The organism is Brevibacterium aurantiacum, assembly GCF_003932995.1.
GTDB classification, from domain to species: Bacteria; Actinomycetota; Actinomycetes; order Actinomycetales; family Brevibacteriaceae; genus Brevibacterium; species Brevibacterium aurantiacum.
The window spans coordinates 2,133,241-2,247,577 of record NZ_CP025333.1 but is presented as its reverse complement, the minus strand read 5'-3'; the positions used below and the strand labels follow the sequence as shown (position 1 = coordinate 2,247,577).

General features: G+C 63.7%; 107 protein-coding genes and 2 tRNA genes (2 of these 109 running past the window's edge). 80 read left to right on the top strand and 29 right to left on the bottom strand.

Annotated elements, in window-relative coordinates; genetic code table 11:
• The 20 genes from rpe to CXR25_RS10380 form a co-directional block, all read left to right on the top strand.
• Positions 1–71, top strand: partial view of a ribulose-phosphate 3-epimerase gene (gene rpe / locus CXR25_RS10475; protein WP_009881412.1) — the final stretch only. It extends 592 nt beyond the left edge of the window; the window shows 71 of its 663 coding nt (coding positions 593–663); its start codon lies off the left edge, out of view; it ends in the stop codon at positions 69–71.
• Positions 72–82: 11 nt separating this feature from the next.
• Positions 83–748 carry a nicotinamide mononucleotide transporter family protein gene (locus CXR25_RS10470; protein ID WP_009881411.1) on the top strand — a complete coding sequence of 222 codons (666 nt, stop codon included), beginning with the start codon at positions 83–85 and terminating at the stop codon, positions 746–748.
• Positions 749–828: 80 nt separating this feature from the next.
• On the top strand, positions 829–1,092 hold the full coding sequence (locus CXR25_RS10465) for a phosphoribosyl-ATP diphosphatase (protein ID WP_009881410.1): 264 nt from the start codon (positions 829–831) through the stop codon (positions 1,090–1,092).
• Positions 1,093–1,173: 81 nt separating this feature from the next.
• A complete protein-coding gene (gene hisG, locus CXR25_RS10460) occupies positions 1,174–2,013 on the top strand; it encodes an ATP phosphoribosyltransferase (RefSeq protein ID WP_009881409.1) in 840 nt (279 codons plus the stop codon).
• Positions 1,994–2,455 (top strand): PH domain-containing protein, encoded by a 462-nt coding sequence (locus CXR25_RS10455; RefSeq protein ID WP_009881408.1) that lies wholly within the window; start codon positions 1,994–1,996, stop codon positions 2,453–2,455. Before hisG ends, CXR25_RS10455 begins: the two co-directional genes overlap by 20 nt.
• Positions 2,456–2,457: 2 nt before the next feature.
• The gene (locus CXR25_RS10450) at positions 2,458–3,663 is read left to right on the top strand and encodes a CaiB/BaiF CoA transferase family protein (protein ID WP_009881407.1); all 1,206 of its coding nucleotides are present in this window, start codon (positions 2,458–2,460) and stop codon (positions 3,661–3,663) included.
• Between the two features lie 85 nt (positions 3,664–3,748).
• The gene (locus CXR25_RS10445; RefSeq protein WP_096158776.1) at positions 3,749–5,251 is read left to right on the top strand and encodes a carboxyl transferase domain-containing protein; all 1,503 of its coding nucleotides are present in this window, start codon (positions 3,749–3,751) and stop codon (positions 5,249–5,251) included.
• 28 nt (positions 5,252–5,279) lie between these two features.
• A complete protein-coding gene (gene hisF / locus CXR25_RS10440) occupies positions 5,280–6,044 on the top strand; it encodes an imidazole glycerol phosphate synthase subunit HisF (protein ID WP_096158775.1) in 765 nt (254 codons plus the stop codon).
• Positions 6,041–6,412, top strand: coding sequence for a phosphoribosyl-AMP cyclohydrolase (hisI, locus tag CXR25_RS10435; RefSeq protein WP_009881404.1), 372 nt, complete (start codon positions 6,041–6,043; stop codon positions 6,410–6,412). The genes hisF and hisI overlap by 4 nt, the downstream gene beginning before the upstream one ends.
• Positions 6,402–7,979 carry an anthranilate synthase component I gene (trpE, locus tag CXR25_RS10430; RefSeq protein WP_009881403.1) on the top strand — a complete coding sequence of 526 codons (1,578 nt, stop codon included), beginning with the start codon at positions 6,402–6,404 and terminating at the stop codon, positions 7,977–7,979. The genes hisI and trpE overlap by 11 nt, the downstream gene beginning before the upstream one ends.
• 1 nt (position 7,980) lies before the next feature.
• Complete coding sequence (locus CXR25_RS10425) at positions 7,981–8,508, top strand: Trp biosynthesis-associated membrane protein (protein WP_069600244.1); 528 nt, start codon at positions 7,981–7,983, stop codon at positions 8,506–8,508.
• 98 nt (positions 8,509–8,606) lie between these two features.
• Positions 8,607–8,876, top strand: coding sequence for an HGxxPAAW family protein (locus tag CXR25_RS10420; protein WP_009881401.1), 270 nt, complete (start codon positions 8,607–8,609; stop codon positions 8,874–8,876).
• A complete protein-coding gene (gene trpC / locus CXR25_RS10415; RefSeq protein ID WP_096158774.1) occupies positions 8,873–9,670 on the top strand; it encodes an indole-3-glycerol phosphate synthase TrpC in 798 nt (265 codons plus the stop codon). Before CXR25_RS10420 ends, trpC begins: the two co-directional genes overlap by 4 nt.
• Before the next feature lie 41 nt (positions 9,671–9,711).
• Positions 9,712–10,926, top strand: coding sequence for a tryptophan synthase subunit beta (gene trpB, locus CXR25_RS10410; RefSeq protein ID WP_009881399.1), 1,215 nt, complete (start codon positions 9,712–9,714; stop codon positions 10,924–10,926).
• The gene (trpA, locus tag CXR25_RS10405; protein WP_009881398.1) at positions 10,923–11,714 is read left to right on the top strand and encodes a tryptophan synthase subunit alpha; all 792 of its coding nucleotides are present in this window, start codon (positions 10,923–10,925) and stop codon (positions 11,712–11,714) included. Before trpB ends, trpA begins: the two co-directional genes overlap by 4 nt.
• Positions 11,711–12,010 carry a hypothetical protein gene (locus CXR25_RS10400; protein WP_096161941.1) on the top strand — a complete coding sequence of 100 codons (300 nt, stop codon included), beginning with the start codon at positions 11,711–11,713 and terminating at the stop codon, positions 12,008–12,010. The genes trpA and CXR25_RS10400 overlap by 4 nt, the downstream gene beginning before the upstream one ends.
• Positions 12,011–12,199: 189 nt before the next feature.
• On the top strand, positions 12,200–16,888 hold the full coding sequence (gene gltB / locus CXR25_RS10395; protein WP_009881396.1) for a glutamate synthase large subunit: 4,689 nt from the start codon (positions 12,200–12,202) through the stop codon (positions 16,886–16,888).
• Positions 16,881–18,344 (top strand): glutamate synthase subunit beta, encoded by a 1,464-nt coding sequence (locus CXR25_RS10390; protein WP_009881395.1) that lies wholly within the window; start codon positions 16,881–16,883, stop codon positions 18,342–18,344. Before gltB ends, CXR25_RS10390 begins: the two co-directional genes overlap by 8 nt.
• A gap of 116 nt (positions 18,345–18,460) precedes the next feature.
• Positions 18,461–20,008, top strand: coding sequence for a pyruvate kinase (pyk, locus tag CXR25_RS10385; RefSeq protein ID WP_009881394.1), 1,548 nt, complete (start codon positions 18,461–18,463; stop codon positions 20,006–20,008).
• Between the two features lie 192 nt (positions 20,009–20,200).
• Positions 20,201–21,613, top strand: coding sequence for a dicarboxylate/amino acid:cation symporter (locus CXR25_RS10380; RefSeq protein ID WP_035277952.1), 1,413 nt, complete (start codon positions 20,201–20,203; stop codon positions 21,611–21,613).
• 141 nt (positions 21,614–21,754) lie between these two features.
• Here the strand turns inward: CXR25_RS10380 and CXR25_RS10375 are convergent.
• A tRNA-Leu gene (locus CXR25_RS10375) sits at positions 21,755–21,836 on the bottom strand.
• A gap of 197 nt (positions 21,837–22,033) precedes the next feature.
• On the opposite strand from CXR25_RS10375, the gene CXR25_RS10370 reads away from it, so the two are divergent.
• Positions 22,034–22,654 (top strand): ANTAR domain-containing response regulator, encoded by a 621-nt coding sequence (locus CXR25_RS10370; protein ID WP_050773324.1) that lies wholly within the window; start codon positions 22,034–22,036, stop codon positions 22,652–22,654.
• Between the two features lie 105 nt (positions 22,655–22,759).
• Here CXR25_RS10370 and CXR25_RS10365 read toward each other — a convergent pair whose 3' ends face one another.
• A complete protein-coding gene (locus CXR25_RS10365; protein ID WP_009881391.1) occupies positions 22,760–23,218 on the bottom strand; it encodes a PaaI family thioesterase in 459 nt (152 codons plus the stop codon).
• Positions 23,219–23,259: 41 nt separating this feature from the next.
• Here CXR25_RS10365 and polA point away from each other — a divergent pair, with 41 nt between their 5' ends.
• Positions 23,260–25,926, top strand: coding sequence for a DNA polymerase I (gene polA, locus CXR25_RS10360; protein WP_125240542.1), 2,667 nt, complete (start codon positions 23,260–23,262; stop codon positions 25,924–25,926).
• Between the two features lie 8 nt (positions 25,927–25,934).
• On the opposite strand, the gene CXR25_RS10355 is transcribed toward polA, so the two are convergent.
• Positions 25,935–26,774, bottom strand: coding sequence for a class I SAM-dependent methyltransferase (locus tag CXR25_RS10355; protein ID WP_009881388.1), 840 nt, complete (start codon positions 26,772–26,774; stop codon positions 25,935–25,937).
• A 204-nt stretch (positions 26,775–26,978) separates the two neighbouring features.
• Here CXR25_RS10355 and rpsA point away from each other — a divergent pair, with 204 nt between their 5' ends.
• The 5 genes from rpsA (at position 26,979) to CXR25_RS10330 (ending at position 34,984) form a co-directional block, all read left to right on the top strand.
• The gene (gene rpsA, locus CXR25_RS10350) at positions 26,979–28,466 is read left to right on the top strand and encodes a 30S ribosomal protein S1 (RefSeq protein WP_069600240.1); all 1,488 of its coding nucleotides are present in this window, start codon (positions 26,979–26,981) and stop codon (positions 28,464–28,466) included.
• 46 nt (positions 28,467–28,512) lie between these two features.
• Positions 28,513–30,333, top strand: coding sequence for a hypothetical protein (locus CXR25_RS10345; RefSeq protein WP_096160751.1), 1,821 nt, complete (start codon positions 28,513–28,515; stop codon positions 30,331–30,333).
• Positions 30,334–30,361: 28 nt separating this feature from the next.
• Positions 30,362–31,522: a dephospho-CoA kinase gene (coaE, locus tag CXR25_RS10340; protein ID WP_096167334.1), complete on the top strand. Its 1,161-nt coding sequence runs from the start codon at positions 30,362–30,364 to the stop codon at positions 31,520–31,522.
• A 65-nt stretch (positions 31,523–31,587) separates the two neighbouring features.
• On the top strand, positions 31,588–33,720 hold the full coding sequence (uvrB, locus tag CXR25_RS10335) for an excinuclease ABC subunit UvrB (RefSeq protein ID WP_125240541.1): 2,133 nt from the start codon (positions 31,588–31,590) through the stop codon (positions 33,718–33,720).
• A 202-nt stretch (positions 33,721–33,922) separates the two neighbouring features.
• Positions 33,923–34,984, top strand: a complete 1,062-nt coding sequence (locus tag CXR25_RS10330) for a TerC family protein (protein WP_096160749.1) — start codon at positions 33,923–33,925, stop codon at positions 34,982–34,984.
• Between the two features lie 110 nt (positions 34,985–35,094).
• Here CXR25_RS10330 and CXR25_RS10325 read toward each other — a convergent pair whose 3' ends face one another.
• Positions 35,095–35,385, bottom strand: coding sequence for a YciI family protein (locus CXR25_RS10325; protein ID WP_096145592.1), 291 nt, complete (start codon positions 35,383–35,385; stop codon positions 35,095–35,097).
• A gap of 66 nt (positions 35,386–35,451) precedes the next feature.
• Between CXR25_RS10325 and CXR25_RS10320 the strand changes: the two genes are divergently transcribed.
• The 10 genes from CXR25_RS10320 to secG all read left to right on the top strand — a co-directional run bounded on the left by CXR25_RS10320 (position 35,452) and on the right by secG (position 49,023).
• Positions 35,452–37,977 carry a DEAD/DEAH box helicase gene (locus CXR25_RS10320; protein WP_083248743.1) on the top strand — a complete coding sequence of 842 codons (2,526 nt, stop codon included), beginning with the start codon at positions 35,452–35,454 and terminating at the stop codon, positions 37,975–37,977.
• Between the two features lie 15 nt (positions 37,978–37,992).
• Positions 37,993–40,863: an excinuclease ABC subunit UvrA gene (gene uvrA / locus CXR25_RS10315; RefSeq protein WP_009881379.1), complete on the top strand. Its 2,871-nt coding sequence runs from the start codon at positions 37,993–37,995 to the stop codon at positions 40,861–40,863.
• Entirely contained in the window at positions 40,856–42,715 is a 1,860-nt protein-coding gene (uvrC, locus tag CXR25_RS10310; protein WP_009881378.1) for an excinuclease ABC subunit UvrC, read from the top strand. The genes uvrA and uvrC overlap by 8 nt, the downstream gene beginning before the upstream one ends.
• A gap of 90 nt (positions 42,716–42,805) precedes the next feature.
• Positions 42,806–43,702: an RNase adapter RapZ gene (gene rapZ, locus CXR25_RS10305; protein WP_009881377.1), complete on the top strand. Its 897-nt coding sequence runs from the start codon at positions 42,806–42,808 to the stop codon at positions 43,700–43,702.
• A gap of 1 nt (position 43,703) precedes the next feature.
• The gene (locus CXR25_RS10300; RefSeq protein ID WP_009881376.1) at positions 43,704–44,699 is read left to right on the top strand and encodes a gluconeogenesis factor YvcK family protein; all 996 of its coding nucleotides are present in this window, start codon (positions 43,704–43,706) and stop codon (positions 44,697–44,699) included.
• 26 nt (positions 44,700–44,725) lie between these two features.
• Positions 44,726–45,709: a DNA-binding protein WhiA gene (gene whiA, locus CXR25_RS10295; RefSeq protein ID WP_009881375.1), complete on the top strand. Its 984-nt coding sequence runs from the start codon at positions 44,726–44,728 to the stop codon at positions 45,707–45,709.
• A 9-nt stretch (positions 45,710–45,718) separates the two neighbouring features.
• Positions 45,719–46,720 carry a type I glyceraldehyde-3-phosphate dehydrogenase gene (gap, locus tag CXR25_RS10290; RefSeq protein ID WP_009881374.1) on the top strand — a complete coding sequence of 334 codons (1,002 nt, stop codon included), beginning with the start codon at positions 45,719–45,721 and terminating at the stop codon, positions 46,718–46,720.
• Positions 46,717–47,934 (top strand): phosphoglycerate kinase, encoded by a 1,218-nt coding sequence (locus tag CXR25_RS10285; RefSeq protein WP_101598270.1) that lies wholly within the window; start codon positions 46,717–46,719, stop codon positions 47,932–47,934. Before gap ends, CXR25_RS10285 begins: the two co-directional genes overlap by 4 nt.
• Before the next feature lie 14 nt (positions 47,935–47,948).
• Positions 47,949–48,734, top strand: a complete 786-nt coding sequence (tpiA, locus tag CXR25_RS10280) for a triose-phosphate isomerase (protein WP_009881372.1) — start codon at positions 47,949–47,951, stop codon at positions 48,732–48,734.
• A 43-nt stretch (positions 48,735–48,777) separates the two neighbouring features.
• Positions 48,778–49,023, top strand: coding sequence for a preprotein translocase subunit SecG (gene secG / locus CXR25_RS10275; protein ID WP_009881371.1), 246 nt, complete (start codon positions 48,778–48,780; stop codon positions 49,021–49,023).
• A gap of 121 nt (positions 49,024–49,144) precedes the next feature.
• Here the strand turns inward: secG and CXR25_RS10270 are convergent, their stop codons facing one another.
• Genes CXR25_RS10270 through tkt form a run of 3 tightly spaced genes read right to left on the bottom strand, consistent with a single transcriptional unit; the run spans position 49,145 to position 53,945 of the window.
• On the bottom strand, positions 49,145–50,767 hold the full coding sequence (locus CXR25_RS10270; protein ID WP_125240540.1) for a glucose-6-phosphate isomerase: 1,623 nt from the start codon (positions 50,765–50,767) through the stop codon (positions 49,145–49,147).
• On the bottom strand, positions 50,764–51,867 hold the full coding sequence (gene tal, locus CXR25_RS10265; protein WP_009881369.1) for a transaldolase: 1,104 nt from the start codon (positions 51,865–51,867) through the stop codon (positions 50,764–50,766). Before tal ends, CXR25_RS10270 begins: the two co-directional genes overlap by 4 nt.
• Positions 51,864–53,945, bottom strand: coding sequence for a transketolase (gene tkt / locus CXR25_RS10260; RefSeq protein ID WP_096145586.1), 2,082 nt, complete (start codon positions 53,943–53,945; stop codon positions 51,864–51,866). The genes tal and tkt overlap by 4 nt, the downstream gene beginning before the upstream one ends.
• Before the next feature lie 273 nt (positions 53,946–54,218).
• On the opposite strand from tkt, the gene CXR25_RS10255 reads away from it, so the two are divergent.
• Positions 54,219–55,196, top strand: a complete 978-nt coding sequence (locus CXR25_RS10255; RefSeq protein WP_009881367.1) for a heme o synthase — start codon at positions 54,219–54,221, stop codon at positions 55,194–55,196.
• Between the two features lie 137 nt (positions 55,197–55,333).
• Here CXR25_RS10255 and CXR25_RS10250 read toward each other — a convergent pair whose 3' ends face one another.
• From CXR25_RS10250 to CXR25_RS10235, 4 genes are read right to left on the bottom strand one after another with little or no spacing between them, the layout of a single operon-like run.
• On the bottom strand, positions 55,334–55,798 hold the full coding sequence (locus CXR25_RS10250; RefSeq protein ID WP_096145585.1) for a VOC family protein: 465 nt from the start codon (positions 55,796–55,798) through the stop codon (positions 55,334–55,336).
• A complete protein-coding gene (locus tag CXR25_RS10245; RefSeq protein WP_009881365.1) occupies positions 55,761–56,660 on the bottom strand; it encodes a COX15/CtaA family protein in 900 nt (299 codons plus the stop codon). Before CXR25_RS10245 ends, CXR25_RS10250 begins: the two co-directional genes overlap by 38 nt.
• A gap of 8 nt (positions 56,661–56,668) precedes the next feature.
• Positions 56,669–57,400 carry an ABC transporter permease gene (locus tag CXR25_RS10240; RefSeq protein ID WP_226823534.1) on the bottom strand — a complete coding sequence of 244 codons (732 nt, stop codon included), beginning with the start codon at positions 57,398–57,400 and terminating at the stop codon, positions 56,669–56,671.
• Between the two features lie 32 nt (positions 57,401–57,432).
• Positions 57,433–58,359 (bottom strand): ABC transporter ATP-binding protein, encoded by a 927-nt coding sequence (locus tag CXR25_RS10235; RefSeq protein ID WP_009881363.1) that lies wholly within the window; start codon positions 58,357–58,359, stop codon positions 57,433–57,435.
• Positions 58,360–58,462: 103 nt separating this feature from the next.
• On the opposite strand from CXR25_RS10235, the gene CXR25_RS10230 reads away from it, so the two are divergent.
• From CXR25_RS10230 to CXR25_RS10185, 10 genes are all read left to right on the top strand, one after another.
• Positions 58,463–59,182, top strand: coding sequence for a helix-turn-helix transcriptional regulator (locus tag CXR25_RS10230; RefSeq protein ID WP_009881362.1), 720 nt, complete (start codon positions 58,463–58,465; stop codon positions 59,180–59,182).
• A complete protein-coding gene (gene sufB, locus CXR25_RS10225) occupies positions 59,179–60,609 on the top strand; it encodes a Fe-S cluster assembly protein SufB (protein ID WP_009881361.1) in 1,431 nt (476 codons plus the stop codon). The genes CXR25_RS10230 and sufB overlap by 4 nt, the downstream gene beginning before the upstream one ends.
• 34 nt (positions 60,610–60,643) lie before the next feature.
• Positions 60,644–61,819: a Fe-S cluster assembly protein SufD gene (gene sufD / locus CXR25_RS10220; protein WP_009881360.1), complete on the top strand. Its 1,176-nt coding sequence runs from the start codon at positions 60,644–60,646 to the stop codon at positions 61,817–61,819.
• Positions 61,816–62,139, top strand: coding sequence for a non-heme iron oxygenase ferredoxin subunit (locus CXR25_RS10215; RefSeq protein ID WP_009881359.1), 324 nt, complete (start codon positions 61,816–61,818; stop codon positions 62,137–62,139). Before sufD ends, CXR25_RS10215 begins: the two co-directional genes overlap by 4 nt.
• A gap of 50 nt (positions 62,140–62,189) precedes the next feature.
• Positions 62,190–62,948: a Fe-S cluster assembly ATPase SufC gene (gene sufC / locus CXR25_RS10210; protein ID WP_009881358.1), complete on the top strand. Its 759-nt coding sequence runs from the start codon at positions 62,190–62,192 to the stop codon at positions 62,946–62,948.
• Entirely contained in the window at positions 62,948–64,198 is a 1,251-nt protein-coding gene (locus tag CXR25_RS10205) for a SufS family cysteine desulfurase (RefSeq protein WP_125240539.1), read from the top strand. Before sufC ends, CXR25_RS10205 begins: the two co-directional genes overlap by 1 nt.
• Before the next feature lie 10 nt (positions 64,199–64,208).
• Positions 64,209–64,676, top strand: coding sequence for a Fe-S cluster assembly sulfur transfer protein SufU (sufU, locus tag CXR25_RS10200; protein WP_009881356.1), 468 nt, complete (start codon positions 64,209–64,211; stop codon positions 64,674–64,676).
• 2 nt (positions 64,677–64,678) lie between these two features.
• On the top strand, positions 64,679–65,014 hold the full coding sequence (locus CXR25_RS10195) for a metal-sulfur cluster assembly factor (RefSeq protein ID WP_009881355.1): 336 nt from the start codon (positions 64,679–64,681) through the stop codon (positions 65,012–65,014).
• A gap of 209 nt (positions 65,015–65,223) precedes the next feature.
• On the top strand, positions 65,224–65,913 hold the full coding sequence (locus CXR25_RS10190) for a ribonuclease H family protein (protein ID WP_096145584.1): 690 nt from the start codon (positions 65,224–65,226) through the stop codon (positions 65,911–65,913).
• Positions 65,910–67,508: an ABC-F family ATP-binding cassette domain-containing protein gene (locus CXR25_RS10185; protein WP_009881351.1), complete on the top strand. Its 1,599-nt coding sequence runs from the start codon at positions 65,910–65,912 to the stop codon at positions 67,506–67,508. The genes CXR25_RS10190 and CXR25_RS10185 overlap by 4 nt, the downstream gene beginning before the upstream one ends.
• 36 nt (positions 67,509–67,544) lie before the next feature.
• Here CXR25_RS10185 and CXR25_RS10180 read toward each other — a convergent pair whose 3' ends face one another.
• Genes CXR25_RS10180 through CXR25_RS10170 form a run of 3 tightly spaced genes read right to left on the bottom strand, consistent with a single transcriptional unit; the run spans position 67,545 to position 69,105 of the window.
• Complete coding sequence (locus CXR25_RS10180; RefSeq protein ID WP_096145583.1) at positions 67,545–68,447, bottom strand: SURF1 family cytochrome oxidase biogenesis protein; 903 nt, start codon at positions 68,445–68,447, stop codon at positions 67,545–67,547.
• A complete protein-coding gene (locus tag CXR25_RS10175; RefSeq protein ID WP_009881349.1) occupies positions 68,447–68,659 on the bottom strand; it encodes a hypothetical protein in 213 nt (70 codons plus the stop codon). Before CXR25_RS10175 ends, CXR25_RS10180 begins: the two co-directional genes overlap by 1 nt.
• Complete coding sequence (locus CXR25_RS10170; protein ID WP_009881348.1) at positions 68,656–69,105, bottom strand: DUF3099 domain-containing protein; 450 nt, start codon at positions 69,103–69,105, stop codon at positions 68,656–68,658. The genes CXR25_RS10175 and CXR25_RS10170 overlap by 4 nt, the downstream gene beginning before the upstream one ends.
• Positions 69,106–69,252: 147 nt before the next feature.
• Between CXR25_RS10170 and CXR25_RS10165 the strand changes: the two genes are divergently transcribed.
• The 3 genes from CXR25_RS10165 to CXR25_RS10155 all read left to right on the top strand — a co-directional run bounded on the left by CXR25_RS10165 (position 69,253) and on the right by CXR25_RS10155 (position 71,365).
• The gene (locus tag CXR25_RS10165) at positions 69,253–69,963 is read left to right on the top strand and encodes a beta-ketoacyl-ACP reductase (protein ID WP_009881347.1); all 711 of its coding nucleotides are present in this window, start codon (positions 69,253–69,255) and stop codon (positions 69,961–69,963) included.
• Positions 69,964–70,060: 97 nt separating this feature from the next.
• The gene (fabI, locus tag CXR25_RS10160) at positions 70,061–70,819 is read left to right on the top strand and encodes an enoyl-ACP reductase FabI (RefSeq protein WP_009881346.1); all 759 of its coding nucleotides are present in this window, start codon (positions 70,061–70,063) and stop codon (positions 70,817–70,819) included.
• A 42-nt stretch (positions 70,820–70,861) separates the two neighbouring features.
• Entirely contained in the window at positions 70,862–71,365 is a 504-nt protein-coding gene (locus tag CXR25_RS10155; protein ID WP_009881345.1) for a SixA phosphatase family protein, read from the top strand.
• Between the two features lie 75 nt (positions 71,366–71,440).
• Here CXR25_RS10155 and serB read toward each other — a convergent pair whose 3' ends face one another.
• Together serB and CXR25_RS10145 are read right to left on the bottom strand one after the other, a co-directional pair.
• Entirely contained in the window at positions 71,441–72,121 is a 681-nt protein-coding gene (gene serB, locus CXR25_RS10150; RefSeq protein ID WP_009881344.1) for a phosphoserine phosphatase SerB, read from the bottom strand.
• Complete coding sequence (locus CXR25_RS10145) at positions 72,118–72,852, bottom strand: hypothetical protein (protein ID WP_114384910.1); 735 nt, start codon at positions 72,850–72,852, stop codon at positions 72,118–72,120. Before CXR25_RS10145 ends, serB begins: the two co-directional genes overlap by 4 nt.
• A gap of 44 nt (positions 72,853–72,896) precedes the next feature.
• On the opposite strand from CXR25_RS10145, the gene CXR25_RS10140 reads away from it, so the two are divergent.
• From CXR25_RS10140 to CXR25_RS10110, 6 genes are all read left to right on the top strand, one after another.
• Positions 72,897–73,682, top strand: a complete 786-nt coding sequence (locus tag CXR25_RS10140; RefSeq protein ID WP_069600222.1) for an ABC transporter ATP-binding protein — start codon at positions 72,897–72,899, stop codon at positions 73,680–73,682.
• A 20-nt stretch (positions 73,683–73,702) separates the two neighbouring features.
• Positions 73,703–74,515: a sulfite exporter TauE/SafE family protein gene (locus tag CXR25_RS10135; RefSeq protein ID WP_009881341.1), complete on the top strand. Its 813-nt coding sequence runs from the start codon at positions 73,703–73,705 to the stop codon at positions 74,513–74,515.
• A 4-nt stretch (positions 74,516–74,519) separates the two neighbouring features.
• On the top strand, positions 74,520–75,452 hold the full coding sequence (locus CXR25_RS10130; RefSeq protein WP_101556318.1) for a TrmH family RNA methyltransferase: 933 nt from the start codon (positions 74,520–74,522) through the stop codon (positions 75,450–75,452).
• Between the two features lie 456 nt (positions 75,453–75,908).
• Positions 75,909–76,895, top strand: a complete 987-nt coding sequence (locus tag CXR25_RS10120) for an RNA polymerase subunit sigma-70 (RefSeq protein WP_101556319.1) — start codon at positions 75,909–75,911, stop codon at positions 76,893–76,895.
• Between the two features lie 67 nt (positions 76,896–76,962).
• A complete protein-coding gene (locus CXR25_RS10115) occupies positions 76,963–77,592 on the top strand; it encodes a maleylpyruvate isomerase family mycothiol-dependent enzyme (RefSeq protein ID WP_009881331.1) in 630 nt (209 codons plus the stop codon).
• Between the two features lie 107 nt (positions 77,593–77,699).
• Positions 77,700–78,470: a phosphatase gene (locus tag CXR25_RS10110; protein ID WP_114384909.1), complete on the top strand. Its 771-nt coding sequence runs from the start codon at positions 77,700–77,702 to the stop codon at positions 78,468–78,470.
• A gap of 43 nt (positions 78,471–78,513) precedes the next feature.
• Here CXR25_RS10110 and CXR25_RS10105 read toward each other — a convergent pair whose 3' ends face one another.
• Positions 78,514–79,065: a YbaK/EbsC family protein gene (locus CXR25_RS10105; RefSeq protein WP_096145578.1), complete on the bottom strand. Its 552-nt coding sequence runs from the start codon at positions 79,063–79,065 to the stop codon at positions 78,514–78,516.
• 176 nt (positions 79,066–79,241) lie between these two features.
• Here CXR25_RS10105 and CXR25_RS10100 point away from each other — a divergent pair, with 176 nt between their 5' ends.
• The gene (locus CXR25_RS10100; protein WP_009881328.1) at positions 79,242–79,496 is read left to right on the top strand and encodes a type B 50S ribosomal protein L31; all 255 of its coding nucleotides are present in this window, start codon (positions 79,242–79,244) and stop codon (positions 79,494–79,496) included.
• A 138-nt stretch (positions 79,497–79,634) separates the two neighbouring features.
• On the opposite strand, the gene CXR25_RS10095 is transcribed toward CXR25_RS10100, so the two are convergent.
• The 3 genes from CXR25_RS10095 to CXR25_RS10085 are packed head-to-tail and all read right to left on the bottom strand — an operon-like array spanning position 79,635 to position 81,754.
• Positions 79,635–80,459: a PfkB family carbohydrate kinase gene (locus CXR25_RS10095; protein ID WP_069600218.1), complete on the bottom strand. Its 825-nt coding sequence runs from the start codon at positions 80,457–80,459 to the stop codon at positions 79,635–79,637.
• Positions 80,460–80,504: 45 nt separating this feature from the next.
• On the bottom strand, positions 80,505–80,969 hold the full coding sequence (locus CXR25_RS10090; RefSeq protein ID WP_009881326.1) for a tRNA (cytidine(34)-2'-O)-methyltransferase: 465 nt from the start codon (positions 80,967–80,969) through the stop codon (positions 80,505–80,507).
• A 50-nt stretch (positions 80,970–81,019) separates the two neighbouring features.
• The gene (locus CXR25_RS10085; protein WP_009881325.1) at positions 81,020–81,754 is read right to left on the bottom strand and encodes a class I SAM-dependent methyltransferase; all 735 of its coding nucleotides are present in this window, start codon (positions 81,752–81,754) and stop codon (positions 81,020–81,022) included.
• A gap of 377 nt (positions 81,755–82,131) precedes the next feature.
• Here CXR25_RS10085 and CXR25_RS10080 point away from each other — a divergent pair, with 377 nt between their 5' ends.
• The 5 genes from CXR25_RS10080 to metX all read left to right on the top strand — a co-directional run bounded on the left by CXR25_RS10080 (position 82,132) and on the right by metX (position 90,509).
• Positions 82,132–82,812, top strand: coding sequence for a P-loop NTPase family protein (locus CXR25_RS10080; RefSeq protein WP_180959470.1), 681 nt, complete (start codon positions 82,132–82,134; stop codon positions 82,810–82,812).
• Complete coding sequence (locus tag CXR25_RS10075) at positions 82,802–84,550, top strand: Y-family DNA polymerase (RefSeq protein WP_240519902.1); 1,749 nt, start codon at positions 82,802–82,804, stop codon at positions 84,548–84,550. Before CXR25_RS10080 ends, CXR25_RS10075 begins: the two co-directional genes overlap by 11 nt.
• Before the next feature lie 37 nt (positions 84,551–84,587).
• Positions 84,588–87,971 (top strand): error-prone DNA polymerase, encoded by a 3,384-nt coding sequence (locus tag CXR25_RS10070; protein ID WP_009881321.1) that lies wholly within the window; start codon positions 84,588–84,590, stop codon positions 87,969–87,971.
• Between the two features lie 179 nt (positions 87,972–88,150).
• Positions 88,151–89,473 (top strand): O-acetylhomoserine aminocarboxypropyltransferase/cysteine synthase family protein, encoded by a 1,323-nt coding sequence (locus CXR25_RS10065; RefSeq protein ID WP_069600215.1) that lies wholly within the window; start codon positions 88,151–88,153, stop codon positions 89,471–89,473.
• Between the two features lies 1 nt (position 89,474).
• Positions 89,475–90,509 (top strand): homoserine O-acetyltransferase MetX, encoded by a 1,035-nt coding sequence (gene metX, locus CXR25_RS10060; RefSeq protein ID WP_096161961.1) that lies wholly within the window; start codon positions 89,475–89,477, stop codon positions 90,507–90,509.
• A 143-nt stretch (positions 90,510–90,652) separates the two neighbouring features.
• Here the strand turns inward: metX and CXR25_RS10055 are convergent, their stop codons facing one another.
• A complete protein-coding gene (locus tag CXR25_RS10055; protein WP_096145576.1) occupies positions 90,653–92,719 on the bottom strand; it encodes an acyl-CoA dehydrogenase family protein in 2,067 nt (688 codons plus the stop codon).
• Positions 92,716–93,303 (bottom strand): TetR/AcrR family transcriptional regulator, encoded by a 588-nt coding sequence (locus CXR25_RS10050; RefSeq protein WP_009881317.1) that lies wholly within the window; start codon positions 93,301–93,303, stop codon positions 92,716–92,718. Before CXR25_RS10050 ends, CXR25_RS10055 begins: the two co-directional genes overlap by 4 nt.
• A gap of 58 nt (positions 93,304–93,361) precedes the next feature.
• Between CXR25_RS10050 and CXR25_RS10045 the strand changes: the two genes are divergently transcribed.
• The 5 genes from CXR25_RS10045 (at position 93,362) to CXR25_RS10025 (ending at position 98,535) form a co-directional block, all read left to right on the top strand.
• Positions 93,362–94,651 carry an acetyl-CoA C-acetyltransferase gene (locus CXR25_RS10045; RefSeq protein WP_125240538.1) on the top strand — a complete coding sequence of 430 codons (1,290 nt, stop codon included), beginning with the start codon at positions 93,362–93,364 and terminating at the stop codon, positions 94,649–94,651.
• Complete coding sequence (locus tag CXR25_RS10040) at positions 94,648–96,000, top strand: 3-oxoacyl-ACP reductase (RefSeq protein WP_096167346.1); 1,353 nt, start codon at positions 94,648–94,650, stop codon at positions 95,998–96,000. Before CXR25_RS10045 ends, CXR25_RS10040 begins: the two co-directional genes overlap by 4 nt.
• Positions 96,000–96,854 (top strand): MaoC family dehydratase, encoded by an 855-nt coding sequence (locus tag CXR25_RS10035; protein WP_096167348.1) that lies wholly within the window; start codon positions 96,000–96,002, stop codon positions 96,852–96,854. The genes CXR25_RS10040 and CXR25_RS10035 overlap by 1 nt, the downstream gene beginning before the upstream one ends.
• Positions 96,855–96,969: 115 nt before the next feature.
• Positions 96,970–97,057: transfer RNA gene (locus tag CXR25_RS10030), tRNA-Leu, on the top strand.
• A gap of 170 nt (positions 97,058–97,227) precedes the next feature.
• Positions 97,228–98,535 carry a M20/M25/M40 family metallo-hydrolase gene (locus CXR25_RS10025; protein WP_164513813.1) on the top strand — a complete coding sequence of 436 codons (1,308 nt, stop codon included), beginning with the start codon at positions 97,228–97,230 and terminating at the stop codon, positions 98,533–98,535.
• Here the strand turns inward: CXR25_RS10025 and CXR25_RS10020 are convergent.
• Both CXR25_RS10020 and CXR25_RS10015 read right to left on the bottom strand, forming a co-directional pair.
• Positions 98,489–99,466, bottom strand: coding sequence for a DMT family transporter (locus CXR25_RS10020; RefSeq protein WP_114384908.1), 978 nt, complete (start codon positions 99,464–99,466; stop codon positions 98,489–98,491). The genes CXR25_RS10025 and CXR25_RS10020 overlap by 47 nt on opposite strands.
• A gap of 10 nt (positions 99,467–99,476) precedes the next feature.
• On the bottom strand, positions 99,477–99,680 hold the full coding sequence (locus tag CXR25_RS10015; RefSeq protein WP_029416462.1) for a DUF5703 family protein: 204 nt from the start codon (positions 99,678–99,680) through the stop codon (positions 99,477–99,479).
• A 37-nt stretch (positions 99,681–99,717) separates the two neighbouring features.
• Here CXR25_RS10015 and CXR25_RS10010 point away from each other — a divergent pair, with 37 nt between their 5' ends.
• Positions 99,718–100,422, top strand: coding sequence for a histidine phosphatase family protein (locus CXR25_RS10010; protein ID WP_096160731.1), 705 nt, complete (start codon positions 99,718–99,720; stop codon positions 100,420–100,422).
• A gap of 128 nt (positions 100,423–100,550) precedes the next feature.
• On the opposite strand, the gene CXR25_RS10005 is transcribed toward CXR25_RS10010, so the two are convergent.
• Positions 100,551–101,384, bottom strand: coding sequence for an undecaprenyl-diphosphate phosphatase (locus CXR25_RS10005; protein ID WP_114384907.1), 834 nt, complete (start codon positions 101,382–101,384; stop codon positions 100,551–100,553).
• Positions 101,385–101,453: 69 nt separating this feature from the next.
• On the opposite strand from CXR25_RS10005, the gene CXR25_RS10000 reads away from it, so the two are divergent.
• Positions 101,454–102,356, top strand: a complete 903-nt coding sequence (locus CXR25_RS10000) for an aldo/keto reductase (RefSeq protein WP_069600211.1) — start codon at positions 101,454–101,456, stop codon at positions 102,354–102,356.
• A gap of 63 nt (positions 102,357–102,419) precedes the next feature.
• Here CXR25_RS10000 and CXR25_RS09995 read toward each other — a convergent pair whose 3' ends face one another.
• On the bottom strand, positions 102,420–102,701 hold the full coding sequence (locus tag CXR25_RS09995) for a hypothetical protein (RefSeq protein ID WP_096158745.1): 282 nt from the start codon (positions 102,699–102,701) through the stop codon (positions 102,420–102,422).
• 57 nt (positions 102,702–102,758) lie between these two features.
• Here CXR25_RS09995 and CXR25_RS09990 point away from each other — a divergent pair, with 57 nt between their 5' ends.
• The 3 genes from CXR25_RS09990 (at position 102,759) to mshC (ending at position 105,473) form a co-directional block, all read left to right on the top strand.
• A complete protein-coding gene (locus tag CXR25_RS09990; protein ID WP_096145573.1) occupies positions 102,759–103,322 on the top strand; it encodes a DUF3090 domain-containing protein in 564 nt (187 codons plus the stop codon).
• A gap of 5 nt (positions 103,323–103,327) precedes the next feature.
• Entirely contained in the window at positions 103,328–104,140 is an 813-nt protein-coding gene (locus tag CXR25_RS09985; protein WP_114384906.1) for an SCO1664 family protein, read from the top strand.
• Positions 104,141–104,213: 73 nt separating this feature from the next.
• A complete protein-coding gene (gene mshC, locus CXR25_RS09980) occupies positions 104,214–105,473 on the top strand; it encodes a cysteine--1-D-myo-inosityl 2-amino-2-deoxy-alpha-D-glucopyranoside ligase (RefSeq protein WP_009881304.1) in 1,260 nt (419 codons plus the stop codon).
• Positions 105,474–105,543: 70 nt separating this feature from the next.
• On the opposite strand, the gene CXR25_RS09975 is transcribed toward mshC, so the two are convergent.
• A complete protein-coding gene (locus CXR25_RS09975; protein WP_009881303.1) occupies positions 105,544–106,374 on the bottom strand; it encodes a proteasome assembly chaperone family protein in 831 nt (276 codons plus the stop codon).
• A gap of 22 nt (positions 106,375–106,396) precedes the next feature.
• Between CXR25_RS09975 and CXR25_RS09970 the strand changes: the two genes are divergently transcribed.
• On the top strand, positions 106,397–107,056 hold the full coding sequence (locus tag CXR25_RS09970) for an HAD family hydrolase (RefSeq protein ID WP_029416458.1): 660 nt from the start codon (positions 106,397–106,399) through the stop codon (positions 107,054–107,056).
• Here CXR25_RS09970 and CXR25_RS09965 read toward each other — a convergent pair.
• Positions 107,034–107,843: a RecB family exonuclease gene (locus CXR25_RS09965; protein WP_029416455.1), complete on the bottom strand. Its 810-nt coding sequence runs from the start codon at positions 107,841–107,843 to the stop codon at positions 107,034–107,036. The genes CXR25_RS09970 and CXR25_RS09965 overlap by 23 nt on opposite strands.
• 106 nt (positions 107,844–107,949) lie before the next feature.
• Between CXR25_RS09965 and CXR25_RS09960 the strand changes: the two genes are divergently transcribed.
• From CXR25_RS09960 to arc, 3 genes are read left to right on the top strand one after another with little or no spacing between them, the layout of a single operon-like run.
• Complete coding sequence (locus CXR25_RS09960; protein WP_009881300.1) at positions 107,950–109,110, top strand: site-2 protease family protein; 1,161 nt, start codon at positions 107,950–107,952, stop codon at positions 109,108–109,110.
• A gap of 46 nt (positions 109,111–109,156) precedes the next feature.
• Positions 109,157–110,194, top strand: coding sequence for a tRNA (adenine-N1)-methyltransferase (locus CXR25_RS09955; protein ID WP_009881299.1), 1,038 nt, complete (start codon positions 109,157–109,159; stop codon positions 110,192–110,194).
• Positions 110,191–111,843 carry a proteasome ATPase gene (arc, locus tag CXR25_RS09950; RefSeq protein WP_009881298.1) on the top strand — a complete coding sequence of 551 codons (1,653 nt, stop codon included), beginning with the start codon at positions 110,191–110,193 and terminating at the stop codon, positions 111,841–111,843. The genes CXR25_RS09955 and arc overlap by 4 nt, the downstream gene beginning before the upstream one ends.
• 14 nt (positions 111,844–111,857) lie before the next feature.
• On the opposite strand, the gene CXR25_RS09945 is transcribed toward arc, so the two are convergent.
• A complete protein-coding gene (locus tag CXR25_RS09945) occupies positions 111,858–112,265 on the bottom strand; it encodes a DUF3054 domain-containing protein (protein ID WP_069600207.1) in 408 nt (135 codons plus the stop codon).
• Between the two features lie 32 nt (positions 112,266–112,297).
• Between CXR25_RS09945 and dop the strand changes: the two genes are divergently transcribed.
• The 3 genes in view from dop to prcB are tightly spaced (at most 1 nt apart) and all read left to right on the top strand, a layout consistent with a single transcriptional unit that may run on beyond the window.
• The gene (gene dop / locus CXR25_RS09940; protein WP_069600206.1) at positions 112,298–113,839 is read left to right on the top strand and encodes a depupylase/deamidase Dop; all 1,542 of its coding nucleotides are present in this window, start codon (positions 112,298–112,300) and stop codon (positions 113,837–113,839) included.
• Complete coding sequence (locus tag CXR25_RS09935; protein WP_009881295.1) at positions 113,836–114,027, top strand: ubiquitin-like protein Pup; 192 nt, start codon at positions 113,836–113,838, stop codon at positions 114,025–114,027. The genes dop and CXR25_RS09935 overlap by 4 nt, the downstream gene beginning before the upstream one ends.
• A gap of 1 nt (position 114,028) precedes the next feature.
• Positions 114,029–114,337: the start of a proteasome subunit beta gene (gene prcB / locus CXR25_RS09930; RefSeq protein WP_180957319.1), read on the top strand. Its footprint extends 492 nt past the window's final position; 309 of the gene's 801 nt are visible here — the first part of the coding sequence; its start codon is at positions 114,029–114,031; its stop codon lies off the right edge, out of view.

Genomic DNA, 114,337 nt, shown 5'->3' with positions numbered 1-114,337 from the left:
TCTACGGACCCGAAGACGCCGCCGCCGCGATCTCAGGGCTGCGTGAACTCGCAGCATCACACGTGCACTGAAGAAGGCCGATATGGAACTGCTCGACTGGCTGAACACGCCGGCATTCGAACTGCTGGGCAAACCAGTGCCGTACTCCGACCTGTTCGGCAACATCTGCGCCCTGGCCACTGTGGTCCTGGCGCTGCGCCGCAACATCCTGTCCTGGCCGGTCCAGATCCTCGGTTCCATCCTGCTCTTCGCCGCGAGCATCTCCGCGGGCCTGGGCGGCAACGCCTCCCGGCAGGTCGTCATCATCGTCGCCGCGGTGTGGGGCTGGACGCAGTGGAACAAATCGCGCGAAGCCGCAGGAGAGGTCCTCGTCCGCTGGGCCACCTGGAAGGAACGATTCCTCCTGATCGGTGCCCTGCTGCTGGGCACCGCGGTGTTCGGCTATGTCCTGGCACTGGGCGGATGGTCATGGAACCCCTACCCAGACGCTTACATCTTCATCGGATCACTCGTGGCGATGTACGCCCAGGGACGGGCGATCGTCGAATTCTGGTTCGTGTGGCTGGCCGTCGACCTCGTCGGCATTCCCCTGGCAGTAGCCGGAGGCCTCGTGTTCTCCGGGGCTGTGTACCTCATCTTCCTCGTCATGGTCGTCATCGGCTTCATCGACTGGTCGAAGAGATCACGGCAGACGATCTCTGCGCCCCACCTCGGCGCAACGGACATCAACCGCAGCCCGGAGGAATGAGACCGTTCCGCTCACTGGGGCTGTCCCGCTGGTCGAGACCCTGTGCGGACGCGAAGTAGGCGATGTATTAGGCTGGATTCGTGAAGACCTTTGACTCGCTCTACGCCGAACTCCTGCAGAAATCCCTCGATCGCCCCGAAGGCTCGAAGACCGTGGCCGAACTCGACGCCGGAGTCCATGCGATCGGAAAGAAGGTCGTCGAAGAAGCCGCAGAGGTCTGGATGGCGGCCGAGTACGAGACCAAGGACGAGCTTGCCGGGGAGATCTCCCAGCTGCTCTACCACCTCCAGGTGCTCATGGTCGCCAAGGATCTCAGCCTCGACGACGTCAACTCGCATCTGTAGAGACCGCCTGAACCAGAGACCGCCTGAACCGCAGTCCGAGCACCACCCACAACCGTTGACGATGAAACACAAAAGGACACCATGCTGCGTGTAGCCGTGCCGAACAAGGGCGCACTGTCCGAAGCCGCCTCCGAAATGCTCAGCGAGGCCGGATACTCCACCCGCCGGGGAAGCAAGACCCTGGTCCATCAGGATGAAGTCAACGGCGTCGAATTCTTCTACCTGCGCCCCCGCGACATCGCCGTCTACGTCGGGTCGGGAATCCTCGACGCCGGCATCACCGGTCGCGATCTGCTTCTGGAGTCGAAGGCCGAGGCGCAGGAAGTCATCGGACTCGGATTCGGTGCCTCCCGCTTCTTCTACGCCGGTGTCAGCGGTTCCTACACCTCCCCGGCACAGCTCGAGGGTGCCCGCATCGCCACCAGCTTCCCCAACCTCGTCGACGCCGACCTGCAGGCCAGAGGCATCGATGCGAAGACCGTGCAGCTCGACGGAGCGATCGAAGTCTCCATCCAGCTCGGCGTCGCCGATGCCATCGCCGATGTGGTCGAAACCGGCAGCACCCTGCGCGCGGCAGGACTTGAGACCTTCGGCGAACCCCTGCTGGAGTCCGAGGCCGTCCTCGTCCAACGCGATGGGGCAGCCGAGACCATCGAGGTGCTCAAGCGCCGGCTCGAATCGGTGATGGTGGCCCGTCAGTACGTTCTCGTCGACTACAACATCGAAGAGCGCCTCCTGCCACAAGCTCTCGGGCTGACCCCCGGCCTCGAATCACCCACGATCTCCCCACTGCAGGAGACTGGCTGGGTCGCCGCCCGCGTCATGGTCGAATCCAAAGAGGTCAACAACGTCATGGACCGCCTCTACGCGGTCGGTGCACGTGCGATTCTGGTGACGAACATTGGCGCCTGCCGAATCTGATTTCCGCGTCTTCCGACCCCGCCAGGTGCGCGTCATCAGCACCGTCGGCGCAGTGGTGGTGTTCATCGGCTTTGCCGTGCTCTCCGTGGCACTGCTCGTCGTGGACTGGGACCCTTGGACCCCGCTCGATGTGGTCTGGATGAACCTGCTGGGAATCATCTTCGCAGCCGCCCTGCTGCGCGTCGCCGACATCCAGGCCCGACCCAGCGAATCCGGCCTGGTCGTGAAGAACATGGTCAGGACGCGGACCTTCGCCTGGGGTCAGATTCTCGGCGTCGCTTTCTCCCCGGAGGGAGACGACCCCTGGCCGACCCTCGATCTGACCGACGGAACCACCTACAGCGTGATGGCGATCCAGCATGCGGATGGCCCCCGAGCCCACGAGGAATGTCAGCGATTGCGTATGCTCATCGCTAGATGGACCCACTTCAAGGAGGAATAGGAATGTCGAACGACACAATCACAGGGGTCGAAGGCCCACTGACCGGATACACGGTCATCGACCTCTCTCGCGCATTGGCCGGCCCACATGCGGGAATGATGTTCGGCGACCTCGGCGCCCGAGTGATCAAGGTCGAGAACCCGGGCAAGGGCGATGACTCGCGGTCCTGGGGACCTCCCTTCGTAGGACCCGAAGACGACCCGCAGGCAACGTACTTCTTCTCCTGCAACCGCAATAAGGAATCCATCGCCCTCGACCTCAAGTCGGACACCGGCAAGCAGACGCTGCGCGAACTCATCTCCCGGGCCGACGTGCTCATCGAGAACTTCCGCTCCGGCGTCCTCGACCGCCTCGGCTTCTCCACCACGGTGTGCATGGAGATCAACCCGCGCCTGGTGCTCCTGTCGATCACCGGCTTCGGCCACGACGGACCCGAATCCTCCCGCGCCGGCTACGACCAGATCGCTCAGGGCGAAGCGGGCCTGATGTCACTGACAGGGTCGGGGCCAGACGACATGCAGCGCGTCGGAGTCCCCATCGCAGACCTCCTGGCCGGGATCTACGGCTCCTACGGTGTCCTCGCCGCCCTGCTCGAACGTGAACGCACCGGCAAGGGCAAGGTCGTCCGCACCTCCCTCATCGCCGGAATGGTCGGAGTCCACGCCTTCCAGGGCACCCGCGCCACAGTGGCCGGGCAGAACCCGCAGCCCGGCGGCAACCACCATCCTTCTCTGTCTCCCTACGGACTCTTCAAATGCCATGAAGGCGCCGTGCAGATCTCCGTGGGCAACGAGAACCTGTGGCAGAAGTTCTGCGCCGCATTCGACATCGACCCGGCCACCGAAGGCATGTCCGACAACGCCTCCCGCGTTGCGAACCGCCCGGCCGTGATCGAGCTCATCGAGAGCAAGTTCGCCGCCTTCGGGCCAGAGGACCTGCTCGCCAAGCTCGGCGACGCAGGGATCCCGTCCGGCACGGTGCGCACTCTCGAAGAGGTCTACTCCTGGGACCAGGCGCTGAGCCAGGGACTCAAGGTCTCCGTCGATCACCCGGTCCTCGGCGACATCGACCTGCCGGGACCGCCACTGCGCTTCTTCGACGCCGATGGTGAGGCCGAGGTCGAGACCACGCGGACCGCACACGATGCCCCACCGCTGCTGAACGAGGACGCCGAGGCGATCGTGTCCTGGCTCGACTCGGACGGCTGAGACTCCCGCGCACAGCAGGCCCAACACAGCAGGTCCAACACCGCTTTACCGTTCGTCAGACACATCTGAAACAGGAGATACGCACGTGGCACGGTTGAATGCTCATGAACTCGTCGACATCGTCGTGGACGACGGATCCTTCGTGTCCTGGGACACGACTCCGATCACACCCGCCGGAGGAATCTCCGACGAGTACGCGGCCGAACTCGCCGCCGCTAAGGAGAAGTCCGGAGTCGACGAAGCCATCATCACCGGAGAGGGGCGGATCGAGGGTCGTCGCGTTGCCATCGTCGCCGGCGAATTCCGTTTCCTCGCCGGTTCGATCGGCGTGGCCGCGGCCCAGCGGCTCGTCGACGCGATCGAACGTGCGACGCTCGAAGGGCTGCCGCTGCTGGCGGGTCCCGCCTCGGGCGGTACCAGAATGCAGGAAGGCACGATCGCGTTCCTGTCGATGGTCAAAATCACCAACGCCGTCATGGCCCACCGCCGGGCAGCTCTGCCCTACCTCGTGTACCTGCGGCATCCGACCACCGGCGGGGTGTTCGCGTCCTGGGGTTCGATGGGCCACGTCACCGTCGCCGAGGCGGGATCGCTCATCGGCTTCCTCGGACCGCGGGTCTACGAAGCCATCTACGGAGAGAAGTTCCCCGAGAACGTGCAGACGGGTGAGAACCTGCACAAGCACGGGATCATCGACGCGGTGATCAGTCCCGAACGGATTCAGACCACCCTCGCCCGCGTCCTCGACGTGCTCATGGGCGCCAAGGAGATTCCGCCCCGCGTCGCCGACCCGGACACACGTCCCGAGATCGTCGACCCGGACTCCGACGCCTGGGACGCGATCACCCGGTCCCGCAACGCCGATCGTCCCGGAGTTCGCGACCTGCTGCGCACCGCGGCCAACACCGTGCTGCCCCTCAACGGCACAGGACAAGGTGAGAAGGACCCGGGACTCCTGCTGGCGCTGGCGAAGTTCGGCTCCGCCCCGTGCATTGTTCTCGGTCAGGATCGTTTCCGCCAGGATTCCCGGGCACCTCTCGGGCCTGCGGCACTGCGAGAGGCCAGGCGCGGAATGCGGTTGGCCGCCGAACTCGATCTGCCGCTGGTGACCGTCATCGACACCCCTGGTGCTGCACTGTCGAAATCTGCTGAAGAGGGCGGAATCGCCGGCGAGATCGCCCGCAGCCTCGCCGACCTCGCGAACCTCGATGCGCCTTCGGTGTCCCTCATCCTCGGTGAGGGGTCCGGCGGGGGAGCGCTGGCACTGATCCCCGCGGATCGAGTGCTCAGTGCCGAAAACGGGTGGCTTTCGCCCCTGCCTCCGGAAGGTGCCTCGGCGATCGTGCACCGGACGACCGACCGTGCGCCGGAGATGGCCCAGAGCCAAGGTGTGCATGCACCCATGCTCATGTCGACGGGAGTCGTCGACCGCATCATCGCCGAACATCCGGATGCGAGTGAGGAGCCATTGGACTTCGTGGCTCGGGTGGGTGCGACACTGGAGTACGAACTCATCGAGCTCATGCGTGAACCATCCGACCGGCGCCTGGCGCGCCGGATGGAACGGTATCGCACACTCGGAATCTGAACGTCGACAAGGAATCTAGGAGAGTCACATGGTTGCCATCAGAGTCATTCCGTGCCTCGACGTCGACGAAGGACGTGTCGTCAAGGGCGTGAAGTTCGCGGACCTCAAGGACGCCGGCGATCCGGTCGAATTGGCCCGACGCTACGGGGAATCCGGTGCGGACGAGCTGACATTCCTCGATGTCACCGCCAGCAGCGGTGATCGCGAGACCGTTCACGATATCGTCCGGGCCTGTGCCGAAGAGGTCTTCATTCCGCTGACCGTCGGCGGCGGCATCCGCAGCGTCACCGACGTCGACCGCCTCCTGCGCGATGGAGCGGACAAGGTCTCCGTCAATACCTCGGCGGTCGCGAACCCGCAGCTCATCAGCGACATCGCCCACCATTTCGGCAACCAGGTCCTCGTCCTGTCCCTCGACGCCAGACGGAGCCAGGGGACGCAGACACGTTCCGGCTTCGAAGTCACCACCCGCGGCGGCAGAGAGGGCACAGGTCGCTGCGCCATCGACTGGATCACCGAGGCCGCCGAGCGCGGCGTGGGTGAGATCCTGCTCAACTCCATCGACGCAGACGGCACTCGCGATGGCTTCGATCTCGAACTCATCGCCGCCGCACGGGCAGCCGTCGACGTTCCGCTCATCGCCTCCGGGGGAGCCGGACGGGTCGAGCACTTCGCTCCCGCCGTGGCGGCCGGAGCCGATGCGCTGCTGGCCGCGAGCGTCTTCCACTTCGGAACTCTGAGCATCGCCGAGGTCAAGGACGCACTCCGGAACGAAGGGATCGAAGTCCGATGAGCACACACGAGACCACCACGCAGATCGACGCGACCCCGGAGAACTGGCGTGAACTGATCACTCTCAACTCCGACGGGCTCATCCCCGTCATCGTCCAGGAGGTCAACACCCGGGAGGTGCTGATGATGGCCTGGATGGACGTGGAAGCCATCGAGCGCACCCTGAGCACCGGCGCCGCAGTCTACTGGTCCCGGTCCAGGCAGGAATACTGGGTCAAGGGCGAAACCTCGGGGAACACACAGAAGGTGGCCTCCCTGAGCCTCGACTGCGACGCAGACGCTCTGCTCATGGAGGTCGAACAGACCGGACCGGCCTGCCATACTCTGACCCCGACGTGCTTCACCGGAAGGACCATCAGTGCCAACTGAGACTTCGACGACGTCCACTTCGACGACCGAGACCGGGCTGACGATCCGTCCCAGTCTCGAAGAATTTCGAGCCTCGGGCGCCGACCACCGCCTGGTGCCTGTCCATGCGGAGGTGCTTGCCGACACGGAGACTCCCTTGAGTCTGTACCGCAAGCTCACCGACGGCGGGCCCGGCAGCTTTCTCTTCGAGTCGGCCGTGTCCGGAGCCTGGGCACGGTACTCATTCATCGGCTCGGCTCCCGTGGCCACTCTGATCTCCGAGGGCGAGAGTTTCCGCTGGGAAGGCACACCGCCGGTGGGAATCCCCGCCGAGGGCAGCGTTCTCGACGCCGTGACCGCGACCCTGGAACTGCTCGCCGTCGATGAGACTGAGTCGGTGCTGGCACCGATGGTCTCAAGCTTCGTCGGCTACTTCGGTTGGGACATCGTCCGCCAGTTCGAAAAGCTCGGCCCGGCACCGGCCAATGAGCACCATCTGCCGACCGTGCAGCTGATGATCCCCGGCGACATCGCGGTCTACGATCACTACTCAGGAACCCTGACGCTCGTCGCCAACGTCTTCAACGTCAACGGTGCCGACACCGGCATCGACGAGGCTTACCACGCGGGTGTCGACCGGATCGAAGCGATGCTGGCCAGAATCACCGAACCCGTCGACGCCGAGATCTCAAGCACTCACTTCGTCCCGCCGCAGGTCTCGACACGCACCGACCCACAGGTCTACCTCGACAACGTCGAACGAGCCAAGCAAGAGATCGTCAACGGCGAGATCTTCCAGGTCGTCCTCGGACAGCGCTTCGACACCGAGTGCACCGCCGACCCGCTGACGGTCTACCGGATGCTGCGCCATTCGAACCCCAGCCCCTTCATGTACCTGCTCAACCTCCACGATGATCAGGGCCAGCCCGCCAGCATCATCGGTTCTTCTCCGGAGGCCCTCGTGACGGTTCGCTCCGGTGACGTTGTCACCCATCCGATCGCCGGATCCAGGCCCCGAGGCGCCACCACTGAAGAGGACTCGGCCCTGGCCAGAGACCTCATCAACGACGAGAAGGAACTGGCCGAGCACCTGATGCTCGTCGACCTTGCCCGCAACGACCTGGCGAAGGTCTGCCAGGCGGGGACCGTGGATGTCAGCGAGTTCATGGACATTGTGCGCTACAGCCACATCATGCACATCTCATCGACCGTGCGCGGAGAACTCGCGCCGGGCAAGGGGGCCGTGGACGTGCTTCGTGCCACGTTCCCGGCGGGCACCCTCTCCGGGGCTCCCAAACCCCGTGCTCTGCAGATCATCGACGAGCTCGAGACCATCGGCCGCGGAATCTACGGGGGTGTCGTCGGCTACATGTCATTCACCGGAGACCTCGACCTGGCGATCGCCATCCGCACCGGCGTCCTCCGCGACTCGGTCATGAGCGTCTACGCCGGCGGTGGTCTCGTCGCGGATTCGGTTCCCGAAACCGAATATCAGGAATCACAGAACAAGGCGGCCGCCGTCTTGGGTGCAGCATCGGCAGCCAGCGCGGTGACGAAGCTCGGAGAGCCGAGAGAGGAATGGACCTGAGATGACCAAATCACGCGGTGTCCTCCTCGTCCTCATTCTTGCGGGAGCCCTGTGGGCGATCAGCCTCGCCTCCTGGCAGGCAGGGGTCGCCGGCGACACGCTCGGACCAGCAGGTGTGGCCGACGTCACGGAAGACGCGAGCTCTCAGGCCTCGCCGGTCGCCACCGCCTGCGTCGCAATCATCGCCGTCACCGGACTGCTCTCGGCCATGCTGGGAAAGATCGGACGCTTCGTCGTCCTCGGCTTCGCCGGCCTGGCCGCCGTGGGCTACGGCATGACCGCGCTGCAGTCCGTGTCAGCCCCCGGAGCTACCGCGTGGCCGATCGTGGGCCTGTGCGCGGCAGCCATCGCGCTCATCGTCATCGTCTACGTCGCCTTCTCCTCGGCGAGCTGGACGAACTCGAACCGGTACGCCCGGACGGCAGAGGCCGGAGGTGAAGAGTTCGACTCGGCCGCGACCTGGGACGCACTTTCCCGCGGAGACGATCCCGACTCCGCCGCTGGTGGGGCCGACGATGAATCGAAATGACCTCGTGACCGGGTCGGTGTCTCGACCCAACTCGAAGCGTGTCACAATGGATGCAACAAGTTTTCACGCGTGCCACGCCTGCATCTCTAAGGAGCACCATGTCGCAAACCGTCGCTCGTAACGGCGCAACCGATCTCGACAAATCGACGATCGACTATGCCGCCATCGCCGACCCAGGACACGGAAACTCCGTGGCCGGCTGGACCGGAGTCATCATCATCCTGATCGGTGTCGCCATCGGCTGCGTCGGCTTCACGATTCACACCGCGATGATCACCTACGTCGGCGTCGGAGTCGTCGTACTCGGCCTCATCGTGGGCATCATCCTGCGTGCCGTCGGCCTGGGAAACAAGCCGAAGAAGAAATGACAGTTCTCGACGACATCGTCACCGGCGTCCGCGAGGACCTCGAAGAGCGCCGCAAGCAGGTCGGACTGAGCGAGATCGTCGAACGTGCGCGGGCGGCCGAGCCTGCCCGTGCCTTCGACCTCGACGCGGACTTCGGCGTCATCGCCGAGGTGAAGCGACGCTCTCCCTCGCGCGGCGACCTTGCGCACATCCCCGATCCCGGCACCCTCGCCCGGCTCTATGCCGCCGGCGGTGCACGGGCGATCAGCGTCCTCACGGAGGCGCGTCGTTTCTCGGGCAGCCTCGACGACCTCGATTCGGTCAGAGCCGCCGTGGACATCCCCGTGCTCCGCAAGGACTTCATGGTCGATGAGTACCAGTTCCACGAGGCCAGGGCCCACGGCGCCGACCTCGTGCTCCTCATCGTCGCTGCCCTCGACCCGACGCAGCTGAGCGAATTCCACGCCCTGGCGAACGATCTGGGGATGACGGCGCTCGTCGAGACGCACAACGAGGCAGAACTCGAGATCGCCATGGACCTCGGTGCCCCGCTCATCGGCGTCAACACCCGCAATCTCAAAGACCTCAGCGTCGACACGGGCCGCTTCGCTCCTCTGGCAGCACGTGCGCCGAAGGGCTGCACCCTCGTCGCCGAATCCGGAGTCGCAGGACCCGCGGACGTCGCCGGCTACGCGGATGCCGGTGCTGATCTCGTCCTCGTCGGCGAAGCGCTCGTCACCGGCGGAGATCCAGAGGCAGCCGTCGCGACCTTCACCGCGACAGGGCAGGAGCACCGGGCGCGCGTCGTCTCCTGAACCGACTACCCGAACCAACTCGCACCACGAAGAGGACTGCAATGACCGATGTGAGCCAGGAGAACGGACCCTACTTCGGTTCGTACGGAGGCAGGTACTTCCCGGAAGCGCTGATTCCCGCACTCGATGAGATCGAGGAGACCTGGCGCAAGTCCCAGGTCGATCCGGAATTCACCGAGCAGCTGCTCGACCTGCAACTGAACTACATCGGCCGCCCCAGCCTGCTCACCGAGGCGACCCGCTTCTCCGCCCACTGCGGAGGAGCGAGGATCTTCCTCAAGCGTGAGGATCTCAACCACACCGGCAGCCACAAGATCAACAACGCCCTCGGACAGGCGCTGCTGGCCAAGCGCATGGGCAAGACCCGAGTCATCGCCGAGACCGGCGCAGGCCAGCACGGAGTCGCCACCGCCACAGCCGCTGCACTCCTCGACATGGAGTGCGAGGTCTACATGGGCGAAGAGGACACCCAGCGACAGGCTCTCAACGTCGCCCGGATGCGGCTGCTCGGAGCGAAGGTCAACGCGGTGAGCAACGGCACGCGCACGCTCAAAGACGCGATGAACGAGGCCATGCGCGACTGGGTCGCCAATGTCGCCGATACCCACTACATCATCGGCACGGTCGCCGGTCCGCACCCGTTCCCGGCCATGGTCCGCTCCTTCCAGAACGTCATCGGCGTCGAAGCTCGTGAGCAGATCCGCAACGCCGCCGGGCGTCTCCCCGACGCGGTCTGCGCGTGTGTGGGCGGCGGGTCGAACGCGATGGGAATCTTCGCCGCGTTCCTCGCCGACGCCGAGGTGAAGGTCTACGGCTTCGAAGCCGGGGGAGAGGGCATCGAATCCGGCCGCCACGCCGCACGCTTCTCCGGTGGTCGCCCCGGTGTCCTCCACGGTTCCGCCACGTACATCCTGCAGGACGAGGATGGACAGACCCGAGGCTCGCATTCGATCTCGGCCGGATTGGACTATCCCTCGGTCGGACCTGAGCATTCGCACCTCCACGACACCGGGCGCGTGATCTACGAACCCGTCGTCGACGAGGAGGCTATGGAAGCCATGCGTCTGCTCTCACGCACCGAAGGCATCATCCCCGCCATCGAATCCGCACACGCTCTGGCCGGGGCCATGCGTGTGGGCCAGAGCCTCGGCAGCGACGCCGTCATCCTCGTCAATCTCTCCGGCCGCGGGGACAAGGACATGACGACCGCTGCCAAATGGTTCGACTACATCGACGAAGGAGCTGTGCAGGAATGACGACTTCAGGACGCAGAACCGGCACCACACTCGACGCCGTCGACGAAGCCGGCCGCAGCGCCGCGCTCATCGGCTACCTCCCTGTCGGCTTCCCGTCCGTGGACGGGTCGATCGAGGCCATGGTCGAGCTGGTGAAGTCCGGCGTCGACATCGTCGAGGTCGGCATGCCCTATTCCGACCCGGGCATGGACGGTCCTGTCATCCAGCACGCCGCCGAGCGCGGCCTGGAGGCAGGAGTCAGGACGAAGGACGTGCTCACAGCGGTCTCAGCCATCGCAGAGGCGGGCGGAACCGCCGTGGTCATGAGCTATTGGAACCTCGTCCTGCAGTACGGCGTCTCCGCGTTCGCCCGCGATCTCGACTCGGCAGGCGGTTCGGGCATCATCACTCCAGACCTCATTCCGGATGAGGCCGCCGAGTGGACGCAGGCCTCAGACGACTACGATCTCGACCGCATCTTCCTCGCCGCTCCTTCGTCGACGCCCGAGCGGCTGTCGACGATCGTCGGCGCCAGCCGGGGATTCGTCTACGCGGCTTCGACGATGGGCGTGACCGGAGTCCGCTCTGAGGTCGACAACCATGCACGGGACCTGGTCTCCCGGCTCAAGGACGCCGGTGCGCAGCGTGCCTGCGTCGGACTCGGGGTCTCGACCCGTGAACAGGCGGCAGAGGTCGCCGAATACGCCGACGGAGTCATCGTCGGTTCCGCCCTCGTCCGTGCTCTCGACTCAGATGGTGTGCCCGGCATCTCAGCGCTGGCGTCCGAGCTTGCAGAGGGCTGTGCATGAGGCGGGCCCAACAGCTCGTTTCCGACACCATCGACCTCGGGGCTCTGACGATCCCGGTCTGGGTCCTGTGGGTGGCCGCGGTCGTCGTCTGCATCATCGTGACGACCATCATCGTGCGCATCAATCGCCGTGCCCGGAAGATCGCGCGCGCCTCGAGCGAGGCTGGGCAGACGGGCGCAGAGAACGGACGAGCACCCGGTTTCGGATTCTACGGAGCCGTCACCTCGGCGATCTCCATCACTCCTGATGTGAAGTCGAAATCACGGCGCGGCGAGGACCCGAAGTCCGGCGAGTGAGACGTTTTGGTTCACTGTTCGATCCTTTCTCAACTTCGTCTCTTGCGTCACAAGGTGTAAATTAGATACCCGGCCGTGAGAACCACGTCACACATCTATGTCCAAGGACGATCTTCGAAGGGCATGTTTTCAGTCAGCTAGGGACAGCGCCGTCTTTAACGATCATTACTAGACCCCGTAAAGGCAGCGATGCACAGTGAACACCAGACGAACCCGAAATCTTCGCACCACCCAGTCCGCGACGGGCTCTACGATCCGGCACTCGAACATGATGCCTGCGGCCTCGCGCTCATCGTCCGCTACCGCGGCAACCCCGACCATGAGGTCGTCGATCAGGCCCTGACGGCCCTGCGCAAGCTCGAACACCGCGGCGGAATCGGCTCCGATGAGGGCACCGGCGACGGAGCGGGCATCACCCTCCAGGTTCCGCACGACTACTTCGCCGAGGTGCTCGCCGGAGACGGCGTCGAACTTCCCGCACCGGGATCCTACGCAGTGGGCATCGGATTCTTCGCTCAGAACTACAACGACGACCTGGTTCCGGCCGGAGACATCCTCGGCCGCGACAACGACGCAGTTGAGGCTCCCGCGGATGCCGATCAGGACGAACTGGTGGCGCGTCTGGCGGGTGAAGAGGGTCTGAGCGTCCTCGCCTTCCGCGATGTGCCCCATGATGAGAGCGTGCTCGGCGATATCGCGCTGACGACGATGCCGCGGATGCGTCAGGTCTTCTTCACGCTCGCACCGGACTACCCGGCCAGGGACGATCAGGACCTCACCCGCCGCGCCTACATCCTGCGCAAGCGACTCGATCACGAGGGGCTCTACTTCCCTTCGCTCTCACCTGCGACGATCACCTACAAGGGCATGCTCTCGACGGGCCAGCTCTCATCGTTCTACACGGAACTCAACGATGAGCGCGTGACCTCGCGGATCGCTCTCGTCCACTCTCGTTTCTCGACGAACACCTTCCCTTCCTGGCAGCTGGCCCAGCCGTTCGGCACGATCGCCCACAACGGCGAGATCAACACGGTGCGCGGCAACCGCAACTGGATGCAGGCGCGAGAATCGATGCTGGCCTCCGACCTCCTCGAGTCTCCTGTGCCTGAGACCTCACGCAGCCTCGATCGACTGTGTCCGATCGTGCCCTCGGGTGCGTCCGACTCGGCATCGTTCAACGCGGTGCTCGAACTCATGGTCGCCTCGGGCAGGTCGCTGCCGCAGGCGATGCTGATGATGATCCCCGAAGCCTGGGAGAACAACCCCGGCATGGGCGAATCACGCAAGGCCTTCTACGAGTACCACTCGCTGCTCATGGAGCCGTGGGATGGTCCGGCCTGCGTCGCCTTCACCGACGGAAAGCTCGCTGGCGCTGTCCTCGACCGCAACGGCCTACGCCCTGCCCGCTACGTCATGACCTCGGATACCGTCGTGCTCGCCAGCGAGATCGGCGTCGTCGACCTTCCCGAGGCGGAGATCGTCTCCCGCGGCCGACTCACTCCGGGACGTATGTTCCTCGTCGACATCGAGTCAGAGCGGATCATCTCCGACACCGAGATCAAGAACCAGCTCGCCACCCAGCATCCGTATGAGGAATGGGTCGCCGACTGCTCCAAGCGTCTCGACGAGCTGCCGACACGGGTCCACGTCACCCACCCTCAGGCCTCCGTGCGACGCCGCCAGCGCACCTTCGGCTACACCGAGGAGGAGCTGCGGGTCCTCATCGCCCCGATGGCCGAAACCGGAGCGGAACCGCTCGGAGCCATGGGCACCGATACGGCCGTCGCGGCTCTCAGCCAGCGTCCCCGGCTGCTCTTCGACTACTTCCATCAGAACTTCGCGCAGGTGACGAACCCGCCGCTGGACTCGATCCGCGAGGACATCGTGACCAGCATGTCCTCGGGCATCGGTCGCGAGGGAAACCTGCTGGAGTTCTCACAGCCGGACTCAGCGCACATTCTGCTCGACCAGCCTGTCATCGACAACGACGAGCTCACGGCGATCGCCCACATTCAGGGCCGCCACCTCGGCGTCGATGATCCTCGCCCCAGCGTCATCCTGTCCGGCCTCTACTCGGTCAACGCCGGACCAGAGGCCATGAAGCACCGTCTCGCGGCTCTCTGCGAGGAGGCGGATGCGGCAGTCGAAGCAGGCGCCGTCTTCATCATCCTCAGCGACCGTGACTCGACCGCTGATCTGGCGCCGATTCCCTCGCTTCTGCTCACCTCAGCGCTCCACCACCATCTGGTGCGGCAGCGGTCGCGGACTCGGGTATCGATCATCGTCGAAGCCGGTGACGTCCGCGAGGTCCACCATGTGGCTACGCTCGTGTCCTTCGGCGCTTCGGCTGTCAACCCCTACCTCGTCATGGAGACGGCGGAAGCCCTGGTGCGCTCCGACAGGATCCGCGGAATCAGCGAGTCCGCCGCCGTCGCCAATGTGCTTACGGCGCTGAATAAGGGCCTGTTGAAGATCATGTCGAAGATGGGCATCTCGACCGTGCAGTCCTATCACGGTGCGCAGACGTTTGAAGCCCTCGGGCTGGCTGATGCCTTCGTCGACGAGTACTTCACTTCGACTCCGCATCAGCTCGGCGGCAAGGGGATCGTCGAGATCACCGCAGAGTCGAGCGCACGGCACGCCGATGCCTACCGCGACGACCATCCGCGCCCTTCCCACCGCAACCTGCTGGTCGGTGGCGAATACCAGTGGCGCAGAGAAGGTCCCGAACACCTCTTCAACCCGGAGACCATCTTCAAGCTCCAGCACTCGACGGCTACTGGTCGCTTCGACATCTTCGGCGAGTACACGAAGGCCATCGATGAGCAGTCGCGGGAGCTGATGACGCTGCGTGGACTCTTCGATCTCGTTCCCACCGAATCGGGCCCGATCGACATCTCAGAGGTCGAGCCGGCCTCCGAGATCATGAAGCGCTTCTCCACCGGTGCGATGAGCTACGGCTCGCTGTCCCAGGAAGCGCACGAGACCCTGGCCATCGCCATGAACCGGATCGGCGGCAAGTCGAACACCGGTGAGGGCGGGGAGGATACTGAGCGTCTCGTCGATCCCGAGCGTCGCTCGGCGATCAAGCAGATCGCCAGCGGTCGCTTCGGCGTCACGAGCCACTACCTCACCGAGGCCGATGATCTCCAGATCAAGATGGCCCAGGGAGCCAAGCCCGGAGAGGGCGGCCAGCTTCCGGGCACCAAGGTCTACCCGTGGATCGCGCAGACCCGCCACGCCACCCCAGGCGTCGGCCTCATCTCGCCTCCGCCGCACCACGACATCTACTCGATCGAGGACCTCGCACAGCTCATCCACGACCTCGGTCGTGCCAACGCCAAGGCGCGAGTCCACGTCAAGCTGGTCTCGGCCATCGGTGTGGGAACGGTCGCCGCGGGCGTCGCGAAGGCAGGAGCCGATGTCGTCCTCATCTCCGGCCATGACGGAGGAACGGGCGCCAGTCCGCTCAATTCGCTCAAGCACGCAGGCACACCCTGGGAGCTCGGCCTCGCCGAGGCTCAGCAGACCCTCGTCCTCAACGGCCTTCGCGAGAAGGTCAGCGTGCAGGTCGACGGTCAGCTGAAGACCGGCCGCGATGTCATCATCGCTGCCCTGCTCGGCGGTGAGGAGTTCGGCTTCGCCACGACGGCTCTTGTGGTCTCCGGCTGCATCATGATGCGTGTCTGCCACAAGGACACCTGCCCCGTGGGCGTGGCCACTCAGAACCCGAAGCTGCGCGAGCGCTTCCACGGTCAGGCCGATCACGTCGTCAACTTCTTCACCTTCATCGCCGAGGAGGTCCGCGGGTATCTCGCGGCACTGGGCCTGCGTTCCCTCGACGAGGCGATCGGCGCTGTCGAACGCCTGCGCGTCGATGAGGAGCGGGCAGCCGCCTCGGGCCTCGACCTCGATCTGGAGTCGATCCTCAAGGTTCCCGCCGATGTCCACGGCCGCACCGATGTGGAGCGCAAATGCTCCACCGGCGTCGACCGCGACTTCGCCGAGGAGCTCGACCTGCGCCTGCTCGCTCAGGCACGGGAGGCCATCACGTCGGGGAACGAGCTCACCATCACCTCGGCGATCGAGAACACCGACCGCAGCGTTGGCACCCTGCTCGGCCACCACGTCACGCTCGAGCATGCAGATGCAGGACTGCCTGAGCACACGATCCGGCTCGATCTCCACGGCACCGCCGGCCAGTCGCTCGGTGCCTACCTGCCGCGCGGCGTGAGCATCGACCTGCACGGCGATGCCAACGACTACGTCGGCAAGGGTCTCTCAGGCGGCACCATCAGCGTGGCGCCGCACCCGGAGAACCCGACCCGGCCTGAGTACAACGTCATCGCCGGCAACGTCCTCGGCTACGGGGCGACGGCAGGCAAGCTGTTCGTCTCCGGCCAGGTGGGGGAGCGCTTCATGGTGCGCAACTCCGGCGCCGAGGCGGTCGTCGAGGGCATCGGCGACCACGGGCTTGAGTACATGACCGGCGGCATCGCCGTCATCCTCGGGTCCACCGGCCGCAACTTCGCCGCGGGAATGTCGGGAGGCACCGCCTACGTCCTCGACTTCAACCCGGCCAGGCTCAATCCGAAGGAACGTGCAGCGGGTATCTTCCGCTTCACGGGAGTCGGCGTCGACGATATGGCTGTGCTCCAGCGACTGCTGGACGAACACGTTCAGTGGACAGGGTCGCCGTTGGCCTCCCAGCTCCTCGACGGGCTCCGCCGCGGAGAGGACGTCCTCTCGCGCTTCACGAAGATCATTCCCGTCACCTATGCACGGGTCAAGGACATCCAGGACGAGTTCGCCGCCGCAGGTCAGCCTGCCGATTCGGACGCCGCCTGGCACAAGATTCTGGAGGCCACCAATGGCTGATCCGCACGGATTCCTCACCATCGAAAATCGGGAGACGCCTCGCCGTCGGCCCGTGCCCATCCGCCTCATGGACTACCGTGAAGTCTACGAAGCGGGCGACCCCGAACAGCTGCGCAGGCAGGCCTCGCGATGCATGGACTGCGGCGTGCCCTTCTGCCATCAGGGATGCCCGTTGGGCAACCTGATTCCCGAGTTCAACGATGCGATGTACCGGGGCGAGCTGCCGCGGGCCGTCGAACTCCTGCATGCCACGAACAACTTCCCGGAGTTCACCGGCAGGGCCTGCCCGGCGCCGTGTGAGAACGCGTGCGTCCTCGGCATCAACCAGCCAGCGGTGACGATCAAGCAGGTCGAGGTCACCATCGTCGACCAGGGATTCGCAGCCGGACTCATCCAGCCGGCGATTCCCGACCGGATCACCGGACACACGGTGGCCGTCATCGGCTCGGGTCCGACCGGGCTCGCCGCAGCCCAGCAGCTGACCCGCGCCGGTCACACCGTCGTCGTCCACGAACGTGACGACCGCCTCGGCGGCCTGCTGCGCTACGGAATCCCGGACTTCAAGCTCGAGAAGCACCACATCGATCGCCGCATCGATCAGATGCGGGCCGAAGGCACGCGGTTCAAGACCTCGGTCGAGATCGGCGTCGACATCACCCTCGACGATCTGCGGTCGAGCTTCGACGCGGTCATCGTCTGCACCGGTGCCACCGTGCCCCGCGACATGGCGATCGGCGGGCGCGAGCTCGACGGCGTCGAGTTCGCGATGGACTACCTCGTGCCCTCGAACCGGTCCCAGGCCGGTGAGCGTCCGGGCGGCGACGCGATCGTCGACGCACAGTTCGATGCGCGGGACAAGAACGTGATCATCATCGGCGGCGGAGACACCGGAGCCGACTGCCTCGGCACCGCTCTGCGGCAGAAGGCCGCCTCGGTGACGACCCTGGCGATCGGCGCTCAGCCGCCAGAAGAGCGCAGCGAGATGGACCCGTGGCCGACGGTGCCCCGCGTCTTCGAAGTCCAGTCCTCACACGAGGAGGGTGGTACGCGCCAGTATTTGGCATCGACGACGGGATTCGTCGGCGATGAGACCGGTCGGGTGACGGGCATCGAGGTCGCCAAGACGCAGTTCGTCGACGGTCGTCGCGTCCCGACCCCGGGAACAGAGCATCGGCTCGACGCCGATCTCATCCTGCTGGCGCTCGGCTTCTCAGGGCCGGAGTCGGAGTCCCTGGCTCTCGAGGTGGCCGCGAACGGTGCATTCGACCGTGACGCGTCCTATCAGGGGTCTCAGCCAGGCGTCTTCATCGCCGGAGATGCCGGGCGCGGACAGTCGCTCATCGTCTGGGCGATCGCGGAGGGCCGCTCCGTGGCCGCTGAGGTCGATCGCTTCCTCACCGGGTCGACGAGGCTGCCAGCACCGGTCGGACCACAGGACACGAGTTTTAAATGCTAAGATGATTCGTGTCATTAAATGAGAAGACCGCACATTGTGGTGCGTGATCTTTCAACGACGAGCAGACGTGACGGGCGGGTCGAACCGCCCGTCACGATGCAGGTAGGGTGGTGTACATGAGGCGTGCAAAGATAGTCGCAACATTAGGTCCGAATCAGAATTCCTATGAAGAGATCCGCGCACTCGTAGACGAGGGCGTCGATGTAGCCAGGTTCAATCTCAGCCATGGCAACCGCGAAGAGCACGAAGAGAAGTTCGCCTGGGTCCGCCAGGCCGCACTCGATACCGGACGCGCAGTAGCCGTGCTGCTCGACCTCCAGGGCCCCAAGATCAGGGTGGGCAATTTCGCCAACGGCAAGGAAGAGCTCGTCGAGGGCGCAACGTTCACCATCACCAACCGCGATGTCGACGGCACCGCCGAGGTGGTGAGCACGACTCTGTCGACGCTGCCCGGGGATGTCTCCGTCGGAGATCCGCTGCTCATCGACGACGGTCGTCTGCGCCTGCGGGCCACCGAGGTGACTGAGACCGACGTCGTCACAGAGGTCGAGATCGGCGGTACGATCTCCAACCACAAGGGAATCAATCTGCCGGGCGTCCCGGTCTCCGTGCCGGCGCTGTCCGAGAAGGACGTCGATGACCTCAAGTGGGGCCTCCAGCTCGGCTTCGACTGGGTCGCACTGTCCTTCGTCCGCAGTCCCGCCGACATGGACGACGTCCGTGCCGTCATGGACGAGGTCGGCATCACGGCCCCAGTCATCGCCAAGCTCGAGAAGCCGCAGGCTGTCGAGCAGCTCGATGAGGTCATCGATGCCTTCGACGGCATCATGGTCGCTCGCGGCGACCTCGGCGTCGAACTTCCGCTCGAGCAGGTCCCGATCGTGCAGAAGCGTGCGGTCGAGATCGCCCGTCAGCAGGCCAAGCCTGTCATCGTCGCGACGCAGATGCTCGAGACGATGATCGATGCGGCACGTCCCACCCGCGCTGAGGCCAGTGACTGCGCGAACGCCGTCCTCGACGGTGCAGATGCGCTCATGCTCTCCGGCGAGACCTCGGTGGGAAGCCATTGGATCGACGCGATCCGGACCATGAGCCGGATCATCGAGTCCACCGAAGAGCACGGTATGGAGCGGATCCCGTCGCTCGGCACCGTTCCTCACACCAAGGGCGGCGCAGTGACGGCCGCAGCGGTGCAGATCGCCGAACAGCTGGGCATCGATCTGCTCTGCACCTTCTCACAGACAGGCGACTCCGTCCGGAGGATGTCGCGGCTGCGTCCCGGATGGCCGATCCTCGGCTTCACTCCGGATCCGCAGGTGCGCCACCAGTTGGCTCTGACATGGGGTGTGCGGCCCTACCTGGTGAAGACCGTGCGCCATACAGATCAGATGGCACGACAGGTCGATGCTGTACTGTTGGCCGACGGAACGGCCCGCGAGGGAGATCAGAGCATCCTCGTTGCCGGGTCCCCTCCCGGAATTCCCGGCTCGACCAACGCTCTGCGCATCCACACGATGGGTGATGCGGCCAAGGGCGTTGCCGCGGCGTACGAAGACTCCTCGGACAACGAGGAGGATCCGTTGGCCGGATACGGCATCGTGTCCGAGTCGCCGATCACTCGTGAGGTGCCGATCGTCAAAGAGAGCGGCACACCCAGGCACTGAGGCGTCGACAACGGCGGCCACCCCGAGTCGGGGTGGCCGCCGTTGTCATGTGCCCAGGCAGGCGAAGAGCCAGTGAGATGCACTTCACTCGAACTTGCGGAATTTCCGAGATTGCTCAACAGTTGTGCTGTGGGTGAACGGCTCGTGAGATGAGCCTTGCCCGGAAACCAACAGACGAAGAAGAGGAATGGCATGAGATTGTCCAAATGGAGCCGATCATTCGGGGTGCAGGTCACCATAGCCCTGATTGCGGGCGTGATCCTCGGACTGATTGCCCGCTCCTGGGGGCCGGTCAGCGAAGACCAGGATAACTGGCTCGGAACGACCCTGGACACCATCGGATCCTCCTATGTGACCCTCCTCAAGGCAGCTGTCGTGCCGCTCGTGATCACCGCGATCATTGCCAGCATCGGCAATCTGCGCAAGGTCACCAACGCGGCCAGACTCGCCGTCTCCACGCTCCTGTGGTTCGCATTCACGGCGCTCATCGCCGTTCTCATCGGACTCATCCTCGGCGTCGTGATTCAGCCGGGCATGCACGCTGACGCCACATCGTTGAGCGGTTCGGCCCCCGATTCGGAAGGCAGCTGGATCGGATTCCTCACCGGACTCGTACCCGTCAACTTCCTCGGGCTCGAGGTCGGCACCTCCGCCGATGAGGCCGGCGGATTGGTCTCCGAGGTCGACTTCAACATCCTTCAGCTCATCATCGTCTCCGGCGCGATCGGCATCGCCGCGGTCAAGGTCGGCAAGGCCGCTGAACCCTTCCTCCAGTTCACCGAGGCGGCACTGGCCGTCGTGCAGAAGGTTGTGTGGTGGATCGTGCGCATCGCACCGATCGGCACCCTTGGCCTCATCGGCAATGCCGTGAACTCCTACGGCTGGTCGACCATGGGTTCCCTGCTGTGGTTCGTCGTCGCGGTCTACGTGGGGCTGGCGATCGTATTCTTCGTCGTCTACCCGACTCTGGCCAAGCTCAACGGTCTCTCCGTTCGCCAGTACTTCTCTGGTGTGTGGCCGGCCGCGCAGATGGGCTTCGTCTCCCGGTCATCGATCGGCACTATGCCGGTGACCCAGAAGGTCGCCACCGACAACTTCGGTGTTCCCCAGAGCTACGCGGCCTTCGCGGTGCCCTTCGGTGCGACCACGAAGATGGACGGCTGTGCTGCGATCTACCCCGCGATCGCCGCCGTGTTCGTGGCTCAGTTCTTCGGAATCGATCTCACGATCGTCCAGTACTTCCTCATCGTCTTCGTCTCGGTCATCGGTTCGGCGGCAACGGCAGGAACGACCGGTGCCACGGTCATGCTGACTCTGACGCTGTCCACGCTCGGTCTGCCGCTCGAAGGTGTGGGACTGCTGCTGGCGATCGAACCGATCGTCGACATGGGGCGCACGGCTCTCAACGTCTCCGGACAGGCACTCATCCCGGCGATCGTCGCGAAGCGCCACGGCATCCTCGATGAGGTGCGCTATGATTCCGATCGCATCGACGGCTATGTGCCAGTCGATGAGGATGCGGACGAGAGCGTTCTTGCCGGCAGCAGCGCCGAAGGTTCCGACGAGGCTGAACTCGAACAGCCGTCGGGCGGGACTCGAGCCTGAGCGGCTTCGACGCCTGCTGGCCCTGAGCGCCGAGCACTGATGCACAAGACCCCCGAACCTGAGTTCGGGGGTCTTGTGCATCTGAGCGCTGATTCATCTGCGCACTGAATCTCAGAACAAACTGAGACTTGGAGCTATTTGTACCGGATGTGGGACTCGAACCCACACGTCTCTCGACAATGCATTTTGAGTGCACCGCGTCTACCGATTCCGCCAATCCGGCTGGGCCGCGGATGGAATCCGCGACAGGGACGAGTTTACGACAGCTTTTATGTGATTGCACAATCGGTGCCGAGGCTCGGTGCTGCCGCCGTTTCCAGTTCCTGTTCGGTGGCGACGATCACACGGGTGGCTACCATCACAGAAGAAACTTGGGTACCGATGTCGGTGCACGGATGAGGCCTGGTTTAGACTGGTGCCGTGCTTTCAAACAGCGAACAACCAACTTCAGATGAGTCCGTGCCGGTTCGCCGCGTCGTAGTGGCGGAAGACGAGGCCGTGATTCGTCTCGATATCGTCGAGATGCTGCGCGAGGTCGGATACGACGTCGTCGGCGAAGCCGCAGACGGCGAATCCGCTATCCGCCTGGCCGAAGAGCTGCGCCCAGATCTCGTCGTGATGGACATCAAGATGCCCATCCTCGACGGAATCTCCGCAGCGGAGAGGATCGCCAAGGCGCGCATCGCCCCGGTGGTCCTGCTCACCGCCTTCTCGCAGAAGGAGCTCGTCGAGCGAGCTCGCGATGCCGGAGCAATGGCCTACGTGGTCAAGCCCTTCACGGCCGCGGACCTCATCCCAGCCCTCGAGATCGCCCTGTCGCGTCACGCGGAGATCAGCTCCCTGGAGAGTGAGATCTCCGACCTGACCGAACGCTTCGAGACCCGCAAGGTCGTCGAACGCGCCAAGAGCCTGCTCCAGACCTCGATGGGTCTCAACGAGCCCGAGGCCTTCCGGTGGATCCAGAAGACCTCGATGGACCGCCGCCTGACCATGCGTGAGGTTGCCGATACCGTTCTCAAGCAGATCGGCTCCAGCAAGTAGCTCACACCCCACCCGAACACATACTGAGGCCGGCGAATCCGATGAGGATTCGCCGGCCTCCTTCATTCAGCGGTGACAGCCTGTCGGCCGGTCACCGGCCGCTGCTCACTTGGGTTCGGTCTTGAGGATCATGTTCGTGATCCGCACGATCGAGAGAAGCCGGCCGGCGGCATCGGTCATCTTCACCTCATGGGACACGATCGTACGTCCCTGGTGGAGCACCTCGGCGCGGCCGGTCACCGTACCGTCTCGAGCCGCGCGCAGATGCGTGGCGTTGAGGTCGACTCCGACCACGTTCTTGCCACCGGAGATGAGGAACGAGTGCATCGAGGCCAGGGACTCGGCCAGCACGACATGACCGCCGCCGTGGAAGAGGCCCATCGGCTGAGTGTTGTCCGTCACCGGCACCGCTCCCGTGACATGGTCATGGCTGAGTTCTGTGAACTCGATGCCCATCTTCGCGGCGAGGGCACCGACCGCTTCTGGACTGTTGAGCTGGCCGAGCATCTCCCGACACTGATCTTCAGTGGTGTGAGCGCTCAGCGATGCGGTCGGAATGAACATCGTTCTCCTTCATGTCAGTTTTGAACGATAGGCTATGTCATGTGACTCAAGTAAACGAATCCCTCCTGCTCATCGATGGACACTCTCTGGCCTACCGGGCATTCCACGCCCTTCCGGTGGAGAACTTCTCCACCAGCACCGGCCAGTCGACGAACGCCATCTACGGCTTCATCTCGATGCTCATCAATGTCCTCAGGGACGAGTCACCCAGCCACGTGGCCGTGGCCTTCGACCTGGGGCGACAGACCTTCCGCCTCGAGGAGTACCCCGAATACAAGGCAGGACGAGCCAAAACGCCGCCGGAGTTCCACCCGCAGATCGATCTGATCAAGGACATCGTGGTGGCCATGGGCATCACAGTGGTGACCAAAGAGGGCTTCGAAGCAGACGATGCGCTGGCGACCATGGCGCGTATGGGCACCGAAGCCGGTGCGCAGGTCGAGGTGATGAGCGGGGACAAGGACTCCTTCCAGCTCTCCAACGACTCCGTGACGATCCTCTACCCCAAACGCGGAGTCAGCGACCTCAATCGCATGACCCCGGCAGCGATCGAAGAGAAATACGCGGTCACGCCCGTGAACTACCGTGGGCTCGCGGCCCTGGTGGGGGAGAAGGCCGACAATCTTCCCGGCGTCCCCGGGGTCGGTGACAAGACCGCAGCGAAGTGGTTGGCCGCCTACGGTGATCTGCCGGGTGTGCTGGAGAACGCGGACGCGATCAAAGGCAAGGTCGGGGAGAAGCTGCGCGACCACATTTCTGAGGTCGAACGCAATTTCCGACTCAACCGCCTCCTCGACGATGTCGACCTGGGCCTGACCTATGCCGATCTCAAATGGGGAGAGGGCGACCCGAGCGAGCTCTCGAGCCTGTTCGACCAACTCGAATTCCAGGCCCTCGGCAAACGACTGAGTGCGATCTTCGGCGAAGAGGCCGTCCCAGAGGAGGCTTCGGGTCCCGCCCGCGAGGTCTCCGTTGAGACCCTCGACGTGCCCGCACTTCTGGAGAAGATGGCGGACTCCGATGTGCTCGCCCTCGATTCCGATGCGCGGTACGAACTCGGACACGGTGACGTGCGGATACTTGCCGTGTCCGGTGCGCCCGACGAGGCCTGGGTCGTCGACCTCGCCGAGGCGGGGGAAGCCGATGTCTCGAAACTGAGCTCGGCGCTGCGGTCGAAGACCCTCATCCTGCACAGTTCGAAGACACAGATCAAGGCCTGGCGTTCACTGGGCCTGGACGTCGACGACGTTGCCGGTGACACGGCCCTGGCTGCCTACCTGCTGGTGCCCGATCAGCGCAGCTACGAACTGCAGCAGATCGCACTCGAACGCGCCGGGATAGAACTCAGCGATGCCGAGTCCGACAGCGGGCAGCTGGCACTTGACCTCGAATCCGATCAAACCGCTCAGACCCACGGGCACAGGGCGGCCGCGCTGCTCGAGGTCCATGACATTCTGGCGGCGAAGATCGACGAAGCCAATATGAGCCAGGTCTATCGCGATATCGAACTGCCGTTGGTGCCTGTGCTGGCCAGAATGGAACTGGCCGGCATCGCCGTCGACGAGGCAGGACTGTCCGGACTCATCGACGAATTCACGAAGCAGGCCAACGCGAGCGCAGAACTCGCCTATGAGGCGATCGGCCATGAGGTCAACCTCGGGTCGCCGAAGCAGCTGCAGACCGTGCTCTTCGACGAGCTCGACATGCCCAAGACCAAGCGCACGAAGACCGGGTACACCACCGACGCCGAGGCGTTGGCGGAGCTGTTCATCAAGACCGAGCACCCGTTCCTGCAGCACCTGCTGGCCTACCGTGACTCCACGAAGCTCAAGCAGACCGTCGTCGGACTTCTCAAAACCGTGGCCGAGGACGGACGCATCCGCACCACCTACCAGCAGACCGTCGCTGCGACAGGGCGGCTGTCCTCACTCGACCCGAACCTGCAGAACATTCCGGTGCGCACCGAATCGGGGCGACGGATCCGCGAGATCTTCATCGCCGACCCACACGTCGACGACGCTCGACTGCTCACGGCTGACTACTCGCAGATCGAAATGCGCATCATGGCCCACCTCTCTGGCGACGCCGCACTGATCCAGGCATTCAAGGACGGCGAGGACCTGCACTCCTACGTCGGGTCTAAGGTCTTCGGCGTCGGCATCGACGAGGTCGACTCGGCGATGCGTTCGAAGGTCAAGGCCATGTCCTACGGTCTGGTCTACGGACTCTCCGCCTATGGTCTCTCCCGCCAGCTGGCCATCGGCGTCGACGAGGCGAAGAATCTCATGGAGCAGTACTTCGAACGCTTCGGAGCAGTCAAGGACTACCTCGACGAGATCGTCGAACAGGCACGCGCCAACGGCTACACCGAGACCATCATGGGTCGCAGGCGCTACCTGCCGGCACTGCACAGCGACCGGCGACAGCTGCGGGACATGGCCGAACGCGCTGCGCTCAACGCCCCGATCCAGGGATCTGCCGCGGACATCATGAAGATCGCCATGCTCAAGGTCAGCGACCGCCTCGGTGATCACAAGTCAACGGTCCTGTTGCAGGTCCATGACGAGATCATCGTCGACGTCCACCCCGAGGAGATCGACTCTGTCACGCAGATCGTCACCGAGGAGATGGGCTCAGCCTTCGAACTCGACGTGCCGCTCGACGTCAACGTCGGCACCGGAACCTCCTGGCACGACGCAGCGCACTGAGCCCGGAGTCAGTCCTTGTTGAGCGTGGTGGAGAAGATGACGGTGCCGGGCATGAGGGAGCCGCGCAGCGGAGACCAGCCGCCCCAGGCCGTCTGATTGGACTCCGGCCATTCCGGCTCGGTCACCGAATCGATCGTGAAGCCGGCCGTGACCAGCAGATTCACCCAATCTCCCATCGTGCGATGGTGCTCGGCGTAGACGGGCTGTCCATCGGAGGAGATCTCGACGTAGGGGGTGCGGTCGAAGTAGGAGTATTCGACCGTCAGGCCCGCTTCACCGGGCACATCGGGGAACATCCACCGCATCGGATGGGTCGTTGAGAACGCCCACCGTCCACCGGGGCGGACCACACGTGCGACCTCGGACAGAACCACCTCGGCGTCCTTGACGAAGGGAAGGGCACCGTAGGAGGAGAACGCGACATCGAAGCTGTTCGAAGCGAACGGCAGTTCTCGGGCATCAGCGTGGAGGAACGTCGGGGGAGTGGCGTCCTCGCTGAGGGGATGCTCTCGCTGCAGGCGAGAAGCCTGCTCGAGCATGCCGGCGGAGACGTCTACGCCCGTGGCGATGGCACCTTCTTCGGCCAACCAGCGCGAGCACTGACCGGCACCGCAGCCGACCTCGAGGATCTGGCGTCGGCGCACATCGCCGAGCAGATTCACATCGGATTCGTGAATTCCCTCGGGACACCACATGAACTCCGAGGCGCCCAGGAAACTGCCGTGTTCGGCGAGGTACTCCTCGGCGGAATTGTCCCAATACCCTCTGTTGGCGCGTACTGAGGCCTCTTCATCGATGGGCAGATAGCCACCGCTGATGACCTCGGCTTGATAACTTCCGTCGCTCATCATTCCTCCGTGGCGATCGCCATGTTTCTTTTCCGACTTCGGCGTGCATTCACGCCATGGATGATGCTAGTATTGACAACCGTATGCGCGTATGCATACATGTCCAAAATCGTAATCGAGACCGGATCCAGTTCTCGGGCTGTTTCACAGCATCGCCTCAGAGTATCGGATCTGGACCATAATTCCATCGGAGTCCCAACCTATATGACCACCACCACGCCGGAATCGGTGCAGCCGAAGCAGGTCGCTGTCAACGACATCGGAACCGCTGAGGACTTTCTCGCCGCAGTCGACGAAACGATCAAGTACTTCAACGATGGCGACATCGTTGAGGGCACCGTCGTCAAGGTCGATCGCGACGAAGTGCTCGTCGACATCGGATACAAGACGGAAGGCGTCGTCCTTTCGCGAGAACTCTCCATCAAGCATGATGTCGATCCCGGCGAAGTCGTCGAGGTCGGGGACGAAATCGAAGCCCTCGTTCTTCAGAAGGAAGACAAAGAAGGCCGACTCATGTTGTCCAAGAAGCGCGCTCAGTACGAGCGTGCCTGGGGCGACATCGAAAAGATCAAGGAAGACGACGGTGTTGTCACCGGTACGGTCATCGAGGTTGTCAAGGGCGGCCTGATCGTCGACATCGGACTGCGCGGCTTCCTGCCCGCTTCCCTCGTCGAGATGCGTCGCGTCCGCGACCTTGCTCCTTACATCGGCCAGCAGGTCGAAGCCAAGATCATCGAACTGGACAAGAACCGCAACAACGTCGTTCTGTCCCGTCGCGCATGGCTCGAGCAGACCCAGTCCGCTGTCCGCCACGACTTCCTGCAGACCCTGCAGAAGGGCCAGGTCCGTCCCGGCGTCGTTTCCTCGATCGTCAACTTCGGTGCATTCGTCGACCTCGGTGGTGTCGATGGACTCGTACACGTGTCTGAACTGTCTTGGAAGCACATCGATCACCCAGGCGAGGTCGTCACCGTTGGTGACGAGGTCACCGTTGAGGTGCTCGACGTCGACATGGATCGCGAACGCGTCTCCCTGTCGCTCAAGGCGACTCAGGAAGACCCATGGCAGCACTTCGCTCGCACCCACGTCATCGGCCAGATCGTTCCCGGCAAGGTCACTAAGCTGGTTCCGTTCGGTGCGTTCGTGCGCGTCGAAGACGGCATCGAAGGCCTCGTCCACATCTCCGAACTCGCAGTTCGCCACGTGGACCTGCCAGAACAGGTCGTCTCCGTTGACGAGACCATCTACGTCAAGGTCATCGACATCGACCTCGAACGTCGCCGCATCTCGCTGTCGCTGAAGCAGGCGAACGAAGGCGTCGACCCAGAGGCCGACGAATTCCTCGACCCTGCCCTCTACGGCATGCCGCAGGAATACGACGAAGACGGCAACTACAAGTACCCAGAAGGCTTCGATCCCGAGACCAACGAGTGGATGGAAGGCTTCGATTCACAGCGCGAGGTCTGGGAGCAGCAGTACGCTGCCGCTCAGGAACGCTGGGAAGAGCACAAGAAGCAGGTCGCCAAGGCGATCGCTGCGGATGCCGAAGCCGGCTCCGAAGAAGCAGGCAGCGCTCCTGCCGAAGCTGCTCCAGCCACCGGATCGTTCTCCTCGGAAGAGGCAGGCGACGAAGGAACACTGGCCAGCGACGAAGCTCTCGCAGCTCTGCGTGAGAAGCTTGCAGGCAGCTGATAACAGCACTCACAAGGGCTCCCGGTCGATTGATCGGGAGCCCTTTGTGTTTGCTCCCACTCTGCGACAGCGGGCTCGTCCCTGGCTGTGGTACGCGCTTCTGCTGACCGTTGTCAGCATCTGTGTGTTCGGGCAGGTCGCTGCCGATCCCGGTGGACAGGTCGTCGCAAGCAATGACGACTCATCGCTGTTCATCTGGTGGCTCGGACATGCGGCCGAGCTGCTCGGCTCACAGCTCGGCTTGGGAAACGACGCAGCTCAGGGCGGAACCGCGGACGGCTACCTCTACACGGAGGCGATGAACACTCTCCACGGGGGAGTCAACGGCGCTTGGAACACCTCCCTGGCCGGACTGGGGCTGATCTTAGCGCCCATCACCTGGGCAGCGGGACCCGTCGTCAGCTACAACCTGCTCATCATCTCCATCCCTGTCCTCGTGAGTCTGGCGACCGCGGCGCTGTTCTCACGGTTCCTCACCCACGTCCCCGCCTTCGTCGCGGCCGGCGGTGTCGGCTTCTCCAGCTACGTCATCGCACAGGCCTCCGGCCATCCCAACCTCGCCTTCGCCGTCGCCCCGCCACTGGTGGCGCTGATCATCATCAAACTGGTCCTGCGGGCTCCGCAGACGGGCTTCGCCAGCCGTGAGTTCTGGGCGCTGAGCCTCGGACTCGGCGCCGTCCTCGGCTTCCAGTTCTACGTCTCCACCGAGGTGCTCGCCGGAACCTTCATCGCGGCACTGTGTCTGCTCATCTCCATCGCCGTCTTCGGCCGAAGAGCGTGGACCCTGGCCGGTTGGCTGCGGTTAGGGCTTGGTGGTGTGATCGGCTCTGCCCTTGCACTGCTGCTCGCGATTCCCCTGCTGCTGACCATGCGCGGCCCGAACGCCCCCACAGGCGCAATCAGACCCCATGGGGTGTGGAACACCGACCTGCTCGACCCCATCATCCCCGCAGGCCCGACGCTGCTCGGGTCCGGATCATCGCCGATCCCGCGCGTCATGGACATCGATTCCGCCGAGCTCGGAGCCTATGTCGGCATTCCCGCGCTCATCGCCGCCGTCATCATCGTCATCTGCCTGATCCAGCGTCGAAGGTACACGACGATCCTGGCCATCGCCTCGGCGACGGGGTTCCTGGTCTTCGTCCTTTCACTGGGCTCACCCGTCCTCCTCAACGGGACGGTCGTATCCGGGGTCGGTCCCTTCGCGCTGATCGAAGCGATCCCTGTGCTCAACAACATTCTGCCCATGCGCCTGGTCCTGCATTCGACGATCGCCCTGTTCGCGATCCTCGGCTGCGGGCTGCAATGGGCCCTGGAGAATATCCGAAGGCGCCGAGCCCAGGCGCTGCTGGGACTGCTCGTCATCTCCGCGGTGGTCGTGGCCCCCGGGGTGCAGACCTCGCGAGAGGTCTACGTGCCGGACTTCTACACCGAGTCCATCACCGAGGTGGTCCCCGCCGGGGCCGTGGTCAAGACCGTGCCGCGCCCCCTGGCCTGGGCCGAACCGCATGCCGATGAGGCCATGGTGTGGCAGGCCGTGAGCGGCTTTCACTACCGGGAGACCGGCGGGTACTTCATCGGCTCGAGCCCGGAGTCGGACGTCACCTATGCGGCCCCCGAAGACGCTCTCGACGAGGTCCTCTACGACACGGTCTTCGCCGGCGCACCCTTCCCCGACCCCGACAGCGCCGAAGTCCGTGCCGCCGTCGACGAGCTGCGCGCCTCGGGAGTCGACTATGTGATACTCGCCCCTGATGCCCCACTGCTGCCCGGCGAACCCGGTGACTACGAAGACTTCCTCAACTCGAGCCTCGGCGAGCCGATGTTCGATGACGAGGGTGTTCTCGTCTACCCGCTGAATCGCTAGCGCCGGGTCATATCGCTAGGCTGAAGGCATGTTGAAAATAGGTCTCACCGGCGGCATCGGTGCCGGGAAGTCAACCGTCTCCGAGATCCTCGCCGACCATGGCGCGGCCATCATCGACGCCGACAAGATCGCGCGTGAAGTCGTCGCACCGGGAGAGCCGCTGCTGGCTCAGCTCGCCCAGCGGTTCGGTGAGGACGTCATCGCCGACGATGGGGGACTCGACCGAGCTCAGCTGGCGGCCGCGGCCTTCGGGGACGAAGAGTCGACCGCGGCACTCAACGCCCTCATGCATCCGGCCATCCGCGATCGCACGATCGCACACTTCGCCGAACATGCCGACGCCGATGTGGTCGTCCACGATGTCCCCCTTCTCGTCGAGAACGGGATGACCCCGTCCTACCACCTCAACCTCCTCGTCGATGTGCCAGCCGAACTTCGACTGCAGCGGCTGATGAGCGCCCGAGGCATGGACCGCGCCGATGCAGAGTCACGCATTGCCCGCCAGGCTACCGATGAACAGCGCTACGCGGTCTGCGACGTCATCATCGACAACGCGGGAGAGGTCAGCGACACCCGGGACACCGTCGCCCGGCTGGTCGAAGACCGGATCTTCCCGTTTGCGGCCAATCTGGCCAAACGGAAACGTGCCCAGCGCGGACCGGCCGAACTCGTCGAGCCCGGTGGCCACGACTGGTCTCTGCAGGCACAGCGGATCATCGCCAAACTCCACCACGGTCTCGGCGATCATTTCCGCATCGACCACATCGGATCAACAGCGGTGCCCGATCTCGCGGCGAAGGACATCATCGATCTGCAGCTCCTCGTCCCCGATCTCGGCGTTGCACGTGATCTGTCCGACCGCTTGGCGGAGCTGGGATTTCCCGGCCAGGATTCGGTCGACAACCTCGGCGAGGGGCAGCAGGAGGCCAAACGATTTCACGCGAACACGGACCCGGGCCAGGCAGTCAACCTCCACGTCCGAACGACGGATTCCGTCGGCGCCGCCTTCGCACGGAAGTTCGTTGAGCTGCTGAGCAGCGACGAGAGCGAACGACGCAGGTATGAGCAGCTGAAACGAGCTCTGGCCCACGAACATGCCGATCATGGAGACTCCCACGGCTATGCGGAGGCGAAGGAACCCTACTTCCTGGCGATGCGCCGACAGCTCGTCCCAGCCAGCTTCGACTGAACCGTCCACACCGGAGTCTCGTCCCAACAATTCACTGTGTCATGGGCGGGGGCTAGTGTTGGACCATGAGCTCAGAACGTCCCCTTCCAGCCATCGGCCACCGGCCTGATGTCACGCGCACAGTCGCCCCGTTCGAAGTCGTGTCCGAATACTCCCCATCCGGTGATCAGCCCACGGCGATCACCGAGATCTCCGAACGCCTCGATCAGGGGGAGCGGGACATTGTTCTCCTGGGTGCCACCGGTACAGGCAAGTCCGCGACCACAGCCTGGCTGATCGAACAGGTGCAGCGCCCGACGCTGATCATGGCGCCGAACAAGACCCTGGCCGCGCAGCTGGCCAACGAGTTCCGACAGCTGCTGCCCAACAACGCCGTTGAGTACTTCGTCTCCTACTACGACTACTACCAGCCTGAAGCCTACGTTCCTCAGACCGACACCTTCATCGAGAAGGACTCCTCGGTCAACGACGAGGTCGAGCGGCTGCGCCACTCCGCAACGAACTCCCTGCTGACTCGGCGTGACGTCGTCGTGGTCTCGACCGTGTCCTGCATCTATGGTCTGGGCACACCGGAGGAATATGTCGACCGGATGGTGACGCTGCAGAGAGGCGAGCAGTGTGACCGTGACGAACTGCTCAAACGCTTCGTGTCGATGCAGTACGCCCGCAACGATATGGCGTTCACTCGCGGAACCTTCCGGGTCAGGGGCGATACGGTCGAGATCATCCCGCAGTATGAGGAGCTGGCCCTGCGCATCGAGTTCTTCGGCGATGAGATCGAATCCCTGCAGACGCTGCACCCGCTGACCGGTGAGATCGTCCGTGAGGAGGAGACCATCCACGTCTTCCCCGCCTCGCACTATGTCGCCGGTGAGAATCGGATGGGTCGGGCCGTCAGTGAGATCGAGGACGAGCTGCAGAAGCGGCTGAGCGAATTCGAATCACAGAACAAGCTCCTCGAGGCACAGCGCCTGAAGATGCGCACCACCTACGACCTCGAGATGATGGAGTCCATGGGCTTCACCTCCGGCATTGAGAACTACTCCCGCCACATCGACGGACGCCCCGCCGGATCGGCACCGAACTGTCTGCTCGACTACTTCCCCGAAGACTTCCTCCTCGTCGTCGACGAGTCCCATGTGACGGTGCCCCAGATCGGCGGCATGTACGAGGGCGACATGTCGCGCAAACGCACCCTGGTCGAACACGGTTTCCGCCTGCCCAGTGCGATGGACAACCGTCCCCTGAAATTCGACGAGTTCCGTGAACGCATCGGGCAGGCCGTGTATCTGTCCGCGACCCCGGGCAATTTCGAACTGGGCAACGCGAACGGCTATGTCCAGCAGATCATCCGACCCACAGGCCTGGTCGATCCGGAGATCGTCGTCAAACCAACGAAGGGACAGATCGACGATCTGCTCGACGAGATCAGAACCCGCGTCGATGCCCAGGAGAGAGTCCTAGTCACCACGTTGACGAAGAAGATGGCCGAGGACCTCACGGACTATCTCCTCGAACACGATGTGCGCGTTCAGTACCTTCACTCCGACGTCGACACTCTGCGCCGAGTCGAACTCCTGACCGAGCTGCGGGCCGGAGAGTTCGACGTGCTCGTGGGCATCAACCTTCTGCGTGAGGGTCTCGACCTGCCCGAAGTCTCCCTGGTGGCCATCCTCGACGCCGACAAGGAAGGCTTCCTGCGTTCGGCGACTTCGCTGATTCAGACGATTGGTCGCGCGGCTCGAAATATCAACGGCCAGGTGCATATGTACGCCGACACGATCACCCGGTCGATGCGAGAGGCCATCGACGAGACTGATCGCCGACGTGAAATACAGGTTGCTCACAATAAGGAACACGGCATCGACCCCATGCCGCTGGTCAAGAAGATCGCGGACATCACCGATCGCCTGCAGCGCGAGGACGCAGACACGCGTGAGCTCCTCACCGAATTCGACTACGGCAAGGGCAAACGCGGATACAACTCGACGCTGACCGATGAACAGCGCCAGGCCGCAGGAAAGTCGGGATCGCTGCGCCCACCTGCTGCTGACCTGACCGAACTCATCGAGTCCCTGACCTCGCAGATGCACACAGCCGCAGCGGAGCTCCAGTTCGAGCTCGCCGCACGGCTGAGAGACGAACTCTCGGATCTCAAGCAGGAGCTGCGGCAGATGAAGCAGGCCGGGCACGCCTGATTCGACCCGCGTGCAAGTGCACGAGCAGCCACGCGACTATACTGGTAAGGCTGGCGAAAGGGAGTATCCCGTCCATCCGTGCTCGTCATCACGATCCCACAGAGGGTCCGGGCGCGGAGCGCACGCCGCCACTGCTGCAGTGGACTTAGCGTGGGAGAGACTTTCGGCACGGATACGCTCCCGACACCTTTGAAAGGCATTCATGGATATCCTGTCCTCCACACTCGCAGCAGGCGGTCAAGCCGCAGCTGGGGGTGAATCCGCCATTCCCCCGTGGTTCATGATCACATCGGGCATCGTCGTCGTCGCCATCCTCGTCTTCGATCTCCTTCTCGTCATCAAGCGCCCCCACACTCCTTCGATGAAGGAAGCCGGCATCTGGGTCGCCTTCTACGTCGGCCTCGCCATCATCTTCGCCGGTGCGCTCTTCGCCATCGGAGACGCCACACACGGCAGCGAATTCCTCACCGGCTGGCTGCTCGAATACTCGTTGAGCATCGACAACCTGTTCGTGTTCATCATCATCATGGGCAGCTTCTCGGTTCCGCGGAAGTATCAGCAGGAAGTCCTCATGGTGGGCATCATCATCGCCATCGTCTTCCGCGGCATCTTCATCCTGGCCGGTTCTGCGATCATCACCGCATTCGTCGAGGTCTTCTTCATCTTCGGCATCTTCCTCCTCATCGTCGCCTACAGGCAGGCATTCAGTGATGAGGACGAAGGCGATGGAGAGAACGGGCTCATCCGCCTTCTGCGCAAACGGATCAACGTCGTCGACGAATACCACGGCAACAGCCTGCGCGTGACGATCGAAGGCAAGAAGTACTGGACGCCCATGTTCATCGTCTTCATCGCGATCGGATCCACAGACGTCATGTTCGCGCTGGACTCGATTCCAGCGATCTTCGGAGTCACACAGAATACGTTCCTGGTCTTCACCGCCAACGTCTTCGCACTGATGGGGCTGCGTCAGCTCTACTTCCTGCTCGGAGGCCTCGTCGACAAGCTCGTCTACCTCCACTACGGAATTGCGGCGATCCTTGCCTTCATCGGCGTCAAACTCTTCATCCATGCTCTGCACGAGTCGGACTGGGAGTTCCTGTCCTGGGGCAGCAACATCCCTGAGGTGCCGACGTGGCTGTCGTTGAGCTTCATCGTGGTCGCCATGGCTGTGGCGACGCTCGCCTCCCTGGCGAAGATGAAGAAGGAAGGCATCCCCATCCGCAGCACGAATGCCGAGGACTCAGACGACTCGCAGGACTGAGCGGCTGTTCCTTCTCGCAGCAGATGCGACTGTGCGCGGGTGACCTCCCTCGGGAGAGCACCCGCGCACATGGGCAAGAGGGCCTGGCGGCCAGCTTGCCGAGAACAGCCTCAGGCTTGGGAGAATGGGCCGAAGACCGGTGTCCACTCCCGAACGATCGTCTCGTCGATCACACCGACGGAGGCATAGGGGTCTTTGGCCAGATGAGCTTCGATGTCCTCACGGCTCGCAGCCTGCATCAGCAGAAGACCGCCGGGGGCCGGATCATTGTCCAGAGGTCCTGAAGCCAGAACGGTTCCGGCTTCGTACAGTTCGGACTGCCACGCACGATGGGCGGGCCGTGATTCCATCCGGGTGTCAGTATCTGGACCATAGACATAGTTGACAGCGAAAACCGGCATCTGAAACTCCTGAGGTTCGATCAATAGGATGGACATCAGTCTAAACGGAAAGGTCTGTGCATAGTTGTGGTGCGATTGCAGGAGATCCCAGCGGAATTCGCTGATGAAGACGCAGTGTACGAGGCCTTCGGCAGTTACTGCCAGGAGCTGGGAATCGAACCGTACCCTGCTCAGGACGAAGCCATCCTCAATATCCTGGCCGGGGACAACACGATCGTGGCCACCCCCACAGGTTCGGGCAAGTCCCTCGTGGCTCTGTTCGCTCTCTACCAATCATTCACCCGTGGGATCCGTGCCTACTACACGGCCCCGCTCAAGGCTCTGGTGAGTGAGAAGTTCTTCTCCCTCATCGACGCCTTCGGCGCTGAGAACGTCGGTATGATCACCGGCGACTCCACGGTCAACGGGGATGCCCCCGTCATCTGCGCGACGGCAGAGATCCTGGCCAACCAGGCTCTGCGCGAAGGCGGACTGGTCGACGCGGGCATGGTCGTCATGGACGAATTCCACTATGTCGCCGACCCCTCACGCGGGTGGGCGTGGCAGGTTCCTCTCCTCGAGATGCCCCAGGCACAGTTCGTGCTCATGTCGGCCACATTGGGCGATACGAGTGAAATCTGTCGCACCATGGAAGACACCACCGGTCGCGACAGCTCCGTCGTCACCTCGGCGACTCGACCGGTTCCTCTCGATTACGAATACTCCACCGAGACCCTCTCCGACACCCTGCGCTCACTCGTGCGCAACGACAAGGCCCCCGTCTACGTCGTGTCCTACTCACAGGCCGGGGCCATCGACCTCGCCACCGGCCTGCTGTCCGTCGATCTCGCATCGAAGGAGCAGAAAGCTGCGATCGCGGCAGCCATCAAGGGCTTCACCTTCGCGAAGGGATTCGGGCAGAGCCTGCGCAAGCTCCTCCTGCACGGCGTCGGCGTCCACCACGCAGGCATGCTGCCCAAATACCGCAGGCTGGTCGAACAGCTCGCACTCAAGGGGCTGCTGCTCGTCATCTCCGGCACCGATACGCTCGGCGTCGGCATCAACGTTCCCATCCGCTCCGTACTGCTGACAGGGCTGACGAAGTTCGACGGCCGGAAGATGCGCAAACTCAGCGTCCGCGAATTCCAACAGCTGGCAGGCCGTGCCGGACGTGCCGGCTTCGACACCCGCGGCTACGTCATCGCACAGGCGCCCGAGCATGTCATCGAGAACATGCGGGCAGAAGCCAAAGCGGCCAACACAGACAAGAAAAAGAAGAAGGTCAAGAAGAAGTCCGCACCGGCCGGGTTCGTCGGGTGGTCCGAGGAGACCTTCACCAAGCTCATCGAGTCCCAGGCGGAATCCCTGCGCTCACGCATGAAGATCGACCATTCGACGATCCTCAACCTCGTCGCCCGCCCGGGCTCGGACGTGTCCACGATCAGCCGCTTCATCGACAAGACCCACGAAAGCCGGGAACGTCACCTCGACCTCAAACTCACAGCCCTGAGAATCGGGCGCTCACTCATCGACGCCGGACTCATCGAAGTCAGGGACGGCGAACTGGTCCCGACCACGGATCTGGGACCGCAGTTCGCGCTCAACCAGCCGCTGGCACCCTTCGTGCTCGCAGCACTCGAAATGCTCGAGCCGGAAGCGGAGACCTACGCCCTCGACGTGGTCTCCCTCGTCGAATCCACCACACCGGTGCCATTCCCCGTCCTCAAGGGCCAACTCGACAGGATCAAGAAGGACACCTTGGCCGAGCTCAAGGCCGACGGTCTCGAATACCCGGAACGCATGGCGATACTCGACGAGATCGAAGGACCGAAGCCGCTGGCAGAGATCCTCGACCCCGCGTTCGAACACTTCATCGAGGCCCACCCGTGGCTGCGTGCCGGGAACTTCGAACCGAAGTCGATCGTGCGCGACATGATCGAACAGGCGATGGGCTTCACCCAGTTCGTCAGCTATTACAGTCTCACCCGGGTCGAAGGCAGCCTCCTGCGCTACCTCACCGATGTCTTCCGCGCACTGACGCACAATGTTCCCGCCGACGACAGGAATGAGGAGCTCTCAACCATCATCGAATGGCTGGGGGAGACGATCGCGAGAACCGACTCATCCCTGCTCGACGAATGGCGGACCCTGCAGGGTCTGTCCCCGACTGATTTCGCCGACGAGGAGCTGCCCGACCTCGACCGCAAGTTCTCCGACAATGTGAAGGTCTTCACCGCCGAGGTCCGCAACGCCCTGTTCCACCGGGTGCTGCTGGCCGAACGCGCCGACTACGCAGAGCTGGGCCGCCTCGATGCCGAGGACGGCTTCGACGCCACAGCCTGGGAGGACGCGATCGAAGACTTCTACGAGGAATACGGCGACCTCCTCACCGACGGGAAGGCCAGAGGCAAGGAATATATCTCGATCGAACCTGGTTCACAGACGTGGACCGTCCGACAGACCTTGGCCGATCCCGATGACAACAGGGACTGGGCCATCGACGCCGAGGTGGATGTGCCCGCGAGTGATGAAGCCGGAGACATCGTGCTCCGAATCCTCGCGGTCGGAGAGATCAGTGCCCGTCCCCATTCAAGCAATGTCAGTGCCGAGTAATACAGTGGACAGGTGATGAAAACTAACAGCGGTGAGCAGTCTGCAGGCGTGTCACATCTCGACACTCTGTGGGTCAAGGGCGCACGCGCCCACAACCTCAAGAACGTGGAGATCGCCCTGCCCCGCGACTCCATGGTCGTCTTCACAGGTCTCTCGGGGTCGGGGAAGTCCTCCTTGGCCTTCGACACGATCTTCGCCGAGGGGCAGCGCCGTTACGTCGAGTCCCTGTCCTCCTACGCCCGCATGTTCCTGGGCCAGATGGACAAGCCCGACGTCGATTTCATCGAGGGCCTGTCACCGGCGGTGTCGATCGATCAGAAGTCGACGTCCCGCAACCCCCGATCCACGGTCGGCACCATCACCGAGGTGTATGACTTCCTGCGCCTCCTGTGGGCTCGGATCGGTGTGCCGCACTGTCCCGTGTGCGGTGAGATCATCACCAAACAGACCCCACAGCAGATCGTTGATCAGCTGCTCGAACTCGAGGAGAGGACGAAGTTCCTCGTCCTGGCGCCGATCGTGAGGTCCCGGAAGGGCGAGTTCGTCGACCTCTTCACCGAGCTGCAGGCCAAGGGATTCGCCCGCGCCATCGTCGATGGTGAGCAGATCAGCCTCAGCGAACCACCCACATTGGAAAAGCAGTACAAGCACACGATCTCCGTCGTCGTCGACCGTCTGGTGGCGAAGTCGGGACTGCGCCCGCGCCTGACCGACTCCGTCGAGACGGCACTCGGTCTTGCCGACGGCCGCATGGATGTCGAAATGGTCGACGAAGGCATCACTCGGACGTTCTCTGAGCACATGTCGTGCCCGAATGAGCACGCCCTGGCCATCGACGAGATCGAGCCGCGGACCTTCTCATTCAACTCACCCTTCGGCGCCTGCCCGACCTGTGACGGCATCGGCACTCGACTGCAGGTCGATGAGACACTCGTCGTCCCCGATGAGGACCTCAGCCTCGGTCAGGGAGCAATCGCCCCGTGGGCCGGCGGCAAACAGGTCACGAAGTACTTCAACCGACTCCTCAAGGGTCTCGGAGACGAACTCGGTTTCGACATGAAGACCGCGTGGAAGGACCTGTCGAAGGCGGACAAGTCAGCGATCCTGACCGGCAAGGACTACAAGGTCCACGTCAAATACAAGAACCGCTTCGGCCGCGAACGCACCTACTCAACCGGGTTCGAAGGCGTCTACCAGTACATCCAGCGCAAACACGAGGAAACCGAGTCCGACTGGTCGCGGGAACGCTATGAGTCCTATATGCGTGAGATCCCCTGTGCCAGCTGCAACGGAGCCCGCCTCAAACCGGAGATCCTGGCGGTCAAGGTCGGCGGAAAGTCGATCGCCGAGGTCTCGGAGCTCGCTCTCGACGAATCCGCGGAGTTCCTCTCGCAGCTGGAACTGGACTCCCGTGACGCAGCAGTCGCAGCTCAGGTGATGAAGGAGATCAACGCCCGACTCGGCTTCCTCCTCGATGTCGGACTCGATTACCTCAGCCTCGACCGCCCTGCCGGCTCCCTGTCCGGCGGTGAGGCCCAGCGCATCCGCTTGGCCACGCAGATCGGTTCGGGCCTCGTCGGGGTCCTCTACGTCCTCGACGAACCCTCGATCGGTCTCCACCAGCGCGACAACAGGCGCCTCATCGAGACTCTGAACAAGCTCAAAGAACTCGGCAACACCCTCATCGTCGTCGAACACGATGAGGACACCATCGCCTCGGCGGACTGGATCGTCGACATCGGTCCTGGGGCGGGCGAGCACGGGGGAGAGGTCATCTACTCAGGCCCGGTTCCCGGGCTCAAGGACGCAGACCGCTCCATCACCGGCGACTACCTCGCCGGTCGCAGGTCGATCCAGGTTCCCACGACCCGTCGGCCGGTGGACATGGACCGTGTCGTCACAGTTGAGAAGGCCGTCGAAAACAATCTTCGCGATGTCTCCGTCTCGTTCCCGCTCGGGGTGCTCACCGCCGTCACCGGCGTTTCCGGCTCCGGCAAGTCGACGCTGGTCAACGAAATCCTCTACACCCAGATGGCCAACGTCCTCAACGGTGCCTCACGGGTGCCGGGTCGGCACAAGCGGGTCACCGGACTGGACAACCTCGACAAGGTCGTCCACGTCGACCAGTCGCCGATCGGTCGCACCCCGCGATCGAACCCGGCGACCTACACGGGCGTCTTCGACCGCATCCGGCGCCTGTTCGCCGAGACCGAATCGGCCAAGATCCGCGGCTATCAGCCGGGCCGGTTCTCCTTCAACGTCAAGGGCGGACGCTGCGAGAACTGCAGCGGCGACGGGACGATCAAGATCGAGATGAACTTCCTGCCCGACGTCTACGTCACCTGTGAGGTCTGCGGGGGAGCCCGATACAACCGGGAAACGCTTGAAGTCACCTTCAAGGGCAAATCCATCGCCGAGGTGCTGGAGATGCCCATCGAACAGGGTGCTGAATTCTTCGCCGCGATCCCCGCGATCTCCCGTCACCTCAACACGCTGGTCGAGGTCGGCCTGGGCTATGTCCGTCTGGGCCAGCCGGCGACCACGCTCTCCGGCGGCGAAGCCCAACGTGTGAAACTCGCGGCCGAACTCCAGAAGCGCTCCCGCGGCCGCACCGCCTACGTCCTCGACGAACCGACCACAGGCCTGCACTTCGAAGACATCTCGAAGCTGCTGCATGTCCTGCAGGGACTCGTCGACAAGGGCAACACCGTCATCGTCATCGAACACAACCTCGATGTCATCGGCAATGCCGACCACGTCATCGACCTGGGTCCCGAAGGCGGACGAGGCGGTGGAAAGATCATCGCCCAGGGCACACCAGAAGAGGTGGCCGGCAACAAGAAGAGCCACACGGGGCGGTTCCTCAAAGCGATGCTCGATGGCTGACCCAGCATCCTACCGCCCGGCCACGGGCAGCATTCCAACCTCGGCGGGGGTCTATAAGTTCCGCGACCCCGACCGGCGGGTGATCTATGTCGGGAAGGCGAAGAACCTCCGCAACCGGTTGAACTCGTACTTCTCGAATCCTGCCCAGCTGCACCCGCGCACCTCGACGATGGTCCACACCGCGGCCTCTGTGGAATGGACTGTCGTCGACACCGAGGTCGAGGCGCTGCAGCTCGAGTGGACGTGGATCAACGAATTCAATCCGCGGTTCAACGTCATGTTCCGCGACGACAAGTCCTACCCGTACTTGGCGATCACAATGAACGATGAGGTTCCCCGGGCCTTCATCACCCGCGGAAAGCGCCGCAAGGGAGTCAAGTACTTCGGTCCCTTCGCCCAGGTGTGGGCGATCAAGGACACACTCGACCTGCTGCTGCGGGCCTTCCCGATGCGCACCTGCACCGCCGGGGTGTACAGACGCGCCGAACGCAGCGGCCGACCCTGCCTGCTGGGCTACATCGACAAATGTGCAGCCCCCTGCGTGGGGCAGATCAGCGTGGAAGGTCATAAGGACCTGGCGCGCAGCATCTCCGACTTCATGTCCGGCAACACCGGGCGATTCATCAGCTACCGGCAGAAGGAGATGGCCTCGGCCGCAGAGGAACTCGACTACGAACGGGCGGCACGCCTGCGAGACGAGATCACCGCACTGCAGAAGGTCCTCGACAAGTCGGCTGTGGTCCTCTCCGTCAACGCCGACTGCGATGTGTTCGCGCTCGTCACCGAGGAGCTCGAAGCCTCGGTGCAGGTCTTCCACGTCCGGCAGGGCCGCATCCGCGGTCAGCGCGGATGGATCATCGAACGCTCCGACGATCACAGCCCCGCCGAACTCACCACCGACTACCTCCGCCAGGCGTACACAGGTCTCGACGCGGACGCGATTCCCCGCGAGATCCTCGTCGACACCGTCCCCGCCGATATCGAATCACTCGAGAGCTGGCTGAGCGAACAGCGCGGCTCCCGGGTCACCGTCCGAGTCCCGGAACGCGGAGAGAAGAAGGCCGTACTTGAGACCGTCGCGAAGAACGCGAAGGAGGCCCTGCTCCAGCACAAGCTCAAACGCTCCTCCGATCTGACCACCCGGAGCACGGCACTCAAAGAGATCCAGGAATACCTGTCGCTGCCTGAGGCCCCTCTGCGCATCGAATGCATCGACATCTCCCACACCCAAGGATCCAATGTCGTCGCCTCCCTCGTGGTGTTCGAAGACGGGCTGGTGAAGAAGCGCGACTACCGTCACTTCGCCATCCACGGTGAGGCTGCCACCGATGATACGGCGTCGATGTACGACGTCGTCTCACGTCGGTTCAGTCGCTACCTCGAGCAGATGAGCTCCGATGAACCCGACGAACGTTTCGGGTACCGCCCCAGCCTCCTCGTCGTCGACGGTGCCGGTCCACAGGTGGCGGCGGCGACTCGAGCACTGCACGACCTGGGCATCGTCGACATCTCGGTGGTAGGTCTGGCCAAGCGTCTTGAGGAGGTCTGGGTTCCCGAGGATCCGTTCCCCGTCATCCTGCCCCGCAACTCCGAAGGCCTGTTCCTCATGCAGCGCCTGCGCGACGAGGCGCACCGCTTCGCCATCAGCTACCACCGCTCGAAGCGGGCGAAGGCGATGACGAGTTCCGTCCTCGACGACATCTCCGGATTGGGCGAATCCAAACGGACCGCACTGCTGCGCCACTTCGGCTCAGTGAAGAAGGTGCGGGCAGCCAGCATCGAAGAGCTGTGCGAGGTCAAGGGCATCGGCCAGGCCCTCGCAGAGAAGGTTGCCGCGGCCCTGGCCGAGTGACAGTTTGGCCGGCGCTGAGCCCTCCAGCAGTCAACTGATCTAGAGTAGTCCTCGACAGCTGTCTTCAACCGCGCAGCCCCAGGAGGACGTGTGAGTACGCAGGCCGAATCAAACGGTGCCGACCATCCCATCGAGGTCGTCCTCGTGACCGGAATGTCCGGAGCAGGACGGACCACCGTGGCCAACGTGCTTGAGGACATGGACTGGTACGTCGTCGACAACCTGCCGCCGCAGATGATGCGCACCCTCGTCGAACTCGTCGCCCGTGCAGACGGGGCGGTGCCGAAGATCGCCATCGTCACTGATTCGAAGGGCCGAGCGAAGTACACAGAACTCGAAGAGACGATCAGCGACTTCATCGATCAGGGTCTCTCGCTGCGCATCCTCTATCTCGATGCCGCCGACGAGGTCCTCGTCCGGCGCTTCGAATCAACGCGCAGGCCGCACCCGCTCCAGGGCGAGGGCACGCTGCTGGAAGGCATCGAAGGTGAACGCTCGGCACTCGAATCCCTCAAACACCGTGCCGACATCATCATCGACACCTCGGAACTCAACGTTCACCAGCTCTCGGCTCAGGTACGCAAACGCTTCAGCACCATCGACACCCCGCTGCTGCGCCTGACCGTGATGAGCTTCGGCTTCAAATACGGGCTGCCGAAGGATGCTGACCACGTCGCCGATGTCCGTTTCCTGCCCAACCCCTATTGGATCCCGCACCTGCGTGGCAACAACGGGCTGGACTCCGATGTCGCGGACTTCGTGCTGGGACAGAACGGCGCCGAAGAATTCATCGAACGCTACACCGCGACCTTGGACACCGTCTCGCAGGGCTACCTCCACGAAGGCCGTGGCTACGCGATGATCGGCATCGGCTGCACCGGCGGCAAGCACCGTTCGGTCGCGATCAGCGAACGTGTCGCCAAGAGCCTCGCCGCGCAGACCGGCATTCCGGTCACAGTGCGCCACCGCGATCTGGGGAGAGAGTGAGATGGAGACCGAGGATCTCCCTCAGATCATCCCCTCCGTCAAGGACAAGGGACCCAAGATCGTCTCCTTCGGCGGAGGACACGGCCTCTACGCCGCCCTGCGTGCGTTCCGTCTGCTCACCGAGTCGCTGACCGCAGTCGTCACGGTGGCCGATGACGGAGGCTCCTCCGGTCGGCTCCGCGACGAACTCGGTGGTCTGCCCCCTGGAGACCTGCGCATGGCATTGGCAGCCCTCTGCGATGACGGGAACTGGGGCAAGACCTGGCGCGATGTGATCCAGCACCGCTTCGACTCCGACGGTGAGCTCAGCGGACATTCCGTGGGCAACCTGCTCATCTCCGCCCTGTGGCAGATCCACGGCGACCACGTCGCCGGCCTCGACTGGATGGCCAAGCTTCTGCGCGCCCACGGTCGAGTTCTGCCGATGTCATCGGTCCCGCTGACGATCGAAGCCGATGTGAAGTTCCCCGGATCCTTCCAGGTCGTGCGCGGGCAGTCCGTACTCGCCTCGACCCTCGGCCACGTTGAGACCGTGCGGCTCGATCCACCCGACCCACCGGCACGACACGAAACGATCGAAGCCGTCGCCGAAGCCGATGTGCTCAACCTCGGCCCCGGATCCTGGTACACCTCGGTGATGCCGCATCTCCTGGTTCCATCCCTCGCCGCTGCCATCGAACGATCCTCTGCAGTGAAGTCCCTCACCTTGAATCTCGGGTCCAGCGACGGAGAAACGAGAGATCTCAGTCTCAGCGAGCACCTCATGTCACTGCACAGGCATGCCCCTTCCCTCGAGCTGAGCTATGTGCTCGTCGACGAGGCGGCAACCCTTGCAGAACCTGAGCTTGAGCGGTGCGCCAGGGAGATGTTCAATGCCAAACTCTGGGCCCGTCCACTGCACTCTCGCCGGGCAGGACAGCATGACAGCCTCAAGCTCGCCGCGTGTTACCGTGACATGTTGGTGGACGCCGGGATCGGCGTGGACGAGCAGTGGTAACCAATTCAGTTGCAGGAGGACGAACAATGGCACTGACCGCTCAGGTCAAGGATGAGTTGGCACGGGTGAAGATCACCCGCACTTCTGCTCGCAAAGCCGAAGTGTCTGCGATCTTCCGTTTCTCCTCTGCACTCCACCTCGTCAACGGATCGATCGTCCTCGAGGCCGAACTCGACACCGCACAGGCGGCCAAACGTCTCCGCAGCGAGATCAAGGACCTCTACGGCCAATATGCCGACATCGTCGTCATCAACGCCGCCGGAATCCGCCGTTCCAACCGCTACCTTCTGCGCGTCACCCGTGACGGCGGTGCCCTGGCCCGCCAGACCGGTCTCGTGGACAACCGCGGACGCCCCGTCCGCGGCCTGCCCTCAGCGATCGTCAACGGGTCCGTCGCCGATGCCGAAGCCGCTTGGCGCGGCGCATTCCTCGCCCACGGATCATTGACTGAACCCGGGCGCTCCTCCGCGCTGGAAGTCACCTGCCCCGGCCCAGAGGCAGCACTTGCTCTCGTTGGTGCCGCTCGGCGCCTGGGACTGAGTGCGAAGGCCCGCGAAGTGCGCGGAGTCGACCGTGTCGTCATCCGCGATGGCGACGACATTGCGGCACTGCTGACCCGCATGGGTTCCCACAGCGCCGTGCTCGTGTGGGAAGAACGTCGGATGCGGCGCGAGGTCCGCGCCACAGCGAACCGGCTGGCCAACTTCGACGATGCGAACCTGCGTCGCTCAGCCCGCGCCGCAGTCGCGGCCGGAGCCAGAGTCGAACGTGCCCTGGAGATCCTCGGCGACGAGGTTCCCGAACACCTGCGCTATGCCGGCCAGCTGCGCGTGACGCACAAGCAGGCATCCTTGGAGGAACTGGGTCAACTGGCCGATCCGCCGATGACCAAAGATGCCGTGGCCGGTCGTATCCGCCGCCTGCTGTCCACCGCCGACAAACATGCCGAAGATCTGGGAATTCCCGGCACAGAGGCCAGTCTCACCCCGGAAATGCTCGAAGATCGTTAAGATCGAGTCATGAGACGAATCGCCATCAACGGCTTCGGCCGCATCGGTCGTGCCCTGTACCGTCTATCCCTCGAACCCGGCTCCGACTTCCAAGTCGTGGCCATCAATGACCTCACCGACACACAGACACTGGCCCACCTGCTGGCCTATGACTCCGTGTGGCCGCGCTTCGACCACACCGTCGAAGCCAGCGACGAGACACTGACCGTCGATGGGACCACCATCTCCGTGCTCAGCCAGGCCGACCCAGCCGAGATCGACTGGTCGGCACACGAGGTCGAACTCGTCGTCGAGTCCACCGGACGATTCACCCGCCGCGACCAAGCCGAGGTCCACCTCGGTGGAACCGTGAAGACCGTTGTGCTTTCGGCTCCGGGCAAGGACGTCGACGGAACCTTCGTCATGGGCGTCAACGAAGCCGACTTCGACCCGGCCCAGCACACCGTCGTCTCCAACGCCTCCTGCACGACGAACTGCATGGCCACCATCGTCAAGGCCGTCGACGACGCTCTTGGGGTCGAATCCGGCCTGCTCAACACCGTCCATGCCTACACCGGTGACCAGATGCTCGTCGACGGGCCCCACCGGGACCTGCGTCGTGCTCGTGCCGCAGCCGTGAACATCGTCCCGACGACGACCGGTGCCGCACGCACCGTCGGCAAGGTGATGCCGCACCTGGCCGGCAAACTCGACGGCCTCGCAGTCCGCGTTCCCGTCCCCGCCGGATCGATCATCGACTTCACCTTCACCCCGAAGAAGAACGCCACGACCGAAGAGGTCAACGAGATCTTGGCCAAGGCCGCGGAATCCTCGCCCTACCTCGAATACAGCACGGCACCTCTGGTGTCGACCGACATCGTCGGCACCACCGCCTCGGCGATCGTGGATTCCCAGCTCACGATGACGCTTGGGAACCAGATCAAGGTCGTTGCCTGGTATGACAACGAATGGGGCTACACCAACCGCCTCAAGGACATGGTCAGCTACATTCTCGGCGAAAGGAACAAATGAGGACTTACGACGACCCGCAGATCTTCTCCCACCGCACGGTCCTCGTTCGCAGTGACCTGAACGTGCCGATGGATGAGGGCACGATCACCGACCGTGGTCGCATCCTGGCCTCGGCCGGCACGATCAAGGCCCTCGCCGAGGCGGGGGCGCGGGTGATCGTCATGTCTCACCTGGGTCGACCCAAGGGGGAACCCGACCCGCAGTTCTCGCTGCATCCGCTGGCTCCCGAGCTCGCGAAGGCGATCGGCCGCGATGTCGCCTTCGCCGCCGACACCGTCGGTGAGGAGGCAAGGACCAAAGCAGCGGCATTGGCCGACGGTGAGGTTCTCCTGCTCGAGAACCTGCGCTTCAATCCGGGCGAGACCTCCAAAGACGACAGCGAACGGCAGGCCTTCGCCGCTCAGCTGGCCGAACTGGCAGACGACTTCGTCTCCGACGGCTTCGGAGTCGTCCACCGCAAGCAGGCCTCGGTCTACGACATCGCGGCTCTGCTGCCCCACTACGCCGGATCTCTCGTCCGGGCCGAGGTCGAAGTCAGCGACCGTCTGCTGAACTCCCCGCAGTCGCCCTTCACCGTCGTCCTCGGCGGGTCGAAGGTGTCCGACAAGCTCGGCGTCATCGACAATCTCATCGATCGGGCTGACAACCTCCTCATCGGAGGGGGAATGGTCTTCACCTTCCTCGCCGCGCTCGGCCACGACATCGGGTCCAGCCTCGTGGAGAAGGACCGCGTCGACGACGTCAAGGGCTACCTCGAACGTGCCGAGGCCGGGGGTGCGAACATCGTGTTGCCCACGGATATCGTCATGGCCGCGTCATTCGCAGCCGAGGCCGAGAACTGGGTGTGTCCGATCGCGGATCTCGAATCCACGCCTGCCGGTGCGCAGGGACTGGGCCTCGACATCGGGCCCGACTCGGCGCAGGCATACGCCGACGTCATCTCGAACTCGACCACCGTGTTCTGGAACGGCCCCATGGGAGTATTCGAGTTCCCGGCCTTCTCCGCCGGGACCAAGGCCGTCGCATCCGCACTGACGGACCAGGCAGGATCTGACAGTGCACGTCTGACCGTCGTCGGCGGCGGCGACTCGGCAGCGGCCGTGCGCACGCTCGGCTTCGCCGACGACGAGTTCGGCCATATCTCCACCGGTGGCGGCGCCAGCCTCGAATACCTCGAAGGCAAGACGCTGCCCGGACTCGAAGCACTCGCGTGAGAAAGAAGACGACAATGAGCGACCGCACCCTGCTTCTGGCCGGCAACTGGAAGATGAACCACGATCACCTCGAAGCGATCTCGAGCGTCCAGAAACTTGCCTGGGCACTCGAGGACGCCAAACTCGACGGAACACAGTGCGACGTCGTCGTGATTCCTCCGTTCACCGACATCCGGTCCGTGCAGACACTCATCCAGGGCGACAAACTGTGGCTGACCTACGGGGCACAGGACGTCTCCCAGTACGAACCAGGCGCTCACACCGGAGAGATCGCCGCTTCGTTCCTGTCCCGCCTCGGCTGCACCTACGTCGTGATCGGACACAGCGAACGGCGGGCGAACAATCATGAGACCAACGACGTCGTCGCGGCCAAGGTCAAGGCGGCGCTGGCTCAGGACATCACGCCCATCCTGTGCATCGGCGAGTCATTGGAACAGCGTCAGGAGAAGACACATGTGGACTTCACCCTCACGCAGCTCGAAGAATCCCTGAGCGGCTTCGACTCGGCAGCGCTGGAAGGGATCGTCATCGCCTACGAACCTGTCTGGGCAATCGGCACAGGGGAGACCGCGACGGCCGACGACGCTGCAGAGATGGCGGCGGCCATCCGAGCCCACCTGGAAGAGAAGTACGGTTCCGCACTGGCGTCGAGCACGCGGATCCTCTACGGTGGTTCGGTCAAGACCGACAACGTCGCCGAGATCCTCGCATCCGACGATGTCGACGGCGCACTTGTCGGGGGAGCGAGCCTCAACGGGCCCGATTTCGCCGCTTTGTGCAAGGCCGCAGTGGCAAAGTAGACTGACCAAGACATCCTCTGACGAAATATAGGTAGTTCTCGACGTGGAAATCCTCAACATCATACTCATCGTGCTGCTCGTCATCACGAGCATCTTCCTGACACTCCTCATCCTCATGCACAAAGGCAAGGGCGGAGGCATGTCAGACATGTTCGGTGGAGGCATGTCCTCATCGCTGGGATCCTCGGGTGTCGCCGAGCGCAACCTCAACCGGTTCACGACCCTGATGGCGATCATCTGGGGCGCATGCATCATTCTGCTGGGTCTCATCACCCGCTTCAATGCCTGAGTGCGTCTGACTGGAAGCACGAACCACGTAATACGACGAAGGACCCTGACCATGTGGTCAGGGTCCTTCGTCGTCAGCAGATGATTTCAGCTGACTAGGCGGTCGGTGAGACCGTCGTCAGTCAGTCGACACCGAAATGATGTTTCGGCTCGACAGCTGCGATCGCGCGACCCAGCTGCTCGAGGCCCTGTGCGCGGTCGAGCAGATGAACGCGGAGGACGGGACGGCCCTTCTCCTGCAATGCCGCGGCATCGCCGAGAGCCTGCGCCCGCTGCAGTTCGGTGAAGCCATAGCGGCGTCCGGGAACCAGCAGATCCGTCCGGGGATCCGCAGTGATCTGCAGATACACACCGTTGGGGTGGCCGCCTTTGTGGTACTGACCCGTCGAATGCAGGTACCGAGGCCCGAACCCGAATGTGGTCTGCACACCCGCATGCTGGGAGACCAGTGCGCGAAGGTCCTCGGCATGGGCATCGGCGATGCGGTCGAGGAACGCCTGCACACCGACATAACCGTATTCATCGACCTGTGCAAAGAGTTCGCCGATGGCACCGACGAGGTCGGTGGCTTCGTCGAACTCGCCGAAGACTTCGATCTGCTCCTCGCGGAACGCCGGCTGCGCGGGTGCGCTCGACGAGCCCTGTGAGAGAGCCTGCCTGGCATGTGCCTTCGCCGACTCCACATCCGGCTGGTCGAAGGGGTCGACGCCGATGCTGTATCCGGCAATGGCAGTCGCGAACTCCCAGAACACGAACAGCTCGCCAAGGTCACCGTCGAGGTCGGAATCGAAGCCTGATGGCGCCGTGACGTCGGTGGCAGGACCCAGGGTGCACAGCATGGCGTCTGCTCGGGCATCAGAGAAGCCGACGTCGCCGGTTCCGTCGACAACGACGGGCAGGATTCCCTGGCCGTCCTTGCCCAGGGATTCGGCCACGAGCTGCTCGACCCATTTGCTCAATCCCGACAATGCGGGTGTGGTCTCCGCGAGCACGAGCTTCTCTGTCGCCCGGGCATGCCCGATGCCCAACCAGGTCCCGAACTGCAGGGCGGGATTGTCAGGTGCATCGGCTGCGAACCCGTCGACGGCCGCTGCCGCCGAGTCTGCGATCGCGCGGATGTCGACGCCTGCGAGACCTGCTGGGACGAGACCGAAGGCCGACAATGCGCTGTAGCGGCCTCCCACCGTCGGATCCGCGTGGAAGGTGGCCAGGAAGCCCTGCTCTGTGGCCAATTCGTCGAGTTCTGTACCCGGATCGGTGATCGCGATCAGGCGCGATGCGGGATCGATGCCCACCGATTCGAAGGCCGCGGAGAAGGCTCGGCGGATCGCATCCGTCTCGATCGTCGTTCCAGACTTGGACGCGACGATGAGCACGGTGTGGGACAGATCGGTCCCGATCGCCTCGGCGACCTGGTTAGGGTCGGTGGAGTCGACCACTTCGAGTCTGACTCCGGCGGCCTCGGCCATAACCTCAGGGGCCAGGGACGAACCGCCCATCCCGGTCAGGCTGATGGAACGCAGTCCCTGTGCCTCCAGCCGGGAGCGCAGAGATTCGATCTCGTCGACGAGCTGCGCAGCCCTCTGCGGCAGATCCACCCAGCCCATGCGCTGCACAGTATCCACGGCGCCGGTGAACAACGTGGAATCTTTGGCACCCAGGCGGGAGGGCACACGTGATTCGAGGAGGCGAGCTGCTTCGGCTTCGTAGTCCTCGGTGACCGGGACGCTGTGCTGCAGTCTCATGCCCGGTCCAATGCTGTGCGAATCGTCTCCTGCAGCTCCGCCCAGCTGACGTCGAACTTCTCAAGTCCCTGAGTCTCAAGCACGGTCATCACCTCCGCATAGTCGATTCCAAGCCGCGCCAAACGGTCGAAGACCTCATCGGCGGCCCGGTAGTTCTCCGGCGAGATCTCGGCAGTGACCTCGCCGTGATCGGCAAATGCCTGCATCGTGGGTTCTGGCATCGTGTTCACGGTGTTCGCAGACACCAGCCCCGAGACATACATGGTGTCCGGGTAGTCGGGGTTCTTGACTCCGGTCGAAGCCCACAGCAGCCGCTGCGGTGTGGCACCGGCAAGCTCGAGGACCCGGAACCGCTCGGAGGTGAACAGCTGCGAATGGATCTCATGGGCCAGGACGCAGTTCGCGATGCCTGCACGGCCCTTGAGCTCAGCTCCGGCCGGATCATCGAGGCCATCCAAGCGTGCGTCGATTTCCGCGTCCACGCGAGAGACAAAGATCGAGGCCACCGACTTGATCTGGCTGAGGTCATGTCCCGCCGCTCGAGCCTTCTCCAGCCCCTGGAGGAACGCTTCGACGACGTGGCGGTAGCGAGTGAGCGAGAACACCAGGGTGACGTTGACGCTGATGCCCGCGGCGATCGTCTCAGAGATCGCACGCAGTCCGGCTTCGGTCGCCGGGATCTTGATCATCGCATTGGGTTCGCCGACTCGTTCCCACAGGGCCTTCGCCGCCGCGACTGTACCCTCGGCATCGTGTGCCAATGGGGGAGCGACCTCGATCGACACCCGCCCGTCGTCGCCGTTGGTGGCGTCATAGACGGGGCGGAAGAGTCGGGCGGCCGCTGCGACATCCGAGGTGGTCAGTGATTCGATCGCCTCATCGGCGGTGACCTTGTCGGCGCCGAGTTCGGCAAGCGTGGAGTCATAGCTGTCGGATCCGGCGATGGCATTGGCGAAGATCGTCGGATTCGTCGTCACTCCGGTGACGTTCGAGTCCTCGATGAGTCGTGCCAGATCACCGGACTCGAGGCGAGTCCGTGACAGATCATCGAGCCAGATGGAGACACCGTGCTCGCTCAGCTTCGTCAGATTGGTGCTCATGCGTCCGCCTTCGCCGCTGCGATCGATTCCTTGGCGGCAGTAACGACCGCGGCCGGGGTGATTCCGAACTTCTCATACAGGGTCGCGTAGTCGGCAGAGGCACCGAAGTGCTCGATCGACACGGCACGACCGGCATCGCCGAGGTACTTGTGCCAGCTCATCGCCGATGCGGCTTCGATGCTCACACGCGCCTTCAGGCCACCGGGGAGGACCGCTGCACGGTAGTCCGCGGGCTGCGCGTCGAACCACTCCTGGCACGGCATCGAGATGACGCGTGCAGCGGTGCCTGCGGCCTGCAGCTCCTCGGCAGCGGCGATCGCGATGGCGACCTCGGAACCGCTGGCGAGGATGGCGACCTCGGGCTCGTCGGCAGTGTCGAGGAGGACATAGCCGCCACGAGCAGCCTCGGAGGCGGGAGCGTACTTCTCACGGTCGAGGACCGGAACGGCCTGACGGGTGAGCACGAGCCCGCTGGGGCCGTCGGTGCGGTCGAGAACCTTGCGCCAGACGACCGAGGTCTCGTTCGCATCGGCAGGGCGGACCAGGTCGAGACCGGGAATCGCACGCAGTGCGGAGAGGTGCTCGATCGGCTGGTGGGTGGGTCCGTCTTCGCCGAGGCCGATCGAATCGTGAGTCCACACGAAGACGTTGGGCAGCTGCTGCAGGGCGGCCAGACGGATGGCTGGACGCTGGTAGTCGCTGAAGACGAGGAAGGTGCCGCTGTAGGGGCGAGTTCCGCCGTGGAGGGCGATGCCGTTGCCGATGAGTCCGGCAGAGAATTCGCGGACACCGAAGTGGATGTTGCGCCCGTACTCATTGCCGGAGAATGCGCCGGTCGAACGATGCTCGGGCAGGAAGCTCGGGTCGCCCTTGATCAGCGTGTTGTTCGAGCCTGCCAGGTCGGCCGAGCCGCCCCACAGCTCGGGCATGGTTGCGGCGATGGCATTGAGAACCTGTCCGGAGGCGGCGCGGGTCGCGATGCCCTTGTCGCTGGTTTCGAACACTGGGAACTGGTCGTCAAGATCTGCTGGCAGTTCGCGCTTGGCCAGACGATCGAAGAGCTCGGCATTGGCGGGGTTAGCCTCGCGCCACGCAGTGTAGGACTCGTCCCACTCGATGTGGGCGCTGCGACCGCGGTCCAGTGCTGAACGGGTGTGGTTGAGCACCTCGGCGGGAACCTCGAATTTCTGCTCGGGGTCGAAGCCGAGGATCTCCTTGGTTGCCTTGATCTCGTCGTCGCCGAGTGCGGAACCGTGCGAGCCGCCGGTGTTCTGCGCATTCGGAGCGGGCCAGGCGATGATCGTCGAGAGACGGATGAAGGACGGACGGGAATCTGCCTTCGCAGCCTCCATCGCTGCATGGAAAGCGTTCAGGTCTTCGTTGTATTCGTCACCGGCGCGGAAGTCGACGTGCTGGACGTGCCAGCCGTAGGCCGCATAGCGGGCGGCAGTGTCCTCGCTGAAGGCGATCGCGGTGTCATCTTCGATCGAGATCCGGTTATCGTCCCAGATGACGACCAGGTTCGACAGTTCCTGGGTTCCGGCCAAGGAGGAAGCCTCACCGGAGACGCCTTCTTCGAGGTCACCATCGGAGGCGAGAACCACAACGGAATGGTCGAAGGGAGAGGCGCCCGGAGCAGCCTCAGGGTCAAAGAGACCGCGTTCGCGACGGGAGGCCATGGCCATTCCCACCGCGGAGGCAAGCCCGGAGCCCAGTGGTCCCGTGGTGATCTCGACACCGGCGGTGTGTCCCACCTCGGGGTGGCCTGGAGTCAGAGAACCCCAGGTGCGCAGCGCCTTCAGATCGTCGAGCTCAAGACCGAAGCCCGAGAGGTAGAGCTGGACGTACTGGGTCAGTGAGCTGTGCCCACAGGAGAGAACGAAGCGATCACGGCCTGCCCAGGTCGGATCGGCGGGATCATGCTTGAGACCGTGCTGGTAGAGATAGTGAGCAACGGGAGCGAGACTCATCGCGGTTCCGGGGTGACCGTGTCCGGCCTTCTGCACTGCATCTGCGGCGAGGAGGCGGGCGGTGTCGACTGCGCGGTTGTCGAGTTCTGTCCAGGACAGGGAGTTCATGTCTTCGAGCGATCCTTCGTTCGTCTTAGAGGCGTGCACTCAAACTCTACCGTGCCGGGTGATAAACGCGAGGGGTGAGATCACCAACGCTGAGATCGCGACCGCAGTGGTGCTCAGCAGCGAGGTGTTGGTTCCTGTTTGCGGCGGTCGGCGGCATCATCTGGATCCCGCTGTTCCTTTCTGGTCCAGTGCTCCTTTCGGCTCCAGAATCGGACTCCGAAACGCATCCGCCACCGACTGGCAAAATATTCGACAGAGGGTAGAATCGAGTGCGTGAGTGAACTTCGTCAGAACCAGGACACGCAGAGTGAACGCCCTCTGCAGAGGGCAATCGACGAGGAGCGACTCTCAAAACGTCCCCGCTCGATCATCAGTGCCTACATTGCACTGACCAAGCCTCGAGTGATCGAACTCCTGCTGGTGACCACCGCTCCGGTGATGTTCCTCGCCGCGCAGGGAATGCCGAATATCTGGCTGGTCATCAACACGCTCATCGGCGGCGCGGCAGCTGCCGCCTCCGCTTCGGTGTTCAACTGCTATGTCGACCGTGACATCGACGCGAAGATGGAACGGACCAAGCACCGTCCGCTCGTGACTGGTGAGATCACGCCCCGGGCCGCACTCATCTTTGCCTTTGCCCTGGGCCTGGGATCGATCTTCTGGCTCGGCGGCACCACCAACTGGGTGACCGCCGGCCTCACCGCTTGTGCGATCCTGCTCTACGCGGTCTTCTACACGCTGATCCTCAAACGTCGCACCACGCAGAACATCGTCTGGGGCGGCGCCGCGGGCTGCATGCCCGTCCTCATCGGCTGGTCCGCTGTCACCGGCGGACTCGCATGGGAAGCGCTCCTCCTGTTCCTCGTAGTCTTCTTCTGGACCCCGCCGCACTACTGGCCGCTGGCGATCAAATACAAGGCCGACTATGACGCCGCAGACGTTCCGATGCTGCCGTCGAAGGTGCCGCCGACGAACGTCGGTCGCCAGATGATCGCGTACACCTGGGCCATGGTGCTGTGCTCGCTGGCACTCATTCCGCTTGCCCCCATGGGCCCCGTCTACACGGCTGTGGCTGTTCTCGCCGGCGCTTGGTTCCTGTTCTCCTGCTACGCCCTCGTCTCTCGGGCGAAGAAGGGTAAGAGCGGAACATCACTGAAGGCGATGAAGGTCTTCCACGGCTCGATCACCTACCTGTCGCTGCTCTTCCTCGCAGTCGCAATCGACCCGTTCGTTCTCCCCGGCTTCTGGTAAGTCGCTGCTCGTAAGCCCGGCCGAGTAACGGTTCTACAAATGCCAGCGGCGTATTCTGCCGCTGGCATTTGTATTTCCTCAGTTAGCGCGGCAGCAGAGGCCGCCCGCGCCAGCGTGCCCCACCCAGCGTGACTCAATCACCCGGCGTTGATGAGGTCCTCGATGACGATCTTCTTCATTCCCATCAGCGCCTTGATCTGCGCATCGCCGGTCATCAGCTCGCCCAGATTCGCGGGAACGATCTGCCAGCTCAGTCCGTACTTGTCCTTGAGCCAACCGCACTGTTCGGACTCGGGGACAGCGGACAGTGAGGTCCAGTAGTGGTCGATCTCGGCCTGATCAGCGCATTCGACCGTCAATGAGATCGCTTCGTTGAAGTGGAACTTGGGGCCGCCGTCGAGGCAGATGAAACGGGTTCCGTCGAGGACGAAGACCCCGGTGATGACCTTCCCGCTCATTCCCTTGTAATGGGGATCCAGCGACTCATCGGGATAGCGTTCGATGGAGACGATGTGCGAGTTCGGGAAGACGGAGCAGTAGAACTCCATCGCCTCCTCGGCGTGATCAGTGAACCACAGGCTGGGCACGATCGGTGTTGGCATGGGTACTCCTCGAGTATGCGCTGTCCAGGACGGCAACGCTTGCCGCGATCGTAGCCGAGAGCCCGATCATATGGAATGCCACGAGGACGATCGGCACACCGGTGAAGTACTGGACATAGCCGATGAGACCCTGCGCGAGCTCGACGATGAGGAGCACGACGAGGGGCTTGACCATGACGCTGTGCCGCTTGATCGCGATGGAGAGGGCCACGATCGTGGCGATGACCATGAGCCAGACAGGGAAGGCATGCGCGCGGGTGATCCAGATGTTGTCCAGACCATTGCGTGTCGACATGGTCGAGCCCGAGTGCGGGCCGGCACCGGTGGTCAGCACACCGAAGAAGACGACGATCGCGGTGAGGACGAGGATGGTCCAGCCCAGCGCGGGCAGCGGAGACGGTGCTTTCTCACCGGTGCGAATGCCCGTGTCGTAGGTGCGGCGTACGAAGTAGGCGGCGACTCCCACCGCAATGGCGGAGGGGACGAAGTGCCCAGCCACGACCCAGGGGTTGAGCTTCGTCCACACGGTGATTCCGCCGACGATGGCTTGGACGGGCACGATGGCCAGCAGTCCGAGGTTGAGCCAGAACAGGTCGGGACGCTGCTTCCGCGACTTCCAGAGCATGAGGAAGATGACGACGCCGATCATGGCGAGAACCACCGCCAGCGTGCGGTTCCCGAATTCGATGAGGCCGTGAATGCCCATCTCCGGTGTCGTCACCAGGGAGTCCGGGGTGCATTTCGGCCAGTCGGTGCAGCCGAGGCCAGACCCAGTGAGCCTGACGATGCCACCGCTGAAGATGATGCCGGCCTGTGCGATGAGCATGACCCAGGCAGCGACGCGGATCTTCTTTGTGACCATTTCTCTCCTCATTCGAATCGGAACCACCTGCGTGCCGCAAGCGTTCCCAACAGCCCCCACACGAGGAGCACGATCAGTGCCTTGATATCGAAGCCAGCTCCGCCGACGGCCGCACGCATGGCATCGCCGAGAGCACCAGAAGGCAGATAGCCGACCACGGTGCCCCATTCTCCGGGATGTGCGATGACGAGCCCGCCCACGCCTGCCATGAGCACCCAGATCAGGTTGGCGCCGGCCAGAGTGGCCTCGGCGCGCACCGTTCCTGCCATGAGCAAGCCTAAGGACAGGAGTGCCGCGGTGCCAAGCAGTGTGGTCAGGATCAGTGCGAAGGCGTTGACGGGTCCATCGAAGCCCAGCCCCAGCGCGATGGCGAAGGCAAGTAGGAACTGGATGATGACGACGGTGATGACGGCGCCGAGCTTGCCGAGGATGAGTCCGTTGGCACCCAGCGGCGTCGTCGCCAACTGGCGCAGGACCCCATAGCGACGGTCGAAGGCCGTGGCGATCGCCTGCCCCGTGAACGCGGTCGATGCCAGGCAGAGACTCAGCGCACCGGGAAGTGCCACGGTCAGTGGGTCGGTGCCCTCCGGGACGAGGCCGAGGGCGCCCAGCAGCGGGGTCTTCGCGAGGAAGATGAGCATCCCCAGCGGCAGAATGAGGGAGAGCAGCAGCTGTTCGCCGTTGCGCAGGACCGAGATGGTCTCGAACTTCGTCTGCGCGATGACGCGCTTCGTTCTCATGCGAGGCATCTGGTTTGTCGGGGGCATCTGGTTCATCGCAGCGGCCTGCCCGTGAGTTCGAAGAACACGTCGGCCAGCGACTGCGAGTGCATGTCGATGTCTGTGATCGCCAGACCCGCCTCGGCGACGGCAGTGCACAGGGCCGCGATCTGGCCGCTGCTCAGGTCTCCGTCGATGACGAAGCCCGATCCCACCGCCGAGGTGGGGGCGATGGTGCTCATCGTGGAGCTGAGTTCGCGGTGTGTCTGGTCCAATGGACGATCGACGGTGATGACGAGTCGGCGGCCGGCGGGGGAGGCGTTGCGCAGATCTTCGGGCGCACCCTGGGCGATGATGCGTCCCCGATCGATGACGATGACCTCATCGGCAAGCTCCTCCGCCTCGGCGAGGTCATGGGTCGTCAGGACCACCGCCACCGAGGCGGCCGCGAGCTCACGGATGAAATCGTGGACGACCGCGCGTGCCTGCGGATCGAGACCGGCGCAGGGCTCATCGAGGAAGACCAGTCGCGGTCGGCCGATGAGTGCGGCGGCCAGGGCCACGCGCTGCTTCTGGCCGCCGGAGAGTCGGCGGATCGTGCGTGAGGCGAACTCATGGATGCCCAACGGCTCGGCGAGTTCGTCGATGGTCAGCGGATTGGGATACAGCGACGCCAGATGCCGCAGGACCTGGAGCGGCTTGGCGCTCATCGGCAGACCGCCGTCCTGGAGCATGACACCGGCAAGAAGGGAAGTCTGGTCGTGGCGGCGGTAAGGGTCGAGCCCGAAGATCTCGATCTGACCGGCATCCGGAGGCCTCGTGCCCACGGCCAGAGAGATCGTCGTCGACTTGCCTGCACCATTGGGGCCGAGCACACCGAGGATGGATCCGGTGGTGGCATCGAGGTCGATTCCGTCGACGACGTGGTGTGCGCCGTACGAGTAATGGAGACCACGAATGGTGAGGGCCGATTCTGACACCACACCATTCTACGACGCGTCGAATCGGCCCGTAGTTAGGCTCACCTAGTTTTACGAAACAAATTACGCAACAATAGTGTTGTGTTAGTCAAGGAGGTGGAGAATGGCTGCGAACGACACAGAAGATCGCCGTACCAGGGAGAAGGTATTTCGATCGGTGCTCGATGAAGGGCCGATCACTGCCTCGGCGTTGGCGAAAAGCCTCGACCTGACTCCCGCGGCGATTCGTCGTCACATGGATGCGCTGGAGACCGAGGGCCTCATCGAGGTCCGCGAGCTCGCCGGCAAGCAGGCAGGCCGTGGAAGACCGGCCAGGCATTACGTGGTCACCTCGCGTGGCCATGGGTCCGTCACCCACTCATATGACCAGCTGGCAGTCGATATCCTGCGGTTTATGAAGGACCGAGTCGGTCCCGAAGCCGTTGAGGAATTCACCGAGGACCTGGTCGCGAAACTCCGCGACAACCTCGGCGGGGAACTGGACCGACGGGGAGGCACCACAGTGGCTTCCCGCTCCCGGGGCCTGGCTGCGGCATTGACCAAGGAGGGTTACGCCGCTTCGGCGACACCGGTGGCGGCCGGAACCCCTCTCGAAGCGATGCAGCTGTGCCAAGGACATTGTCCGATCCAGGCAGTCGCCTCCGAGTTCCCCGAGATCTGTGAAGCAGAGCTCGCCATGTTCTCGGACTACCTGGGCGTCGATGTCCGCCGTCTGTCCTCATTGGCCCACGGCGACCACGTCTGCACCACCCACATTCCGACCTCGGAACTCACCAGACCACTCATCCACAGCAATGATCGACCTCAAGGAGGTTCACGATGACTGACACAGGCAATCGGATCATCGATGCGAATCCCGAGCTCAAAGACCTCGGACAGTACGCATACGGTTGGCACGACGGAAACGACGCCGGCGAGTTCGCCGCGCGCGGACTCTCGGAAGAAGTCGTCCGCAACATCTCGAAGTTGAAGGACGAGCCGGACTGGATGCTGCAGCGTCGACTCAAGGCGCTGAAGCTGTTCGAGAAGAAGCCGATGCCCAGCTGGGGTGCAGACCTCACGGGAATCCACTTCGACGACATCAAGTACTTCGTCCGCTCCACCGAGGGACAGGCCACCTCCTGGGAGGACCTGCCCGAGGACATCCGCAACACCTATGACAAGCTCGGCATCCCCGAGGCGGAGAAGCAGCGCCTCGTCGCCGGTGTCGCCGCTCAGTACGAGTCAGAGGTCGTCTACCACCAGATCAATGAAGAGCTCGAGAAGCAGGGCGTCATCTTCATGGACACCGACACCGGTCTGCGTGAGTACCCGGAGATCTTCGAAGAGTACTTCGGTTCGATCATTCCCTCCGGTGACAACAAGTTCTCAGCGCTGAACACCGCGGTCTGGTCCGGCGGCTCCTTCGTCTACGTCCCCAAGGGCGTCCACGTCGAGATCCCGCTGCAGGCCTACTTCCGCATCAACACCGAGAACATGGGCCAGTTCGAGCGCACCCTCATCATCGCCGACGAAGGCTCGTCGGTGCACTACGTCGAGGGCTGTACAGCACCGATCTACAAGACCGACTCGCTGCACTCGGCAGTCGTCGAGATCGTGGCCAAGAAGGATGCGAAGGTCCGTTACACGACCATCCAGAACTGGTCGAACAACGTCTACAACCTCGTCACCAAGCGTGCCATCGCCGAAGAGGGCGCTTCCATGGAATGGGTCGACGGCAACATCGGCTCCAAGGTCACCATGAAGTACCCGGCCATCTGGCTCACAGGGGAGCACGCCAGGGGAGAGACCCTGTCCGTGGCATTCGCCGGCGAGGGCCAGCACCAGGACACCGGTGCGAAGATGGTTCACGCCGCTCCGAACACCCACTCCTCGATCGTGTCGAAGTCCGTGGCCCGTGGCGGCGGACGTTCCGGCTACCGTGGACTCGTCCACGTGAACCCCGGAGCCAAGGGCTCGTCGAACAACGTCCTCTGTGACGCACTCCTGGTCGACAACATCTCACGGTCGGACACGTACCCCTACATCGACATCCGCGAGGACGATGTGACTCTGGGTCACGAGGCCACCGTGTCCAAGGTCAGTGAGGATCAGCTCTTCTACCTCATGAGCCGCGGCATGGAAGAGACCGAGGCAATGGCGATGATCGTGCGCGGGTTCGTCGAACCGATCGCTCGCGAGCTGCCGATGGAATACGCCCTCGAGCTCAACCGCCTCATCGAAATCCAGATGGAAGGTGGCGTGGGCTGAGTCAGCCTGCCACCGTCTGCTAAAGGAGTTTTAAGTGACTGATACCACCAATCCGCTGGGCCTTGATGAGCACTCTCATGGCGCCGGCGTCCAGGTTCCCGATTCCAAGCGGGACGCACGTACACGCAGCTTCGATGTCGCCGACTTCCCCGTCCCACACGGACGCGAAGAGGAATGGCGCTTCTCCCCGGTGCGCAAGCTCAGTGATTTTTTCACCGATGCTGCCTCCGAGTCGAAGCTGACCACGAAGGGCGACCTGCCCGAGGGCATCTCCGTCGAGGAGATCTCGCTCGAGGCCGCTCAGGAACTGGGCATCCTCGAACCCGAGGACCGGGCCGCAGTCGTGGCCGCCAACCGCGCCTCGACCGTGACCCACTACTCGGTTCCGGCCAACACCGAACTGAGCGGTGCCGCAATCATCCACGCTGACGGCACCGGCGACGACATCTCCCACGGACATGTCGTCGTCTCGGTCGGCGCGAACGCGAAGGCGACCGTCGTCATCGAGCACGAAGGTCTGGCCCGGCATTCCGAGCTGGTCTCCCTCGTGGTCGGAGACGGCGCCGACGTGACCTTCGTGTCCCTGCAGCTCTGGGACGACGCGTCACAGCACCTGGGCCAGCACGACGCGATCGTGGGCAAGGATGCGAAGCTTAAGCACATCGCCATCAGCCTCGGTGGAGACATCGTGCGCCTGAACACGAACGTGCGCTACTCCGCAGCCGGGGGAGAGGCCGAACTGCTCGGACTCTACTTCGCCGATGCCGGACAGCACTTCGAGCACCGCACCTACATCGACCACAACACGCCGAAGGCCACGTCGAACGTCCACTACAAGGGCGCTCTTCAGGGCAAGGACGCACGCAGCGTCTGGATCGGCGACGTGCTCATCCGCCCCGAAGCTCTCGACATCGACACTTACGAGCTCAACCGCAACCTCATCCTCAGCGATGGTGCGCGTGCCGACTCGGTGCCGAACCTCGAGATCGAGACCGGCGACATCGCCGGTGCGGGACACGCCTCCTCGACCGGACGCTTCGATGAGGAGCACCTGTTCTACCTGATGAGCCGCGGCATCCCCGAGGAAGTCGCCCGTCAGCTCGTGGTCCGCGGATTCTTCAACGAAGTGATCCAGAAGATCCAGGTCCCCGAGATCGAAGAGGTCCTCAACGAGCGAATCGAGGAAGAACTCTCCCGGAGCGTTCTGTGACCATGATCGACGTTGCGGCCGCCGACGAGGTGGCCGCGGGAGCGACGATGCGCATCGAAGTCGACAACTTCGAGATCTGCATCGCCCGCGACTCCGATGGCACGATCCACGCCGTCGACGATCTCTGCACTCACGGCGAAGTATCGCTGGCCGAGGGCGAAGTGGAAGGATGCGCCATCGAATGCTGGCTGCACGGCTCCCAGTTCGATCTCACCTCCGGCAAGCCGCTGAGCCCACCGGCCTTCGAACCGATCGCAGTCTATGACTGCAAGGAGATCGCCGGCCGCATCCTGATTGACCCGAGCACAGTGCTCAATTGACCAGCACGCTCAACTGATCACCACGCTTACCTGAACTGAAAAGGATTGACATGTCCACTCTGAAAATCACTGACCTGCACGTCAGCGTCAACACCGAAACCGGTCCCAAGCCGATCCTCAACGGCATCAACCTGGAGATCAACTCCAACGAGACCCACGCCATCATGGGCCCCAACGGCTCCGGCAAGTCCACCCTGGCCTACTCCCTGGCCGGTCACCCGAAGTACCAGGTGACCTCGGGCACCGTCACCCTCGACGGTGAAGACGTCCTCGCGATGTCCGTCGACGAGCGTGCCAAGGCAGGCGTGTTCCTGGCCATGCAGTACCCAGTCGAGGTTCCCGGCGTGACCGTGACGAACTTCCTGCGTTCGGCTAAGACCGCAATCGACGGCGAAGCTCCGAAGCTGCGTCACTGGACCAAGGACCTCAAGTCCGCGATGGAGAACCTCCGCGTGGATCCCGAGTTCGCCAGCCGCAACGTCAACGAAGGATTCTCCGGCGGTGAGAAGAAGCGCCACGAGATCCTCCAGATGGAGATGCTCAAGCCCAAGTTCTCGGTCCTCGACGAGACCGACTCCGGCCTCGACGTCGATGCCCTGCGCATCGTGTCCGAGGGCATCAACCGGGTCCGCGAGACGACCGATGTCGGCGTTCTCCTCATCACGCACTACACGCGTATCCTCAGCTACGTCAAGCCTGACCACGTGCACGTGATCATCAAGGGCAAGGTCGCTGAAGAAGGCGGACCGGAACTGGCCGAACGCCTCGAGAACGAAGGCTACGACCGCTTCCTGCAAGCACCGGCCTGATGTTCGCTCGACTTCGGAACGACTTCCCGATCCTGGACACCAGGGTCGGGGAGTCGCCTCTGAGCTATCTTGACTCGGGCGCGACTTCGCAGAAGCCGCAGTGTGTCATCGACACATTCACCGAGTACTACTCGCAGCGCAACGCCGCTGTCCATCGCGGGGCGCATTCGCTCGCGGTGATGGCCACCGACGCGTTCGAGGCCGGCCGGGAAGCTGTGGCCAACCTCGTCGGCGGAACACCGGAACAGGTGTGCTGGACGAAGAACGCCACCGAGGCCCTCAACGTGGTCGCGCTCGGCATCGACCGAGCCAGCCACGGCTTCGGCGGGGAATCCGCGCAGCGCTTCAACCTCGGGTCCGGCGATTCGATCGTCGTGACCGAGATGGAGCACCACGCGAACCTCGTGCCCTGGCAGCAGTTGGCGCACTCGACCGGCGCCACGCTCCGGTGGGTTCCCGTCACTGATTCCGGTGAGCTCGACCTCAGTGATCTGGACACCATCGTCGATGAGACCACGAAGGTCTTCGCCTTCACCCATGTCTCCAACGTGCTCGGCACCATCAACCCGGTCGACACACTCGTCGCCCGAGCTCGAGAGGTCGGCGCCCTCGTCGTCCTCGACGCGTGCCAATCGGTCCCGCACATGCCCGTGAACTTCGTTGACCTCGATGTCGACTTCGCGGCCTTCTCCGCGCACAAGGCACTGGGGCCCACCGGCCTCGGCACCCTGTGGGGCAAGTCGGAGCTGCTCAATGCACTGCCCCCGGTCCTGACCGGCGGATCCATGATCACCACGGTGACCATGGAGGATTCAGAGTTCATGGACGCACCACAGCGCTTCGAGGCCGGAACCCAGCCCGTGGCCGAGGTTGCGGCGTTCACCACCGCGGTCAACTACCTCGCCGAGGTGGGCCTGGACAAAATCTTCGACCATGAGCGAGACCTCACCCGAGTTCTCCTCGACGGAATCGCAGAGATTCCCGGCATCACCGTGCTCGGCTCGGCCGAGGACCGGATCGGCACCGTGGCCTTCGACGTCGACGGCGTCCACGCCCACGATGTCGGCCAGTATCTTGATTCCCAGGGCGTCGCGGTCCGGGTCGGTCACCACTGTGCTCAGCCGCTGCACCGGCGTTTCGGCGTCACCGCCACAACCCGGGCGAGCACCTACCTGTACAACAACACCGAGGACTGTGAGCGGTTCCTGACCGCTCTGGCCGAGGTACGTCCCTTCTTCGGCGTTCAGTGAGGTCTCGGTCATGAGCACACAGATGCAGCAGCTCTACCAACAGGTCATCCTCGACCACTCGCGGGAACGGATCGGCAACGCTGATCTGCTCGGAGACATGGCCGCGGGGCCGCACGGCTCCTCGCACCAGATCAATCCCACGTGTGGGGACGAGATCGAACTCGAAACCGAGTTGGGCAGCGACGGCAGCATCGTCGTGCGCTGGACCGGCGACGGGTGCTCGATCTCGATGGCCTCGGCTTCGGTTCTGTCCGAGCTCGCCGAGGAGAACACGCTCGAGGGCATGCTCGATGTCGAAGCGAAGTTCCACGAACTCATGCACTCCCGTGGGACAATGGCAGGGGACGAGGAAATACTCGGCGACGCCGCGGCGTTCTCCGGAGTGTCGAAGTTCCCGGCCAGGATCAAGTGCGCACTCCTGTCCTGGGTGGCGTTCAAGGATGCACTCAACCAAGCCCAAACGTCTCTGAAGGAGTAAGAATGCCCGAAGTGATAGACGCACCGCAGAATGCAAGCATCGACGAGGTGCGCGAAGCGATGATGGATGTCGTCGACCCTGAGCTCGGCGTCAACATCGTCGATCTCGGACTCGTCTACGGCCTCTCAGTCGAAGACGACGGAACCGCCGTCGTCGAAATGACGCTGACCTCAGCGGCCTGCCCGCTGACCGACGTCATCGAGGACCAGACGGCTCAGTGCCTCGAAGGCATCGTGCCGGCCTACCGGATCAACTGGGTCTGGATGCCGCCATGGGGTCCGGAGAAGATCACAGACGACGGTCGCGAACAGATGCGCGCCCTCGGCTTCAACATCTGATCTTCGTCACCTGAGACGTCCCCGCGGGGACGTCGCACCCTCACCTCGCCGAGGTGGGAGCATCGATTCCGGTGCCCCCACCTCGGCGATGTTCGTGAGTACCTGTGTACCGGTCCCGAGCCGGCAGGGGTTGTGCAGATCACCCGCCCTGAACGCGGGGGCACGGGCTCGGCATGAAAGAATGAAGACCGACTTTCCTAGGAGAACCATTGACGATCATCGCGGCCGCAGACGGGTCAGCCCTCGGCAACCCCGGACCCGCCGGCTGGGCTTGGTATGTCGACGATGACTGCTGGCACGCCGGCGGATGGAAAGAATCGACGAACAACCGCGGTGAGCTCATGGCCGTCCTCGACCTGCTGAACTCCACAGCCGACGCCGGTGAGGACCTCAAGGTCTTCTGCGACTCCAAGTACGTCATCAACGCCCTGACGAAGTGGATGCCCGGCTGGAAGCGCAAGGGATGGAAGAAGGCTGACGGCAAGGACGTCCTCAACAAGGATCTCCTCGAACAGCTCGACTCTGCGCTGAAGGGCCGTGAGGTCGAATTCGAATGGGTCAAGGGCCACAGCAATCATGCGATGAACGAGGCCGCCGACGATCGCGCCCGGGCCGCCGCGACCGCCTATCAGAAGAACTCCACGGTTCCCTCCGGGCCCGGATACGTCCCCGCGGGGACGTCGGAGTCGGTCACCGCGCCCTCAGCCGAAGACGATCTGGTTGCAGAAGAGGCTCCGGTCGCAGGTACAGCACCCGTCGCAGACGAGGCCACGACCTTGGTCTCCTGTCGCGTCCCCACTCACATCGCAGACGAACTCGTCTCCCGGGCACAGGCTCAGGGAATCCACCCGCAAGAATTCTTGGCCGACATCATCGGTCGCAGTTTGGAGAATGAATGATTCAGGCATCCGACCTCGAAGTCAACGTCGGCGCCCGTACGCTGATGTCCGAGGTCTCCTTCCGTGTCGACAAGGGCGACCGTGTCGGCCTCGTCGGACGCAACGGTGCGGGCAAGACCACCCTGACGAAGGTGATCATGGGAGGGCACAGCGCCGCGAAGGGCAGTGTCTCCGTGTCGGGATCGGTGGGCTACCTGCCGCAGGATCCCCGCAGCGGCGACCCGCAGGCCACCGGTATGGAGCGCATCCTCTCCGCTCGCGAGCTCGACGTCCTCGTCAAGCGTCTGCGCAAGGCCGAGCACCAGATGGCCTCTCCCGATGAGAACGTTTCGATGAAGGCCATCGACCGCTACCCGCGCATCGAAGCCGAATTCATGGCAGCAGGAGGCTATTCGGCCGAGTCCGAGGCCTACGCCATCGCAGCCAACCTCGGCCTTGACGAAGATCTCATCAATCAGGAGATCGGCACCCTCTCCGGTGGTCAGCGGCGCCGCGTGGAACTGGCCCGAATCCTGTTCTCGGCACCTGACACCATGATCCTCGACGAGCCGACGAACCACCTCGACGCCGAGTCCGTGCTGTGGCTGCGCGACTACCTCAAGGGCTACTCCGGTGGGCTCATCATCATCAGTCACGACCTCGATCTCATTGATGAAGTCGTCAACAAGGTGTTCTTCCTCGACGCGACCCGCCAGACCATCGACATCTACTCGATGGGCTACCGCCTCTACCTCAAGCAGCGTGAAGACGATGAGCGTCGTCGCCGTCGTGAGCGCGCCAATGCTGAGAAGAAGGCCTCGGCACTGACCGCCCAGGCCAACAAGATGATGGCCAAGGCCACGAAGACTGTCGCCGCCCAGCAGATGGCCAAACGCGCCGAACGTCTGCTGTCGGGCCTCGACGCCGAACGCAGCTCCGAGAAGGTCGCGAACCTGCGATTCCCGGCCCCGGCAGACTGCGGACGCGTGCCGTTGACAGCAGAGGGACTCTCACGCAGCTTCGGCTCGACCGAGGTGTTCACCGGCGTCGACCTGGCCATCGACAAGGGCTCTCGCGTTGTCATCCTCGGCTACAACGGTGCCGGTAAGACCACCCTGCTGCGCCTGCTGGCCGGCCTCGACGAACCAGACTCGGGTGAGGTCGTGCCCGGCTTCGGGCTCAAGCTCGGCTACTACGCGCAGGAACACGAAACGCTCGATCTCGAACGCAGCGTGTTGGAGAACATGAAGCGCAACTCGCCGCACCTTGATGACACCGCGGTGCGCAATGTGCTCGGTTCGTTCCTGTTCTCCGGCGATGACGTCCACAAACCCTCGAAGGTGCTCTCCGGTGGCGAGAAGACTCGTCTGGCTCTGGCCACACTCGTGGTCTCCAGCGCCAACGTCCTCCTCCTCGACGAGCCGACGAACAACCTCGACCCGGCCTCGCGTGAGGAGATCCTCTCGGCCATTCGCCGCTATGAGGGTGCCATCATCCTCGTCACCCACGATGAGGGAGCCGTCTCCGCACTCGATCCTGATCGTGTGCTGCTGCTGCCCGACGGTGACGAAGACCTGTGGAACGACACCTACCTGGACCTCGTCACGCTGGCCTGAGGCTCGACCGCTGGCTCAGCTGTGCCGGAAGCGTGCTCAGCTGTGCCTGAAGCGGTCCTCGATGTACTCGTCTTCTTCGGCCTCGGCACGACCGTGCACGCTGGCTGATCTCAATCGGTTGCGGCCGTAGCGGTTGCCGGGCTGCGAGATCTTCGCACCCGCGCCCAGCGCCGCCTTGTCGATCACGACGTACTCGACGTCACCGGTGACCTTCTCGGCAGCCTCGTCGTCGGCTCGTCGCTCACGCCTGGCTGAGATCGACACAGCGATGATGATCATGATGCCGAAGGTGAACCACTGGAGCATGTAGGACAGATGGTTGCCCGGGTCGAGGTCGGGCGCAGGCAGGGGAGTCAGCCCGGACTCATCGGGCAGGCCGTTTCCGGTGTGGACGGCTTCGGCGTAGACATTGTCATAGGCCGAGTCCATGCCGGGGATGCGGGCAGGATCGATGGCCTTGATCAGCCCATCGGGATTCTTATCCTCGGATCCGTCCTGCGCCGGCTGGAGGCGGGCGTTGATGGTCTGCTCACCTGACGGGGCCGGCGGTACCTCGTCGGGTTCCGCGACCCAGCCTCTGACGATCGCGATCGTGTCACCCGAGGTGAGCTCAAACGGGACGACGACGTAGTAGCCGACCTTGTCATTGACCGTGCGGTTGCGGGCGAAGACGGTATCGGATGTCTGGTAGTGCCCGGTCAGCGAGACCTGGCGCCATTCGTCCTCTTCATCGAGCGTTGCCGAGGTGGACGGCAGGATGCTGTCGATGTCGACCGGAGTCGCGGAATAGTTCGCGTTGATCGTGTCGATCTCGTGTTCACGCTGCTCGCGACGATCCTTCTGCCACAGGGCGAGGAAGATGCAGGCAATGACGACGATGATCGTCATCGCGATGTATTTCAGCCACCGTGGGCTGAAGAGGAAGGAATAGCGTGCCATCAACCCGCGTCCTCCGGGATGTCGTCGATGGCGACGTCGCTTTGGTAGAAGCTGCGCAGGGTGAGGAACTCGCGCAGATAGTCGAGATGTTCATCACAGGCCAGCCAGGTCTTACGGCGTTTGGGCATGTGCAGTCTCGGGTTGTTCCACAGGATTGCCCGCGTGGCGTCTGCCCGGCATCCCTTCGCCGAGCACGGGAGCTTCTCGGTCATGCACGATCACCTCGAGTCGGGTCAGTGGGGTCGGCGCTGCCGTCAGCAGACGCAGTGCTGTCAGTGTCGTCGGTGACCGAGCCGTCTGCTTCCCCGGAAACGGTCTCCCCAGGAACGGTGTCACCGGAGATCGTGTCTCCAGAGATCGTGTCTCCGGTGGCCGGCGGCAGCTCGGGCATGGGCGCGTTGTCGATCAAGGCGTTGTCAGAATTGCTGGAGCGTTCCCGGCCGGCATTGGCGAAGATCACGGCGGGGTAGGGGAGGAGCACAGCACCGCCGACGCAGACCCACATCAGCACATGCAGATCCGCCCGGAACATGAAGTAGGCCGCCACGAAGCAGAACGTGCGAATCGCCATGGTGATCGAATATTTGATGATCCGCGACTTCATGTCGTCATCAAGGGCAGTGTCTGCCGTGGTGATCTGCTGCGGGTGCTTGGACATATCCTTCTTCGCTCGATTTCTCCTACAAAATCATACTCTTCGTTTGTGTGAGTCGTATCGACGCCCGCCGGTTCACGATAGGTTAGTGACGGTAGGTTTGATCCCCATCGTGGATCAATCTGTATTGTCCACCAACAGGAGAGATTCGTGTCAGAACCACGCATAGTCCTCGTGACCGGAGGAAACCGCGGAATCGGCCGCACCATCGCCGAGGAATTCCTCGCCCAGGGCGACAAGGTAGCCGTGACTTCCCGCAACGGTGACGCACCCGAAGGCGCACTGGCCGTCTCCGCAGATGTCACCGACACCGATTCACTCGATCGTGCCTTCGCAGAGATCGAGGAGAAGCTGGGCCCCGTCGAGGTGGTTGTGGCCAACGCCGGCATCACCCGAGACAATCTGCTCATGCGGATGAGCGATGACGAGTTCGAAGCCGTCGTCGACACCAACCTCACAGGCACCTTCCGCACCGTCAAGCGCGCCATCACCGGCATGATCCGAGCGAAGAAGGGCCGCATCGTGCTCATCTCCTCGGTGTCCGGGCTCTACGGAGTCCCCGGTCAGGCGAACTATTCGGCCTCGAAGGCCGGACTCGTCGGCTTCGCCCGCTCGGTCACCCGTGAACTCGGCTCACGCGGCATCACCGCCAACGTCGTCGCTCCCGGCTTCATCCGCACCGACATGACGGATGAACTGCCCGAGAAGCAGCAGAAGGAATACCTCGCGACGATCCCCGCGAAGCGATTCGCCGAGGCGACCGAGGTCGCAAAGGTCGTCCGCTGGGTGTCCTCGGACGAGGCCGCCTACATCTCCGGTGCCGTCATTCCCGTCGACGGTGGGCTGGGGATGGGGCACTGAGCCCCGCCAACATCTAGACTTCACACCAAGGGCGTCGGCTCCATAGCCGTCGACGACAACGATTTCACCCACGTTTGAACAGTTTGAAAGGACCACAATGGGAATTCTTGACGGAAAGCGCATCCTCGTCACCGGCGTTCTGACCGAGGCCTCCATCGCCTTCGCAGCAGCCCGCATCGCTCAGGAGCAGGGTGCCGAAGTCATCCTCTCCAGCTTCGGCCGCCAGATGAAGATCACCCAGGTGATCGCCGAACGCCTGCCCGAGACCCCGAAGGTCATCGAACTCGATGCCACCAACGAAGACGACCTGGCCGCACTGCCTGAGCGCCTCGAAGGCAACATCGACGGCATCGTCCACGCCATCGCCTTCGCCCCCAAGGACGCACTCGGCGGCGTGTTCCTCGACACCCCCTGGGACTCCGTGTCCGCAGCGATCCACGTCTCGGCGTTCTCGCTCAAGGCCATCACCGTGGCCGCGAAGCCCGTGCTCAACAAGGGTGCCGGAGTCGTCGGCCTGACCTTCGACGCCACCATCTCCTGGCCGGTCTACGACTGGATGGGCGTGGCCAAGGCCGCCTTCGAGTCCACGGCTCGCTACCTCGCGAAGTACGTCGGCGAAGACGGAGTCCGCGTCAACCTCGTCTCGGCCGGACCGCTGAAGACCACCGCCGCCACCTCGATTCCCGGATTCGGGACCCTCGAAGACATGTGGGGCGACCGCGCACCGCTGGGATGGGACCAGAAGGACACCACCCCGGCAGGCAAGGCGATCGTCGCCCTGCTCTCGGACTGGTTCCCCGCCACCACCGGCGAGATGATCCACGTCGACGGCGGATTCCACTCCACCGGCGCCTGAACCGGACCACCCGACACCCACACTGATCCGGAGAACACGACGATGCCTGTGCTCATTCTCGCCCGCCATGCGAAGGCCGAGGCCGAAGGCCCAACGGACTTCGAACGCTCGTTGAACGCCAAGGGCCTGACTCAGGCTGTTGAGGCCGGAGCCGAAATCGCCGAGCGCTGGTCACCTGACGTGGCCATCGCCTCGGCGGCTCGGCGCACCGTCCAGACCGGGCAGGCCGTGGTCGAAGCCGTCAACCGGAACAACGGGGAACCCGAAACCGGTACCGGCCTCGAACTGCGCCAGGACGAGTCCCTCTACAACGGGGGAGTCGAGGACTGGATCGACGCGATCAACTCGATCCCGGCCGATTCCCAGTGCGCCTATATCGTGGGCCACCAGCCCACCGTCGCCGAGGTGGTCGGTCACCTCAGCAGCTCATCGGGGGTCCCGGACGAGTTCCGTCCCTCCTCGCTCGCAGTCTTCACACTTGAGAGCTGGGACATCGAACCCGGGAATTATCCGGAGCCCGAGCTGCGGGTCTTCCTCGGCGTCTGAACGCCATAGCCAAGAGAGAACTCAGGCGTCTGAACAAGGTTCAGGCGCCTGAGTTCTATTCACGCGTGGTGAGGCTCACACCTGTGCGCGTGTTTCGATGAGGGTGAGCACCTCTCGCAGATCACGATTCGTCACCGCGGCGTCAGCGGCGGCGACAAGTGCCGGTTTGGCACAGAAGGCCACACCCAGACCAGCGGCCTGGATCATTCCGATGTCGTTGGCTCCATCGCCGACAGCCACGGTCCGGGCCGGATCACAGTCGTACTTGGGGATTAGCTGCGAGAAGATCTCGGCCTTCGCGCTGGGATCGATGACACGACCGCTCGTGACACCGGTGAGCAGTCCATCGTGGGAGTCGAGACCATTGGCAAAGACCTCGGTGATGCCCATCGCCTCCGCGACAGGAGCGATGATCTGAGTGAAGCCACCGGAGACCAACGCCACGACGCCGCCACCGGACTGGACTGCGGCAACCAGCTCGCGGGCACCCTGCGTCAACGTGATCTGAGCACGCACCTCATCGAGGACGGAGACCGGCAATCCCTTGAGCAGCGCCACGCGCTCGGCCAGGGAAGCGGCGAAGTCCAACTGGCCGGCCATGGCCCGTTCGGTGATGTCGGCGACCTGAGCCCCCACCTCGGCGTGGACGGCGATGAGGTCGATGACCTCCTCGTTGATGAACGTCGAATCCACGTCCATGACGAGGAGCTGGATCGAATTGCCTGGCATCGGGGCTGCGGAGTCTGAGTCATTCACCCCTTCATCGTAGCGACAGCCATGATGTAGTCGGCGGCCGCGGGGTGCAGGCGCGAGAGCAGATCACCGAAGGCCGGCGGTGCGACCGTGGCCGGAGCCAACACGGTGCGCATCCGTTCATGAATGTCCAGGGCGGCATAGATGGCCCGGGCATCGGCGACGGAGGGGATGAGCCGTGAAATCGGGTGGCTGGTGCTCAGCTCCTCCTGCCAGTCCCGCCATGGACCCTCGCGCCAGTCGGCGGGAACCTCGATGGACTCGATGAGGTTGAGCCCCTCCATCACAAGGAGCCGGAGTCGGCGCAGCGCCTCGGCGGGGGTTCCCGCCGTGACCGGGCGAAAGACCGTGTCCCGGCAGGCGATGACCTCGACGTTGGCCTCGGCGCCGAGGAGGACCACTCCCACCTGGTGCGACCCCGAGTGGAGGACGATCGGAGCCGTGTGCCGACCGACCCTGAGCCGGTCGGCCTTGTCCACCGGTGGGGTCGTATGCGGCAGGGACGGGTGGTGCAGAGCCAAGCGCGCGTGCGTGATACCGGCGGCCTTCGCCTCGGCGGTGAAGAGCAGCAGACCCGTCGGCGGTGAGGTGCCGAAGACGTCGTCGGCGACGATGAGAGGGACATCACGATCGTCATCGAGGAAGGCAGCACTGACCTCGTCAGGGGCGAGGCTGGAGTGCAGGCGATGGTTCATCGCCAGGGTCAGCAGCAGTGAGTCGGTAGTCAAGTCCATGTCGAACCAGAATAGACGCCGAGCCTGCGATAGAGTTGGCTGATATGAGTGATGTCCTGACTTTGGATTCAGTTTCCGTGCGCCGAGGAGCCAATTTCCTCCTCCAAGATTTCTCCCTGACCGTCTCCGAGGGTGAGCATTGGGCCGTTCTCGGACCCAACGGCGCCGGCAAGACGACGTTGCTGGAAATGGCCGCCGGGCGAATGCACCCGACAACGGGCACCGTCGGAATCTTAGAAGAGCGCCTCGGCCGCGTCGACGTGTTCGAACTGCGTCCGCGCATCGGCTATGCCTCGACCGCGTTGGCCAACCGCATCCCTCTGTCCGAGGCCGTGCTCGACACCGTGCTGACTGCCGCCTACGGCGTCACCGGTCGCTGGGTCGAGGAATACGAAACCGATGACACTGACCGAGCCAAGGACCTCCTCGGCGCGTTCAACATCTCCCACCTGGCCGATCGCACCTTCGGCACCCTGTCCGAGGGCGAGCGCAAGCGGGTGCAGATCGCCCGTGCGCTGATGACGGATCCGGAGCTGCTGCTCCTCGACGAACCCGCCTCCGGACTCGACCTGGGCGGTCGTGAGGAGCTGCTGGCTGCGCTGACGGAGATTCTGTCCTCGAAGTGGGCTCCAGCGACGATCATGGTCACCCATCACGTCGAGGAGATCCCTGTGGGCATCACCCACGTGCTGCTTCTGGCCGAGGGCACCGATCTTGCCGCCGGTCCCATCGATGAGACGCTGACGGCCGACAACCTCTCGGCGACCTTCGGCATCGACGTCAAGCTCACCCGCGACGGGCAGCGGTTCCACGCCCGATCCCAGTACTGAGCATGGACCCAGTTCTCGGAATGGAACTGTGGCAGATCGCGCTGATCGTCCTCGCAGGAATCGGCGCCGGCGGAATCAACGCCGTCGTCGGCTCCGGCACCCTCATCACCTTCCCGGTACTCGTCGCCTTCGGCGTGCCCCCGGTCGTGTCGACGATGAGCAACGCGGTCGGCCTCATCCCCGGCAACATCGCCTCGTCCTTCGGCTACCGCGAGGAGCTCAAGGGCCAATGGCGGAGGATCCTCGGCTTCGTGCCGGCCTCCATCCTGGGGTCGCTGACCGGCGCCTATCTGCTTCTCCACCTGCCAGAAGATGCCTTCGAGACGATCGTGCCAGTCCTCCTCGTCGTCGCCCTCGTCATGGTCGTGGCCCAGCCGGCGCTGTCACGTCATCTCAAGAGCCGAGCGGTGCGCCGTGCCGAAAAGGCAGGCAAAGAGCATGTGGCGGCCTCGGCTGGCGATAAACTCTCCACCGGCCGCTATGTTCTCGTTCTCCTCGCCGTCTTCCTCACCGCGATCTACGGCGGCTACTTCGCCGCGGCTCAGGGCATCATCCTCATCGCCCTGCTCGGACTGCTCCTGCCCGATGACCTGCAGCGGCTCAACGGACTGAAGAACGTCCTCGTCTTGGTCGTCAACACGGTCTCGGCGAGCACCTACATCATCGTCGGCCACGACCGGATCAACTGGATCGCCGTCATCTGCATCGCCATCGGCTCACTCATCGGCGGCTACTTCGGGGCCCGCGTGGGCCGCAAGTTCTCGCCCGTCCTGCTGCGCACCATCATCGTCATCCTCGGCCTCGTCGCTATCTGGCGAATCCTCACACTGTGATCGCATGAACACACCCGCCAAGGCACCACTGACAAGGCAGCAGGTCATCGACCGTGCGGCCGAGCTCGGCATCACCGCCGACCGCCTGCGGTTCTTCGACGAGGAGACGATCAACGGCGAAGGCGGCGGCAGCGCCGTCGACGAGGTCGAGTTCAGTGTCTCGGCCACCGAACTGTATGACTACACCCAGCTGACGGATGTCGCCCTGCGCAGCGTCCGGGAACCAGCCGATGGTCTGTTCATCGCCGAGTCCTCGAAGATCATCCGCCGCGCCCACGCCGCAGGCATGGTTCCCCGGTCCTACCTGACCAGCCCGAAGTGGCTCTTCGACTTAGCCGACCTCATCGCCGCCTACGATGCACCGATCTTCATCGGCACCGACGCTGCTGTCGAAGCGCTGACCGGCTTCCACCTGCACCGAGGTGCTCTGGCGGCCATGCATCGCCCGGCGATGGACGATGTCTCCCAGCTCGTGGCCAAGGCCAGACGCATCGTCGTCATCGAAGACGTCGTCGACCATACGAACGTGGGCGCGATCTTCCGATCCGCCGCCGCGTTCGGCGTCGATGCCGTCCTGGTCACGCCGAGGTGCGCCGATCCTCTCTACCGGCGTTCCATCCGAGTCTCCATGGGCACGGTGTTCCAGGTGCCGTGGACGCGGATCGAGTCCTGGCCGGCTGGAGTCGACTCATTGCGTGAGCTCGGCTTCCATGTCGCAGCTCTGGCCCTCGAACAGGATTCGGTGGCCATCCGTGATTTCGCTGCGAACGCTCCCGAGCGCACCGCCATCGTCTTCGGCACCGAGGGCGACGGTCTGCGCCGCTCGACGATCGCCGCCTGCGATTCGACGGTGATGATCCCGATGTCAGGGGGAGTGGACTCACTCAACGTCGCAGCCGCGTCGGCGGTGGCCTGCTTTGCTCTGCAGAACGACTGATCTCGTGTCAGCGGCTGACACGCCCTCAGCTAACGCTTCTATTTGGACGCGATGTGAAGACTATCGGCAAGCACGTTTCCAACGCTTTGCGCGGGGAGCTCGAAGGAGAATCAACTGTCGCGAAATTTGCGATAGTTCAGAGTGAGGGGCAACGCATAACCACTCGACTGGTGATCCGGCCGAAAAAGATCTGATGATCGCACTCATCATTCGTATGATCATCCCTGAGACACGGTGACCCGAATTCCAGCAAAGACTGAGTGGAGGGTGTCGATGCCCGCTGGAGTGGACTCACTCAACGTCGCAGCCGCCTCGGCGGTGGCCTGCTTTGCTCTGCAGACGGAGCCTGAAGCTGCTCTCTGAGGTCGAGCCTCACGCCACACCAACTGCACAAGCGCCATCCATATCCTTGCTCAATGATGGTCACTCGCCCCGGTTTCGTGTGATGATGTCGGTGTGAGCACAGACGCACCGCTGAGACCAACGGTCGATGATCTCGAGGAACTGCGTATTCGGCTGACTGCCTACTGCTACCGAATGCTCGGCAACGTGGCGGACACCGACGACGCAGTCCAGGAGACGATCCTGCGGGCCTACCGCTCCCTTGAGAGCTATGACCCGCAACGGGCAAAGCTCACCACCTGGGTGCACCGGATCGCGACCAATATCTGCCTGGATCTGCTGCGCGGCGCACGTCGCCGGTCCAGGGCCACCGACCTGGGCCCTGCGCGGACAGGCACCACGTCTGCTGATTTGGGTGCGCCGCTGTCAGCCGATCACTTCGTCGAACCGATCCCTGACTCCCGGGTGATCTCGGCCACCGACCCGGCCGAGATCGTCGAACAGCGTTTGAGCGTGCGCTATGCCTTCATCGCGGCTTTGCAGCGTCTGGCACCACGGCAACGCGCGGTGCTCCTGCTGCGTGAGGTTCTCAGCTTCAGCGCCGAGGAGTCCGCGCACATCATCGGAACCACGGTGCCTGCCGTCAACAGCGCCCTGCAACGGGCACGAGCACGCTTGGCGAAGTCCCCACCAGAGACAACAGAGGTCTTCGACCCCACCGACGCCCGGCAGAGGCAACTGCTCGATGACTATGTCAGCGCCTTCGAGGCCCACGACATGGTCGCGCTCCGGCGTCTGTTGCGTGAAGACGCTCGGTCCTCGATGCCGCCGTTCGCCTGGTGGCTCGAAGGACGAGAGACCATTCTTACGGTCATGGGCGCAGCCGATGCCTGCGACGGTGACCGACTCATTCCCGTGCCGATCAACGGCAGCCCAGGCTTCGGGCAGTACCGGGTCGGCAGCGACGGTGTGCCGCGTGCCTTTGCGCTGCTCCTCGTCGAGGTGCGAGAGAACACGGTGTCCCATCTGGTCACTTTCCTCGGCAGCCAGGGACGATTCCGCGAGTTCGGCCTCCCAGAGAGTGTGGACCCCACTGCCTGAGACGCTCGTCTGAAAAGAATTTCGTCGTCGACCGATGAGTTCGCACCCGGACCTGCGTATAAGAAGTATGAACCCAAAGAAGAACACACATCCCTCCGCTGAACTCATCCGCGACGAGACCTTCGCCGAGCGCGCCCGCGTGGTCGACCTGCTTAACGGACTCGACTCACACGACTGGTCGGCACCTTCGCTGTGCACCGGGTGGCGGGTCAGGGAAGTCGTCGCCCATATGACGATGGCCTACCGACACAGAGGTCTCCGTTTCCTTCTGGGCCTGGCCAGACGTGGATTCAGGTTCAACGACTTCGCCGATCATCTCGCCCACGAGGACACGAACACACTCACGAACGCCGACCTCCTGGCCGCGCTGAGAGAGAATATCCGCAATCCATGGAGACCACCCGGCGGCGGTCCGGTGGGAGCCCTCAGCCACGACGTCATCCACGGCCTCGACATCACGGAGCCTCTGGGACTTGCATCGGCACCCGCAGAACGGATCAGACTCGTACTCGAACAGGCAGGGGAGAAGAACCTCGCCTACTTCGGCACGGATCTCACCGGTGTCAGACTCATCGCCGAGGACGCAGAGTTCAGCATGGGCACCGGCCCGCGCGAAGTGCGGGCGAGCGCCCGGGAGATGCTGCTGACGGTCACGGGGCGCCGACCATTGCGGGACCAGAGCCCTCCACGGCGCTGACCGGGGGCGAGACCGGCTGTGGGAGACTGGAGACAGACATTGTCCTGCCGTTTTCATGACCATTTTCGTCGTGACTTTGGCGCACGTGACCGCACAAGAGGAGACCAGTGGACCGCACCACACTCGCCCACGCCCTGGAAGCAGCTCGCATCACCGGTGAGGTGGGAACACCCCGAGAGAACAACCTCTCCCACATCCACCGGTTCCTCGCACAGGAGAAGCAGTTCGACTTCGGTGTCGAACTCACCCGCGATTGGGACTATGACTCCGTGTTCGCTCTTATGGTCGACCGGTGCGGGCTGCGTCCCGAAACGGACTTCGTCGAGGGTGTGGACACGATTTCGACGCAACGCTGCATCGATGCCGTCGAGCGTGTAGCCGTGGCTATCGGCGAGGTCACTCGTGCCGGGGGAGAGATACTCTTCGCCACCGGTCATCCCGCGGGCCTGCTTCCCGTGCACATGGCCATCGCCGCGGCCGCTGATGCCGGCGGCGCCACAATCATGCACCAGGCCAACGCCGTTCCGGTTCCGGGACTCGGCGGCGACTGCCGGCAGATCAACCGCGTGTGGACCTGGCACCAGCACGGTGGGACCCCGCACACTCACCTCGCCGAACCCATGCACGCACTGCTGGATGACATCACTTGCCGAGGTGGCGCTGCCCCCGACCTGATCGTGGCCGATCATGGGTGGGCAGGTGCGGCCTCGACACGGGGACTGCGCACGCTGGGCTACGCGGACTGCAACGATCCGGCCCTCTTCGTCGCCGAGGCGCAGAGAGCCATCGAGGTCACCGTCCCTCTCGATGACGACGTCGTGCCCTACCTCTACGAACCACTCATCGACTTTGTGCTCGACAAGGCAGGACTGAGCTGACCGACGACCTCAGCTGACCGACGACCTGAGCTGACCGAGAATCTCAGCTGATCTCGTTCGCGAGACCCTCGACCACCTCGGCGGTGGGAAGCGATGCCAACGCTGCACCGGAGAGGATGAGCTTGGAACCACGGATGCCTGAACCGATGATGAGCTCTTTGGCCTCGGCGACGCGTGAGTCGATGAGGATCCGGTAGTCGGCAGGCAGACCGATGGGCCCGATGCCGCCGTACTCCATCCCCGATTCGCCGACCGCACGGTCCATGGGCAGGAACGAGGCCTTGCGCACGTCGAGGAGTTTCTTCACGCGCTTGTTCACATCGGCACGGGTGTTCGCGAGCACCATGCAGGCGGCGATGCGCTCCTCACCGGAACGCGAACCGGCGACGAGAACACAGTTCGCCGAGGTTTCGGGTCCCAGCCCGGTGGCATCGAGCAGGGCGGCTGTGTCGGCGATCTGCGGATCGATGGCGAACGCGTGGACCTCGCCGGCGATCGACGACAGCGCCTCGGCGGTCGATGCGGCCATGAGGTCGGGAGCGGTTGCGGCGGGCGTGAGGTCGAATTGCGCGGAGATGCGTTCCTTGGTGTTCATGGCCACAGTTTAGGAGACGGTGCGGGAATCGCTTTGGGCCGGTCCATCAGATAGACTGGACTGTCGCTTCGTGTCCGGTTCCTACGGTACGGGGCGTGTCCAGCAGACGAATTCGGGCACTGGCGGATGGGTCGACCCATACCAGGCGCCTGAGCGGATTCAGCAAAGGTAAGAATATGAAAAAGGACATCCACCCGGAATACGCACCGATCGTGTTCAACGATCTGTCGTCGGGAACCAAGATCCTCACCCGCTCGACCGCGAAGAGCGACAAGACGATCGAGTGGGAAGATGGCAACACCTACCCAGTCATCGACGTTGAGATCTCGAGTGCATCGCACCCGTTCTACACCGGAAAGCAGCGCATCCTCGACTCCGCAGGCCGCGTCGAGAAGTTCAAGGATCGCTACAAGGGCTTCGGCAAGCGCTGACCCCCTGTCGGTTTCGACCGACCCGACGGTTCCGACCGTCACGCATGACTCATGCGAACTGCCCCGCACACCTGAGCTGGTGTGCGGGGCAGTTCTCTGTCTCCTGCTGGTCGAGACGCTCTGGTTCGGACGCTCGGGTCAGTCCACCGTGACCCGGACCTCGGGTGAGGGCTGAGTCCGTGCCGCGGGGTGGAACAGTGAGGCCACGCCGGTGGCGTTGTCGAGGCAGTTTGCGATGCCGTGAGCGACCTTCTCCTTCGCCGAGACGACCGCGTCCTGGATGCTCAAGCCAGTGGCGATGCCAGCGGCGATGGATGAGGCGAAGGAACAGCCTGCACCGTTGACGAGTTTCTCATTGACCTTGCGTGAGCGCAGCGTCGTGATGCTCTCACCGTCGAAGACGATGTCGATGGCATCTTCACCGGCCAGACGTGCACCACCCTTGACGACGACGTTCTTCGCACCCTGGGCGTGGATGATCTTCGCGGCCTCGACCATGCCCTCAACCGAATCGATGGGCTCGAGTCCGGCCAACGTGGCGGCCTCTTCGAGGTTCGGGGTGATGACCGTGGCCAAAGGCACGAGGTTGTCGACGAAGAGATCCTTGAGGTCGACCATTGTGCCCGCACCCTTGCAGACGAGGACGGGGTCGAAGACATAGGGCAGCTCATTGGTCTTCAGCTTCTGAGCCAGGACCAGCGCGTTCTCCACGGACCCGAGCATGCCCGACTTGATCGCATCGAACTTGTGCACGGCCAGCGTCGATTCGAGCTGCCTGGTCACGACCTCGGGGTCGATGAATTCGATGACGTGGCTGAAGCCGTCATTCGGGTCGAAGGTGACGATGCAGGTCACGGCGGCGGTGCCGAATGCGCCGTATTCTTCGAACATCTTCAGGTCGGCTTCGAGTCCAGCTCCGCCGGAGACGTCGGAACCGGCGATCGTGAGCACTTTGGAGGTCATAGTGGTCCTTTCGGGAATTGCTGTCGGGCAGAAGTCTACGCGCGTTCAGGCGCCGGTGTATCCCTGCTGCCGCCACGCCTCGTAGATCGCGATCGACGCGGAATTGGCAAGATTGAGCGACCGCCTCGACGGCAGCATCGGGATGCGCACGGACAGATCCACATGGTCATCGTCGACGACGGAATCGGGCAGACCCGTCGACTCCTGACCGAAGAGGAGGACATCACCGTCACGGTAGTCCACCTCGGCGAAGGACTGATCCGTGTGGGTCGTGAACGCAATGACCCGACGCTCGCCGAGGTGGTTCCACAGATCCGTCAGAGACGCATGGACCGTGACGTGGGCCAGATCGTGGTAGTCCAGTCCCGCGCGACGCAGCTTGGCATCGGAGAGGTCGAAGCCCAAGGGCTCGACGAGGTGGAGGTGGGCACCCGTGACCGCGGCCAATCGGATGGCGTTGCCGGTGTTGCCGGGGATCTCGGGTGTGTGGAAGACGATGTCGATGTTCATATGACACCCATTTTGTCACTGATCGCCCGCTTGCCGGTCCACGAGCTTGGTTACTGCGAGTCCGAGGATGTGGTCGCGAGTCGAACGAGCAGATAGCCCTGGCGGGTCGACTCGGGGAACGGGCCGGAACGATCGGGTTCGCGTTCGATGCGGGTCACGGGCGTGAACCCATGGTCTTCGGCGATCGTGAGCACCTGTTCGATCGATCGGCGGTGGAAGTCGAGATCGACGTCGAAGCCGGCGGCCTGGGCCTGATGATCCACGCGGTCACCGAGTTGGAAGGCCAGTTGGAACCACCCTCCCGGACGCAGCACTCGTGCCGCCTCGGCGAATACGGTGGGCAGGGACTCATCGGGAATATGGATGATGGAATACCAGGCGACGAGTCCGGAGACGCTGTTGTCGAGGTTCGGCAGCGCGGTCATCGACCCGGTGGTGAAGTCAAGGTTCGGGTAGAGGCGAGTTGCCTGGGCGATCATCGCGGGGGAGAGGTCGAGGCCAGAGGGGCTCAGCCCCAGGGCGGCAAGGAATGCCGTGATCCGACCTGGGCCGCACCCGATCTCAAGGGTCTCGGAATGTCCTGTGGAGAGCACGAGTTCGGAGAAGGCGCCGAGGACCGCACGGTCATGCGGCTTCGCAGTGAGCTCGGCAGAAATCCAGTCTGTGTACGTCTCCGCGATCGCATCATAGGAGGCTCGGGTGGCGCACTCCCTGGCTGCCGTCTCGACCTGTTCCTGTGAGCCTGTCCGAGCCGGGTGTGTGGTCTCGTTGGTCCCATCGCTCATGCAGTCAGCCTACCGCCGAGGCGGTCCGGGTCGAGCGCGGAGCGTCTCCGCGGGGACGCCTGTGTGCGTGAGATTCCAATCATATCGAACTGGGATATTCAACAGACGAAACAAAATAGAATGAGGTGGATTGAAAGTCTTCTCTCGCACATGATGATTCCGATCACGTGTCAGTGGCTCCTCGTATGGTGAAGGCACGGTTCGAGGTCAGGGGGACTCCCGGACCGAGCGGCTGTGAAGGCCGAAGAAGAAGGGTGAGAACCATGATGAAGAAGACGCCGGCCGATCCGTTTGAGGCGGAATGGCGACACGCCCGGGCGGACAATACGGCCGCGTAAATCTTGCCTATTTAGAACACTAGTTCGATAATGGATGTCATGTCTGCAGTGCCACTCGTTGAACAGCTCAGCCGGGAGATGGGTATCTCCACGGCTACTGCTCTGTTCGATGGGCTCGTTCCTCGCCCCGTGGACCCGGTGCTGGCCCCGATGTTCCGCCGAGGTGGTCTTCCCCGAGGTGAGATCGTGACACTGACCGGAGGCCAATCCCTCAGCTGCGCCCTGGCCACGATCGCCATGGCAACCCAAGAACAGAAATGGTGTGCAGGCATCGGACTCGGTGAACCGGCCGTGTCATCCATCGCCGACTTGGGTGTTGACCTCGACCACTTCGTCAACCTCGTCACCCCGGCCGAAGACTGGCTGCGTGTGGCCTCCATCCTCATCGAATCCTTCGACGTCCTCGTCGTCGATCCAGGATTTCTGCCCAGTGCCGGCGAACGCGCCCGGCTGCTGGCGAAGGTGCGCGAACGCAAGATCAGCTTCATCAGCCTGACCTCGATGCCCGGCAGCACGGAGCAGATCACCATCACCGACACGCAGTGGTCGGGCACAGAACACGGCCATGGACGTCTCCGATCCTGCCTCGTGCAGGCCCGATCCCAGACCGGCGTCCACCGGTTCCTGCTGCCCGGACCGGACGGAACTCCCAGCGAAGCACCACCACGCACCCCGACTGAGGGAACATTCGAACGGCCGGTGATCCGCAGTGTCAGCTGAAGCCGCGCCAGGCAAGAAGAGCCCCACGGCGGTGCGCAGCGACCCAGCAGATAGCGACAGTGCGCCTGCCGCCGCGAGCGCCGAGGGTCGTCGCACGCTCGTTCTCACCGTTCCCGATTGGTCCGCCGTGGCCGCCGCGACCGAGCACGAGTTCAGCCCGCGCACTCCGGTAGCGGTGCTCAGCGGGGGCAAGGTCGTTGCGGCCAACGCGCCTGCTCGTGCCGCCGGAATCGCGTTGGGCAACAACAAACGCGCGGTCGGATATCGCTGTCCCGAAGCCCAAGTGGTGGCCTGGAATGAAGAGACAGACAACCGACACTTCTCCGCAGGAGTCGGAGCGCTCGAGGAACTCGTGGCACGGTTCACTCTGCTCAGCCCCGGCACGCTCGCCATTCCCCTCGACTCGCTCAAGCACGGCTATGCCGATGAGCCCAGCGCCGTTGAGGCTCTGATCTCCGCGCTGGTGGCGGCCACCGGGTGGGAGTTCTTCCCCGGCATCGCCGACACCGTCTTCGCAGCAGTCCTCGCCGCGGGGCAGGCGCGGCGGGTCGAGCCGGGGGAGACTGCAGAGTTCTTGGCCGCCCAGCCGATCAGCACCCTCGAGTATGCGGGGGCAGGTGCGACCGAACTCATCGACACCTTCACCCAGCTGGGCCTGCGCACCTTGGGAGATCTGGCCGGAATCGACGTGCGGGCGGTGAACTCACGTTTCGGGACGCTGGGCAAACACGCTCACGATCTGGCCACAGGCGTCGAATGGGCACCCTTGAACGATCATGTGCGGGAGGAGAAGCTCACCGTCGAACTCGGTCTGGACGAGCCGACGACTCGCAGTGACACCTTAGGATTCCTGACCCGCCAGCTCGCCGCCGACCTGCTGACCACAGTGCGCCGCCGAGGACTCGTATGCACACAGATCACGATCGAGCTCATCGCCGTCTCGGGACAGTCCTCGAAGCGGACCTGGCGGATCGAGGACATGAACGAGAACACCATCGCCGATCGTCTGCGGTGGCAGGCAGAAGGATGGTTGGCCGGAAGCACTCGAAAGGGACCAGCCTCCCCTCAGCAGGGTTCAACCCCTTCCCGCACGAGCAGCAAGAACCGCAAAGACAGCAGGCACAGCAAGGACAGGGAGACGCCGGCCCCCGACGAGCCTGGCCCCGACCCGGAGGACTTCTCCGAGGAAGGCATCATCGCTCTTGGCCTCGTGGCCGCGGAGCTGACCACCCCCATCGGGGCGACGAGGAGCCTGTTCGATGAGAACACCGGGCAGGTCACTCACACGCTGGAGCGGCTGCAGGGACTGTTCGGCCCCGACGCGGTTCTGGTCCCGGGGCTGCAGGGCGGATGGGATCCGGCCGAGACAAACCTGTGGACGCCGTGGCAGCAGGCGGCATCACCGGTGCGCAGCCCCGGGGCACCCTGGCCTGGGGCACTGCACGCACCCCGACCGACGACGGTTGAGAACCTGCCCGTCGACGTGCTTGCCGTGGGAGGTCGCTCGGTGGGGGCTCGCCCCGCAGGCCTGGAATCGGCACCGTACGCGATCCGCTTTCCGACTGGAGCCACCGAGGCAATCGTTGACTATTCGGGCTCCTGGCCCGTGGAATCCGGTTGGTGGGATCCGGCGAAAGCCACCTATCGGACCCGTCTGCAGGTCGTCACAGACTCGGGACAGGCACTGCTGCTGAGCAAAGAGAACGGCCAGTGGCACATCACCGGCCGATACCGCTGATGCACCGAACCACCGAGATGAGGGAGCTGAACCGCTGATGGGCTTTTCGAATCCGCGCACACCCTGGTCCCAGCTGGCCCAGCGGCTGGAGGGCAAGCAGACCAGCAGCAAACAGGTCGACCGCAAACAGGTCACCGACAGGCAGACGGTCAACAGGCGATCGGTTGACGAACACGCCGACGGATCCGACGCGCCCGCCTTCTCTCGCCCCGACCGGCATCAGGTCTCGGTGGGTCCTGGCGGCTCCGACGGTGCCGGCCGCTATTCGGGACCGGGTCAAGGCCCCATCCTGCGCACCTCGAGCGTCGAGTGGGCGGAGCTGCATGTGCATTCCCAGTTCAGCTTCCTCGATGGAGCCTCGGACCCCGAAGAGCTCGTGGCCGCGGGTGCAGCCGCGGGGCTGACGTCCCTGGCGCTGACCGATCACAACGGTCTCTACGGTGCGGTGCGGTTCGCCCATGCCGCCGCCGAGGTGGGTCTGCCCACCGTCTTCGGTGCTGAGCTGTCCGTGGGGTTGGAGGAGAAGATCCCCGGCCAGACCGATCCCGATGCCACCCACCTATTGGTCCTTGCTCGTGGAGTCGAGGGATACCACCGACTCTCGATGGCCATCACCGAGGCCAACTTGGCGGGGGAGAAGAACCGACCGGTGTTCGGCCTCGAGGAACTGGCAGCGATGAGCGGTGACTGGACGATTCTCACCGGCTGCCGCAAAGGCCCCCTGCGTCGAGCCCTGAATGACCCGGACGGGGGACTCGGTGCCCTGCGCAAACTCATCGCGCTCTTCGGAGCCGACCGTCTCGCGGTTGAACTCAGCCGGGATGGGACTCCGGATGACGATGAACGGCTGCGCCACCTCGGCGACCTGGCTCAGCGCACCCACCTGCCGATCGTGGCCAGCAACAGCGTCCATTTCGCCACTCGGGCGCAGTGGAAGTCAGCCCAGGTGCGGGCCTCGGTGAGGTCCAGGCTGTCCCTCGACGAACTGGCCGGGTGGCTGCCGGCGACGGCGAACGCTCGGATCCACACGGGGGAGGAGATGGCGGCACGCTTCCCGCGTCAGGCGTTGGAGAACGCGGTGGCCATCGGCCGGGAATGCTCCTTCGTCCTGAACTCGGCCCGCCCGGATCTGCCGCGTGCGCCGATGCCTGATGACCGTGGGGCCGAGGAATATCTGCGTGAGCTCATCGAAGATCGCGGTGCCAGGCGCTACGGGACCCGAGCAGAGAACCCGAAGGCCTGGGCCCAGCTGGATCGGGAGATGGACATGATCGCGACGCTGGGATTCTGCGGATACTTCCTCATCGTCTACGACATCACCGAGTTCTGCCATCGGGTGGCCATCTTCTGCCAGGGGAGAGGCTCGGCGGCGAACTCCGCGGTCTGCTATGTCCTCGACATCACCGCCGTCGACGCGGTCAAGCACGAACTCCTCTTCGACCGTTTCCTCTCACCGGACCGCAAGGGCTATCCGGACATCGACATCGACATCGAATCGGGCAGGCGCGAAGAAGTCATCCAATACGTCTACGACCACTTCGGCCGTGAGCGGGCGGCCCAGGTCGCCAACGTCATCACCTACCGGGCGAAATCAGCCATCCGTGACGCGGCCTTCAGCCTCGGCTACGAACCGGGGCAGCAGGATGCGTTCTCAAAGGCCAGCAACCGCTGGTCGACCCTGCCCGAGGCGGAGGATTCCCCGGTCCCCGCGCCTGTGCTCACGATCGCGGATGACCTGCTGGGCTCACCCCGTCACCTGGGCATCCACTCCGGCGGCATGATCCTCGCCGATCGTCCCATCGGTGAGGTCGTTCCGATCGAGAAGGCCACGATGGGCCATCGCACCGTCGTCCAATGGGACAAGGACGACTGCGCCGTCATGGACCTGGTGAAGTTCGACCTGTTGGGACTGGGCATGCTCACCGCACTCCACGAGATGGTCGACCTGGTCCACCGGCACACCGGCGAGCTCATCGAACGCGCCCACATCGACGACGAGGACGAAGCCGTCTACACGATGCTGCAGAAGGCCGATGCGGTGGGCGTCTTCCAAGTCGAATCACGGGCTCAGCTGGCGACCCTGCCCCGCCTGCGCCCGGAGACGTTCTATGATCTCGCCGTTCAGGTCGCCCTCATTCGGCCCGGCCCCATCCAAGGCGGTTCCGTCCACCCCTACATCCGCAGACGGCAGGGCCTGGACAAGGTCGAGTACCTCCACCCGCTGCTGCGCAAATCCCTGGCCAAGACCTACGGGGTGCCGCTGTTCCAGGAGCAGCTCATGCAGATGGCCATCGACGTCGGCGGCTTCACCGGGGCCGATGCCGACCAGCTGCGGCAGGCGATGGGATCGCGACGATCAGAGAAGCGGATGACCGAGCTGGCCCAGAAATTCCAAACAGGCGCTGCGGCCAACGGAGTCGACGAGGAGACCGCGGAGTCCATCTTCTCCACGATCGCCGCGTTCGCCAACTACGGGTTCCCCGAATCCCACGCGATCAGCTTCGCCAACCTCGTCTATCAGTCGGCCTGGTTCAAATACCACCACCATGCGGCATTCACCGTCGGCCTGCTGCGCAGCCAGCCGATGGGCTTCTACTCGCCGCAGTCCCTCGTCGCCGACGCCCGCCGACACGGGGTGAGAATCCTGCCCGTGGACATCCGCCACTCGATGGCCGGCAGCGACCTGGAACGACTCGAGTCCGATGGCACCGGAGACTCGGGCGAGTTCGGGATCCGGTTGGGATTGGATTCGGTGTCTCATGTCGGGTCCTTCGCCGAGGTGATCGTGACCGAACGCGCGAAGGCACCATTCACCTCGGTGGCGGACCTGGCCGAACGCACCGGGATCGGCAAACAGGGCCTCGAAGGACTCGCGACCGCGGGGGCGCTGAGCTGCTTCGACCTCGATCGCAGGCAGGCACTGTGGCTGGCCGGTGGGGTCGCGGGAGCACACCCGGGCGTGCTGCCGGGAACCGCCACGATCTCCTCGGCACCGACCCTGCCGACCATGGACGCCTTCGATACGACCCTGGCAGAACTCTTCTCCACCGGGATCACCGTCGACGGATACCCGACCGAGATCCTGCGAGCGTCCCTGATCGAACGCGGCTATGCCTCGACGGCTGATGCCGCTGCGGCCGCGGACGGGACTCGGATGACGGTGGCCGCCATCGTCACCCACCGACAGCGCCCGGCCACCGCCTCGGGAATCACATTCATCAACCTCGAGGACGAATTCGGGATGCTCAACGTCGTGGCCACTGCCGGGCTGATGAAGAGGTTCAGGCCGATCGCAACCTCACGCAACGCACTCGTGGTCACCGGGCTGATCCAACGCGGAGGAGAGGTCGTGAGCCTCTACGCGCACAAGCTCATCCCACTCGAGGTGCAGCTGCCGACCAAGGCCCGCAACTTCCGCTGAGGGGACTGGCGGTGTGAGCGCTGCGAAAACTAGTGGTGTGACGAAACATGACGCCAGGTGACATGAACATGACGAGATCGCATCGGGGAAGTCACAGAGTCGAAGACAGTAGTGACATCACCACAAACAATCGCGCGGACCACCACGGGCGACTCACCCGTACCCGAAGGAGACACATCATGACCCAGTCATTCGAAACTCGTCAGATCCATGCTGGCCAGACACCGGACCCGGCCACGGGCTCCCGGGCGCTGCCCATCCACCAGACCACCTCGTTCGTCTTCGACAGCAATGAGACGGCCGCGAACCGCTTCGCCCTGGCCGAGCTCGGCCCCATCTACACCCGCATCACCAACCCGACCACCGAGGTCGTGGAGAACCGCATCGCCGACCTCGAAGGCGGCGTCCACGCCGTGCTCACGGCCTCAGGTCAGTCGGCAGCCCTGCTGGCGATCACGAACATCGCCGAAGCCGGTGACCACATCGTCGCCAGCTCCAGCCTCTACGGCGGAACCTACAACCTGCTTCACGTGACCCTGCGCAAGCTGGGCATCGAAACCACCTTCGTCGACGTCGACGACCTCGAGGCCTGGAAGTCAGCAGCGAAGGACAACACCAAGCTCTTCTTCGCCGAGGTTGTCTCCAACCCCCGCTCCGATGTCCTCGACATCGCAGCAGTGGCTGACATCGCCCACGAAGCCGGTGTTCCGCTCTTCGCCGACAACACCCTGGCCACCCCCTACCTGGTGCGCCCGATCGAGCACGGTGCCGACGTCGTCCTCCACTCGGCCACCAAGTACCTCGGCGGACACGGCAACTCGATCGCCGGTGTCGTCGTCGACAGCGGAAACTTCGACTACGGCACACAGCCGGAGAAGTTCCCCGGCTTCAACACCCCAGATGAGTCCTACAACGGTCTGGTCTACGCTCGCGACCTCGGCGCGGACTCGGCCTTCGGCGCAAACGTCTCCTTCGGCCTCAAGGCCCGTGTGCAGGGTCTGCGCGACCTCGGACCGGCCGTCAGCCCGTTCAACGCATTCCTCATCGCCCAGGGAATCGAAACCCTGAGCCTGCGCATCGACCGCCACGTCGAGAACGCGAACAAGATTGCCTCCTACCTCGAAAGCCACGACCAGGTCAGCCGGGTCGCCTTCGCGGGACTCGAGTCCAGCCCCTGGCACGACAAGGCCAAGAAGTACCTGCCCAACGGTGTCGGATCGGTCCTCGGCTTCGACATCGCCGGAGGCTTCGACGCCGCCGTGGCATTCGTCGACGCACTTGAACTGCACTCCCACGTGGCCAATATCGGCGACGTCCGCTCGCTGGTCATCCACCCGGCATCGACGACCCATGCCCAGCTGGACGAAAAGGCACAGGCCGCCGCCGGCGTGAACCCTGCCTTCGTGCGTCTGTCCGTGGGACTCGAAGGCAGCGACGACATCATCGCCGACCTCGACAAGGGCTTCGCCGCTGCCGCAGCGATCGCATCGGCCGCCGCCTGACATGACCACCCAGAGCACTTCCGTCGAGCGAATCCTGGGCTTCGTCACAGAATCCGGACACACGTTCAGAACTGTCGAAGTCGCCTATGAGACCTTCGGCACACTCAACACGGAGCGCAGCAATGCGATCCTGGTCGAACACGCCCTGACCGGCGACACCAGCGTCACCGAATGGTGGGCAGGCATCGTCGGTCCGGGGCAGGCGATCGACACCGAGAAATACTTCGTGGTGTGCGCGAATTCGCTCGGCGGGTGCTCGGGAACCACCGGACCGCAGTCCGTCTATGACGACGGGCTGCCCTACGGATCCAGATTCCCTCAGGTCACCATCCGCGATATGGCCCGACTGGAACACAATCTCACTCAGATCCTCGGCATCGACTCCTGGCATGCCGTCATCGGCGGATCGATGGGCGGAGCCAGAGCCCTCGAATTCGCGCTCCTCGACAAACGCAAGGTGAAGAAGTGCGCGATCATCGCAGCACCGGCCTTCTGCGAAGCCGATCAGATCGCCTGGGCGATGATGCAGGAGCGCGCGATCGAACTCGACCCCGACTACTATTCCGGTGACTACACCGCGGTCGGGGCCTTCCCCGCACAGGGGCTGGGTCTGGCACGCCAGATCGCCCACCTGACGTACCGCAACGATGTCGACCTCAACAACCGATTCTCCCGGCGACGCCGATCGCCTGACTACTACGAAGTCACCTCGTACCTCGACCACCAGGCAAAGAAGCTCACCGCACGGTTCGACCCGCACAGCTACGTCGTGCTCACCCGAGCCCTGCGAGACCACGATGTGCGCATCGGTCGCTCACACGACCTGACGACTGCACTGGCCGATGCCTGCGTCGACAACCTCGTAGTCTCCGTCTCCTCGGATCGGCTGTTCCCGCCCGCGCAGGTCGAACTCCTCGCCCAGAACCTGCCCGGAGACGTGACCCATCACGTCATCGACTCCGGCATCGGCCATGACGGCTTCCTCACCGAAACCGAGGCTGTCTCGACGGCACTCAAGGGCTTCCTCGACACCTGATCGCCTGCCTGGGCACAACACGCCGGGCACAACACATGAGAGGGCCGTGCGGCTGATTCGCCGCACGGCCCTCTCACTGTCTGTCAGGACTCACTGTCTGTCAGGACTCACTGTCTGTCAGGACTCACCGGAAGTGAAGCCTTCTACTTCCCGGCCTTCGCCTTGCGAGCATCCTTCTCGGCTGCCTTCTTCGCTGCCTTTTCGGCCTTACGCAGCTGCTTCTCCGGCACCGCATAGTCTTCCTGGGCGCGGGAGTGACGGTAGTAGTCCGCGGCTTCGTCCTGTCGCTCGGCCTCAACGCCGGTCGAGATCGTGGCGCGACGATGGTCATCGCCGTAGCCGAAGGCGTCCACCAGGTCCAGAGCATTGGCCGAGAGCTTCGCGCACAGGCGATTGAGCGTCTCGTTGAGCTGACGGGCACGCAGCATCGGCAGGCGACCGTACATGAGGTGCCAGCCCACATGCTTCTCGATGAGGCTGAGACCATAGGTATCGCGCAGACGCCGGAACAGCTTGTTCTGGACGGGGTCCTGCTGCTCCCTCATCGCTTCGTCGAGGGCCTTCCACTTCTCCAGCTCAACGTAGGCACGAGCCATCTCGATGAACTCATGCTGATTGGAATTGAACAGGTCGGCCGCGTCTGCCGCCGACATCTTCATCGCCGGGCGCAGCGCCTGCGCGAGGCCGGAGACCATGACTTCGAGCCGGGTCTCCAGCAGCGAACGCTGCAGGCGTCCGGACCGGATCCGCTTCTCGCCGAGGTTGGGGGTGAAGACATCGGAGATGGCCAGTCCCGCATTTGCCAGTCCGGTCCGGTAGAGCGTGTGCTCGGCTGCTTGGGTGCCGATGTAGCGGGCGGCCCCGCCGACATCGATATTGGCGAATTCCTTCGCATAGTCGCCGAGGAGGCGCTTGGCTGCCAGCTGCAGGAGCACGGTGTTGTCTCCCTCGAAGGTGGCATAGATGTCGAGGTCGGCGCGCAGTCCCACCAGACGGTTCTCGGCCATGTAACCGGCACCGCCGCACGCTTCCCGGCATTCCTGGATGACGTCGAGGGCCATCCAGGTCGTGTCGGCCTTGAACGCCGCTGCACGGGTTTCGAGCAGGGCCCGGTTCTCTTCACTCTCGTCGGCGCCTGAGAAGACCTCTTCGAACGAGTTGAGCAGCTTCTCGTGGGCGAAGGCCGAGGCATAGACCGAGGCGATGGCCGGCATGAGGCGGCGCTGGTGCTGCTGGTAGTCCAGCAGGGTGGTCTCGTTGATGTCATCGACAGTGGTGAACTGCTTGCGTTCGAGCCCGTAGCGCACGGCGATGTCCAGCGCCAGCTTCGACGCCACGATGGCCGCACCGTCAAGGGAGACACGACCCTGGACAAGGGTTCCCAACATGGTGAAGAAGCGGCGTCCGGGGGAATCGATGGGGGAGGTGTACTTCCCGTCAGCATCCACGGCACCGTAGCGATCGAGCAGATTGAAGCGAGGAATCCGGACCTGCTCGAAGACGATCCGACCGTTGTCGACGCCCTTGAGGCCACCCTTGTAGCCGTCATCCTCAATGCTGATTCCCGGCAGGATGGTGCCGTCCTCGTCACGGATCGGCACGAAGAATGCGTGCACACCGTGGTTGACGCCGTTGGTGATGAGCTGAGCGAAGACCACTGCGGCACGGGCATCGCGGGCTGCATTGCCGATGTATTCCTTCGTCGCGGCACGGAAGGGCGTGTCGATGACGAACTCGTCCTTGTCGACCTCATAGGTTGCCGTGGTCCCGACCGCGGCCACATCTGAGCCGTGACCGATCTCCGTCATCGCGAACGAGCCCAGCAGCTTGCCCGTCTGCGCCGCGACCAGCCACGCGTCGTGCTGTTCGGCATTGCCCAAGTGCAGGATCGCTCCGCCGAAGAGTCCGAACTGAACGCCGGCCTTGACCTGCAGGCTGGGTGAGGCTGTGACTGTCTCCTCGAAGCTGGCGATATTGGTCGCATGCTCGTTGCGGCCGCCGAGTGCGGGCGGCAGCGCCACCATCGGCAGCCCGGTGTCGGCCATGAGCTCGACCCCGGCGAGCGTCTTCGCCCGCGTGGTCTCGAGGTCATCGGCGGGATCCTCATGCGTGATCTCTTCGAGTGCCAGGGTCCTGCCCTGGCGCCGAGCCTCGGCCCACCGGCCATCGAGGGCATTGTTGATCGCCTGTGGATCAAGGGAAAGCTTCATTCGTCTACTCCTAGTTTTGCGGGCAACGAGGCCCAGAGCCATTGACTGATTGCGGTGGCGAATTCATCGGGGCGGCTGGGATCGGCCAGCCAGCTTTCGGTCGCGGCACGCACGAACCCGATCGCACCTGCTGCCCAGAGGCGTCCCTGCGTTCCTTCCAGGGACAGCCTCTCGGCGAGGAGGCCGGCGATCGAGTTGAAGAACCCGCCGGTCTCCGTCGGTGCGAAGCGGTTGACTGCCGTATCGCAGAATCGGTAGATATTCGGTGATTCTGCGGCGAGCGCGACAAAGGCATGGATCATCTTGGTGAGTGCATCCTGCGCCGAGGCTGCTGTTGCGTCATCGAGTGACTTGGCGATGACATCCATCGCCCATTCGCCCATTGCCGCCTGCAGTCCGGCACGATCCGTGAAATACCTGTAGAGCACGGACTTGGTGGTGCCCGAATACTCCGAGATCTGCTCCATCGACAGCTCGTCTCCGTGCTCGTCGACGACATGCCGGACGGCGCGCAGCAGTTCTCGGCGCCTGAGGTCGCGATGCTGCTGCCACCGAGTGGACCGACCATCTGTGAGCGATTTCATGTGACAGACGGTATCAGGTACTGTCTGTAACAGTTAAATCCATATACCGGAGGTGCAAATGTCCACTCCCAATCAGCGCGCTGTCATCCTCGGCGGCAACCGCATTCCGTTCGCTCGTTCGAACAAGCAGTACTCCAAAGCAAGCAACCTCGATATGCTCACGAGCGCCCTCGACGGACTCGTGGCCCGCTTCGGCCTCGCCGGAGAGAGCATCGGTGAAGTCGCCGGCGGTGCTGTCCTGAAGCATTCGAAGGACTTCAACCTGACTCGTGAGGCGGTGCTCGGCTCCGCCCTGTCGCCGACCACTCCCGCATTCGACGTCGGTCAGGCCTGCGCCACCGGCCTTGAGACCGTGGTCAGCCTCAACAACAAGATCAACGCCGGCCAGCTCGAGTCGGGCATCGCATCGGGTGTGGACTCAGCGTCGGACGCGCCGATCGTCGTCAACGACTCGATGCGTGAGATCCTGCTCGAGCTCACGCGGGCCAAGACACTTGCGCAGCGGGCGAAGATCGCCGCGCAGATCCGTCCCGCCTACCTGGCTCCGCAGGCTCCGTCGACAGCTGAGCCGCGCACAGGCATGAGCATGGGCGAACACCAGGCGATCACCACCGCCGAGTGGAAGATCACCCGCGAGGCCCAGGACGCTCTGGCTCTGGCCTCTCACCACAACCTCGCCCGCGCCTGGGGCGAGGGATTCTTCGATGACCTCTCGACTCCGTACCTCGGCGTCAGCCGGGACACGAACATGCGCGCGGATTCCTCCGCCGAGTCCTTGGCCAAGCTCTCACCTGTCTTCGGCAAGAAGCTGAGCACTCCGGCCACGATGACTGCCGGAAACTCGACGCCGCTGACAGACGGAGCCTCCTCCGTCCTGCTCGGCAGCGAGGACTGGGCAAGCGAGCACGGCTTCACACCCCTGGCTCGCCTCGTCGACGCCGAAGCCGCTGCAGTTGACTTCGTCGACGGTGCCGAGGGTCTGCTCATGGCTCCGGCCTACGCAGTCCCGCGCCTGCTGGCCCGCAACGGCCTGACCTTCGAGGACTTCGACGTCTTCGAGATCCACGAGGCATTCGCCTCGACAGTCCTCAGCCACCTGGCGGCATGGGAATCGGAGAAGTTCTGCCGCGATAAGGCAGGCCTCGACGGGGCACTGGGATCCATCGACCGCAGCAAACTCAACCCCTTGGGCTCGAGCCTCGCCGCCGGACACCCGTTCGCGGCGACCGGTGGACGCATCATCGCCTCCACCGCGAAGTACCTCAAGCTCACAGGCAAGAAGAGGTCGCTGGTCTCGATCTGCGCAGCAGGCGGCCAGGGACTCACCGCGATTGTGGAGGCAGCATGAAAGACACCTACCTGGGCCTGGTCAACGGCCCACTGAAGCAGGTCGCGAAGACCCTGGGCCTGCCCCAGCCGGTCGAACTGCACCGCTTCGACTCGACACCGGCGGACTACCACCGGAAGCCGGTCCTCGTCCTCGGATCCGGGCCTGAGGCACAGAAGCTGGCAGATCTGCTGCTCGACAACGGTCTTGAAGTTCGGCGCCATGCCAGCTCGGGGGAGTCCCTGCGAGCGATCATCGCCGTCTTCGATGACGCGTCAGCCCCCGCAGACCTGTCTGAGACCGTGCTTGAGATCGGAACGGCACTGCGATCACTGGCCCGCTGCGGTCGGGTCATCACAGTCTCAGCAGCCCCCAAGCCTGAGCAGCAGAGCCCGGAGCTCGCGGCAGCGACTCAGGGAATCACCGGCCTGACACGGTCGATGGCTCACGAGATGCGCAGCGGAGCGACCGCCAACGGCATCCTCCTCGACGGCGTGGATGTCCAGGCTCCCTCCGTGGCCACCGCGCTGTGGTTCCTGCTCTCCGGCAAATCAGCCTATGTCTCGGGGCAGTTCATCACCGTCTCGACTCAGGCCGGCACACCGATCGGGATGAAGGAATTCCTGTCCACCGGTGACGTTGGGCCGCTGGCCGGGCGCACCGCTGTGGTCACCGGTGCCGCCCGTGGAATCGGCGCTGCGATCGCACGCAACCTGGCCCGCGACGGAGCCCACGTCATCGGCGTCGACATGCCCCAGGCCGGGCAGGCACTGGCTGAGGTGATGAACGAAGTCGGCGGCAGGTCCCTCCAGCTCGACATCACCACAGACACCGCGGCGGAGAAGATCGCCGAGGCTGTCGGCGGACCGGTCGACATCCTCGTGCACAACGCCGGAATCACCCGTGACAAGATGCTGGCGAACATGGATGCCTCCCGTTGGAACTCCGTCATCGCCGTCAACATCGCCTCCCAGGCCCGGATCAACGCCCACCTGCAGGCCAAGGGGCTGTTCGCTGATGGCGCTCAGGTCGTGTCACTGGCCTCGACCTCGGGCATTGCGGGCAACCGCGGACAGACGAACTATGCGACGTCGAAGGCCGGGGTCATCGGACTCACAGCCGCCTCGGCGTCGGACTTCGCGAAGCTCGGCGGCACGATCAACGCTGTGGCCCCCGGCTTCATCGAAACCGATATGACCGCCAAGATGCCGGCGTTGACCCGCCAGGTCGCCCGCAGGCTCTCCAGCCTCCAGCAGGGAGGACACCCTGTCGACGTGGCCGAGACCATCGGCTTCCTCGCCTCGGCGGGGGCCAGGGGCATCAACGGTTCGACACTGCGCGTGTGCGGCCAGAACATGGTGGGTGCGTGATGGCGAAGGAATCCATGCTGCCGCTCTACGCGAAGGCCGTGCTCAAGGCACTGCCGTTGGGCACACGCACGAGTCCTGATCTGCCCACCCGCGCCCTGGATCGCAGTATGCCGATCGAGGCCGATGCCTACGCGGGGTTCACCACCGTCGTCGGCGCCGGTCTGGGCAACACCGTCCATCCCGGCTACCTCCACGTGCTTGCGTTCCCGTTGAGCATGCAGCTCCTCGGTGACCCCGAGGTGCCGCTGCCGATGATGGGCATGGTCCATGTCCACAACCGCATCGACAGCCTCGGCGCCGTACATGTCGGTGACAGCGTCGACTTCCATGTGGAGTTGGCCGGTCCGTTCCAGCATTCTGCTGGAACCACGATCGAGGTCATCGTCGAGGCCAAGGTCGAAGGCGAATTGCGCATGCGCGAGACCACGACCTATCTGGCCAAGGGCAAGAAGCTGCCCAATGCCGAATCGAAGCCGCAGCCACCGCGGGAGGAGTTCACGGCTCCCACCCCGACCGCATTGTGGCGACTCGATCCGATCATCGGGCAGCGCTACGCCCACGCTTCGGGTGACTACAACCCGATCCACCTCAACGGACTCGCGGCGAAGGGCTTCGGCTTCCCGCGGCTCATCGCCCACGGAATGTACGGCGCCTCGCGTGCCCTGTCTGCGGTCGATACGAGGCTGAGCTCCTACCGGTGGGACGTGTCCTTTGCCAAGCCCGTGCTGCTGCCGTCGACGGTCGGTTTCGCGATCACCGAGGGGCGTCGGCATGAGGCCGCGAAGTTCGCTGTCTTCGACCTCAAGTTCGGCAAGCCGCACATCCTCTCCGAGGTCTCAGAACTTCGCGAATGAGCGTGTGCAGGCGCCGGTGAGAGGCTCAGCGAAATCAGTTGAGTGCCGTGCGTCACAATCGGCCGATCTGATTTTGCACGGCCGATAGTCGCGTGTAAAGTAATCTCTGTTGCCAGCGCGAGTGGCGGAATTGGTAGACGCGCTAGCTTGAGGTGCTAGTGCCCAACTTATCGGGCGTGGGGGTTCAAGTCCCCCTTCGCGCACAACAGAGGAAATGGCCTCCGGATCTGATCCGGAGGCCATTTCTCATTCACTCACGCGGGACTGTGAACACTCACCCGACATCACGATTGGCGGATATTACGGTGTCGTCGACGCAGTTGCTATAACGTGGATCGCATCAGCGATTTCCACCGATCCGACGGGAGACACCGTGTACGATTTCAGCGCCGCCGAAGCCGAGGTCACTTCTCTGTGCCAGCAGCTCATCCGCATCGACACCCAGAACTGGGGCGGCAACAAGGTCAATCCTGAACGCCCTGCCGCGGATCTCATCGCCGCCTGGTTCGACGAGGTGGGCCTGGAGTCCACCATCATCGAATCGGAACCGGGACGGGCCTCGCTGGTGGCAAGGATCAAGGGCACAGACCCAGATGCCGACGCTCTCGTCGTCCACGGCCACACCGATGTGGTCCCGGCGGCAGCCGAGGATTGGAGCGTGGACCCCTTCGCCGGTGTCATCAAGGATGAGCTGCTCTGGGGTCGCGGGGCCGTTGACATGAAGGACATGGACGCGATGATCATCGCCGCCGTCCGAGACATGCTGCGCCAGGGTCTGCGTCCCCGTCGTGATCTCATCATCGCCTTCTTCGCCGACGAGGAAGCCGGGGGCAACTACGGCGCCCGGTACATGGTCCGCAATCACCCGGAGCTCTTCTCCGGTGCCACCGAAGCGATCTCCGAGGTCGGCGGCTACTCCGTCGATGTCCGAGGTCAGCGTGTCTACCTCGTCCAGACAGCTGAGAAGGGACTCGCCTGGCTCAACCTCATCGCACATGGGACGGCCGGCCACGGCTCCCAGCGCAACGACGACAATCCGGTGACGCGTCTCGCTGCCGCTATTGCGCGCATCGGCGAATACCCATGGCCGCAGGAGATCCCGGTGGCCACCAGGCAGCTCCTCGAGGGCGTCGCAGAGATCACCGGAATCAAATTCCGTGCCGATACGATCGGCGAGCTCCTGGCTGAACTGGGTTCGGTCGAGAAGTTCGTCGCACCCACCCTGCAGAACACCTCGAATCCCTCATTCCTCAACGCCGGCTACAAGCACAACGTCATCCCGGGCACGGCCACCGCCTACGTCGACTGCCGCACCCTGCCGGGTCAGCACGAGGATGTGATGCTCAAGATCAAGGAGCTCGCGGGGGAGGGCATCGACATCGAGGCCAATGACGAGGGGGACGCACTGGAGGCCCCCTTCGACACCCCGCTGGTTGCTCAGATGCAGAAGAGCCTGCTCGATGACGATCCCACAGCAAAGGTTCTGCCCTACACGCTCTCAGGCGGCACCGACAACAAGTCCATGGCGGAGCTGGGAATCACCGGCTACGGGTTCGCCCCACTGCAGCTGACCGGCGATCTCGACTTTCCAGCCATGTTCCACGGCGTCGACGAGCGGGTGCCCATTTCGGCGCTCAAGTTCGGGGCGAGGGTCCTGGGCGATTTCCTGATGAAGACATAATCGTAATCGCGATTCCGACGAGCACCAGGGCGGCGCTGAGGACCGTCGTGGTGCTCACCAGGGATCCGGGAATCGGCAGCAGGAGATCAAGCAGCAACGCGCCGAGGAGATTCCCGAACAGCGAGAACAGGCTGAGCAGGAGGACACCGAGTTTGGCCACAGTCAGAGCGGTCAGCCCGATGAAGATGACTCCGAAGGCTCCGCCGAGCAGCATCCACCACTGAGTCGGTTCCGTCGGGAAGCCTGCCCAGGGCACTCCGCTGAGCATAATGACTCCCGCAGCCACGAGAAGCGCGAGGAACCCCACCGCGAAGTTCACAGTGGTGGCCACGATGACCGACCCGGTGGCTGACTTGATCCGTCCGTTGAACGCCTGCTGCACGGAGGTCAGAGCACCGGAGACGAAGGGCAGAAGCAGAGCCCACAGGGGGACTCCGAGCGTGAGCCTCTCCGACGCGCCGTAGACCAGGGCCGCGATGACGACGATGACCCCGAAGACCCGGAGGACCGTCAGACGCTGTTTCCCGCCCGGCGGCAGGCGTGTGGAATCGACGGCAAGGCCACCGGTGACCTGACCGGAGACAAAGGCCATCGTGAACATGGCGACGCCCATGATCGGGACAGTCGAGGCCTGGGCGATGACGACGAGGCCGCCGCTGAGACCGCCGAGGAGCATCCACCACGGCATCGCACGGCTGCGAACCAGGCGGATCAGAGTCCGCGCACCGGTCCGAGAGCGCGAGGAGCACAGCATCGTCGTCCCCACGAGGATGAGCCCGACGATGAAGGACACGAGCGCGGCGAAGACCGAATGGCCCAGAACCGGGCCGAGGAGGCCGTTGGCGCGACCTTGGAGAGACATGGCACCGCCGGCCACGATGGTGACGAAGCCGGCGAAGAGGACAGGAAGAAGCGCAGCGGGTGATTTCACAGGAGTGGTGTCAGCTGCTCAACGTCAGAGGCATGATCTTGCGACGCAGCCAGACAGTCTTGGTGCCTCCCATGGAGATCCGAGTCCGGGCGAGCTCCCACTTGCCGTATTCGGCCTCATCGTTGAGTTCCTGAAGACTGACCGAGCGGGGTGTATCTCTGGAGAACGAGACCTTGCGAAACTCATAGGTCATGGCCGGACGCTGACGTTTCATAGGCCCACTGTAGATGATCTGGGCTAGGGTTGATGGCATGCCCGTCATCGTTCTCCTCAGGCACGGCGTATCCAGTGCGAACACAGCAGGGATCCTCGCCGGGCGCGCTCCCGGCGTGTCGCTGACCGATCAGGGTATCAGCGCCCTTCGTGAGACCCTGCGGATGCTCCCGAACCAACACTTCTCCCGCCTGCTGCATTCGCCGCTTCTGCGGTGTGAGCAGACCGCAGAGATCGCGCGGGAGACGATCAGCGCCGACACCGTGGCAGCCGTCGACGATCTCATCGAGCTCGACTACGGGGAGTGGACGGGACGCAGTCTCAAGGACCTCGGTGGTGAAGAACTGTGGAAGACCGTCATCGACAATGCATCCCAAGCACGTTTCCCCGGCGGAGAGTCCATCGCCGAGGCGGCTGAGCGTGCCGTCGCACGCGCAGCGACCGTCGTCGAGGAGCTGCGTAATGAAGAGCGCGACGACGAGAAGCAGCGAGACCCAAACTCCGATGAGAAGAAGACCAGCACCAGCCGGTGGGCGATGCTCGTCTCTCATGGAGACATCATCAAGGCGCTCATCGCCGACGCGCTGGCCATGCCGCTCGACGACTTTCAGCGCATCAGCGTGGCACCGGGCTCATTCACCGTCATCGACTACTCAGGACCCCGACCCGTGCTGAGTGCAATGTCGATCACCGCCGCAGGGCTGGCCGAGGGGAACACGCCGGGCGGCGGAGGGCTGCGCTGAAGTTCGTTCCTTGAAGCATTGAAGGTTCCTTGAATCGCTGAAGGGCGGTCACAGCAGCTGCTGTGACCGCCCTTCTCTCGGCTTGACCCCTTGGGTCGTTATCCGACGGCTCGGGTGGCGGCGGTGGCTCAGGTGGCGGCGAGAACGCCGGTGCTCAGCAGAACGTAGAGCACGAGACCCAGGGCCACGCGGTACCAGACGAAGATCGCGAACGACTTCGTCTTCACGTATCCGAGGAACCAATGGATGACGAGGAGTCCGAGTCCGAAGGCGATGATGGTGGCGAGGATCGTCGGGCCCCAGCCGATGACCATGTCCGTGCTGCCCAGCGTCTGGAAGACGGAATAGAAGCCTGAGCCCAGGACGGCCGGGATGGCGAGCAGGAACGAATAGCGGGCGGCTGCCGGGCGGTCGAAGCCCATGAAGCGTCCAGCCATGATCGTGCCGCCGGACCGCGAGACTCCGGGGATGAGGGCAAGCGCCTGGGCGAAGCCGTAGGCGATGCCCTGGCCCCAGGTCATATCCTCGAGAGTGCGTTCCTTCTTGCCCACCCAGTCGGCGAGGCCGATGATGAGACCGAAGACGATGAGCATGGTCGCGGTGATCCACAGGCTGCGCAGGGCACCTTCGATAGCGTCCTGGAAGAGCAGACCCAGGATGACGATGGGGATGGAGCCCACGATGATCAGCCAGCCGAGCCGGACCTCCGGGTCCTTGCGGTCATGCTTTCCGACCAGCGCCTTGCACCATTTGGAGATGATGGAGACGATGTCGCGCCAGAAGTAGACGACGACAGCCGCCTCGGTGCCGATCTGGATGATGGCGGTGAAGAACGCTCCCGGGTCCTGGCCCGGCAGCATGAACTCTCCGACGATGCGCACATGTGCAGAGGATGAGATAGGGAGAAATTCCGTCAGTGCCTGAACGATGCCGAGCACAGCGGCGACCAGCCAGTCGTACATGCGTCTCCTAGAGAAAGTGGGGTGGGAACGAAACCACGGTAGTCGCCGAATCGGGTAACCTCAACAATCATGAAGCAACAACGCCTCGGCAGCACCGGTCTTGAAGTCAGCGAAGTGGGTCTCGGCACATTCGAATGGGGGCACCGGGTCGACGCCGCAGTCGCACAGCGACTCGTCGACGAGTACGTCGGTGCTGGTGGGAACCTCATTGAGCTTCCCAGTTCAGGTGTCCACGCGGCCCAGGTGCTGTCCCAGCTGAGACTTTCTGAGGAGATCGTGTTGGTTGCCCGAGTGGGCGTGTCAATGAGTGAGCCATCCCACATCGAGGTGGGTCTGGGGCGAGCTCGGATCCTTGACCAGGTGGATTCGCTGCTGCGCACGACCGCACGCTCGCACATCGATGTGCTCATCCTCGATGTCTTCGATGCTGACGTGGACAGGGCAGAGACCGCCTCGGCGATCGACACCCTGCTGACATTGGGCAAGATCCGCTACGTCGGTGTGTCTCACCACGCCGGCTGGGAACTGGCGGAGATGCGCGGAGCGGGCGTGCCGATCGCCTGCGCCTTGACCGAATACTCCCTGCTCAACAGGGAGGCGGAGAACGATCTGCTGCCCGCAGCCAACTATGCAGGGGTGGGACTCATCGCCGGTGCCAGCCTGGGCAGGGGAGTGCTGAGCGACAAATATCGGCGCGGCACTCCACAGGACTCGCGTTTCGCGGTGGGTGAACTCACCGACTATGTGGGTGCCTACCTCGACGAACGTTCGACTCGGGTGCTGGCAGGAGTCCGCAAGGCTGCGGCTGCACTGGGCGTGACCACGGCGGACATCGCACTGGCATTCAACAGGTACCAGGGCATCACGTCGTCACTGGTCTCCGCCCGTACCCCCGAACAGCTGTCCCAGGTGGTCAGCAGCGAGGTCGAACTCGAACCCGAGATCGCCGAGGTGCTCGATCAGATCTCCTGATCCTGCAGCCTGATTGACCAGGTTCAGGCTGACTGACCAGGTTTCAGACAGGGTCGACGAAGCTCAGTCGTCCTCGTCATCGTCCTTGACGGCGAAATCACCGTCGAGGTCGTTGTCGTCGTCATCCTCCTTGGCGTCTTCGACATCGTCGAAGAGCTCGAACGGAGTGACCTCGTCGTACGCGGTATAGATCGCGTCCTCGTAGATTTCGAAGGCGTCGGCTAAGGCCATGTAGGCAGCTTCGACACGGGGGTCTTGGTCTCCATTGCGGTGTGCGGATGCAGCGAAGTGCTCACCCACTGCTTCGAGGAATGCGTCCAGGGCCTCACGAGGATCAGTGCTCATGACTCAAATGTATCCCAGGGAAGTCGGACATGTAAGTCTTTGAACTAGGCTGAAGGCATGGCAGCTTTGTACGACCACCCCACCCCAGAACGTTTCATCGTCGGCACGATCGGTCTGCCCGGCGAGCGAACGTTCCTCTTGCAGGCGAAATCAGGAAGTTCACTGACGACGGTGGTGGTGGAGAAGGAACAGGTCGAGATCCTCGCCGATCGGATCACCGAACTTCTCGACATGGTCATGGTCAAAGACCCTGCGGCGCGAGTGCCCCAATCTGCCATCGACGAACGCATCGACAACGCCGGCCTCAACGTGCCGATCGAACCGGAGTTCCGGGTCGGCACCATGAGCCTGGGGTGGGACACCGTCGCCCACGAGCTCGTGGTCGAATGCTTCGAACTCACCGAAGCGGACGCTCAGACGGGCACCTCGGCAGAACCCGACGACGATGAAGTGGACCGGGAGGTGCTGCGCATCGTTCTCGACGCCGCCGGCTCCCGCGAATTCGCGCGCCGAGCCGACCAGGTCGTCTCCGCCGGTCGTGGCGACTGCCCCTTCTGTTCGCTGCCGTTGGAGCCAGAAGGCCACCTGTGCCCCCGCGCCAATGGGATTGCGCGAACCTGAGTCCCATGCACGAAGATTTCGCCAGGCAGGCTCTGGAAGAAGGCTCCTGCACCGTGATGGGGGCAATCCCACGAGCCAGCAACGACACTCGCCTGGTGGTCGTCGACCATGCCGGCACACACCTCAAAGCCGTCTACAAACCGGCATCGGGAGAACGTCCCCTCGCCGATTTTCCGCAGCACACCCTGTCATTGCGTGAAGTGGCGTCCTACCGACTGAGCTCCCACCTCGACCTCAACGTGGTCCCGCCGACCGTCCTGCGCGAAGGTCTGGGGGCAGGGATAGGCTCCCTGCAGGCCTACGTCGAGGACGCCGGCGACGATGACTCTGTGTCCCTCACCACGGTCAACGCCATCCCGGCCGATCACACCCCGATGTTCGCCCTGCGCACCGAGGACGGCACCGATCTCGTGCTGTCCCACGACACCGGGGACGAACTCCGAGCGATCGCCTTCTTCGACCTTCTGGCCAACAACGCCGACAGAAAAGCCGGCCACATCATCACCGGCAGCTACCTGCCGGGCAGCGGCCCGACCAGCATCGGCACCTACGGCATCGACAACGGTCTGACATTCCATGCCGAGGAGAAGCTGCGGACCGTACTGTGGGGATTCTCTCGCTCGTCGTTCCAGGTGGAAGAACTCGACGCTCTCGACGAGGTGGCTCGAATGCCCACGGAGCTGGTCTCCGCGCTGGAGGACTGCCTGGACGAGGACGAAATCGAGAGCCTGCAGCGCCGCGCCGAGGCGTTGGGGGAGGCCGGAACCTTCCCCGAACCGCCCGAAGATCGGACCGTCATCCCCTGGCCGCCGATCTAGGCTGAGAAACGACCGCGAGAATCGTCTGAGGCAGGAAGTGCCGTTCTGCTATGACTCGGTTAGGCTAGTCTCCGTGAAGTCATGGTCCGAACCTCAGCTACCCCGCCTCACCAGCTCCGGAAAGGTGCCGACAGTCTTCGACACCGGCACTCGGAGCCCACGCAGACTCAAAGGGCGTGACCAGGCAGCGGGTCTCTATGTATGTGGAATCACCCCGTACGACGCCACCCACCTCGGTCACGCCGCAACCTATGTCGCGTTCGACCTGCTCAACCGGGTTTGGCGCGACGCGGGGCTCGACGTCGTCTATGTGCAGAACACCACCGACGTCGATGACCCCCTGCTTGAGCGGGCCGACGCGACCGGTGTCGATTGGCGTGAACTCGCTGAATCCCAGATCGAACTCTTCCGCGAGGACATGAGCGCACTGCGTGTGCTTCCTCCGCAGAGCTACATCGGCGTCGTCGAGTCCGTCGACCAGATCGTGAAGGCGGTGGAAGACCTCGTTGATTCGCGGGCCGCCTACACCCTCGACAACGGTGACGTGTACTACCGAGTCTCCACCCCGATCAATCCGCCCTTCGGCAGCGTCAGCCACGATGATCGGGCCACGATGGCCAAACTCTCCGCCGAACGCGGCGGGGATCCGGAGACTCCGGGCAAGGACAATGAGATCGACCCGCTGCTGTGGAAAGCCGCACGCGAAGGCGAACCGTCCTGGGACGGCGGAAAGCTCGGGCCGGGACGCCCGGGATGGCACATCGAATGCACCGTCATCGCCGACAAGTATGCCGGGCTTCCTGTCGACGTCCAGGGTGGCGGCAGCGACCTCGTGTTCCCACACCATGAGATGAGCGCAGCCCACGCGGCTGCGTGGAAGCAGACACCTTTGGCCCGGACCTACATGCACACCGGCATGGTCGGATACCAGGGCGAGAAGATGAGCAAATCGAAGGGCAACCTGGTGCTCGTGTCGAAGCTGCGCGAACAGGGTGTTGATCCGATGGTCATTCGCACCGTGCTGCTGTCGAACCACTACCGCAGCGACTGGAACTTCACCGAGGACCTGCTGGAAACCGCCTCGGCGCGGCTGAAGGCCTGGAGGCATGCGGCGATGTGCGAAGCCGAATGTCGGGAAGGACTGCGCGGGCACATCATCGGGCTGCTGCGTGAGTCCCTGGCAGATGACCTCGACAGCCCCCGTGCATTGGGCATTCTCGACGAATGGGCCGAGCACTACGCTGACTCACCCGCGGCCGAGACCGCGCCGGTGTGCGGAGACAGGGTCGCCGACGCCGTCGACGCCCTGCTCGGCATCAATCTGCACGCCTGACCGACCCTGAGGGTCTGACCGACTCTGAGAGCCTGACTGGCTCTCAGAGTCGACTGGCTCTCGGGCTCGACTACCTCTCGCGACCGCGTTTGCGTAGGTAGCGCTCGAACTCGGCGGCGATCGCATCGCCGCTGGCTTCGGGCAGCTCAGTGGAGTCATTGAGTTCTTCGAGTCCCTTGAGCAGCTCCACCAGATGTGGGTTGAGCGCGACCAGCTCATCAGCACCGAGTTCCCAGGCTCGGCTCTCTTCTTCGAGCACGGGAATGTCGATCTCGTGCCCGGTGTACTTCTCCACCGCCGAGGCGAGGGCCAGTTCTGCCTTGGGTGAGGGGGAGTCGGTGAGGTAGTCGGGCACGCCGACCCACAGGTTGATCGCGCGCAGCCCGCGTCTGTCGCATTCGACGCCGAGGAGGCCGAGAATGCCGATCGGACCCGAATACCCGTTGACATCGATGCCCAGATGAGTGGCGAGGCGAATGTCTTCGGTGTTCGCAACGACTGGCAGCGGTCGCGTGTGCGGGACCTCGGCGTGCAGCCCTCCGAGCAGGACCACGCAATCCTCGGCGGTGACCTCGGCGAGGATGAGGGACAGGAACTCACGCCACTTCAGACCCGGCTCATGTCCCTGAATGATGGTGATCGGGGTGCCCATGTGCTGCCCCCGATGGACTTCGATGCCCGGCCAGGCGATCGTTGCGCGGTTCGATTCGTCTCGCACGATCTCAGGTTCTGAGAATCTGAACTCATAGAAGCCGTCGGTGTCCAAGATCTCACTGTCGTTGAGTTCCCACGCATCGATGAGATCCTTGACCAGCGAACTTGCGGCTTCGGAAGCATCCGCATCCTGCCCTTCGAAGGCGATGAACACGAGTGCCCCGGACCCTGATGGAAGAAAAGTCATGCTTCCAGATTACGCTGGAATCATGACGAATCCTGCCGCAGTCCTCTGGGACATGGACGGAACTCTGGTTGATACGGAACCGTATTGGATCAGGGCCGAGACCGAACTGATGAACGCTCACGGCATTGACTGGTCCGAAGAGCAGGGCCTGGAATTCGTGGGCAATGATCTGCTCACCTCTGCGGCGATGATGCAGGACGCGGGACTCGACCTGCCCGCCCGAGAGATCGTCGACACCCTCCTCGACGAGGTCGTTGCGAAGATCGAAGCCTCAGTGCCGTTCCGTCCGGGAGCTCTTGAGTTCCTCGACGCGATCGTGAGTGCCGGAATTCCCTGCGTGATGGTCACAATGTCCTATCGCCGACTCGCCGAAGCCGTCATCTCGGCATGCCCGGAGGGCAGCTTCGTCGGCCTCATCGCCGGCGACGAGGTCAGCGCCGGCAAACCGGATCCCGAGCCCTACCTCAAGGGTGCGGCGCTGCTGGGGCTGGAACCGGGAGCCTGCGTGGCGCTCGAAGACTCAAAGCCTGGGTTGGCCAGCGCGGAAGCGGCCGGGACCATCGCCATCGGCATCCCGCACCTGGTTGAGCTCGAACAGCGCCCGGGCCGGAACCTGTGGTCGAGCCTTCAGGGGCGCGGTGTTGCTGACCTGCAGGAGCTCACGTCCCGACTATCCGTGTGATCTCCGGAGTCGGTGGGGGAGTGTTCCCCCATGCCGGGCACAGCGGTTTGAAGGTGCACCAGTTGCACAGGGGTGATTTCTTCGGACGCCAGCGATCAGCCTCGGCGGAGGCGATGATGTCCTTCCAGATCGACTCGATCTCAAACTGGGTGCGCTCGATGTCACTCATCGTGGGATGAGACTTGAGGATGGACTGCGACCCCAGATACATGAGCTGCAGAGTGTGGACGAGTTCACCCGTGAGCCGATATTCGACGAGGGCGTAGAAGCCCATCTGGAAATGGGCCTCCCTGCCGTATTGGGGTTTGGGCTGCTTTCCGGTCTTGTAGTCGACCAGACGCTTCTCACCGCCCGGGGCGACATCAACCCGATCGATGAAGCCGCGCAGCTCGAGACCGTTGTCGAGCTGGGTGCGGACATACTTCTCCGTCTGCTCCGGTTCGAGGTGCTCGGGGAACTCGAGACTGAAGTAGGCACGCAGCAGGTTTGCGGCCGTAGTGAAGAAGGTCTCCTTCTCACCCTCGTCTCCGAAGATCTCCAGCACTTCGGGGTCCTTGTCGACGAGTTCGTCCCAGCTGGGACGCAGCAGCGACTCGGCGACATCCTGGGTCCGTCGTGCAGCGGGCAGCTCAAAGAGCTTCTCGAGCACGGAGTGGACGACCGTGCCCCTGAAGGCGGCCTGCGAAGGCGGCTCCGGCAGCTTGTCGATGCTGCGGAATCGGAATTTCAAGGGACATTGTACGAAGTCGTTTGCCCGTGAGGGCGAAAGACTGATCAGCTCGGCCATGTGACTACTCTAACGACTTGCCCTGACACGACGCGTCAGAACACGTCGAGGACCCCGTCGCTGTTAGGCTGAGTAGACCCGACCCCAAGCAAGAGGAACTCCTTCCATGTCCGCGAAAAATCACCAGACTGGTGCCTCTTCGGGCTTGCGCCTGGGGACTGTTCTCGGCGCCCCGGTGATCCTGGCCTGGTCATGGTTCCTCGCCGCCATCGTGATCACGATCCTGTTCGCCCCGTGGGTGAATACCGTCCGGCCCGACCTCGGTGTCTGGGCCTGGTTCGTCGCCTTCGCGTATGCGGTCCTCCTGTTCGCGTCGGTCTTCCTCCACGAACTGGCACACGGTGTCGCCGGCCAGTTCTACGGGCTCAAGGTCGCCGCGATCGAACTCAACATCTGGGGTGGATTCACCCGGTTCGAGCCGCAGGCCGACAATCCTCGTGACAAGGCGGCGCTCACCAGCTTCGTCATCTCCATCGTCGGTCCGATCGTCAACATCGTGCTGGCGCTGCTGGGCTGGTGGTGCCTGAGCGCGGTCTCGCCGACCTCGGTGCCGTGGCTCCTGCTGATCGCGGTCACCTTCGCCAACGTCGCCCTCGGCGCGATCAACCTGCTGCCGGGCATTCCGCTCGACGGAGGGTGGGCTCTGCAGGCTCTGATGTGGAGACTGACCGGCTCGCAGTACCTGGGCACGATCGTTGCCAGCTGGGTCGGGCGAGTCATCGCCATCGGCTTCATCGGCTGGTCTGTCATCACCCCGCTGCTGGCCGGAGAGCGTCCCGACCCTCTGACGGTGGCGTGGATGTCGCTGATCGCCATCATGCTGTGGTTCTCCGCCGGAGACGCGGCAACTCACGCGAAGCGGGCCCGGAAGATGGAGACCTACGACCTCTCCCAGGTGATCCAGCCGGCTATCGCCGCAACCTGGGACGCCGATCTTGCGGACACTCTCGACTACGCGAACACGCTGGGCAATGCGAAGGAACGCACCCTCATCGTCGTCCTCGACCAGAAGGGCCTGCCCTACGGCCTCGTTGACAGGCATGCCGCTGCCGGCCGCCTCGCCGAGTCCTTGGACCAGGTCCCGGCCGGAGAAGTCGCCCGCCCCCTCGCCGGGTGGATCGGTGTCCCGAAGGACATCACAGCACCCCATCTGCTCGAGTCGCTGACACATCGCCCCAAGGCGCAATTCAGCCTGGTCATGGACGAGAACACCCTGGTGGGCGTGATCGACCTGCAGGAATTCTTCGACGAGCTTCTCGCAGCCTGAACCAGGTGTGCTGAGACACTTCCCATCAGCGTAGAGTGGACGCATCATGACTGAGGCAAGCCATACCGATCCCCGCCGGGCCCTGAAGATCGGCGAGAAGATTCAGCTCACCGACCCCAAGGGCCGTATGCACACCATCGTGCTCGCTCCCGGTGAGCTGTTCCACACCCACAAGGGACTCATCGAACACGACGCCATCATCGGTCGCACCGAAGGCATCATCGTGTCGAACACCGGGGGCATCGACTTCCAGGTCTTCCGTCCCCGCTACGAGGACTTCGTCCTGTCCATGCCCCGAGGGGCCGCGGTCGTCTATCCCAAGGACTCCGGGCTCATCGTCACCCTCGGCGACATCTTCCCCGGTGCAGTCGTCGTCGAAGCAGGCGTCGGATCCGGGGCACTGTCCATGGCCCTGCTGCGGGCAGTCGGTCCCACCGGACGGCTGCACTCCTTCGAACTGCGCGAAGAGTTCGCGACCATCGCCGCCGGGAACATCGCAGATTTCTTCGACGGACGCCCCGACAACTGGTCGGTCACCGTGGGGGACCTGAGCGAGGAGCTGCCTCAGGCCTACGAGCCAGGCACCGTCGACCGGGTCGTCCTGGACATGCTCACACCGTGGAACACTCTAGACGCGGTGAGCGGGGCTCTGGCACCCGGGGGAGTCGTCATCGCCTATGTGGCCACCGTGCCCCAGCTCTCTCGCTTCGTAGAGGCGCTGCGGGCCACCGAATGCTTCAGCGAACCTCAGTCGATGGAAGCCATGGTCAGAGGCTGGCACGTGGATGGACTCGCCGTCCGTCCCGATCACCGGATGATCGCCCACACCGGCTTCCTCGTCATCGCCCGACGCATGGCACCCGGAGTCGCCCCGTTGGAGAAGAAGAAACGACCACAGGGCGCCCCGGCATCGAGCGAAGACGTTGATGCCTGGACGAAACCGGAAGTCACCAACGAAGCCGTCGGCGCCAGAGTCGCACAGGGAAAGAAACTGCGTCGCGTCATGCGCGAAGCAGGAAAACGGTTGGACCACGACGTGTCGACTCCCGAGTCGGACACTCAAGGGTCGAAGGAGGACCAATGACCGAGACCACGCCCGAAGCCAAACGTCAGCGCGAGGACACTGCGGCATTGCGCCAACAGCTCTTCAGCGCCGGAAAACGCAACGAAGCCCTGTCGAAGACCCTGCGCACAGCACGCGATGAGCTCAACAGGATCAAGGAAGAGGCCCGTCGACTGACGGAGCCGCCGAACAACTGGGGCACGCTCATCGGGCTCGGCGATAAGGGACTGAACGCGGACGTCATCGTCGGCGGACGCCGAATGCGCGTCGCCGTCGGCCCCGAGGTGGACCCTGCCGAGCTGCGTGCCGGCACCGACGTGCTGCTCTCCGAAGGCCTCGTCATCATCGGGACCGGCTCCTTCGCCCCGGTGGGCTCGGTCGTCAACGTGCGTGAGTTCGTCGACGACACCCGCATCCTCGTCGGCGCTCCCGGCGATGATGAGCAGGTCTTCATCCTCGGCGAAGATCTCATCGACTCCGGACTGCGCGTCGGAGACGCCGTGGTCGTCGACACCCGTACTCACTACGCCCTCCAGGTTGTTGAGAAGCCGGAAGTCTCCTCGCTGCTGCTCGAAGAGGTCCCGGACATCACCTACTCCGACATCGGTGGACTGGCCGACCAGATCGGTCAGATCAAGGACGCAGTGGAGCTGCCCTTCGAACACCCTCAGCTCTACACCGAGCACGGCCTCAAACCACCCAAGGGCATCCTGCTCTACGGCCCACCCGGCTGCGGCAAGACGCTGATCGCGAAGGCCGTGGCCAACTCGCTGGCAGATCGAACCGGAGCAGGCCAGTCTCGGAAGACCTACTTCCTCAACATCAAGGGCCCCGAGCTGCTCGACAAGTACGTCGGTGAGACCGAACGTCAGCTGCGACTCATCTTCGCCCGGGCTCGGGAGAAGGCTTCGGCCGGGTTCCCCGTCGTCGTCTTCTTCGACGAGATGGAATCGCTGTTCCGCACGCGCGGCACCGGCAAGTCCTCGGACGTGGAGACGACGATCGTGCCGCAGCTGCTGACCGAGATAGATGGTGTCGAACAGCTCGACAATGTCATCGTCATCGGCGCATCGAACCGTGAGGACCTCATCGACCCGGCCATTCTGCGCCCGGGACGCCTCGATGTGAAGATCCGCATCGAACGTCCCGATGCTGATGCGGCCCGAGACATCTTCGAGAAGTACCTCACCGTCGACCTGCCGCTGCACCCGAGCGTGCTGTCAGGACATGAGACCCCCGCCGAGGCGGTGTCGGCCCTGATCTCGTTCTGTGTCGATCGCATGTTCGCCCTGTCGCCGGAGAACGAATTCGTCGAAGTCACCTATGCCGACGGAGCGAAGGAAGTCCTGCACTTCGCGGACTTCGCCTCCGGTGCCATGATCCACAACATCGTGGACCGGGCGAAGAAGAGCGCGATCAAATCTCTGCTCGAGACGGGTGAACGCGGTCTGCAGCCCAGGCACTTCGAAGAGGCCATCGCCGAGGAATTCAGCGAGCACGAAGATCTGCCCAATACGACGAATCCCGACGAATGGGCCCGAATCTCAGGACGCAAGGGGGAGCGGGTGACTCATCTGCGGATGATGCACCTGGATACGACTCGTGGAGCGCCTGCGGTGCCTTTGGAGTCGGACATCGCCGAGGTGTACCCGAACTCAGATCTGGTCTGATCCGGTCCGCCTGTTCAGCGGCGGCGTCGGCGAGGCCTGGTGCCGCCGCCGGATACGGCCGTGGCGATCATGCGCCACCCGACCAGGGTGATGAGATTGAGGCTCGTGGCCACGATCATGAAGCTCACGGGCACCTGTCCCGGCTCGCCTCCGGCACCCGTGATGCCGCGGATGACGAGGCCGATGAGGATGGTGATCGCCCAGACTCCTGTTCCCGTGGCCAAGGGCGCGATCGGACGGTCCCAGACAGCTGCGAGCAGCCAGGCGATGCCGAGTCCGACCAGGAACGGCCACGCTGTGGTCAGCAGCCCCTGGGGATCGAAATTATGAGAATGTGTGTAATGACCGATGATGGTGAAGAGGACGACCAGGACGAGGTCGACGATCAACGCGATCGGGAGATGAGATTTCTTCGTTGCCACGTCCCCGAGTCTAAACGTTAGAGGGAGTTCAGATGCTCAGTGTCCACCGCGTGATGGGGTCCGAGACCGAGTTCGGGCTGAGCCAGCCGGGCAATCCGGGCGCGAACCCGATGCGTGACTCGGCGCGTGTCGTCGACGCCTATGCGGGACAGCGCGGGCTGAAGTCGTCCCAGAACTTCTGGGACTTCGCCACGGAATCCCCTCTGGCCGACGCCCGCGGATTCTTCATGAACGTCGCCGACGCCGATATCTCCCAGCTCACCCACATGCCCCAAGAATCGGTGGAAGCACAGTACCTGGCCAACGTGGTGACTGAGAACGGTGCTCGCTACTACGTGGACCATGCTCACCCCGAATACTCCTCGCCGGAGGTGCTGACTCCGCGCGATCTCGTCACCTACGATCGGGCCGGAGACCTCGTGGCCCTGGCCTCGGTGCGCACTCTCGCGGCCACAGACGAACCCGTGAACCTCTACAAGAACAACACCGACTCGAAGGGTTCGTCCTACGGCACCCACGAGAACTACCTCGTCGACCGGGCAGTGGACTTCGACGACCTCGTCGTGGGCCTGATTCCCTTCTTCGTCAGCAGGCAGATTCTCTGCGGATCCGGTCGTGTGGGCATCGGGCGCGAAGGCGAGACCGCAGGGTTCCAGATCTCATCTCGTGCCGACTTCTTCGAAGCCGAAGTGGGGTTGGAGACCACCCTGCGCAGGCCGATTGTGAATACGCGCGATGAACCCCACGCCGATCCGGCCAAATACCGTCGACTGCACGTCATCATCGGTGATGCCACGATGGCCGAACCCGCCACCCTGGTCAGGTTCGGATCCACCTCGCTTGTCCTCGGACTCATCGAAGCCGGACTCGCCCCCACTCTCGAACTCGCCGACCCGATGCAGGCACTGTGGGATGTCAGCCATGACCTCGAACTCAGCACCAAGCTGCCCATGTCCGACGGCACAACGATGACAGCCCTCGAGATCCAGAACGCGTACCTCTCCGCCTGCCTCGAACACGCTGGTGATGACGCCGACACCAGCGAGGTCCTCGCTGAATGGAAACGACTCTTAGATGGTCTGAGCACAGACCCGCGCAGCCTCTCGGATTCCATCGACTGGGTTGCGAAATGGGTGCTGCTCGAAGGCTACCGGCAGAAGGAGAACCTCGACTGGGATCACCCGAAGCTGGCTCTCATCGACGTTCAGTACCACGATGTGCGGCCGGAGAAGGGTCTGTTCTACAAGCTCGAGAAGGCCGGGCGGATCCGACGCCTGACGACCGATGATGAGGTGGAGAAGGCGGTGACTTCAGCACCCGACGGGACTCGCGCTTACCTCAGATCCCTGGCCGTGACCCGATTCTCGCAATCGCTGGTCGCAGCGAGTTGGGACTCGCTCGTCCTCGACGCCGGAGACTACGGGATCGTGCGTCTGCCGATGAGCGAACCGCTGAAGGGCACCCGCGAACTCCTGGCCGAGCGACTGGCCGAAGTGCCCGATGCGCAGGCACTGCTGCAGGCGCTGGGAGTGGATAGACTGAAAACGACGAACGATGAAAGAGGTGCGAAATGAGTTCGCAGGAACAGGTGCAGAAGGATCATTCGGCCGGCGGGGGAGAAGCACCCGTCGATCCGCCGGAGGCCGTGCAGGGACAGATCAACACCCAGAACGTGGATTCGATCCTCGACGAGATCGACGGAGTCCTCGAAACGAATGCAGAGGAGTTCGTGCGCAACTTCGTCCAGAAGGGCGGCCAATGAGATGTCGGGGTTCTCTCCTGCATTTCTGAGCTCGACGAGCAACTCGTTCGTCGAATTCGCCCGTGCCGTGGCCCCAGAAGCGCTGCCGACCACGGCCGGGCATGATCTGGGACATCAGGTCCCTGAGGGCACGACCATCATCTGCTTCCGCACCGCCGCGGGAATCCTCATGGCCGGTGACCGGCGCGCGACGATCGGAAGCATGATCGCCTCCCACTCCATGGAGAAGGTGCGCCCGGCCGATGACTTCTCGGTCATCGGCATCGCCGGGACTGCCGGACTTGCCCTCGACCTCATCCGCCTCTACCAA

What these genes read in the sequence shown, in the direction of transcription:
- CXR25_RS10470 (WP_009881411.1), top strand. Translation starts at nt 83, where the DNA reads ATGGAACTGCTCGACTGGCTGAACACGCCGGCATTCGAACTGCTGGGC.
- hisG (WP_009881409.1), top strand. Translation starts at nt 1,174, where the DNA reads ATGCTGCGTGTAGCCGTGCCGAACAAGGGCGCACTGTCCGAAGCCGCC.
- CXR25_RS10450 (WP_009881407.1), top strand. Translation starts at nt 2,458, where the DNA reads ATGTCGAACGACACAATCACAGGGGTCGAAGGCCCACTGACCGGATAC.
- hisF (WP_096158775.1), top strand. Translation starts at nt 5,280, where the DNA reads ATGGTTGCCATCAGAGTCATTCCGTGCCTCGACGTCGACGAAGGACGT.
- hisI (WP_009881404.1), top strand. Translation starts at nt 6,041, where the DNA reads ATGAGCACACACGAGACCACCACGCAGATCGACGCGACCCCGGAGAAC.
- CXR25_RS10425 (WP_069600244.1), top strand. Translation starts at nt 7,981, where the DNA reads ATGACCAAATCACGCGGTGTCCTCCTCGTCCTCATTCTTGCGGGAGCC.
- CXR25_RS10420 (WP_009881401.1), top strand. Translation starts at nt 8,607, where the DNA reads ATGTCGCAAACCGTCGCTCGTAACGGCGCAACCGATCTCGACAAATCG.
- trpC (WP_096158774.1), top strand. Translation starts at nt 8,873, where the DNA reads ATGACAGTTCTCGACGACATCGTCACCGGCGTCCGCGAGGACCTCGAA.
- trpB (WP_009881399.1), top strand. Translation starts at nt 9,712, where the DNA reads ATGACCGATGTGAGCCAGGAGAACGGACCCTACTTCGGTTCGTACGGA.
- trpA (WP_009881398.1), top strand. Translation starts at nt 10,923, where the DNA reads ATGACGACTTCAGGACGCAGAACCGGCACCACACTCGACGCCGTCGAC.
- CXR25_RS10400 (WP_096161941.1), top strand. Translation starts at nt 11,711, where the DNA reads ATGAGGCGGGCCCAACAGCTCGTTTCCGACACCATCGACCTCGGGGCT.
- gltB (WP_009881396.1), top strand. Translation starts at nt 12,200, where the DNA reads ATGCACAGTGAACACCAGACGAACCCGAAATCTTCGCACCACCCAGTC.
- CXR25_RS10390 (WP_009881395.1), top strand. Translation starts at nt 16,881, where the DNA reads ATGGCTGATCCGCACGGATTCCTCACCATCGAAAATCGGGAGACGCCT.
- pyk (WP_009881394.1), top strand. Translation starts at nt 18,461, where the DNA reads ATGAGGCGTGCAAAGATAGTCGCAACATTAGGTCCGAATCAGAATTCC.
- CXR25_RS10380 (WP_035277952.1), top strand. Translation starts at nt 20,201, where the DNA reads ATGAGATTGTCCAAATGGAGCCGATCATTCGGGGTGCAGGTCACCATA.
- CXR25_RS10365 (WP_009881391.1), bottom strand. Translation starts at nt 23,218, where the DNA reads ATGTTCATTCCGACCGCATCGCTGAGCGCTCACACCACTGAAGATCAG.
- CXR25_RS10355 (WP_009881388.1), bottom strand. Translation starts at nt 26,774, where the DNA reads ATGAGCGACGGAAGTTATCAAGCCGAGGTCATCAGCGGTGGCTATCTG.
- rpsA (WP_069600240.1), top strand. Translation starts at nt 26,979, where the DNA reads ATGACCACCACCACGCCGGAATCGGTGCAGCCGAAGCAGGTCGCTGTC.
- coaE (WP_096167334.1), top strand. Translation starts at nt 30,362, where the DNA reads ATGTTGAAAATAGGTCTCACCGGCGGCATCGGTGCCGGGAAGTCAACC.
- uvrB (WP_125240541.1), top strand. Translation starts at nt 31,588, where the DNA reads ATGAGCTCAGAACGTCCCCTTCCAGCCATCGGCCACCGGCCTGATGTC.
- CXR25_RS10330 (WP_096160749.1), top strand. Translation starts at nt 33,923, where the DNA reads ATGGATATCCTGTCCTCCACACTCGCAGCAGGCGGTCAAGCCGCAGCT.
- CXR25_RS10325 (WP_096145592.1), bottom strand. Translation starts at nt 35,385, where the DNA reads ATGCCGGTTTTCGCTGTCAACTATGTCTATGGTCCAGATACTGACACC.
- uvrA (WP_009881379.1), top strand. Translation starts at nt 37,993, where the DNA reads ATGAAAACTAACAGCGGTGAGCAGTCTGCAGGCGTGTCACATCTCGAC.
- uvrC (WP_009881378.1), top strand. Translation starts at nt 40,856, where the DNA reads ATGGCTGACCCAGCATCCTACCGCCCGGCCACGGGCAGCATTCCAACC.
- CXR25_RS10300 (WP_009881376.1), top strand. Translation starts at nt 43,704, where the DNA reads ATGGAGACCGAGGATCTCCCTCAGATCATCCCCTCCGTCAAGGACAAG.
- whiA (WP_009881375.1), top strand. Translation starts at nt 44,726, where the DNA reads ATGGCACTGACCGCTCAGGTCAAGGATGAGTTGGCACGGGTGAAGATC.
- gap (WP_009881374.1), top strand. Translation starts at nt 45,719, where the DNA reads ATGAGACGAATCGCCATCAACGGCTTCGGCCGCATCGGTCGTGCCCTG.
- CXR25_RS10285 (WP_101598270.1), top strand. Translation starts at nt 46,717, where the DNA reads ATGAGGACTTACGACGACCCGCAGATCTTCTCCCACCGCACGGTCCTC.
- tpiA (WP_009881372.1), top strand. Translation starts at nt 47,949, where the DNA reads ATGAGCGACCGCACCCTGCTTCTGGCCGGCAACTGGAAGATGAACCAC.
- CXR25_RS10270 (WP_125240540.1), bottom strand. Translation starts at nt 50,767, where the DNA reads ATGAGACTGCAGCACAGCGTCCCGGTCACCGAGGACTACGAAGCCGAA.
- tal (WP_009881369.1), bottom strand. Translation starts at nt 51,867, where the DNA reads ATGAGCACCAATCTGACGAAGCTGAGCGAGCACGGTGTCTCCATCTGG.
- tkt (WP_096145586.1), bottom strand. Translation starts at nt 53,945, where the DNA reads ATGAACTCCCTGTCCTGGACAGAACTCGACAACCGCGCAGTCGACACC.
- CXR25_RS10250 (WP_096145585.1), bottom strand. Translation starts at nt 55,798, where the DNA reads ATGCCAACACCGATCGTGCCCAGCCTGTGGTTCACTGATCACGCCGAG.
- CXR25_RS10245 (WP_009881365.1), bottom strand. Translation starts at nt 56,660, where the DNA reads ATGGTCACAAAGAAGATCCGCGTCGCTGCCTGGGTCATGCTCATCGCA.
- CXR25_RS10240 (WP_226823534.1), bottom strand. Translation starts at nt 57,400, where the DNA reads ATGAGAACGAAGCGCGTCATCGCGCAGACGAAGTTCGAGACCATCTCG.
- CXR25_RS10230 (WP_009881362.1), top strand. Translation starts at nt 58,463, where the DNA reads ATGGCTGCGAACGACACAGAAGATCGCCGTACCAGGGAGAAGGTATTT.
- sufB (WP_009881361.1), top strand. Translation starts at nt 59,179, where the DNA reads ATGACTGACACAGGCAATCGGATCATCGATGCGAATCCCGAGCTCAAA.
- sufC (WP_009881358.1), top strand. Translation starts at nt 62,190, where the DNA reads ATGTCCACTCTGAAAATCACTGACCTGCACGTCAGCGTCAACACCGAA.
- CXR25_RS10205 (WP_125240539.1), top strand. Translation starts at nt 62,948, where the DNA reads ATGTTCGCTCGACTTCGGAACGACTTCCCGATCCTGGACACCAGGGTC.
- sufU (WP_009881356.1), top strand. Translation starts at nt 64,209, where the DNA reads ATGAGCACACAGATGCAGCAGCTCTACCAACAGGTCATCCTCGACCAC.
- CXR25_RS10195 (WP_009881355.1), top strand. Translation starts at nt 64,679, where the DNA reads ATGCCCGAAGTGATAGACGCACCGCAGAATGCAAGCATCGACGAGGTG.
- CXR25_RS10185 (WP_009881351.1), top strand. Translation starts at nt 65,910, where the DNA reads ATGATTCAGGCATCCGACCTCGAAGTCAACGTCGGCGCCCGTACGCTG.
- CXR25_RS10180 (WP_096145583.1), bottom strand. Translation starts at nt 68,447, where the DNA reads ATGGCACGCTATTCCTTCCTCTTCAGCCCACGGTGGCTGAAATACATC.
- CXR25_RS10175 (WP_009881349.1), bottom strand. Translation starts at nt 68,659, where the DNA reads ATGACCGAGAAGCTCCCGTGCTCGGCGAAGGGATGCCGGGCAGACGCC.
- CXR25_RS10170 (WP_009881348.1), bottom strand. Translation starts at nt 69,105, where the DNA reads ATGTCCAAGCACCCGCAGCAGATCACCACGGCAGACACTGCCCTTGAT.
- fabI (WP_009881346.1), top strand. Translation starts at nt 70,061, where the DNA reads ATGGGAATTCTTGACGGAAAGCGCATCCTCGTCACCGGCGTTCTGACC.
- CXR25_RS10155 (WP_009881345.1), top strand. Translation starts at nt 70,862, where the DNA reads ATGCCTGTGCTCATTCTCGCCCGCCATGCGAAGGCCGAGGCCGAAGGC.
- CXR25_RS10145 (WP_114384910.1), bottom strand. Translation starts at nt 72,852, where the DNA reads ATGGACTTGACTACCGACTCACTGCTGCTGACCCTGGCGATGAACCAT.
- CXR25_RS10140 (WP_069600222.1), top strand. Translation starts at nt 72,897, where the DNA reads ATGAGTGATGTCCTGACTTTGGATTCAGTTTCCGTGCGCCGAGGAGCC.
- CXR25_RS10135 (WP_009881341.1), top strand. Translation starts at nt 73,703, where the DNA reads ATGGAACTGTGGCAGATCGCGCTGATCGTCCTCGCAGGAATCGGCGCC.
- CXR25_RS10130 (WP_101556318.1), top strand. Translation starts at nt 74,520, where the DNA reads ATGAACACACCCGCCAAGGCACCACTGACAAGGCAGCAGGTCATCGAC.
- CXR25_RS10115 (WP_009881331.1), top strand. Translation starts at nt 76,963, where the DNA reads ATGAACCCAAAGAAGAACACACATCCCTCCGCTGAACTCATCCGCGAC.
- CXR25_RS10105 (WP_096145578.1), bottom strand. Translation starts at nt 79,065, where the DNA reads ATGAACACCAAGGAACGCATCTCCGCGCAATTCGACCTCACGCCCGCC.
- CXR25_RS10100 (WP_009881328.1), top strand. Translation starts at nt 79,242, where the DNA reads ATGAAAAAGGACATCCACCCGGAATACGCACCGATCGTGTTCAACGAT.
- CXR25_RS10095 (WP_069600218.1), bottom strand. Translation starts at nt 80,459, where the DNA reads ATGACCTCCAAAGTGCTCACGATCGCCGGTTCCGACGTCTCCGGCGGA.
- CXR25_RS10090 (WP_009881326.1), bottom strand. Translation starts at nt 80,969, where the DNA reads ATGAACATCGACATCGTCTTCCACACACCCGAGATCCCCGGCAACACC.
- CXR25_RS10085 (WP_009881325.1), bottom strand. Translation starts at nt 81,754, where the DNA reads ATGAGCGATGGGACCAACGAGACCACACACCCGGCTCGGACAGGCTCA.
- CXR25_RS10080 (WP_180959470.1), top strand. Translation starts at nt 82,132, where the DNA reads ATGTCTGCAGTGCCACTCGTTGAACAGCTCAGCCGGGAGATGGGTATC.
- CXR25_RS10070 (WP_009881321.1), top strand. Translation starts at nt 84,588, where the DNA reads ATGGGCTTTTCGAATCCGCGCACACCCTGGTCCCAGCTGGCCCAGCGG.
- CXR25_RS10065 (WP_069600215.1), top strand. Translation starts at nt 88,151, where the DNA reads ATGACCCAGTCATTCGAAACTCGTCAGATCCATGCTGGCCAGACACCG.
- metX (WP_096161961.1), top strand. Translation starts at nt 89,475, where the DNA reads ATGACCACCCAGAGCACTTCCGTCGAGCGAATCCTGGGCTTCGTCACA.
- CXR25_RS10055 (WP_096145576.1), bottom strand. Translation starts at nt 92,719, where the DNA reads ATGAAGCTTTCCCTTGATCCACAGGCGATCAACAATGCCCTCGATGGC.
- CXR25_RS10050 (WP_009881317.1), bottom strand. Translation starts at nt 93,303, where the DNA reads ATGAAATCGCTCACAGATGGTCGGTCCACTCGGTGGCAGCAGCATCGC.
- CXR25_RS10045 (WP_125240538.1), top strand. Translation starts at nt 93,362, where the DNA reads ATGTCCACTCCCAATCAGCGCGCTGTCATCCTCGGCGGCAACCGCATT.
- CXR25_RS10040 (WP_096167346.1), top strand. Translation starts at nt 94,648, where the DNA reads ATGAAAGACACCTACCTGGGCCTGGTCAACGGCCCACTGAAGCAGGTC.
- CXR25_RS10035 (WP_096167348.1), top strand. Translation starts at nt 96,000, where the DNA reads ATGGCGAAGGAATCCATGCTGCCGCTCTACGCGAAGGCCGTGCTCAAG.
- CXR25_RS10015 (WP_029416462.1), bottom strand. Translation starts at nt 99,680, where the DNA reads ATGAAACGTCAGCGTCCGGCCATGACCTATGAGTTTCGCAAGGTCTCG.
- CXR25_RS10010 (WP_096160731.1), top strand. Translation starts at nt 99,718, where the DNA reads ATGCCCGTCATCGTTCTCCTCAGGCACGGCGTATCCAGTGCGAACACA.
- CXR25_RS10005 (WP_114384907.1), bottom strand. Translation starts at nt 101,384, where the DNA reads ATGTACGACTGGCTGGTCGCCGCTGTGCTCGGCATCGTTCAGGCACTG.
- CXR25_RS10000 (WP_069600211.1), top strand. Translation starts at nt 101,454, where the DNA reads ATGAAGCAACAACGCCTCGGCAGCACCGGTCTTGAAGTCAGCGAAGTG.
- CXR25_RS09995 (WP_096158745.1), bottom strand. Translation starts at nt 102,701, where the DNA reads ATGAGCACTGATCCTCGTGAGGCCCTGGACGCATTCCTCGAAGCAGTG.
- CXR25_RS09990 (WP_096145573.1), top strand. Translation starts at nt 102,759, where the DNA reads ATGGCAGCTTTGTACGACCACCCCACCCCAGAACGTTTCATCGTCGGC.
- CXR25_RS09985 (WP_114384906.1), top strand. Translation starts at nt 103,328, where the DNA reads ATGCACGAAGATTTCGCCAGGCAGGCTCTGGAAGAAGGCTCCTGCACC.
- CXR25_RS09975 (WP_009881303.1), bottom strand. Translation starts at nt 106,374, where the DNA reads ATGACTTTTCTTCCATCAGGGTCCGGGGCACTCGTGTTCATCGCCTTC.
- CXR25_RS09970 (WP_029416458.1), top strand. Translation starts at nt 106,397, where the DNA reads ATGACGAATCCTGCCGCAGTCCTCTGGGACATGGACGGAACTCTGGTT.
- CXR25_RS09965 (WP_029416455.1), bottom strand. Translation starts at nt 107,843, where the DNA reads ATGGCCGAGCTGATCAGTCTTTCGCCCTCACGGGCAAACGACTTCGTA.
- CXR25_RS09960 (WP_009881300.1), top strand. Translation starts at nt 107,950, where the DNA reads ATGTCCGCGAAAAATCACCAGACTGGTGCCTCTTCGGGCTTGCGCCTG.
- CXR25_RS09955 (WP_009881299.1), top strand. Translation starts at nt 109,157, where the DNA reads ATGACTGAGGCAAGCCATACCGATCCCCGCCGGGCCCTGAAGATCGGC.
- arc (WP_009881298.1), top strand. Translation starts at nt 110,191, where the DNA reads ATGACCGAGACCACGCCCGAAGCCAAACGTCAGCGCGAGGACACTGCG.
- dop (WP_069600206.1), top strand. Translation starts at nt 112,298, where the DNA reads ATGCTCAGTGTCCACCGCGTGATGGGGTCCGAGACCGAGTTCGGGCTG.
- CXR25_RS09935 (WP_009881295.1), top strand. Translation starts at nt 113,836, where the DNA reads ATGAGTTCGCAGGAACAGGTGCAGAAGGATCATTCGGCCGGCGGGGGA.